General features: G+C 68.0%; 99 protein-coding genes and 4 pseudogenes. 47 read left to right on the top strand and 56 right to left on the bottom strand.

Going from position 1 to position 113,603, the window contains the following annotated elements; all coding sequences use genetic code 11:
- Positions 1-344: 344 nt before the first annotated feature.
- A complete protein-coding gene (locus tag BME24068_RS11140) occupies positions 345-959 on the bottom strand; it encodes a winged helix-turn-helix domain-containing protein (RefSeq protein ID WP_174926087.1) in 615 nt (204 codons plus the stop codon).
- Between BME24068_RS11140 and BME24068_RS11145 the strand changes: the two genes are divergently transcribed.
- Positions 948-1,346, top strand: a complete 399-nt coding sequence (locus BME24068_RS11145; protein WP_162826178.1) for a hypothetical protein — start codon at positions 948-950, stop codon at positions 1,344-1,346. The two genes, BME24068_RS11140 and BME24068_RS11145, sit on opposite strands and share 12 nt — an antisense overlap.
- A gap of 281 nt (positions 1,347-1,627) precedes the next feature.
- Here the strand turns inward: BME24068_RS11145 and BME24068_RS11150 are convergent, their stop codons facing one another.
- The 4 genes from BME24068_RS11150 to BME24068_RS11165 all read right to left on the bottom strand — a co-directional run bounded on the left by BME24068_RS11150 (position 1,628) and on the right by BME24068_RS11165 (position 7,859).
- Positions 1,628-2,101, bottom strand: coding sequence for a GNAT family N-acetyltransferase (locus tag BME24068_RS11150; protein ID WP_096498628.1), 474 nt, complete (start codon positions 2,099-2,101; stop codon positions 1,628-1,630).
- A gap of 108 nt (positions 2,102-2,209) precedes the next feature.
- Entirely contained in the window at positions 2,210-3,271 is a 1,062-nt protein-coding gene (locus BME24068_RS11155; RefSeq protein ID WP_174926088.1) for a hypothetical protein, read from the bottom strand.
- Between the two features lie 258 nt (positions 3,272-3,529).
- Complete coding sequence (locus tag BME24068_RS11160) at positions 3,530-6,271, bottom strand: hypothetical protein (RefSeq protein ID WP_174926089.1); 2,742 nt, start codon at positions 6,269-6,271, stop codon at positions 3,530-3,532.
- 562 nt (positions 6,272-6,833) lie between these two features.
- On the bottom strand, positions 6,834-7,859 hold the full coding sequence (locus BME24068_RS11165; RefSeq protein WP_174926218.1) for a DNA-binding protein: 1,026 nt from the start codon (positions 7,857-7,859) through the stop codon (positions 6,834-6,836).
- A gap of 396 nt (positions 7,860-8,255) precedes the next feature.
- Here BME24068_RS11165 and BME24068_RS11170 point away from each other — a divergent pair, with 396 nt between their 5' ends.
- From BME24068_RS11170 to BME24068_RS11180, 3 genes are all read left to right on the top strand, one after another.
- The gene (locus BME24068_RS11170; RefSeq protein ID WP_096499303.1) at positions 8,256-8,993 is read left to right on the top strand and encodes a COG4705 family protein; all 738 of its coding nucleotides are present in this window, start codon (positions 8,256-8,258) and stop codon (positions 8,991-8,993) included.
- 57 nt (positions 8,994-9,050) lie between these two features.
- Positions 9,051-9,431, top strand: coding sequence for a histidine kinase (locus BME24068_RS11175; protein ID WP_174926090.1), 381 nt, complete (start codon positions 9,051-9,053; stop codon positions 9,429-9,431).
- A gap of 270 nt (positions 9,432-9,701) precedes the next feature.
- Positions 9,702-10,367 carry a cation diffusion facilitator family transporter gene (locus BME24068_RS11180; protein ID WP_096499305.1) on the top strand — a complete coding sequence of 222 codons (666 nt, stop codon included), beginning with the start codon at positions 9,702-9,704 and terminating at the stop codon, positions 10,365-10,367.
- A 219-nt stretch (positions 10,368-10,586) separates the two neighbouring features.
- On the opposite strand, the gene BME24068_RS11185 is transcribed toward BME24068_RS11180, so the two are convergent.
- Entirely contained in the window at positions 10,587-11,777 is a 1,191-nt protein-coding gene (locus tag BME24068_RS11185) for a helix-turn-helix transcriptional regulator (protein ID WP_174926091.1), read from the bottom strand.
- Positions 11,778-12,058: 281 nt separating this feature from the next.
- On the opposite strand from BME24068_RS11185, the gene BME24068_RS11190 reads away from it, so the two are divergent.
- The 5 genes from BME24068_RS11190 (at position 12,059) to BME24068_RS11210 (ending at position 17,376) form a co-directional block, all read left to right on the top strand.
- Positions 12,059-12,997, top strand: a complete 939-nt coding sequence (locus BME24068_RS11190) for an alpha/beta hydrolase (RefSeq protein WP_174926092.1) — start codon at positions 12,059-12,061, stop codon at positions 12,995-12,997.
- The gene (ribBA, locus tag BME24068_RS11195; protein ID WP_174926093.1) at positions 12,994-14,109 is read left to right on the top strand and encodes a bifunctional 3,4-dihydroxy-2-butanone-4-phosphate synthase/GTP cyclohydrolase II; all 1,116 of its coding nucleotides are present in this window, start codon (positions 12,994-12,996) and stop codon (positions 14,107-14,109) included. Before BME24068_RS11190 ends, ribBA begins: the two co-directional genes overlap by 4 nt.
- Before the next feature lie 172 nt (positions 14,110-14,281).
- Positions 14,282-14,701 carry a helix-turn-helix domain-containing protein gene (locus BME24068_RS11200; protein ID WP_174926094.1) on the top strand — a complete coding sequence of 140 codons (420 nt, stop codon included), beginning with the start codon at positions 14,282-14,284 and terminating at the stop codon, positions 14,699-14,701.
- A gap of 2 nt (positions 14,702-14,703) precedes the next feature.
- Entirely contained in the window at positions 14,704-16,032 is a 1,329-nt protein-coding gene (locus tag BME24068_RS11205; protein ID WP_174926095.1) for a type II toxin-antitoxin system HipA family toxin, read from the top strand.
- A 108-nt stretch (positions 16,033-16,140) separates the two neighbouring features.
- Positions 16,141-17,376, top strand: a complete 1,236-nt coding sequence (locus BME24068_RS11210) for an NADH:flavin oxidoreductase (protein ID WP_174926096.1) — start codon at positions 16,141-16,143, stop codon at positions 17,374-17,376.
- A 62-nt stretch (positions 17,377-17,438) separates the two neighbouring features.
- On the opposite strand, the gene BME24068_RS11215 is transcribed toward BME24068_RS11210, so the two are convergent.
- Positions 17,439-18,566, bottom strand: coding sequence for a 4-hydroxyphenylpyruvate dioxygenase family protein (locus BME24068_RS11215; RefSeq protein WP_174926097.1), 1,128 nt, complete (start codon positions 18,564-18,566; stop codon positions 17,439-17,441).
- Between the two features lie 357 nt (positions 18,567-18,923).
- Here BME24068_RS11215 and shiA point away from each other — a divergent pair, with 357 nt between their 5' ends.
- The 3 genes from shiA to BME24068_RS11230 all read left to right on the top strand — a co-directional run bounded on the left by shiA (position 18,924) and on the right by BME24068_RS11230 (position 22,784).
- The gene (shiA, locus tag BME24068_RS11220; RefSeq protein ID WP_096498652.1) at positions 18,924-20,231 is read left to right on the top strand and encodes a shikimate transporter; all 1,308 of its coding nucleotides are present in this window, start codon (positions 18,924-18,926) and stop codon (positions 20,229-20,231) included.
- 218 nt (positions 20,232-20,449) lie between these two features.
- On the top strand, positions 20,450-21,751 hold the full coding sequence (locus tag BME24068_RS11225; RefSeq protein ID WP_096498654.1) for a UDP-N-acetylglucosamine 1-carboxyvinyltransferase: 1,302 nt from the start codon (positions 20,450-20,452) through the stop codon (positions 21,749-21,751).
- Between the two features lie 262 nt (positions 21,752-22,013).
- Positions 22,014-22,784 carry an IclR family transcriptional regulator domain-containing protein gene (locus tag BME24068_RS11230; protein ID WP_174926098.1) on the top strand — a complete coding sequence of 257 codons (771 nt, stop codon included), beginning with the start codon at positions 22,014-22,016 and terminating at the stop codon, positions 22,782-22,784.
- A gap of 23 nt (positions 22,785-22,807) precedes the next feature.
- Here the strand turns inward: BME24068_RS11230 and BME24068_RS11235 are convergent, their stop codons facing one another.
- The 5 genes and pseudogenes from BME24068_RS11235 to BME24068_RS11255 form a co-directional block, all read right to left on the bottom strand.
- Positions 22,808-25,108 (bottom strand): ATP-dependent DNA helicase, encoded by a 2,301-nt coding sequence (locus BME24068_RS11235; RefSeq protein ID WP_174926099.1) that lies wholly within the window; start codon positions 25,106-25,108, stop codon positions 22,808-22,810.
- Positions 25,105-26,799, bottom strand: a complete 1,695-nt coding sequence (locus tag BME24068_RS11240; protein WP_174926100.1) for a VRR-NUC domain-containing protein — start codon at positions 26,797-26,799, stop codon at positions 25,105-25,107. The genes BME24068_RS11235 and BME24068_RS11240 overlap by 4 nt, the downstream gene beginning before the upstream one ends.
- A gap of 96 nt (positions 26,800-26,895) precedes the next feature.
- Entirely contained in the window at positions 26,896-27,777 is an 882-nt protein-coding gene (locus BME24068_RS11245) for a MipA/OmpV family protein (protein ID WP_096498662.1), read from the bottom strand.
- 203 nt (positions 27,778-27,980) lie between these two features.
- Positions 27,981-28,292, bottom strand: coding sequence for an ATP-binding protein (locus tag BME24068_RS11250; protein WP_096498664.1), 312 nt, complete (start codon positions 28,290-28,292; stop codon positions 27,981-27,983).
- 308 nt (positions 28,293-28,600) lie between these two features.
- Positions 28,601-28,889, bottom strand: a pseudogene (locus BME24068_RS11255) (hypothetical protein).
- Between the two features lie 145 nt (positions 28,890-29,034).
- Here BME24068_RS11255 and BME24068_RS11260 point away from each other — a divergent pair.
- Entirely contained in the window at positions 29,035-29,253 is a 219-nt protein-coding gene (locus tag BME24068_RS11260; protein WP_096498666.1) for a hypothetical protein, read from the top strand.
- A gap of 17 nt (positions 29,254-29,270) precedes the next feature.
- A pseudogene (locus BME24068_RS11265) lies at positions 29,271-29,387 on the top strand (CBS domain-containing protein); the annotation flags it as partial.
- 78 nt (positions 29,388-29,465) lie between these two features.
- Here BME24068_RS11265 and BME24068_RS11270 read toward each other — a convergent pair.
- From BME24068_RS11270 to BME24068_RS11280, 3 genes are all read right to left on the bottom strand, one after another.
- Positions 29,466-30,011: a hypothetical protein gene (locus BME24068_RS11270; RefSeq protein WP_174926101.1), complete on the bottom strand. Its 546-nt coding sequence runs from the start codon at positions 30,009-30,011 to the stop codon at positions 29,466-29,468.
- 82 nt (positions 30,012-30,093) lie between these two features.
- Positions 30,094-30,504: a BON domain-containing protein gene (locus tag BME24068_RS11275; RefSeq protein WP_174926102.1), complete on the bottom strand. Its 411-nt coding sequence runs from the start codon at positions 30,502-30,504 to the stop codon at positions 30,094-30,096.
- 37 nt (positions 30,505-30,541) lie between these two features.
- Positions 30,542-32,527, bottom strand: a complete 1,986-nt coding sequence (locus BME24068_RS11280; RefSeq protein WP_174926103.1) for a hybrid sensor histidine kinase/response regulator — start codon at positions 32,525-32,527, stop codon at positions 30,542-30,544.
- Between the two features lie 354 nt (positions 32,528-32,881).
- Here BME24068_RS11280 and BME24068_RS11285 point away from each other — a divergent pair, with 354 nt between their 5' ends.
- On the top strand, positions 32,882-33,919 hold the full coding sequence (locus BME24068_RS11285) for a sigma-54 interaction domain-containing protein (RefSeq protein ID WP_096499307.1): 1,038 nt from the start codon (positions 32,882-32,884) through the stop codon (positions 33,917-33,919).
- Between the two features lie 76 nt (positions 33,920-33,995).
- Here the strand turns inward: BME24068_RS11285 and BME24068_RS11290 are convergent, their stop codons facing one another.
- Both BME24068_RS11290 and BME24068_RS11295 read right to left on the bottom strand, forming a co-directional pair.
- Positions 33,996-35,795 (bottom strand): methyl-accepting chemotaxis protein, encoded by a 1,800-nt coding sequence (locus tag BME24068_RS11290; protein WP_096498676.1) that lies wholly within the window; start codon positions 35,793-35,795, stop codon positions 33,996-33,998.
- A 195-nt stretch (positions 35,796-35,990) separates the two neighbouring features.
- On the bottom strand, positions 35,991-36,245 hold the full coding sequence (locus BME24068_RS11295; RefSeq protein WP_096498678.1) for a DUF3562 domain-containing protein: 255 nt from the start codon (positions 36,243-36,245) through the stop codon (positions 35,991-35,993).
- Between the two features lie 586 nt (positions 36,246-36,831).
- On the opposite strand from BME24068_RS11295, the gene BME24068_RS11300 reads away from it, so the two are divergent.
- Positions 36,832-37,242, top strand: coding sequence for a hypothetical protein (locus tag BME24068_RS11300; RefSeq protein WP_239007845.1), 411 nt, complete (start codon positions 36,832-36,834; stop codon positions 37,240-37,242).
- 604 nt (positions 37,243-37,846) lie between these two features.
- On the opposite strand, the gene BME24068_RS11305 is transcribed toward BME24068_RS11300, so the two are convergent.
- The 5 genes from BME24068_RS11305 to BME24068_RS11325 form a co-directional block, all read right to left on the bottom strand.
- Entirely contained in the window at positions 37,847-38,782 is a 936-nt protein-coding gene (locus tag BME24068_RS11305; protein WP_174926104.1) for a universal stress protein, read from the bottom strand.
- A 252-nt stretch (positions 38,783-39,034) separates the two neighbouring features.
- On the bottom strand, positions 39,035-40,417 hold the full coding sequence (locus BME24068_RS11310) for an amino acid permease (RefSeq protein ID WP_096498686.1): 1,383 nt from the start codon (positions 40,415-40,417) through the stop codon (positions 39,035-39,037).
- Between the two features lie 430 nt (positions 40,418-40,847).
- Positions 40,848-41,876 (bottom strand): DedA family protein/thiosulfate sulfurtransferase GlpE, encoded by a 1,029-nt coding sequence (locus BME24068_RS11315; protein WP_096498688.1) that lies wholly within the window; start codon positions 41,874-41,876, stop codon positions 40,848-40,850.
- Positions 41,877-42,084: 208 nt separating this feature from the next.
- On the bottom strand, positions 42,085-42,591 hold the full coding sequence (locus tag BME24068_RS11320; RefSeq protein ID WP_174926105.1) for a cupin domain-containing protein: 507 nt from the start codon (positions 42,589-42,591) through the stop codon (positions 42,085-42,087).
- A 342-nt stretch (positions 42,592-42,933) separates the two neighbouring features.
- Positions 42,934-43,407 carry a universal stress protein gene (locus tag BME24068_RS11325; RefSeq protein WP_174926106.1) on the bottom strand — a complete coding sequence of 158 codons (474 nt, stop codon included), beginning with the start codon at positions 43,405-43,407 and terminating at the stop codon, positions 42,934-42,936.
- Between the two features lie 319 nt (positions 43,408-43,726).
- Between BME24068_RS11325 and BME24068_RS11330 the strand changes: the two genes are divergently transcribed.
- Both BME24068_RS11330 and BME24068_RS11335 read left to right on the top strand, forming a co-directional pair.
- A complete protein-coding gene (locus tag BME24068_RS11330; protein ID WP_174926219.1) occupies positions 43,727-45,838 on the top strand; it encodes a PAS domain-containing sensor histidine kinase in 2,112 nt (703 codons plus the stop codon).
- Positions 45,835-46,482: a response regulator gene (locus tag BME24068_RS11335; protein WP_006755659.1), complete on the top strand. Its 648-nt coding sequence runs from the start codon at positions 45,835-45,837 to the stop codon at positions 46,480-46,482. Before BME24068_RS11330 ends, BME24068_RS11335 begins: the two co-directional genes overlap by 4 nt.
- Before the next feature lie 78 nt (positions 46,483-46,560).
- Here the strand turns inward: BME24068_RS11335 and BME24068_RS11340 are convergent, their stop codons facing one another.
- The gene (locus tag BME24068_RS11340; protein WP_096498696.1) at positions 46,561-46,965 is read right to left on the bottom strand and encodes a lysozyme inhibitor LprI family protein; all 405 of its coding nucleotides are present in this window, start codon (positions 46,963-46,965) and stop codon (positions 46,561-46,563) included.
- A 286-nt stretch (positions 46,966-47,251) separates the two neighbouring features.
- A complete protein-coding gene (locus tag BME24068_RS11345) occupies positions 47,252-47,581 on the bottom strand; it encodes a DUF4148 domain-containing protein (RefSeq protein ID WP_096498698.1) in 330 nt (109 codons plus the stop codon).
- Between the two features lie 450 nt (positions 47,582-48,031).
- Between BME24068_RS11345 and BME24068_RS11350 the strand changes: the two genes are divergently transcribed.
- Positions 48,032-48,778 carry an SDR family NAD(P)-dependent oxidoreductase gene (locus BME24068_RS11350; protein WP_174926107.1) on the top strand — a complete coding sequence of 249 codons (747 nt, stop codon included), beginning with the start codon at positions 48,032-48,034 and terminating at the stop codon, positions 48,776-48,778.
- A gap of 72 nt (positions 48,779-48,850) precedes the next feature.
- Here BME24068_RS11350 and BME24068_RS11355 read toward each other — a convergent pair whose 3' ends face one another.
- Positions 48,851-49,732, bottom strand: coding sequence for a LysR family transcriptional regulator (locus BME24068_RS11355; protein ID WP_174926108.1), 882 nt, complete (start codon positions 49,730-49,732; stop codon positions 48,851-48,853).
- 148 nt (positions 49,733-49,880) lie between these two features.
- Between BME24068_RS11355 and BME24068_RS11360 the strand changes: the two are divergent.
- The 3 genes and pseudogenes from BME24068_RS11360 to BME24068_RS11370 form a co-directional block, all read left to right on the top strand.
- Positions 49,881-50,063 (top strand): annotated as a pseudogene (locus tag BME24068_RS11360) (SDR family NAD(P)-dependent oxidoreductase); the annotation flags it as partial.
- Positions 50,064-50,237: 174 nt separating this feature from the next.
- The gene (locus BME24068_RS11365; RefSeq protein WP_174926110.1) at positions 50,238-50,648 is read left to right on the top strand and encodes a DUF427 domain-containing protein; all 411 of its coding nucleotides are present in this window, start codon (positions 50,238-50,240) and stop codon (positions 50,646-50,648) included.
- A gap of 229 nt (positions 50,649-50,877) precedes the next feature.
- The gene (locus tag BME24068_RS11370) at positions 50,878-51,627 is read left to right on the top strand and encodes an SDR family NAD(P)-dependent oxidoreductase (RefSeq protein ID WP_096498708.1); all 750 of its coding nucleotides are present in this window, start codon (positions 50,878-50,880) and stop codon (positions 51,625-51,627) included.
- A gap of 34 nt (positions 51,628-51,661) precedes the next feature.
- Here BME24068_RS11370 and BME24068_RS11375 read toward each other — a convergent pair whose 3' ends face one another.
- From BME24068_RS11375 to BME24068_RS11390, 4 genes are all read right to left on the bottom strand, one after another.
- Complete coding sequence (locus tag BME24068_RS11375; protein ID WP_174926111.1) at positions 51,662-54,238, bottom strand: penicillin-binding protein 1A; 2,577 nt, start codon at positions 54,236-54,238, stop codon at positions 51,662-51,664.
- Between the two features lie 200 nt (positions 54,239-54,438).
- On the bottom strand, positions 54,439-55,446 hold the full coding sequence (gene lhpH / locus BME24068_RS11380; protein ID WP_174926112.1) for a trans-3-hydroxy-L-proline dehydratase: 1,008 nt from the start codon (positions 55,444-55,446) through the stop codon (positions 54,439-54,441).
- A 63-nt stretch (positions 55,447-55,509) separates the two neighbouring features.
- Positions 55,510-56,631, bottom strand: coding sequence for a branched-chain amino acid ABC transporter substrate-binding protein (locus tag BME24068_RS11385; RefSeq protein WP_174926113.1), 1,122 nt, complete (start codon positions 56,629-56,631; stop codon positions 55,510-55,512).
- Positions 56,632-56,750: 119 nt separating this feature from the next.
- Positions 56,751-57,488, bottom strand: a complete 738-nt coding sequence (locus BME24068_RS11390; RefSeq protein WP_174926114.1) for a FadR/GntR family transcriptional regulator — start codon at positions 57,486-57,488, stop codon at positions 56,751-56,753.
- 264 nt (positions 57,489-57,752) lie between these two features.
- Here BME24068_RS11390 and lhpI point away from each other — a divergent pair, with 264 nt between their 5' ends.
- From lhpI to BME24068_RS11405, 3 genes are all read left to right on the top strand, one after another.
- Positions 57,753-58,688: a bifunctional Delta(1)-pyrroline-2-carboxylate/Delta(1)-piperideine-2-carboxylate reductase gene (lhpI, locus tag BME24068_RS11395; protein WP_174926115.1), complete on the top strand. Its 936-nt coding sequence runs from the start codon at positions 57,753-57,755 to the stop codon at positions 58,686-58,688.
- A 184-nt stretch (positions 58,689-58,872) separates the two neighbouring features.
- On the top strand, positions 58,873-59,277 hold the full coding sequence (locus BME24068_RS11400) for a response regulator (protein ID WP_096498720.1): 405 nt from the start codon (positions 58,873-58,875) through the stop codon (positions 59,275-59,277).
- A gap of 17 nt (positions 59,278-59,294) precedes the next feature.
- A complete protein-coding gene (locus tag BME24068_RS11405) occupies positions 59,295-60,074 on the top strand; it encodes a helix-turn-helix domain-containing protein (protein WP_096498722.1) in 780 nt (259 codons plus the stop codon).
- Between the two features lie 23 nt (positions 60,075-60,097).
- Here the strand turns inward: BME24068_RS11405 and BME24068_RS11410 are convergent, their stop codons facing one another.
- The 6 genes from BME24068_RS11410 to BME24068_RS11435 all read right to left on the bottom strand — a co-directional run bounded on the left by BME24068_RS11410 (position 60,098) and on the right by BME24068_RS11435 (position 64,456).
- The gene (locus tag BME24068_RS11410) at positions 60,098-60,451 is read right to left on the bottom strand and encodes a metal ABC transporter ATPase (protein ID WP_174926116.1); all 354 of its coding nucleotides are present in this window, start codon (positions 60,449-60,451) and stop codon (positions 60,098-60,100) included.
- 163 nt (positions 60,452-60,614) lie between these two features.
- Entirely contained in the window at positions 60,615-60,854 is a 240-nt protein-coding gene (locus BME24068_RS11415) for a UDP-glucose 4-epimerase (protein WP_096498726.1), read from the bottom strand.
- Between the two features lie 16 nt (positions 60,855-60,870).
- The gene (locus tag BME24068_RS11420; RefSeq protein WP_096498728.1) at positions 60,871-61,161 is read right to left on the bottom strand and encodes a DUF1488 family protein; all 291 of its coding nucleotides are present in this window, start codon (positions 61,159-61,161) and stop codon (positions 60,871-60,873) included.
- Positions 61,162-61,278: 117 nt separating this feature from the next.
- Entirely contained in the window at positions 61,279-61,677 is a 399-nt protein-coding gene (locus BME24068_RS11425) for a DUF488 domain-containing protein (protein WP_096498730.1), read from the bottom strand.
- Between the two features lie 127 nt (positions 61,678-61,804).
- On the bottom strand, positions 61,805-63,007 hold the full coding sequence (locus BME24068_RS11430; RefSeq protein ID WP_096498732.1) for an amino acid aminotransferase: 1,203 nt from the start codon (positions 63,005-63,007) through the stop codon (positions 61,805-61,807).
- Between the two features lie 63 nt (positions 63,008-63,070).
- Positions 63,071-64,456, bottom strand: a complete 1,386-nt coding sequence (locus BME24068_RS11435) for an amino acid permease (protein ID WP_096498734.1) — start codon at positions 64,454-64,456, stop codon at positions 63,071-63,073.
- 321 nt (positions 64,457-64,777) lie between these two features.
- Between BME24068_RS11435 and BME24068_RS11440 the strand changes: the two genes are divergently transcribed.
- Positions 64,778-65,251, top strand: a complete 474-nt coding sequence (locus tag BME24068_RS11440) for an Lrp/AsnC family transcriptional regulator (RefSeq protein WP_006479071.1) — start codon at positions 64,778-64,780, stop codon at positions 65,249-65,251.
- Positions 65,252-65,296: 45 nt separating this feature from the next.
- Here BME24068_RS11440 and BME24068_RS11445 read toward each other — a convergent pair whose 3' ends face one another.
- A complete protein-coding gene (locus tag BME24068_RS11445) occupies positions 65,297-66,208 on the bottom strand; it encodes an EamA family transporter (protein WP_174926117.1) in 912 nt (303 codons plus the stop codon).
- 349 nt (positions 66,209-66,557) lie between these two features.
- On the opposite strand from BME24068_RS11445, the gene BME24068_RS11450 reads away from it, so the two are divergent.
- On the top strand, positions 66,558-68,231 hold the full coding sequence (locus tag BME24068_RS11450) for a phospholipase C (RefSeq protein WP_096498745.1): 1,674 nt from the start codon (positions 66,558-66,560) through the stop codon (positions 68,229-68,231).
- Between the two features lie 114 nt (positions 68,232-68,345).
- The gene (locus BME24068_RS11455; RefSeq protein WP_096498747.1) at positions 68,346-69,764 is read left to right on the top strand and encodes a cytochrome-c peroxidase; all 1,419 of its coding nucleotides are present in this window, start codon (positions 68,346-68,348) and stop codon (positions 69,762-69,764) included.
- A 24-nt stretch (positions 69,765-69,788) separates the two neighbouring features.
- Here BME24068_RS11455 and BME24068_RS11460 read toward each other — a convergent pair whose 3' ends face one another.
- Complete coding sequence (locus tag BME24068_RS11460) at positions 69,789-70,520, bottom strand: class I SAM-dependent methyltransferase (protein WP_174926118.1); 732 nt, start codon at positions 70,518-70,520, stop codon at positions 69,789-69,791.
- Positions 70,521-70,597: 77 nt separating this feature from the next.
- Positions 70,598-71,041 carry a type VI secretion system amidase immunity protein Tai4 gene (locus tag BME24068_RS11465; protein WP_174926119.1) on the bottom strand — a complete coding sequence of 148 codons (444 nt, stop codon included), beginning with the start codon at positions 71,039-71,041 and terminating at the stop codon, positions 70,598-70,600.
- A 358-nt stretch (positions 71,042-71,399) separates the two neighbouring features.
- On the opposite strand from BME24068_RS11465, the gene BME24068_RS11470 reads away from it, so the two are divergent.
- The 4 genes from BME24068_RS11470 to BME24068_RS11485 all read left to right on the top strand — a co-directional run bounded on the left by BME24068_RS11470 (position 71,400) and on the right by BME24068_RS11485 (position 75,507).
- Entirely contained in the window at positions 71,400-72,110 is a 711-nt protein-coding gene (locus BME24068_RS11470; RefSeq protein ID WP_174926120.1) for a GntR family transcriptional regulator, read from the top strand.
- Positions 72,111-72,182: 72 nt separating this feature from the next.
- Positions 72,183-72,980: an SDR family oxidoreductase gene (locus tag BME24068_RS11475; RefSeq protein ID WP_174926121.1), complete on the top strand. Its 798-nt coding sequence runs from the start codon at positions 72,183-72,185 to the stop codon at positions 72,978-72,980.
- 37 nt (positions 72,981-73,017) lie between these two features.
- The gene (gene kce / locus BME24068_RS11480; protein WP_096498757.1) at positions 73,018-73,950 is read left to right on the top strand and encodes a 3,5-dioxohexanoate:acetyl-CoA acetone transferase; all 933 of its coding nucleotides are present in this window, start codon (positions 73,018-73,020) and stop codon (positions 73,948-73,950) included.
- Positions 73,951-74,178: 228 nt separating this feature from the next.
- Positions 74,179-75,507, top strand: coding sequence for an MFS transporter (locus tag BME24068_RS11485; protein ID WP_174926122.1), 1,329 nt, complete (start codon positions 74,179-74,181; stop codon positions 75,505-75,507).
- 66 nt (positions 75,508-75,573) lie between these two features.
- Here the strand turns inward: BME24068_RS11485 and BME24068_RS11490 are convergent, their stop codons facing one another.
- The 4 genes from BME24068_RS11490 to BME24068_RS11505 all read right to left on the bottom strand — a co-directional run bounded on the left by BME24068_RS11490 (position 75,574) and on the right by BME24068_RS11505 (position 80,404).
- A complete protein-coding gene (locus BME24068_RS11490) occupies positions 75,574-76,896 on the bottom strand; it encodes a TIGR00366 family protein (RefSeq protein ID WP_096498761.1) in 1,323 nt (440 codons plus the stop codon).
- A 220-nt stretch (positions 76,897-77,116) separates the two neighbouring features.
- Complete coding sequence (locus BME24068_RS11495; RefSeq protein WP_174926123.1) at positions 77,117-78,451, bottom strand: chloride channel protein; 1,335 nt, start codon at positions 78,449-78,451, stop codon at positions 77,117-77,119.
- 173 nt (positions 78,452-78,624) lie between these two features.
- Positions 78,625-79,866, bottom strand: coding sequence for a cytosine deaminase (gene codA / locus BME24068_RS11500; protein ID WP_174926124.1), 1,242 nt, complete (start codon positions 79,864-79,866; stop codon positions 78,625-78,627).
- A gap of 73 nt (positions 79,867-79,939) precedes the next feature.
- On the bottom strand, positions 79,940-80,404 hold the full coding sequence (locus BME24068_RS11505) for a VOC family protein (RefSeq protein ID WP_096498767.1): 465 nt from the start codon (positions 80,402-80,404) through the stop codon (positions 79,940-79,942).
- Positions 80,405-80,712: 308 nt separating this feature from the next.
- Between BME24068_RS11505 and BME24068_RS11510 the strand changes: the two genes are divergently transcribed.
- Positions 80,713-81,855: a porin gene (locus tag BME24068_RS11510; RefSeq protein ID WP_174926125.1), complete on the top strand. Its 1,143-nt coding sequence runs from the start codon at positions 80,713-80,715 to the stop codon at positions 81,853-81,855.
- 219 nt (positions 81,856-82,074) lie between these two features.
- Complete coding sequence (locus BME24068_RS11515) at positions 82,075-82,377, top strand: DUF4148 domain-containing protein (RefSeq protein WP_174926126.1); 303 nt, start codon at positions 82,075-82,077, stop codon at positions 82,375-82,377.
- Positions 82,378-82,491: 114 nt separating this feature from the next.
- Here BME24068_RS11515 and BME24068_RS11520 read toward each other — a convergent pair whose 3' ends face one another.
- Positions 82,492-83,439 (bottom strand): LysR family transcriptional regulator, encoded by a 948-nt coding sequence (locus BME24068_RS11520; protein WP_096498772.1) that lies wholly within the window; start codon positions 83,437-83,439, stop codon positions 82,492-82,494.
- Positions 83,440-83,633: 194 nt separating this feature from the next.
- On the opposite strand from BME24068_RS11520, the gene BME24068_RS11525 reads away from it, so the two are divergent.
- Both BME24068_RS11525 and BME24068_RS11530 read left to right on the top strand, forming a co-directional pair.
- Complete coding sequence (locus BME24068_RS11525) at positions 83,634-85,817, top strand: FUSC family protein (protein WP_174926127.1); 2,184 nt, start codon at positions 83,634-83,636, stop codon at positions 85,815-85,817.
- A 147-nt stretch (positions 85,818-85,964) separates the two neighbouring features.
- On the top strand, positions 85,965-86,177 hold the full coding sequence (locus BME24068_RS11530; RefSeq protein ID WP_098552172.1) for a hypothetical protein: 213 nt from the start codon (positions 85,965-85,967) through the stop codon (positions 86,175-86,177).
- Between the two features lie 129 nt (positions 86,178-86,306).
- On the opposite strand, the gene BME24068_RS11535 is transcribed toward BME24068_RS11530, so the two are convergent.
- Together BME24068_RS11535 and BME24068_RS11540 are read right to left on the bottom strand one after the other, a co-directional pair.
- A complete protein-coding gene (locus BME24068_RS11535) occupies positions 86,307-87,416 on the bottom strand; it encodes a P1 family peptidase (protein WP_174926128.1) in 1,110 nt (369 codons plus the stop codon).
- A gap of 64 nt (positions 87,417-87,480) precedes the next feature.
- Positions 87,481-88,887, bottom strand: coding sequence for an APC family permease (locus tag BME24068_RS11540; protein WP_174926129.1), 1,407 nt, complete (start codon positions 88,885-88,887; stop codon positions 87,481-87,483).
- A gap of 132 nt (positions 88,888-89,019) precedes the next feature.
- On the opposite strand from BME24068_RS11540, the gene BME24068_RS11545 reads away from it, so the two are divergent.
- The 4 genes from BME24068_RS11545 to BME24068_RS11560 all read left to right on the top strand — a co-directional run bounded on the left by BME24068_RS11545 (position 89,020) and on the right by BME24068_RS11560 (position 92,879).
- On the top strand, positions 89,020-89,820 hold the full coding sequence (locus tag BME24068_RS11545) for a helix-turn-helix transcriptional regulator (RefSeq protein ID WP_096498782.1): 801 nt from the start codon (positions 89,020-89,022) through the stop codon (positions 89,818-89,820).
- Positions 89,821-90,133: 313 nt separating this feature from the next.
- The gene (locus BME24068_RS11550) at positions 90,134-91,018 is read left to right on the top strand and encodes a LysR family transcriptional regulator (protein ID WP_096498784.1); all 885 of its coding nucleotides are present in this window, start codon (positions 90,134-90,136) and stop codon (positions 91,016-91,018) included.
- A gap of 164 nt (positions 91,019-91,182) precedes the next feature.
- The gene (locus BME24068_RS11555) at positions 91,183-92,115 is read left to right on the top strand and encodes an AEC family transporter (protein ID WP_096499309.1); all 933 of its coding nucleotides are present in this window, start codon (positions 91,183-91,185) and stop codon (positions 92,113-92,115) included.
- A gap of 389 nt (positions 92,116-92,504) precedes the next feature.
- Positions 92,505-92,879, top strand: a complete 375-nt coding sequence (locus BME24068_RS11560; protein ID WP_096498786.1) for a COG4315 family predicted lipoprotein — start codon at positions 92,505-92,507, stop codon at positions 92,877-92,879.
- A gap of 140 nt (positions 92,880-93,019) precedes the next feature.
- Here the strand turns inward: BME24068_RS11560 and BME24068_RS11565 are convergent, their stop codons facing one another.
- Both BME24068_RS11565 and aptA read right to left on the bottom strand, forming a co-directional pair.
- The gene (locus BME24068_RS11565) at positions 93,020-94,537 is read right to left on the bottom strand and encodes a CoA-acylating methylmalonate-semialdehyde dehydrogenase (RefSeq protein WP_174926131.1); all 1,518 of its coding nucleotides are present in this window, start codon (positions 94,535-94,537) and stop codon (positions 93,020-93,022) included.
- Between the two features lie 49 nt (positions 94,538-94,586).
- A complete protein-coding gene (gene aptA / locus BME24068_RS11570) occupies positions 94,587-95,945 on the bottom strand; it encodes an omega-aminotransferase AptA (protein ID WP_174926132.1) in 1,359 nt (452 codons plus the stop codon).
- A 105-nt stretch (positions 95,946-96,050) separates the two neighbouring features.
- Between aptA and BME24068_RS11575 the strand changes: the two genes are divergently transcribed.
- Complete coding sequence (locus BME24068_RS11575) at positions 96,051-97,010, top strand: LysR family transcriptional regulator (RefSeq protein WP_239007847.1); 960 nt, start codon at positions 96,051-96,053, stop codon at positions 97,008-97,010.
- Positions 97,011-97,033: 23 nt separating this feature from the next.
- On the opposite strand, the gene BME24068_RS11580 is transcribed toward BME24068_RS11575, so the two are convergent.
- From BME24068_RS11580 to BME24068_RS11590, 3 genes are read right to left on the bottom strand one after another with little or no spacing between them, the layout of a single operon-like run.
- Positions 97,034-98,272, bottom strand: a complete 1,239-nt coding sequence (locus tag BME24068_RS11580; RefSeq protein ID WP_096498794.1) for an MFS transporter — start codon at positions 98,270-98,272, stop codon at positions 97,034-97,036.
- Positions 98,269-98,598, bottom strand: a complete 330-nt coding sequence (locus tag BME24068_RS11585) for a hypothetical protein (RefSeq protein ID WP_174926134.1) — start codon at positions 98,596-98,598, stop codon at positions 98,269-98,271. The genes BME24068_RS11580 and BME24068_RS11585 overlap by 4 nt, the downstream gene beginning before the upstream one ends.
- 2 nt (positions 98,599-98,600) lie before the next feature.
- Positions 98,601-99,122, bottom strand: coding sequence for a MarR family winged helix-turn-helix transcriptional regulator (locus BME24068_RS11590; protein ID WP_420887545.1), 522 nt, complete (start codon positions 99,120-99,122; stop codon positions 98,601-98,603).
- A gap of 151 nt (positions 99,123-99,273) precedes the next feature.
- Between BME24068_RS11590 and BME24068_RS11595 the strand changes: the two genes are divergently transcribed.
- Positions 99,274-99,765, top strand: coding sequence for a 2,4'-dihydroxyacetophenone dioxygenase family protein (locus BME24068_RS11595; RefSeq protein WP_096498800.1), 492 nt, complete (start codon positions 99,274-99,276; stop codon positions 99,763-99,765).
- 42 nt (positions 99,766-99,807) lie between these two features.
- On the opposite strand, the pseudogene BME24068_RS11600 reads toward BME24068_RS11595, so the two are convergent.
- A pseudogene (locus BME24068_RS11600) lies at positions 99,808-100,023 on the bottom strand (GlxA family transcriptional regulator); the annotation flags it as partial.
- A gap of 217 nt (positions 100,024-100,240) precedes the next feature.
- Here BME24068_RS11600 and BME24068_RS11605 point away from each other — a divergent pair.
- Positions 100,241-102,046, top strand: coding sequence for a sensor domain-containing diguanylate cyclase (locus BME24068_RS11605; protein WP_239007848.1), 1,806 nt, complete (start codon positions 100,241-100,243; stop codon positions 102,044-102,046).
- 60 nt (positions 102,047-102,106) lie between these two features.
- Here the strand turns inward: BME24068_RS11605 and BME24068_RS11610 are convergent, their stop codons facing one another.
- The 3 genes from BME24068_RS11610 to BME24068_RS11620 all read right to left on the bottom strand — a co-directional run bounded on the left by BME24068_RS11610 (position 102,107) and on the right by BME24068_RS11620 (position 106,090).
- A complete protein-coding gene (locus BME24068_RS11610) occupies positions 102,107-103,450 on the bottom strand; it encodes an MFS transporter (RefSeq protein WP_096498804.1) in 1,344 nt (447 codons plus the stop codon).
- A gap of 109 nt (positions 103,451-103,559) precedes the next feature.
- Positions 103,560-104,948 carry an MFS transporter gene (locus BME24068_RS11615; protein ID WP_174926136.1) on the bottom strand — a complete coding sequence of 463 codons (1,389 nt, stop codon included), beginning with the start codon at positions 104,946-104,948 and terminating at the stop codon, positions 103,560-103,562.
- A 182-nt stretch (positions 104,949-105,130) separates the two neighbouring features.
- The gene (locus BME24068_RS11620; protein WP_096498808.1) at positions 105,131-106,090 is read right to left on the bottom strand and encodes an MBL fold metallo-hydrolase; all 960 of its coding nucleotides are present in this window, start codon (positions 106,088-106,090) and stop codon (positions 105,131-105,133) included.
- A 177-nt stretch (positions 106,091-106,267) separates the two neighbouring features.
- On the opposite strand from BME24068_RS11620, the gene BME24068_RS11625 reads away from it, so the two are divergent.
- Complete coding sequence (locus BME24068_RS11625) at positions 106,268-107,920, top strand: IclR family transcriptional regulator (protein WP_174926137.1); 1,653 nt, start codon at positions 106,268-106,270, stop codon at positions 107,918-107,920.
- An 820-nt stretch (positions 107,921-108,740) separates the two neighbouring features.
- On the opposite strand, the gene BME24068_RS11630 is transcribed toward BME24068_RS11625, so the two are convergent.
- A complete protein-coding gene (locus BME24068_RS11630) occupies positions 108,741-109,223 on the bottom strand; it encodes an Lrp/AsnC family transcriptional regulator (protein ID WP_096498814.1) in 483 nt (160 codons plus the stop codon).
- 286 nt (positions 109,224-109,509) lie between these two features.
- On the opposite strand from BME24068_RS11630, the gene BME24068_RS11635 reads away from it, so the two are divergent.
- Together BME24068_RS11635 and BME24068_RS11640 are read left to right on the top strand one after the other, a co-directional pair.
- On the top strand, positions 109,510-110,154 hold the full coding sequence (locus tag BME24068_RS11635; protein ID WP_174926138.1) for a LysE family translocator: 645 nt from the start codon (positions 109,510-109,512) through the stop codon (positions 110,152-110,154).
- 108 nt (positions 110,155-110,262) lie between these two features.
- Positions 110,263-110,694 carry a YqaA family protein gene (locus BME24068_RS11640; protein ID WP_096499311.1) on the top strand — a complete coding sequence of 144 codons (432 nt, stop codon included), beginning with the start codon at positions 110,263-110,265 and terminating at the stop codon, positions 110,692-110,694.
- Between the two features lie 48 nt (positions 110,695-110,742).
- Here the strand turns inward: BME24068_RS11640 and BME24068_RS11645 are convergent, their stop codons facing one another.
- Positions 110,743-112,395 (bottom strand): acyl-CoA synthetase, encoded by a 1,653-nt coding sequence (locus tag BME24068_RS11645; RefSeq protein WP_174926139.1) that lies wholly within the window; start codon positions 112,393-112,395, stop codon positions 110,743-110,745.
- A gap of 216 nt (positions 112,396-112,611) precedes the next feature.
- Here BME24068_RS11645 and BME24068_RS11650 point away from each other — a divergent pair, with 216 nt between their 5' ends.
- Positions 112,612-113,376, top strand: coding sequence for a Crp/Fnr family transcriptional regulator (locus BME24068_RS11650; RefSeq protein ID WP_096498822.1), 765 nt, complete (start codon positions 112,612-112,614; stop codon positions 113,374-113,376).
- Positions 113,377-113,603 lie beyond the last annotated feature (227 nt).

Below are 113,603 nucleotides of genomic sequence, written 5' to 3' on the forward strand. Positions count from 1 at the left end.
CGCCCTTCAGCTCCGCGCCACCGCCGCCGATGCGCGCGCGCAGGATCTGCAGGACGCCGCCGTCGGCCTGCGCCGCGTCCCGCGCGGCGGCCGCCCCGGGCGCACCGTCGGGCCCGACGGTGGCATCGGCCTGAACGGCCTCAGCCCCTGAGCGCGCGGGTGGAATGTGCGAATGCATGGGAAAGGACGAGCACGCGAGGATGGCGAATGCGCGCGGCCGCGACGCCACGGCGGTCCGTGTTCGCCTGCGGCGCGGCGACTATGGTTGTGTGCGCAACGAACTGGCGGCACGAAAAACGGCCGGCCCCGCATCGGGATGTCGTCGCGCGTGGTTGCATCGCGCGTTACCGTCCGCCGGCCGCATGCCGGACGAACGTCGCATCGCCGTCATCGGCGTACGCGGGCACGGGCATCGCCGTGCGCTGCCGCACCGGCGCGGCGCTGCGTGCGGGAGGCTGGATGAAGACGCGATACCCGACGGCATACATCGTGCGCAGGTACGCGCCGTGCACGCCGTTCAGGTGCAGCTTCTTGCGCAGCTTGTAGATGTGCTGTTCGAGCGACCGGCTGACGATGTCCTCCGGGCTGCCCCACACCGCCCGCGCGATTTCCGCGCGGCCGACGTACTTGTCGAGCTGCGAGAACAGCATCCACGCGATCGCGAACTCGCGCGACGTGAGCCGGATCACGTCGCCCGCCACGCTGACCGTCGACGCATGACGATCCAGCCGGTAAGGGCCGCACGCGAGGATCTCCTTGTCCACGCTGCTGCGCGTGCAATGCAGGCGCTTGCTGGTCAGCCGCAGGCGCAGCAGCAGTTCCGGCAGGTTGACGGGCGCGAGCACGATCTCGTCCGATTCGTAGTCCAGCAGGTCCACTGCGTCCATGCTGTCGGCCGGCGAGCAGATCACGATCAGCGGCGCGCGCTGCACGCCATAGCATGCGCGATGAACCAGCACCGGATGTTGCGGATCGATGCCGGGCTCCATGCTGACGAGGATGGCATCGAATTCGCGGCGCGTCAGCGCGCGGGCGAAGGTCGTTTCGTCGTCGAACCGTTCGACGGCTATGCCGTTTTCGGCGAGATGATTGCAAATTGCATCGCGTCGCGCCATGTCTTTGGAAAAAACCGCAAGATTCATTATCAGCTCGCTTCCTGGATGAGCAGGCAGGAAATGCGTCGTCCATGCGGGCCGGCGGGCGGCGTCTTGCGAGGAGCGATGTCATGGTTCCGACTGCAGCAACTGGACGCCCCGACTGTCGCGACACGGACACGATGCGTCGCCGACGGTGGATGCGATGGATGCAACGTACAACTCCGGCAGGCCTGCCCGGGTCATGAGTGAGAAACATCAGGTGAAGTCAGGATGATGCTTCGCGCATATGGCGAATCCCGTCATCAGAAAAATCCCGTATCGGCCCGTCGGCATGAAATACCAGGGCGCGCATTTCCTCCGGAAAAGCTGCATTGAATCCGTTTAGCTTTATTCGTAAACAAATAACCACCGGACGGATTAACACGATTTAAACCTCTTATTCCGCCCCAATAAAAATTCATTAATTCGATTATATGGAATTCTGCTGACTCTTTCATGAAGTGTACCTGCCGAGGCAGTGTTTGCACGCGTCATGACGTCACGATTTCCGGCTGCGCCAGGTCGCGGTTCATCGCTCTCAGGTAACGGCCTTCGAGAAAGCGACACTCGTGTTTCAGCATGCCGTAGAGAATGAAGTCGGTGCGGTCGGACGCCCCTTCGCGAATCACGCCTTCGCGTCGAAAGCCGAGATTCTCGTCGAGCTGTTGCGCGGCGAGATTGTCGGCGCGGACATAGCCGCTGATCCGGTTGCAGCGCAGCAGAATGAACGGGAAGCGGAACGCCGCGCAGACGAACCCGGGCGTGATGACGTGCGGCGAGCCCGCGACGGCGAAATGCATCGCCACGTTGGGGCCGTTGTAGGCCTGATACACCACGCCGGCGACGAGCCGGCCGTCCTTCTCGAGGCCGATCGCATCGTCGTAATTGGGATAACGCGCTTCCCCCGTCAAGGACGCGACGAATTTCATCACGTCCTCGCTTCGATCCAGTATGAGCCGTCTCATGCCATTCGCGAATACACTGCGGCCGGGCGCACCGCGCCCGCCGCGACTCCAGGAACGTTCCGCCCGGCCGCCTCCCTTCCCCGGCCGGCCCGATCGCGCCAGCCTGCGTCAGACGGTGACCGTCTGACCGTTCGGATCCACCGGGCCGAGCCCGAGCTGGCTGAGTTGCTCGACCTCGCGGCCGTTCTTCGCGTCCTGCGCCTCGCCCTGGCTGCCGCGCAGGTCGCCGGCCGACACGCTCACGTCCGACGCGTCGATCGTGTCGCGGCCTTCCGGCTGGTGCTTGCCGTTGGTCGACCCGGTGTTCAGGATCTCGGCTGCGGTGCTCTTGCCGCTGTCGAACGTGATCGAACCGTCCTGATTCTGCTTGCCGATGCTCTTGCCGCTCTTGTCGTAGATGTTGCCCTGGCTGTCCATCTGCACCTGCACCGTGCCCTTGTCCGTGCTCAGCTTCACGTTGTGAAGCCCCTGCCCGGCGCCGCCCAGCCCGTTCACGCCCCCGCCCGTGGACACCGGGACGTTCGATTGCGGCAGAGCGCCGTTCTGCGGCGTGCCGTCGTCGCCCAGCGAGATCGTGATGGTCTGGCCGCCGGTCGGCGAGGCGCCCAGCCCGAGGTTGAGGTTCTCGCCGTCGGGCGTGCCGTTGCCGCCGTTCGCGCTGTCCGGGTTGCCGTTCTGCTGGTAATTCACCGGAATCGCGCCGGTATCGCCGCCGCTCCCGTTGCCGTTCGGGCCGCGCAGATCGCCCGCCGACACGCTCACGTCCGATGCGTCGATCGTGTCGCGGCCTTGCGGCTGGTGCTTGCCGTTGGTCGACCCGGTGTCCAGGATCTCGGCCTCGGGGCTCTTGCCGCTGTCGAACGTGATCGAACCGTCCTGATTCTGCTTGCCGATGCTCTTGCCGCTCTTGTCGTAGATGTTGCCCTGGCTGTCCATCTGCACCTGCACCGTACCCTTGTCCGAGCTCAGCTTCACGTTGTGCAGCCCCTGCCCGGCGCCGCCCAGCCCGCCGTTGCCCCCGGCCTGAGGCTTCAGGAGTGCGGCCAGCGAGCTGGCGTCCAGCGTGATGCTGGCAGGCTGGCCGGACGATGTGCCGCCGGCCTGGGAATTGCCGAAGTCGGTCGGCGTGGTATTCGACGGACTGACGGTGATGGTGATATTCGAGGCCATGTCAGACACTCCTGTCTAGGATTGGAAGTATTTACCCGGCTTGCATCCCGTGCGGCCAATATAGGGGAGTGTCCGATCCGAAATTCGTACCGGTGCGTATCGACGCGCATAAATACGAAGCTAGAAATGCAATATGGCTCGTCATAATTACCTGATTAATACGCGGCACAGGGAAATAATGACCGAGTCGTCCATAATCGCGCGCTTCTTCACCTATCGTCGGCAATTGCCTGACAACGCTTTTCGCGCGCCGACTCACTAGCGCCGGCCCATTGCCGAACCGATCGCCGATTCGAGATGGTCGCTCGGCGATTGCATCATCGCCCTCACGATCGCATCCGGATGCTCCTTCAGCCGCTTCTTCTCATCCTCGTCATCGATTTTCGGCCGCGTCAGATTGCCGGCCGCCGCGGTCCGCAGATGCGAAATCGCTTCCATCTTCGACATCCCGAGGTCGCGCATCAGTTGCAAGGCCGCAGCGATGTCGCTGCCGCCGTCTTCCCGCCGGTCGGCGTCGACCGCGTCGCGGTAGAACTGCTTCAGCGCCTTCTTGTTCACGCCGCTGCTCTTCATGTAGGCATCCTCCAGCGAGTGCCGGCCGTGGCTCTCCTCGACCGCGCCGGCCACGCGCGCGGCGGCGTGCTTCTTCACGAGGTCCACCTCGTGCTTCTTTTCGCCGGTCGACTTGTGCTCGTTGAACATGTCGTACTTGATCGGCAGGAAGCGCTTGATGCGCTGCTGGTTGACGTCCTTGCGCACGCTGTCCCAACCGGCCTTTTCCTCGTCGCCCGGTTCGCCTGTGTACTTGTTCTTCAACCGATGCTGCCTCGCGCCATGGTCGATCGCATCCATCTTCTTGTCGCGATAGTGCTGCTTGAGCGAATGTGCGGCCTTGCGATTGTCGAGCAGGTCGCGCCCCGACAGGATCGCGCCGCCTGCCAGCGCCGCGGGCGCGACACCGTGCGTACCGACCGCCAGGCCGACACCGGCCCCGACGCCCACCACGGACATGGTCGTCTTGATCGCGGACCGGACCACCCGGTTCTTGCCCTGTACCTCGGCGATATAACGTCCCGTCAGCACGTCGAGCATCTGCTCGCGCTCGGCGCCTTCGGGCTGGCCCAGGATCGCGACCTTCAGGTCGTAGCGCGACTGGAAGTCCTTGCGCCTGGCGATTTCCGACAGCGGCACCTCGCTGCCGCCCGTCTTGACTTTCGGTTCGTCGTCGGTGACCGGCCACTGCTTCAGCATCGCCTGGTAGCGGCTCTTGCGCATCGCGGACGAACCCAGCTCCTGCGCCGCATAGACCGCGTTCACGCTTTCATGCGCCAGTTGCAGCGCGGACGGCGCCGTGGTCGTCATGTGCGCCTTCGACAGGCCCTGCACGATGCCGCCTTCCGGCTTGGTCCGGTTCAGCAACTGCGGGACGGCGTTCTCGTTGTCGACCCGCATCCAGCGGCCGAGCTTTCGAAAAATCTTCGCGCCCGAGCTCGGGTTCGGCACGAGCTTCGTCAGCGCGACGCCGTGCGGGCGCGCCGTCGCTGCCTCGGTCGTCGTCTTCGTTGACGCGGGCGACGTTCCGTCGTGGCTTTTTCCGGGCGGCTCGTCGTCGCTTTTGCCTTTGACTTTGCCTTCGCTTTTGCTCGTGCCCAGGCCGCCCGACGCCTGTTTCGTGACGGTGGCGGTTACCGGCGACGTCGATTCGACCGTCGTCGAGTGTGTGGTCGTCACGTGCGGCGGCGTGGATGACTTCCGCGCCGGCGACACCTCGGTGCCCTTGCCGGTCGTCGACGTCGCGAGCTTCGGCTCCGCCGTCACGACTGCCTGCCCGGCCGTGCTGGTGACCGCTTCGAAATGCCGGTGCTGATCCCAGACGACGACCCGAAGCGCTCTCGCCTGCCCGGACGGACGCTCGCCGTGGAACTGACCGAGCGTCGTGACCGGATGCTCGGGACTGACGCCCGCCTGCACCACGCCCACCTGCATGTCGACGCCGAATCTCTTGTTCACGAGCGACACGAGCGCCTTGCCGTGCCCGCCCTCGTTGGCGTCGAGCAGCAGCATCTGTCCCGCTTCGCCCGTGTGGGCCGCGTCGAATTCGGCGCGAATCTCGCCCACTACCTGATGCAGCGCTGCATCGTCGAGATCCGGTGCCGCGCACTGCACCAGCGAGTAGATCGAGCAGTTGTTGCCCTTTCCGCCGTTGGGGATCGGTTCCATGTCGCGATTGGCCAGCATGGCCCGGAAGTCCTTGTTGGACGCGTGCACCGCCGCGAGTTGTTCGGCGATCTTCTCGTGCGGCACGTTCGCCACCAACGGCGCGTGCTTGTCCTTGGCGGACGACTTCCCCGCCGGCGCTTCGGTTGACGATTGGGCGGATGTGACGGGCGGTGTCTCGGCCTCGCCGAAGAATTCGTCGAACACGCGGGCAAGGCGCGCCGTATGTTCCGCGTACGGGTCCGTCTCGGCCGCGTCGGTGGTTGCGACAACCTCCGTCGTCCTGGTGGTCGGCGCGGTTTCCGTTTCGTGCAGCGTCGTAGCAACGACGGGCGGCACGTGCGACGTCCCGGACGCGTCGTCCTTGCGCGCCAGGTCGACGATCGACGGCGGTCGGCTCATCGGGCGGCTCTTGGGTTTCGCCGGATCGAGCGGCGCGTTCGAGCGCGTCGACGGCTGTTTCTGGACGGTGAATCCCGCGCGACGCGAGCCACCGGACGACGTGACAGGCGTCACGTCGGGTTGCATCACCGCATCCAGCGCGGCGTGCACGTCCTTGCTCCAGTCGGTTTCCGGCTCCGTCGCCTCGGGAAGCCGTAGCGCCGGCGCAGGCTTTTGCTTTTGCTTTTGCTTTTGCAGCCCGACGAGCGGAATCGACGGCTGCACGTTCAGCGATGTCTTCTGACTGACCACCTTGGGCGGCGCGCGGTCGGCGGTCGGCGTCGCTGTCGTGCGCTCCGATTGCCGCAACGAGGGCAATACGGTGGTGAGCTTCTTGAACATGGGAGTCTCGCGGCAGAAGGCAGGGGCAGATTCGATGCAAGCCGCTCCACGATGTCATATCGTGGGACCGAATCCAGTCTCGATCCGAAACGATTACCATCGTTGCGAAGCCGTGCGAACGGGCTGTCGCCGGCACCGGCACCGGCACGGACGACACGTTCATCCGGCTCGATAGCTGGCAGGCAGGCCGCTCGCGTCGCAACGACGACCATGCAACGCGTCGGCGGACGCTGTGGAACAGATCGACGTACGGCGCGTCGGCGTACGGCGGGAAGCACCTGACGTCGATCTTCGTCGCGCCCCCTCCCGGGCGGGACGCCGCAGATCCATCAGACGACGCGGATGATGCCGTACGTCGGCGCGCAGGTGCAGTCGAACGGCTCGCCGCAAGGTTGGCTGATATCCCACTCGCGACGATTCCGGCGGATGCGCCGCCGCTGCCGCCTCGGTACCGATCAAGTTGAGAGAGTGGGCCGGCGGTCAGGTGCCCCGCACCCTGGCTGCCTTGTCTGCCCAAGGCGTGCGCGCGTCAGCGCGGGCTCGCGCTTCGTGGATGCGTTCGTCAGTTCGACGTCTCGCCGGTGGACTTCTTCGCTCGCATTCGCTTGTCGCCGCGGGGGACGGTCGGGGCTGCCTTGGACTGGGTGCCGCGCACCGCTGCGCGTCGCGCCAGCGCCGCCCTTTCCCGCCGCAGTGCGTCGAGTTCCTTGCCGTACACCGCATTGGTCGCCTGCGCGCCGTCGAGCTGCCCCTGAAGCACGCCGCACCGGTGCAGCGCGTCGCCGAGTTGCGCCTGGCGCGCGGCAAGATCGTTTCGATACGCGAGGTCGCGCTGTTCGGCGCGGCTGGTCATGCCATCGAGTTCCTTCTGCAGCCGTGCCGCCGCGACGCGTTCGCGGTCGATCTCCTGAAGCGCCCGCCGCTCCGATGCGCGCAGGCGCTCTTCGGCGCGGTTCGCATCGTCGCGAAGACGATCGAGCTGCGTGCTGAAATCCGCGCGCGCCTGGGCCAGTGCGCGGTCGCCTTCCGCGTTGTCGGCCTGCAGGCGTTCGATTTCCGCCTGCTGCGCCCGACGTGACGCTTCGTCCGCGGCCCTCGCCTGCTCGAGCTCCTGAATCCTGACCTGCGCGGCAAGCAGCGCGGACGTGCGCTGTTCGAGTGCGGTTTCAGTGCGCGCCAGTTCGGCCCGCAATGCGGCGACTTCCGCTTTTGCCGCGGCGCGTTCGGCTTCGACTTCGGCGCGCAATGCGTCGAGCGCGGCGGCCGCGTCGGCACTCGAACGATTCCAGAGCGCGGCGACGAGTTCGCCTGCGGCGGCCTGCAGGTCGGCCGGCAAATCCGGATGCTCGATACGAACGCGGCTCTTTTCCCGCAACTCGGCCCAAAACTCGCCGAGCACCGCTGTCGGCGTGCTCATGCTGCCCTTGCGCACGAGCTGGTACAGGCGGTTCGCGGTGGGCGTGATCCCGAAGCGGAAGAACATCAATGCGCAGACCTCGCGGTACAGCTCGCGGGTTTTCGGGAAAGCGGCCTTGAGGCGGTCGATTTCGGCGATCAGGCGGGATTCGTCGGCGGCGAGGTCGGACATGGTCGGTTGCGGTGGAGATTTCGTAAATAATATAACGTAAACCGTCAAATATCCAATGATTCAGGTTCTCGGTTTTGACATTATTTCTATAATGTTGAGATTATTGAGGTAAGCGTCGTGACTTCCGAATGTCGCTCGCCGCCTTCGTTGTCCCCGTTGGCGTATTCCGTCTCCTCACCCCGGCTACCCCAAGCCGCTCCCGGTCAGCCCCCGCCGTTCCGCCCGCTTCCAACTCGCCGCCGACCCGCGCCGCCCCCGATAAGCATCCGTTAAGAATCCAGCCCGCATAGTGGCGCCCAGTCCTCGACCGAGGCCTTCGACCCGCGCCGCCCCGGATGACGGCGCCTCTTCAAGGAGCGATCCGTGAATCCGCGCCCGCCCGCCGTATCGACGTCCATGCTGAACAAGGTGCCCGCCGTCACTGCCGTCTTCTGGATCATCAAGATCCTGTCGACGACCGTCGGTGAAACCGGCGCCGACTATCTCGCCGTGCGCGCCGGCCTCGGCGTGCCGGTCACCGACGCGTTGATGGCGTCGCTGCTCGTCATCGCGCTCGTGCTGCAGTTCCGCGCGAAAGCCTGCGTGCCGTGGCTGTACTGGCTCAACGTGGTGCTGGTCAGCATCGTCGGCACGCAGATCACCGACGCACTGACCGACGGGCTCGGCGTCAGCCTGTACGCGAGCACCGCGTGCTTCGCCGTCGCGCTCGCGGCGTTGTTCGCGCTCTGGTATCGCAGCGAGCACACGTTGTCGATCGAGACCATCGTGACGACGCGCCGCGAGGGGTTCTACTGGGCCGCGATCCTGCTGACGTTCGCGCTGGGCACGGCCGCCGGCGACCTCGCCACCGAAGCGCTCGGCCTCGGATTCCGGCTCGGCATCGTGTCGTTCGGCGCGGCGATCGCGCTGGTAGCCGTCGCGATGCGCATGGGCGCGAATCGCGTGCTCGCGTTCTGGCTCGCCTACATCCTCACGCGCCCGCTCGGCGCGTCGCTCGGCGATTTCCTGTCCCAGGCGCGCGAATACGGCGGCCTCGGGCTCGGCACCGCGACGACGAGCGCGGCGTTCCTGACGTCGATCGTGCTGCTGGTCGCCTGCACGACGCTCGCCAACCGGCAAGCGAGCGTTCGATGACCGCCGTATTGCGTTGCCCCGTTGTCCACCTCCGTCCGACTACTCAAAGGAATTGAAATGCGCACCCGAAAGCTGATGCTCGTCGCCGTCGTTGCCGCACTCGCCGCAGGCCCCGCTTCGACGCTCTTCGTCCCGTCCGTCCATGCCGCAACCACGGCAACCGCCGCGAAGCTCGGCGACCTGTCCGCGTTCCGCAGCATCGTGACGGACACCAGGAAACGCGTCGATGCAGGCAACCTGGCCGGCGCGAAAACGCGCATCAAGGATCTCGAAACGAAATGGGACGATGCGGAGCCGTCGCTGAAGCCGCGTTCGGCGGCCGACTGGCACGTGATCGACAAGGCAATCGACCGCGCACTCGCCGCGCTGCGCGCCGACAAGCCCGACGCCGCGACATGCCGTCAATCGCTGGACGACCTGCTCGCGCTGTTGAAATGAACGGCGCGGCAACGGGCGCCCGGTCGAGCCGGGTGTTCGTTGCCGGCGCATGCGCGCATCGGGAATGCCGCGCCCGGTGTGTTCCCGTGCGCTGCGACCGCGATGCCATGCGACGGCACGTTCGCGTTCGCGCAATCGGCGGTATCGCGGCGCGACCTCGATCGATCGTGGCGTCCCGGCCGGTCCGGCGATCCCGCCGCTGTCACGTACCTGCAATCGTCGACCGGTAGCGTTCGAGGCTGTCCCACGATTTCGACAGACGAATCCGCCATGCAGCGCACGTCGCGCGCCACGCCCCACGTTTATGCGGCCACGTCCCGCGCCCTCGCCGTCAGTCTCGCGATCAACCTGCTGTTGCTCGCCGCCGAGGCTGCTGCGGCGTGGTCCGCGCATTCGTCCGGCCTGCTCGCGGACGTCGCGCACGCGGCGATCGATCTCGCGGCCGACGCGCTGATCCTCGTCGCCTGCCGGCTCGACGCGCGGCTGCCGCCCGAGCGACGCCCGACCTACGAGCCGCTCGCGCTGGCGGGGCTCGGCGCACTGCTCGTCGCGACAGGCGTGCAGATGATCTGGCATGCGTCGAACCGCTTCGACGCGCCTCCGGTCGTGCAACCCGGCGCGATGACGCTCGCGCTGATCGTGTTCACGCTGACCGGCAAGGCCGCGCTGTCGCGCTGGATGCTGCGCAAGGCGCGCGAAACCGGCTCCGCGCTGCTCGAAGCGAGCGGCTGGCATGTGCGCACCGATGCACTGTCGGCGTTGCTCGCGGCGCTCGCGATGAGCGCCGCATGGGTCGGTCTCGGCCGTCTCGACGACCTCGCGGCGATCGCGATCGGCGCGATCGTGATCCGCACCGGTGCGGGCTTCATCCGGCGCGGTTGCGCGCAATGGCCGGCATTGTCGGCGTGGGCGAATCGTTCGACGCGCGGGTCGTGACGATACAAGCGGCATCGCTGCGCGCGACGTCGCGAAACACCCGATACCCGCTATCGGTTGCATCGGGTCTGAAGCGAAAGAGGCTCGCACCGCGCGAGCCTCTTGTCCGACACGATGCCGCGATCGCCCTGCCGCCGCATGCACGTCGACCGCAGTCGATGTATCGGCGCACGAATGCGCCCGATACCGATGCGGCGGAGCAAGACGCGCCGCCCGCGCTCAACCGAGCGGCACCACGCTCCCGAGCAGGATCCGCACGAGCGTCGCCTGGCGCGTCACGCCCGTCTTCGAGAAGATGGCACGCAGATGCGTGCGCGCGGTGTTCTTGCTGATTCCCGATTCCTCGGCCGCCTCCTCGAGCGTGAGCCCGTTGGTCAGCAGCAGCGCGAGCGACGTCTCGGCGGGCGTCAGGTCGAACAGCTTGCGGATGATTTCCTGCGCGCCTTGCGGCTTGCGATCGGGGTCGCGCAGAAACAGCGTGACGGCCGGCCGCCGCCGGTTGTCCTCGGACCAGTCGGACAGCAGCACCGTGCGCACCAGCAATCCGAGACGCGGCTTGTCGAAGCCGCGCGTGATCGGCATCGCCTCGACGATCGCCGCGGCCGTACCGTGGTGTCCCATCACCGCGTGGCGGATCAGCCGCTTGAGCGTGCGGTTCTCCTGCGCGTCGGTCGCCTCGATCGTGCCGCGCGCAATCGTCAGCCCGTTGTTCTGCTTCAGGATCTCGTCGGCGACGCTGTTCAGGTCGATGATCGTGCCGTTCTCGTCGAGCGTGATCGTGCCGATCTGCATCCGGTTGATCGCGTTCGCGTAGATCGAGCGCTCGACCTCGGCCGTATCGAGCCGCGAATGCAGTTCGACCGCGCGCTTCAGGTGCGGCAGCAGCAGCGCGCAGATCGCCTTGTCGCGCGCGGAGAACTGCTTCGACGCGTGGTTGCGGCACACGCGGAACCGGCATTCGACGCCCGACGACGTGCGCAGGTCCGCGCCGAGGATGTAGCGCACGTCCTGCGGCTTCAGGAACTGCTTGTACAGCTCGCTCGACAGCCAGCCCGTATCGCCGAACACGTCGTCGACCGTGACCACGCGATCGGCCGGCAGGCCGACGAACGGATCGAGCGAATAGTAGTAGTTGTTGTACGACGCCTCGCCGTCACCCGGCACGACGGGGCCGAACTCCGATGCATGCACGGACAGCGGCGCACGACGATCGCTCGCCGCCGCGCGCAGGATCAGCGTCACGTAGTTGGCCTGCAGCAGCCGGCGCACCATCTCGAGCGCGCCCGCCCACGGCGGCGTTTCCATCGGCCCCTGGTAGATGCGCGCCATCAGTTCGCTGAAATCCGCGACGCCGATGCCGGCTTCCTCGCTTGTTGACTGGCTCTCTTGCGGAGCCCATCTCGTCTCCATCAGCACGCTCCATCCTCCATGCGACTTGTTGTCGGTGCGACTCTTCCGCGCCGCCATGATTAAGACGTGTCTTAATTCCGGCGTCATCGGGACATTCACTGAAGGGTGAGCTTTGGCCATCCGGGCGCGCGAACCATCGTCCAATCGGATGATGTGGCGCCCTGCGTGCTGCGCTGGAATGCCCGTCAGGCCGTGCCGGCAAGCTTCCGGCGCGGGCTCAGGGAAAACCGCGACGCGGGTTTACCTGATTCCGACCGCACCCGATTCAGACAGGAGTTTCCATGCCGCTCGACCCTCAGGCGCAGGCGCTGCTTGCCGCGCTCGCCCAAGCGCCCGCGATCGATTTCGATCGACTGACCGTTCCCGCCTACCGCGCGAGCCTCGCCGGGGGCGGCGCGTTCGCGCCCGGCGACGCGATTGCCGCCGAAGAGGACTGGCAGATTCCCGCGCCCGGTCGCGAGTTGTCCGCACGGCTGTATCGACCCGAGGCCGACGGGCCGTTGCCGCTGACCGTGTTCTTCCACGGCGGCGGCTTCGTCGCGTGCGGGATCGACTCGCACGCGAACCTGTGCCGCAGTCTCGCCCGACGGGCGCGCACGCTCGTGCTGTCGGTCGACTACCGGCTTGCGCCCGAAGCACGGTTCCCGGCAGCCGCGCACGATGCATGCGATGCCGTGCGCTGGGCCGCCGCCAGCGCGCGCGATCTCGGCGCGCGCACCGGCGCGATCGCCGTCGCCGGCGACAGCGCGGGCGGCAACCTGGCCGCCGTCGCCGCGCTGCAGTTGCGCGGCTCGGGCATCGCGATCGCGCATCAGTTGCTGCTGTATCCGGTCGTCGATTGCGCGACCGAGCATCCGTCGTACGAATCGCTCGGCGAAGGCTATTTCCTGACGGCGGACGCGATGCGCTGGTTCAAGCGTCACTATTTCGACGACGGCGCCGATCGCGCGTCGCCGCTCGCGAGCCCGCTCGCCGCGCCGGATCTGTCGGGCGCGGCGCCGGCCACCATCGTCAGCGCCGAATTCGACCCGCTGCGCGACGAAGCCGAGGCATACGCGCTGCGTCTCGCACAGGCCGGCACGCCGGTGTCGCTCGTGCGCTGGCCGGGCCAGTTGCACGGCTTCGCGAGCATGCTCGGCGCGGTCGATGCCGCCGATCGCGTGCTGACGTTCGGCGCCGCTGCGCTGCGCCGCGCGTTCGACGCAACGGAGGCGCAATGACGCTCGCCGGCACGCCGGAAATCGTCGACGAATTGCGCGCGGGGCGGATGGTTCTGCTCGTCGACGAAGAGGATCGCGAAAACGAAGGCGATCTCGTGATCGCCGCCGATCACGTGACGCCCGAAGCGATCAACTTCATGGCGCGCTTCGGCCGCGGGCTGATCTGCCTGACGCTGACGGCCGAGCGCTGCGAGCAACTGCGCCTGCCGCCGATGGCCGATCACAACGGCACGCCGTTCGGGACCGCGTTCACCGTCAGCATCGAAGCGGCCGACGGCGTGACGACCGGCATCTCGGCCGCCGACCGCGCGCGGACGGTCCGCGCGGCGGTTCGCCCGGGCGCGCGCGCCGACGATCTCGTGCAGCCCGGCCACGTGTTTCCGATCGCCGCGCGCCCGGGCGGCGTGCTGGTGCGCGCGGGGCACACGGAAGCCGGCTGCGATCTCGCGGCGCTGGCCGGACTCACGCCCGCGTCGGTGATCTGCGAGGTGATGAACGACGACGGCACGATGGCGCGACTGCCCGAGCTGAAGGCGTTCGCCGCGCATCACGGGCTGAAGATCGGCACGATCGCGGACCTGATCCATTACCGCCGCGAGCACGAATCGCTCGTCGAACGCATCGGCGAACGGCCGCTGCATACGCCGTGGGGACGATTCCGCGCGATCGAATATCGCGACACCGTGCACGGCGCGCCGCATCTCGCGCTGGTGCGCGGCGAGCCGGACCCGGCGACCCCCGTGCTGACGCGCGTGCACGAATGCCATTCGCTGCTCGACCTGCTCGACGCGGAACCGTCCGCGCATTCGTGGCCGCTGCACGCTGCGCTGCAGCGGATCGACGCGGCGGGCTGCGGCGTCGCGGTGCTGCTCGACTGCGACATGCGCGGCGACGCGACGCGCACGCCTGCCGCCCATGCGCGCCGCGACGGCCGCGTGACGGGGATCGGCTCGCAGATCCTGCGCGAGCTCGGCGTGCGGCGTCTGAACGTGCTGTCGAGCCCGTTCCGGCTGCCGGCGCTGTCGGGGCACGACCTCGAGATCATGGCGTTCATCCCGCTCGGCGACGATGATCCGGAAAGCGCGCGGGCCGCCCCGCTGCGGGCGGCATGACGCACGGCTGACGACCGCGCGGGGCGCATTGCCGCCCTTGCCTGCGGGTTTCCGCACGACAAGCTATCGTTTGTTTTCATGAAATACAGTCTCGGGTTTGTATTTTGACGATACATGCCATAGACTGTATTTTCCGATTACAAGCGATCGCCTGTCATTTCGCGGAGAGCCCATGGCATTCCCTGTCCAGACCTTGAGCCAGTTGCGCCCGATCCTCGTCGGCTTCCGGAAGTCGGCGGGGTTCACGCAGGCGCAGCTCGCGGCCCGCCTCGGCGTCACGCAACAGTCGTATGCGCAACTCGAAGCCAATCCGTCCGCCGTCAGTATCGATCGGCTGTTCAAGGTGCTGAACGTGCTCGGCGTTCGCCTGATGCTCGAGCCGGGCACGCCCGACGATGCGCCCGCCCCCGATGCCGCCGATCCCGATCCCGCGCGCGTGCCGGCCACGCGCCGGCGTTCGCCCCCGCATGCGGCCGATACCCCCGCGGCCCGCTCGCCGGCCGCCGCCAAGCCCCCGGCCGCCGCGTCGCGAAAACGGCCTGCCGCGGCGACGCCCGGCAAGCCCCGCGGCCCGAAACGGGAGGACTGGTGACGATGGCCCGCCGCCCCCGCCACGACCGTCTCGACCTGTGGATGAACGGCATCCCGGTCGGTTACTGGGAAGTCCGGCGCGGCATCGAACGCCTCGTCTACCTGCCGCCCTGGGTCGACGATCCGCAGGGGCGTCCGTTGTCGCTGTCGTTGCCGTTCACGCCCGGCAACCAGCCGCACCAGGGCGCGGTCGTCGCCGACTACTTCGACAACCTGCTGCCCGACAGCCAGCCGATCCGCCGCCGCATCGCGCAGCGCTACCGGCTCGGGTCGACGGCGCCGTTCGAACTGCTCGCGTCGATCGGCCGCGATTGCGTCGGCGCGCTGCAGCTGCTGCCGCCCGACGAAATGCCCGTCGACCTGGAAGCCATCGACGGCATCGCACTCGACGACGCAGCCGTGGCCGACGTGCTGCGCCACGCGACCGCCGCGCCGCTGCCCGGCCACCCGGAGCCGGACGGCGAGCTGCGCCTGTCGATCGCCGGTGCGCAGGAAAAGACCGCGCTGCTGCGCCACGGCGAGCGCTGGCTGCTGCCGTCGGGCAGCACGCCGACCACGCATATCTTCAAGCTGCCGCTCGGACGCGTCGGGAACATGCAGGCCGACATGCGAACCTCGGTCGAGAACGAATGGCTGTGCTCGAAGCTCGTCGCCGCGTACGGCCTGCCGGTCGCGTCGTGCGACATCGGCCGGTTCGACGACCAGAAGGCGCTGATCGTCGAGCGATTCGACCGCCGGCCTTCGCGCGACGGCACGTGGATCCTGCGGCTGCCGCAGGAGGACATGTGCCAGGCGACCGGCACGCCGTCGGGCGCGAAATACGAGTCCGACGGCGGCCCGGGGATCGCGACGATCATGGGCATCCTCGCGAATTCCGCCGACGCCGCGCAGGACCGCCGGCATTTCTTCATCGCGCAGCTCGTGTTCTGGGTGCTCGCCGCGATCGACGGCCATGCGAAAAACTTCAGCATCGCGCATCTGCCGGGCAACACGTATCGCAGCACGCCGCTGTACGACGTGCTGTCCGCGCATCCGATCATCGGCACGCGGCGCAACCAGTTGTCGCCGCACCGCGCGCGGCTCGCCATGGCCGTGTGCGGGAAGAATCGTCACTACGTGATCGGCGACATCCAGCCGCGCCACTGGATCGCGCAAGGCGCGCGCGTCGGCCTGACCGAAGACGACGTCCGCGCGGCCATGGCCGATGTGGCCGCGCGCACCGAACCGGCGATCGCCGACGTCGCGTCGCGCATTCCGGCGGATTTCCCGGCGGACGTCGCCGATGCGATCTTCGACGGCATGCGCCGCCAGGCGCGCAAGCTGGGCGGCTGATCGCACGGCGCGCCCGCGGCCATCGCCGCAGGTCATCCACGCGGACGATGCGGGCCGCTACCGACTGCGCACAATGGTCGCCGTGCCCATTCCCGATGCCCGCCCGACATGGAACATGCTGCCCTCGATACCGCGTTCACCCCGCTGCAGATCGGCCCGCTGACGCTGCGCAACCGGCTGATCAAGTCGGCGACCAACGAAGGCATGACGCCGAACGGCGTGCCGTCGCGCGCGCTGGTGCGGTTTCACGAGCGCATCGCCGAGGGCGGCGCTGCGCTGACGACCGTCGCGTACTGCGCGATCAGCGACGACGGCCGTACGTTCGTCGACCAGGCGCAGCTCGACGCGCCGACGGTCCGGCAATTCCGCGCGCTCACCGACGCGGTTCATCGGCACGGCGCGGCGGCGTCCGCGCAGATCACGCACGGCGGCTGCTTCACGTTCCTGCCGTCGCTGTCGACGAAGCGGCCGTTGAGCGCGTCGGGCGGTTTCAACAAGGTCGGCGTGATGAGCGGCCGCTTTCTGAAGCAGGCGATGACGCGCGATCAGATGACGGCCATCGCCGGCGAATTCGCGCGCGCGGCGCGGCATGCGCGCGACGCCGGGTTCGATGCCGTCGAAATCCACATGGGGCACGGCTATCTGCTGAGCCAGTTCCTGTCGCCGCTGTACAACCGCCGCCGCGATGCGTACGGCGGCGATGCGGCGCGACGCGCGGCGTTCCCCGTGGAGGTGCTGCGCCGCGTGCTCGACGCGGTGGGCCGCGATCTCGCCGTGGTGTGCAAGATCGGCGTGACCGAAGGCGTGCGCGGCGGCGGGACGGCCGACGACGCGAGCGAGATCGCGCGGCTGCTCGAAGCGGAAGGCGCGCACCTGCTCGTGCTGAGCGGCGGAATGAACGTCGAGTCGGTGTGGCAGTTGTTCGGCAGTCCGCTGCCCGGCGATGCGCGCGCGAATGCCGACAATGCGATCGTGCGCGCCGCGATGGCGCTACAGAAACTCACCGAGCCGAAGATGGGCGCGTTTCGCGACATGTACTTCCTCGAGCATTCGAGGAAGGTGCGCGCGGCCGTCCGGATGCCGCTCGCGTATCTCGGCGGCGTGCGCTCGCGCGAGAACGTCGCGCTGGCGATGCGCGAAGGGTTCGACGCGGTCGCGCTGGCCCGCGCGCTCGTGTTCGAGCCGGATTTCGTGAACGGGCTGCGCGACGGCCGGCTTGCCCGGTCGGGCTGCACGTCGTGCAACCGCTGCGTCGTGTCGATGTACACGCCGGGCGGCACCGCATGCGTGCTCCGCGAGCCGAACGATCCGGCGCCGAACCGCGTGCCGGCCGCCGGCGCGTGACGTTCGGCGGCGTGTAACGCTGCTTGCTGCGTACCGCAGGCCGAGACGGCGGCAGCCGTCGATCAGCCGGCGTCGCGGGCGCGGGCGAGCGCCGCGAGGTTGCCTTCCCCGAACCCGTGGTGCCCTTTGCGCTGCACGATCTCGAAGAAGATCTCGCCGGGCCGGCGCTTGACGAAGGTCTGGAAGAACAGGCGCGGCACGCCGTCGCCGCCGATTTCGCCGTCGACCAGCACCGCGCGCCGACGCAGCGCGTCGAGATCGACACCGTGCCCCGGCAGCCGCGCATCGACCTCGTCGTAATAGCGTGCGGGCGGCTCGATGAACTCGACACCGTTCGCGCGCAGCGCATCGACGCTCGCCAGGATGTCGTCGGTCGAGAGCGCGACGTGCTGGACACCTTCGCCCGGATGATCCGGCAGATACGCGTGCATCAGCTCGGTGCGCCGCGTGCCTTCTTCATAGACCGGAATGCGCACCGCGCCGCACGGCGACACCATCACGCGCGACTCTTCGGACACATGCCAGTGCGCGTCGATTTCGTGGATTTCGCGGAAGTGCAGCAGGTCATGATAAAAGTCGAGCCACTCGCGCATGCGCCCCGCGCCGACCGTCTGCGTGAAGTGGTCGACCTGCTGCAGGCCCGTGCCCGCGCAGTCGAGATCGGTATGTGCGGTCGCGATGTCGATCGGCCGGAAGTCGACGTCGAAGATCGAGATGTCGCCGACGCCGCCGCGCTGGCCGTCGCGCCCGCGCCAGCGGTCGACGAAATAGAGGTGCGAATCGCCGATGCCCTGAATCGCCGGAATCTTCAGTTCGCCGACGCCGATCCGCTCGCCCTCGAACGCCCACGCGCCCAGCTCGATCGCGCGCTCGAACGAGCGCCGCGCGCTGGCCACGCGAATGCCGATTGCGCAGACGCCCATTCCATATTCCTCCGCATAGCGCGCGGCGAACGAATCGGGTTCGGCGTTGATCAGGAACTGCATCTGCCCTTGCCGGTACAGCGTGACGTTCTTGCTGACGTGACGCGCGATCGCCTTGAACCCGAGCTGCTCGAAGCGTTGTGCGAGCGCTTCCGGAACCGGCGCCGCGAACTCGACGAATTCCAGGCCGGCCATTCCGAGCGGATTGGCAGCCGGATCGGCAACGGGCGGCGTATCGCTGGACAGGGGGTGGGCATTACCGGGCATTCCATTCTCCGGAGGCAGGCGGTCGATGGGGACGGCGCCCGGTGCGGGCGGCCTACCCGGCCGATGAGACGGCCGGATATCCACGCGGATCGGGCAAACTTTTAATGGTGCAGATTTTAACCAGATCGTTCACTGCGGCACACCCTGGCCGAACGGGATATTGGCGCGCCGCCTAGTGCAAACCCGAAAATCGTTCGATAATCGCACGTTGCCGAACGATAATCGCGCACTTTGACCGATCGGCCAATTGCCGGGACGCGGCGCGCGCCCTATTCTCCGTTCACCCTTCGACTTCAATACAGCATCGGACGCGGCGCCGCCACGATTCCACGATGCGCCGTGCCAGGAGACTTCGTCATGACCCCAACCTTCGACACCCTCGACACCGCCGCCAGTGCCCGAGCGCGCAGTCAGGCCCGCAAGGCCGCGATCGGCAGCTTCGTCGGCGCCGTCGTCGACTGGTACGACTTCCTGTTGTACGGGATCGTCGCAGCACTCGTATTCAACTCCGAATTCTTCCCGAAAATCAGCCCGACGATGGGCACGCTCGCCGCGTTCGCGACGTTTGGCGTCGGCTTCCTGTTCCGGCCGCTCGGCGGCGTCGTGTTCGGCCACTACGGCGACCGCCTCGGCCGCAAGCGGATGCTGGTGCTGACCGTGATGCTGATGGGGCTGTCGACCGTCGCGATCGGCCTGTTGCCCGGCTTCGCGACGATCGGCTGGTGGGCGCCCGTGCTGCTGGTGCTGATGCGTGCGATCCAGGGCTTCGCGGTCGGCGGCGAATGGGGCGGCGCGGCACTGATGGCCGTCGAGAGCGCGCCGAAGCAGAAAAAGGCGTTCTACAGCAGTGGCGTGCAGGTCGGCTACGGCGTCGGGCTCGTGCTGGCCACGGGGATCGTGTCGATCCTGAGCCACACGCTCGGCGAAGCCTCGTTCAAGTCGTGGGGCTGGCGCCTGCCGTTCCTGTTCAGCATCGTGCTGGTTTTGATCGGGCTGTGGGTCCGCAAGAGCATGGACGAGTCGCAGGAATTCGTCGAGAAGGTCGAGCACGGCAACCGCAAGCTGCGCCTGCCGGTGCTCGAAGCGCTGACGCGTCATCCGAAGGCGTTCCTGCTGATCATCGCGCTGCGTCTTGCCGAGCTGTTCACGATGTATATCGTCACCGCGTTCGCGCTCAGCTACTCGACGACGAACCTGGGCATGTCGCGCGATCTGTTCCTGAACATCGGCCTGCTGGTCGGCGCGGTGAGCTGCGTGACGATCCCGTGCTTCGCGTGGCTGGCCGACCGCTTCGGCCTGCGCCGCATCTACCTGATCGGCGCGCTGATCGGCGTCGCGGCGGCGGTGCCGTTCTTCGTCGCGCTGGAGTCGCGCTCGACCGTATGGATCGTGATCTGCTCGATCCTGCTGGCGAATGCCGCGCATGACATGGTCGTCAGCGTGCAACAACCGCTCTTCACCGAGCTGTTCGGCGCGGAATACCGCTACAGCGGCGCGGGCGTCGGCTACCAGTTCGCGAGCGTCGTCGGCGGCGGGTTCACGCCGTTCATCGCCGTGGCCCTCGTCAGCATGGCCGGCGGCTCGTGGCACCTCGTCGCCGGCTATCTCGCAGTGGGCTGCCTGATCTCGCTGGTGGTCGCCGCGCGGATGCGGGCGGCGCAGTAGTCAGGCGGACTGAGACTGAATGGCCGGCGCGGTACGCGGCCGGCCATTTCCTCGCGAGCCATCCTCCTCGGGCAAACCGGAGGGCCTGAGCATCCCCCAACGTCAAACACCGTCAATCACACGCGCAGAACCCCTTTTTCCCCTCTGAACATTCCACGCCGCCCGCCGACCAATGGCATCATATGGGCCTACGTCAGTCACCGATACGCCCCCATATCATGTCGAATCTCATCGTCCACGGCGGCACCCCGCTGCGCGGGGACATCAAGCCGTCCGCGAACAAGAACGCCGTCCTGCCGATTCTGTGCGCCACCCTGTTGACCGATCAGCCGCTGCGCCTCGTCGGCGTGCCGGACATCACCGATGTGCGAAAGATCCTCGACATCTTCCGCGCGCTGGGCAGCGACGTGTCGGTCGACTTCACGACAGGCATCCTCGAACTCCACCATCGCAACACGACGTTCGATCCGGCCGTCCACCGGCTACCGGAAGCGATGCGCTCGTCGATCATGCTGATTCCGCCGCTGCTCGCGCGCTTCGGCGTCGCGCGCCTCGAGAACGACGTGAAGGGCTGCACGCTCGGCGTGCGCGAAATCGATCCGCACGTCGAAGTGTTCGAGCGCTTCGGCGCACACATCGAGCGCACGCCCGATTCGCTGATCGTCCGCGCCGACGGCCCGCTGACGGCCAACGACCACTGGTTCGACTACGCGTCGGTGACGACCACCGAAAACTTCGCGCTGTGCGCAACGGCTGCAGGCGGCACGTCCACGCTGATGAACGCGGCGTCCGAGCCGCACGTGCAGGAGTTCTGCCAGTTCCTGGCGATGATCGGCGTCACGATCGAGGGCATCGGCACGTCGCGCCTGTGCGTGACGGGCGGCGGCAAGCTCGGCGGCGGCGAATTCCGCTTCGCCGAGGATTTCCATGAAATCGCGACGTTCCTCGCGCTCGGCGCGATCACGGGCGGCGACATCACGGTGCGCAACTCGTCGCCGGAGCATTTCCCGCTGATCGACCGCACGTTCGCGAAGTTCGGCGTGAACGTCACGCACCGCGACGGCTGGTCGCGCGCGGAACGCGACGGCCCGCTGCGCGTGCGCCGGCCGTTCACGCAGAACATCCTGACCAAGGTCGAAGCCGCACCGTGGCCGTACCTGCCGGTCGACCTGCTGCCGATCTTCATCGCGCTCGGCGTGCGTGCGGAAGGCAGCGCGATGTTCTGGAACAAGGTCTATGACGGCGCGCTCGGCTGGTCCGGCGAACTGTCGAAGTTCGGCGCGCATGTGCTGCTGTCGGATCCGCACCGCCTGATCACGTTCGGCGGGCTGCAACTGACGCCGGCGCGCGTCGAAAGCCCTTACATCATCCGCGTCGCGATCGCGCTGCTGATGGTGGCCGCGAGCATCGAAGGCCGTTCGGAAATCATGAACGCGCTGCCGATCCGCCGCGCGCATCCGCATTTCGTCGAAAACCTGCGTTCGGTCGGTGCGAACGTCGAGTGGACGAGCAGCGAGTAACGTCCTTCCGGATGCGGCGCGACTGACGTTCGCGCCGCTCCCCCGTTCGCACTCGCCCGGCAGCTTCCACCGACCGCCGGGTGATTCCCCCTGGCAGCGCCCCCTCCGACTGCCACGCTGGTGCCACCCCGGCACCTTTCTCCGCCCCGCACCCCGCTTCCAGCACCACGACCGTATTCGCACGATTTTCGATCTGCGCGATAATCGCTCACTCCTGCGCGAACACCGCCCACCGACTGCCTTACCCGGCGCCTCACCAACGATGAAAAAGCCCGAACTCGACCGACGCGACTGGATTGCCGGCCTCGAAAAAGGCCTGATGATCCTCGAGGCGTTCGACAGCCAGCACGCGCGCATGACGCCCACCCAGGCCGCCGCCCGCACCGGCCTCACGCGCACGGCCGCGCGCCGCTACCTGCTGACGCTCGAATCGCTCGGCTACGTGTACACCGACGGCAAGCTGTACGGCCTCACGCCGCGCGTGCTGCGGGTCGGCTGGTCGTACTTCGACTCCGCGCGCCTGCCGCGCACGGTCCAGCCGTATCTGCAGCAACTGAGCGCGTCGCTGAACGAATCGGCGTACGTGAGCGTGCTCGACGGATGGGAGCTCGTGTTCATCGCGCGCAACGGCGTGTCGCGCGTGATGACGACGGGCTTCGTGCTCGGCGCGCGCGTGCCGGCGCCGCTGACGTCGCCGGGCGTCGTGTTGCTCGCGCATCATCCGGATCGGGAAGCCGTCCGCACGTGGCTCGGCGACACGGCGCTCGCGCCGTTCACGCCGCACACGATCACCAACAAGGCGCGCCTGCTCGAACAGGTCGACCGCGCCCGCGACGCAGGCTACGCGGTGATCGAACAGCAATTGCAGGTCGGCGTGCGCGGGATCGCGGTGCCGCTGAAGAACCGCCATGGCAAAGTCGTCGCCGCGCTGAGCACGAACATGCCGATCGGCGCCGAGACGACCGATGCGGCCGTGCGCCGCGTGCTGCCGCATCTGCAGGAAGCCGCGCTCGCGATGCTCAACGTGCTGTAGGCGCGGGCACCCGCACCACGACCTCACCCGATCCGCCACCACCTCGGCAGCAGATCGCGCACCTCGCGCCGCCGGTAACGATCGTCGATCAGGTGCACGACGCCCTCGTCGTGTTCGGTGCGGATCACGCGTCCGGCCGCCTGCACGACCTTCTGCAAACCCGGATACAGGTACATGTAGTCGTATCCGTTGCCGAAACGCACATCCATCGCGCGCCGCATCTGCTCGTTGACGTCGTTGACCTGCGGCAGCCCGAGCGTCGCGATGAACGCGCCGATCAGCCGCTCGCCGACCAGGTCCACGCCTTCCGAGAACGCGCCGCCCAGCACCGCGAAGCCGACGCCGCGGCCGCCCGCATCGAAGCGGGCGAGAAACGCGTCGCGCTCGCTTTCGGCCATGCCGGGCGCCTGGGCCCACACGGGCACGTCGGGATGGCGAGCCTGCATCAGTGCAACGACGCGCCCGAGATAGTCGAAGCTGCTGAGGAAACCGAGGTAATTGCCGGGTCGCGTCGCGTACTGCGCGGCGATCAGATCCGCGATCGGTTCGAGCGAACGGTCGCGGTCGCGCCAGCGCGTCGACACATGGCTCGCGACGCGCACGGTCAACTGCTCGGCGCGAAACGGCCCGTCGACGTCGAGCCAGCCGGTATCGGCCGGCAGCCCGAGCGTGTCGCGATAGAAATGGAACGGGCTCAGCGTGCCGGAAAACAGCACGGTCGCACGCGCGGCTTCGTAGCGCGACGCGAGAAAACCGGCCGGGATCACGTTGCGTACGCACAGCGTCGACTGGATGCGGCGCCGGCGCGCGGCCGGCACAACGCCGTCGAGCCCCGGCTGGCGCGGCAGCGGCTCGCCGTGCAGCGTCGCATCGAAGATCGACGCGCTGTCGAACGCGTCGGCGAGCACGCCGAACTGGATCGCCTCGAAATGAAAGCGCAGCAGCGCGTCGCCGTTCGCGCGCGGCGCATCGGTCAGGTGTTCGCCGATCGCCGAGACGAGGTTCTGCACCGCCGATACGATCGGGCCTGGAATCTCGGGATACGCCGCATAACGCTCGGCTTGCGCACGATTGAGGGTGCCCCATGCACGCGCGAGCCGGTCGAACGGCTTGCGCAGCGCCGCCGGCGCGGCCTCGCGCGCGGCGGCGAACGCGAACGGGTCGAGCGACGCGCTGTACATCTTGCGCGCGCGGTCGAGCAGGTTGTGCGCCTCGTCGACGAGCACGCCGATGCGCCACTGGTTCTGCTGCGCAAGCGTATGCAGCATCGCGCTGCCGTCGTAGTAGTAGTTGTAGTCGCCGATCACCATGTCCGACCAGCGCGCCAGCTCCTGAGCGAGGTAGTACGGGCAGACGTCGTGCGCGAGCGCCGCCTCGCGCACGGTCGCGCGATCGAGCAGCCCGGCGCCGATCGCCGCGTCGCGCGCGGCGGGCAGCCGGTCGTAGAAGCCCTGCGCGAGCGGACACGATTCGCCGTGACACGCGAGGTCAGGATGCTCGCACGCCTTGTCGCGCGCGACGAGTTCCAGCACGCGCAGCGGCAGCGCCGGCGTGCCGGCGCCGAGCGTCGTCGCCGCTTCGAGTGCGAGCGCACGCCCGGGCGTCTTCGCGGTCAGGAAGAACACGTGATCGAGCTCGCCTTCGCCGCACGCCTTCAGCAACGGAAAGACCGTGCCGACCGTCTTGCCGATACCGGTCGGCGCCTGCGCCATCAGGCAGCGTTCGTCGCGCGCCGCGCGATAGACCGACACGGCCAGCTCGCGCTGCCCGCTGCGGAATTGCCCGTGCGGAAACGTCAGCGCGCGCAGTGCCGCATCGCGGGCCGCGCGATGCGCGGTCTCGCGCTCGGCCCAGCCGACGAAACATGCGCACTGCTCGGCGAAGAACGCGGCGAGCTCGCTCGCGCCCAGCGTGTCGGTCAGCACGGTCTCGCGCTCGGACACGATGTCGAAATACACGAGCGCAACGTCGATTTCCGGAAGGCCGCGCGCGTCGCACATCAGGTGTGCATAGACCTTCGCCTGCGCCCAGTGCAGCGCACGATGATTGGCCGGCATCGCATCGAGGCTGCCGCGATAGGTCTTGATTTCCTCGATCCGGTTCGCGACCGGATCGTAGCCGTCCGCGCGTCCGCGCACGGTGAGCGTGCCCCACGTGCCGGTCAGCGCGATCTCGGTTTCATAGCGCGCGCCGCGGTTCGACGTAACGGCGCCGTGGCCCGCGATCCCTTCGAGCGCGGTCGGCGCGGGCGTGAAGCGCAGGTCGAGATCGCCGCGCCGCGCGGTGAACTCGCACATCGCCCGCACCGCGACGACATAGCTCATGCGGACAACCCCGCCGCTTCGGCCGGCTCGACACCGACGCCCGCCCATTCGACATCGACGACGCGCACCGGCATGCCGTGCGCGATGCAGTACGCGAGCCAGCGTGTCTGGTTGTCCTGCAGCCGGTCGCCGGGGCCCTTCACCTCGATCAGTTCATAGCGCCGCTCGCCGGGCCAGAAGCGGACGAGATCGGGCAGCCCCGAGCGGTTGCCGCGGATATCCGCGAGCAGGCGCGTGAACCACAGCCGCAGATGCTCGGGCGGCAGGCATGCCAGCGCCTCGTCGAGCAGTTCGTCGGTCAGCACGCCCCAGAACACGAACGGCGATTGCAGCCCCGCCTTGGTCGCGTAGTGACGAAGGATCGTGTCGCGATACGCGCCCGAGTCGAGCTGCGCAAAGCACGCGGCGAACGCATCGGTGCGGCGCATCGCGAAATCGGGTGCATGCAGATCGGCCGGCCCGCGCTGGAACGGGTGGAAGAACGCGCCGGGCACGGCCGCGAACACGGGCTCCCAGCACAGCAGCCCGAACAGCGAATTGATCAGCGTGTTCTCGACGTAATGAACCGGCGCTTCGGGCCGCGCCAGATGATCGCGCACGGCGAATTCGACGCTGACGAACGCATCGGGGCGCGCCAGCACCAGCGTCTCGCGCGGCACGTCCGGCGCGGCATGCGCGCGTTCGCCCCGCTGCCCGACGCGCCGCTGCAGACGCGGCAGCATCCGTTCGACGCGCTGGCGCTCCTCGTCGCTTTCGAAGCCGTTGCGCGCGTCGAGCGCCAGCGCGAGCGCGTCGTCGTCGCGTCCGCAGCGTTCGAGCACGCGAATGCGCCGATGGCGGCTGCCCGGCCACGCGCCGCGCGCATACGCGTCGAGCGCGGCGGGCCAGTCGGCGCGGCGTTCGCAGCGTTGCCCGAGCGTGAACAACAGCTTCGCGCGGCGCGTCGCAAGCCACGGCTGCACGCAACTCACCGCGTCGATCGCACGCAGCAGATCGTCGAACGGCAGATCGTCGGGCCACGCGTCGAGCGCTTCGCGGCAAGTCTGCAACGCGAGATACGTATCGACGTCGTCGCGCTGCTGGAACGCGCGCGACGACGGCGCGAACGGCACGCTCTCGTACTGGAACACGCCGAGATCGGCGAGCACGAATTCGCTCCAGTCCTGATGCAGATTGCCGAAGAACATCAGCCGCAGCCGGTCGCACAGCGCGCCGACGGTCACGCGCAGCACGCGATCGTCGGCCTGTTCGCACCATGCATGGAGCGGCTGCGCGACGTCGTGCGCGGGCCGCAGCCGCTCCAGCCATTCGGGCTTGCGTTCGCCCACGTGCGCGGCGAGCGCCGGAAACACCTTCAGCAGATCGGCCTTGGTCAACAACGCGAACAGTTCGTCGAGCGACAGCGCGGGCGCCGGATCGACCCAGCCGAGCGCGACGAGCGGCGCGGCCGCGTCGTGCGGGCAGCCGATTTCGTCGTAGACGAGCTTGCTGGCGCGGAAATCCGACCCGTTGCGCATCAGCATTCGCACGAGCAACGCGCGCGATGCCTGCGGCAACTGCGGAAAGTGGCGCAGAAACGCGTGCTCGCGCTCGTCGAGCAGGTCGTCGTAACGCTCGCCGAGCCAGGCCAGCGCGCGTTCGAAATTGGTCAGGTAGTAAAACGCCGGGGGCGTCGGCGATGCAGGCGTCACGGGAATCGATCACTGTACGTTTGTACAGGTCGCAATCATATCAAATGTGACGAAAAATGCCGCACGCCGTCGGTGGCCCGCCCGGCTCGGCTCCGCTCAAAACTGGTAATTCACCGACATGTCGAACACGCCGTTCGTCGACTGCTGCGTGATCGGGCTGCGCCGTGCGCGGCCCACCAGCTGTTCGATCGCGCCGTCCATCGTCACGAACCAGTGCTTGTTGACGAACCAGACCATCGTCACGCCCGCGCCGTACGACTTCATCCCGGCGCTCGCCGAATAGGCCGGCAGCCCGGAACGCGCCGACGCGCCCGGACTCACGCCGAACCAGCTGTTCATGTAGCGCGAGTCGGCGAACGACACGGTCGGCCCCGCAAACCAGAAGAAATGCTCGTTGCTGCCCGGCATCGGCAGGTAGGCGGAGAAATCGCCGATCCAGCCGTTCGAGCCGCCGATGCTGCGACGGACATCGGCGCGCAGCACGAGCGGGAAATCCTTCGAGATCACGTAGTCGGCCGCGAGCTTCATCACCGGCGCCGCGTTGATGTTGTCGAGGCCGTTCAGGTGGTCGAGATCGTCGGCCGAACGGCGCCCGAGGTCATAGCCGACCGACATGCTCACGCGCCAGTTCGGCCCGCGCAGCACGTTCGCGCCGAGCCCCTCGCCCGTCGACAGGAAGAACAGGTCGCGATAGCGCACGTCGAAATTCGGGCCGCCCATCACGCGATAGCGATCGGAGCCCGCATAGCGCGGCTGCAGCGTCATCGCTGCGCCGACGCTGATCTGCCACGCGGGAACGGCCGGATTGAACAGCTTCTGCAGCGGGACGCCCGCCGAGTATTGCCATTCGCCGAGCGGCGAAGGCGTCTGCGCCGACGCATCGCGCGCGTCGGACGCCGCGAGCGCGGCGAAGGCCGACAGGCCGGATACGAACCGGCGTGCGGCCGGTGACAACAGCGGGCGGGCAGTGGTCGTCAAGGCGGTCTCCGTCGGTTGCGCAAAACGAACCTGAGGGAAAGCGCGTCGCGCTTGATCGGCTGCCACGACAGACTGCCGACGGCGCGAACGTAGTGTGCGCTGAATTAACGGACATCCTACGCGACACGCGCGAAGCCGCAAAGCGCCCGTTGCATGCGGGCACTTTGCCGGATTCCGGCTCGCGCCGGCGGGTCGTTATGGAATCAGAAACGCTCGACGTGGTAATCGCCCGCGAGCGCGGCGGGACTGCGTGTCGACATCATGCGCGAGAAGCCGTCCGCGAGCCGTCCGAGCGCGAGCTGCTTCTGGCTCGCATCCCAGTGCGTGTAGGTGTCGTACGCGGAATCGTCGAACGACACCGTGACGGCGACCGGGCGGCCGCTCGCGCGAAAGCCGATATGGAGCACGCCGCCCGGCAATTCCTCGATGTGATAGCGCAACGAGCGCGACTCGAAATAGCGGCCCAGCACCTGAGCGATCGCGCGCTTGTCCGGCGATTGCACGTGAATGTCCATGATGGTCCTCCTTTCAGTGGTCGCGCGGCCGGCCGCGGTTCGCTGCATCCGTCCGGCATCCGCATCGGCGGCGGCTGCGACGGCGGGTCGCCCTGCGGCGGCCCCGCCGGCACGGGCGGATCCACCGGATCGTCGCGCCCGGGCCACGCCGGATCGGGCTCGACGTCGGGGATCGGTTCGGGACGGTGCAGCATGGATGGCGTGCTCATGTCACTCCTGCGGGGCGGCTCGCGCGTGTCGATTGGCGCGGCGAGCGCGCGCAAGCGGCGTGCCTGCCCGGTGCCAATCCTGCGACGTCATGCGGCCGCTTACCCGTCGCAAGCCGCCATCACGAGCCACATCGTGCGCCCTTCCGCGGCAAGTTGCACGCAAGCGCGAACGGATCGGACGGCGCGCATCGCACCCGCTGCGCACTTGCTGCCCCCCATAGACAGCATGGTTCGGTTCGCGCGCCGCGTCCTTGCCGACGAACAGGCGCCGCTCGGGGCGACAGGCCGGCGATTCGCGCTTCCACGCATCGAAACGCTCGCGCACATGACTGAAATCGCTGCAGCACACGTTCGCGTCGTAACGTATCCTTTCCCTGGGTTCATTCATCACGATTTCCTCTCGTCCACGCCGGCGGCAGGCGGGCCTCGCGTCCGCCGGTGCCGGCGGCTCGATATCCGCAAGGGCCGTACCACCGCCGCCGCTACGCGGCACGGCGCTTGCGTCCGTCGTTACCCGTCAAGGAGGTTCGATCATGACCGTTCACGCCGCCGGAGCATTCCGGCTCGCCACGTCGCGCCCGCCGGCCGAAGACAAGACGGAGGAACGCATCGACGAAGGGCTCGAAGAGACGTTTCCGGCCAGCGACCCGCCCGCCGTCGGCGGCGCGACCCGCATCGATCCCGCCAAACCGTCCGGCGAACGCGAACGTCGCACGCCCGACACTCCGCCACCGCCCCGCGATCACGGCTGACGACTGCATCCGGGGTCGACGTGCAGTTGCACCGGATGCCGGTGTTCGATGGCAACAAGCAGCTCGTCGGCATCGTATCGCTCGGCGACATCGCAACACGCGCGGGCGGCCGGCTGACCTGCGGACGGCGATGACACCGGACAGCGCGTCGCGCACCGTCGCGACCGCAGCCGTTCGACCGCGGGACCGGCCGAACGCTGCAGGCGCACGCGTCATGCGGGGCGATGCGCGGACGCGAAGAAATCGGTCCACGCGCCTTGTTGCCATGCGCCTTCGACCCGCTCGATCGACAACGCGCCGCACGCCAGCAGCGTGCGCTCCGCGAACGTCGCCGTGCGCCGCGTGACGTGCGCGGCCAGCACGACGCCGTTCTCGCACTGTTTCAGCGCCCCATGGCCTTCCGGCGCATCGCCGTTCATCTTGCCGAGCGCACCGCACAACGCGCCGACGTAGCCGCCGACCAGCGGCACGCCGATCCACGCGAGCGGCGAATGAAGCCCGCCGAGATACAGCAGCGCGGCACCCGCCAGCCCGACGATCACGCCGATGGCCACGCCCTCCAGCGCGCCGATGCCGCCTGGGCGCGCCGCCGAATCCGCATAAACGTCGCCGCCGAGCCAGAACAGCGCGTGCTGCCCCGGCGGATTGAGAAAGAAGACCTTCACGTCGTCCCGATGCATGGCGTGGCCGCGCAGTTGTTCCGCGCAGCGCTCCGCCCGCTCGAGCGTCGAGAAACGGCCCGCGATGATGGTGTCCATGTCGAACCCTCCTGCCTGGTGCCGCGCAGGGCCGCGAGGCGCGCGACGCCCGATCGGCCCCGACGCTTGCCCGCGCATCACGTTACTTCCGGCGAATCTGCAGCCTGTCGCGCACGCCGCGTACACCGTCGACGTCGTGCACGACCCGGACCGCGGCCGCATGTTGCGGCGCGTCGGGCACACTGCCCGTCAGCTCGGCCACGCGGCCGTGAACCTGCACGTCGATGTCGTCGGACGCCAGCCCCCGCTCGGCGACGAGCGCGGCCCGGATACGGGACGCGAGCGTCGCATCGCGAAGCCGGCTGCCGACGGCCGACGCCTGGCTCGCGAGCGTCGCCCGAACGCTTTCGTCCGCCGACGCGTAGCGCGGCATCGCGATCCATGCACACGACAGCGTCAGTATGCTCGCGATCCGCACGGCCGGCGGTAGGCGCCGGATGCGTGCCGGCGCCCGGCGGACGCCCTCGCGCGGCGTGTTTTCCGATCCGTTCATCGCGCCTCCTGGTGGGTGGGCGGATGCGGCCCGCGCATCAGCGACGCGGTCCGCTTCCGGCCTTCCGGCCGCCCGGCGATACGTCGACGATCACGCTCGCCAGCGTCGGCATGTCGACCGGCTTGCACAGATACGCATCGAAGCCGGCGGCCATCACGCGGTTGCGGTCCGTGCTGCCCGCGTGCGCGGTCACCGCGACGACCGGCAAGCGTGCGCCGCCGTCCGGCTGATGCCGGATATGGTCGAGCAGCCAGAAGCCGTCGCCGTCCGGCATCGCGAGATCGGACAGCACGACGCTCGGGCGCTGCCGCGCGACGACGTCGAGCGCGTCGTGTCCCGATTGCGCGGTCGACACCTGCGCGCCGAGCGTTTCGAGCGCCGCGGCGAGACTCGCGCGCGACGTCGCGTCGTCGTCGACGACCAGCACGCGCTGGCCGTCCAGCGCGACCGCCGTCGCTGCGCCGCTCGGCCGCAGCGGGTGGCCGAACGAATCGTCGCCGCCCGCGTCGACCGGCAGCATGACCGTGACCGTCGTGCCGTGCCCGGCGCCGTCGCTCGTCGCCGCGACTTCGCCGCCATGCAGCCGTGCGATATTGCGCACGATCGACAGCCCGAGCCCGAGACCGCGCTTCGGCGACGCCGACGCGCCTTCGGGCCGGTTGAACGTATCGAACAGATGGGGCAGGCGCTCGGCGGAAATACCCTGCCCCGTATCGGTAACCGACAGCCGGACGCGCGTGCCGGCGCGCGTCAACGAGATCGTGATGCGTCCGCCCGGCGGCGTGAACTTGATCGCGTTCGACAGCAGGTTGGACAGCACCTGGCGCAGGCGCTCGCCGTCGGCGGAGATCACGCAGTTGGGCATCGCGCAGTCGGTCGACAACTGGAGCCCGTTCGCCTCGGCGCTCGCGCCGAGTTCGCGCGCCGCTTCGCGCACGATGCGTACGAGATCGATCGGCATGCGTTCGAGGCGCATGCGGCCGGTCGCGAGCGACGAGGCGTCGAGCAGGTCGCCGACCATGTGCGACAGCGATCGCGCACTACGGTCGATCGCGTCGATCGCCTGGTGCGCGAACCCCTGACCGTCGGTGCTGCGCAGCACCTCGACCCAGCCGTAGATCACGTTCAGCGGCGTGCGCAACTCGTGCGACACGATGGCGAGCAACTCGTCCTTCATCCGGTTCGACTCGTCGGCCTGCACGCGTGCGTCGCGCGCGCCACGCAACGAACGCACGTCGCGCCGCTCTTCCCGGCGACGCTCGCGCGCCTCGCGCAGCGTCATCGACAAACCGGTGCAGGTGCCCTGTGCATCGACGATCGGCGATGCCGCGACGGTTGCGCGGAAGCGGCCGCCGTCGCGACGCAAACAGAGAACGTCGAGCGGGCCGGAGGGCGCACGCGCGTTCGCGAACGATACGGGGACGGGGTGCCGGCGCAGCCAGCGCGGCGCGATCAGCGTCGTCACGTCGTGTCCGATCACCGTCGCGGCATCCATGCCGAAGATGCGCCGGGCGGCCGGATTCCAGCTCGTGATCCGCCGGGCGGCATCGACGCCGACGATCGCATCGGGCGACGCATCGACCACGCGACGCAGCAGGGTGTCGTCGGGCGAGCGCGCCGCGGGAGCCGGTTCGTGTCGCGGCATCCGCGCGGCGTCCTCGTCGGCATCGACCGCGCCGCGCAACCGGTCGCTCGCGAGCAGCGGCTTCACGGCCATCACCAGCACGCACTCGACGAAACTGATCGCGATGAACGCGCCGGCCTGCGCGAGCAGCGCGGCCATCGATGCATCCGGCCACCACAGTGCGCCGATCACCGCCACGCTGACAGCCGTCGCGGCCAGCCCGCCGGCGAACGACGTCAGCCATGCGGCGGCTGCGACACCGGCATAGAAAGGCAGCGGTGCAAACGGCTCATGCGCGCCCACGACGCGAATCGCCCACGCCTGCAGCGCGGACGCCGCCCCGACGGCCAGCACGACCCATGCGCCCTGCCGCAACAACTCACGGGTAAAGGTCCTCATCGTTTCCTTGCATCGCATCGGCGACCGTCATGCGACGGCATGCCGACTCGGCGGTCCGGCGTGCCGTCGAGCGTGCCGGGCGAGCCCACGCAACCCAGCAACGGGCGTACCCGCCGCGAGAACGTTCGTTACCGTGCTGCACCGCCCCCGGCACCGCGCCAGGCCGGCGTGCGGCACGGTCGGACATCGCATGGGCGCGCGGGCGATCGCACCCGGCTTTCGATTTTTCATTGGCGTGCTGTAAAAACGCACCGGCCGGGCGAGTCGGCCGCAGCGATCGCGTATTTCTTGCTGCATCGGGCCGGGCATTGGAAATTTCTATACCGCGGCACCTTCCGTTGCGTTGCGCTGTCGATGATAAATATTGCAACGAAGGAAACGCGCGGTGCCGATTTTCAAACCGGCCCGCCTGACCTCATGGCTGAATCCGCCCACCGTTCGAAACAGCGCGCCGACGCACGCCGGCTGTCCGGCCACTCCGCCGCGATGCGCACGTTGCTCGGCCGCATTGAGAAAATCGCGCCGACCCGCGCGAGCGTGATGATTGCCGGCGAAAGCGGGGTCGGGAAGGATATCGTCGCGCGCCGGCTGCACGACCTCAGCACGCGTCGCGACGGGCCGTTCGTGCCCGTGAACTGCGGCGCGATTCCGGCCGATATCGCCGAAGCGCAATTGTTCGGCCACGAGAAAGGCAGCTTCACCGGTGCGGTCGCGCAGCGCGAAGGCTTCTTCGAAGCCGCGTGCGGCGGCACGCTGCTGCTCGACGAGATCGCGGAAATGCCCGCAGCGCTGCAGGTGAAGCTGCTGCGGGCGCTCGAATCGAACACGATCGTTCGGGTGGGCGGCATCGAGCCGATTCCGCTCGACGTGCGCATCCTGTCCGCGACCCGTCACAATCCGGCCGAGGCCGTGCGCGACGGCCGGCTGCGCGAGGACTTGTTCTACCGCCTCGCCGCGTTCGCGTTGTACGTGCCGCCGCTGCGCCAGCGGGACGGCGACGTCGAGACGATCGCGCACGAATTCGTCGACACGCTCAACGCGCGGCACCGCTCGCACAAGCGGCTGACCGATGCGGCGATCGCGGCGCTGCGCGCGTATTCGTGGCCCGGCAACGTGCGCGAGCTGCACAACACGCTCGAGCGCGCATACATCCTCGCGGACGACGGAATCGACGTCACGCTGCCGAAGCCGACGATGCTGCCCGACCCTACGTCGGACGATGCCATGGCGCTGCCGCTCGGCGCGACGCTGCACCATGTGCAGCAGCGCTTCATCGCGGCGACGTTGAATCACTTCGACGGCAACAAGCCGCAAGCCGCGAAAGCGCTCGGCATCAGCCTGAAGACCCTCTACAACCGTCTCGCGTTGATGCGCGACGACGGCAACACGTGACGGCCGGCGCCGTCACGCGCAGCGCGGGCGCACGGATCGGCTGATTGCCGATCCGCGTCGCCCCACTCCACTTAGATCAGGCGACCTTGAACTGCCCGACCGTCGACGCGAGCGCGTTCGCCTGCGTCTGCAACGCGGTCGCGGCCGCGGTCGACTGCTCGACGAGCGCCGCGTTCTGCTGCACCATTTCGTCGAGCTGCGTGACCGCGCGATTCACTTCCTGAATGCCGCGCGTCTGTTCGTTCGCCGCGTGCGTGATCTCGGAGATGATCGTCGTCACGTTCGTGACGTTCGACACGATCTCGCGCATCGTGTCGCCGGCCTGGCGCACCTGCCCCGACCCGGCCGACACGCTCGCGACCGTCGATTCGACCAGCACCTTCACCTCGCGCGCGGCCTGCGCGCTGCGCTGCGCGAGGCTGCGCACCTCCTGCGCGACCACCGCGAACCCGCGCCCCTGCTCGCCCGCGCGTGCGGCCTCGACGGCCGCGTTCAACGCGAGAATGTTGGTCTGGAACGCGATCCCGTCGATCACGCCGATGATGTCGCCGATCCGGCCCGACGCTTCCTCGATCTTCTCCATCGTCGCGACGACGTCCGACACGACCACGCCGCCGTGCGACGCGATCCGCGACGCGGCCGCCGCGCGCTCGTCCGCCTGGCCGGCGGCAGCCGCCGACTGGCCGACGGTCGCGGTGATTTCCTCCATCGACGCGGCCGTTTCCTCCAGGCTCGCCGCCGCCGATTCGGTGCGCGACGACAAATCCTGGTTGCCGGCCGCGATTTCGTTCGCGGCCGTACGCACCGACTCGCTCGCATCGCGAATCTGGCGCATCACGTCGTGCAGCTTGTCCACGAAACTGTTGAACGAGCGCGCGATGTCGGCCACCTCGTCGCGGCCTTCGGCCGGCAGGCGCTGCGTGAGGTCGCCCGTGCCCGAGCCGATCGATGCCATCGCCTGACGCACCTGCGACAGGCGGCGGAACGCGGTCGTGGTGATCGCGCCGACGATCAGCGACGCGACGCCGACGATCACCAGCAGCGTGATCAGCGAGGCGGTCAGCAGCGAGCGCATCCCGGCCGTCGCTTCGGATTTGTCCAGCAGCACCAGCGCATACCAGTCGGTGCCCGGCACGGCCTGCGCGCGCACCAGCTTCGCGTCGCCGCCGACGTGCACGTCGACCGGTGCGCTCGCGCCGGCGAGCGCCGCCGCGCTGATCGCGCCGAGATCGGGCGACACGTCCGTGACCGGCTTCAGCGTGAGCTTCGCGTCGGGATGCGCGACGATGTGGCCGCTGCTGTCGATCAACATCCCGAAGCTCGCGGGTGTCGGGCGGATCGACTTCACGTTCGCGATCACGCTGTCCATCGCGACGTCGGCCGCGACGACGCCCTTCAGCCCGCCGTCGCGCAGGATCGGCACCGCGAACGTGACGACCAGGTTGCCGGTGCCCGCGTCGATGTACGGCGGCGTGACGACCGGCTTGCCGGCCTGCGCGGCCTGCTTGTACCACGGGCGGCTGGTCGGATCGTAGTCGGACCCGATGCCGGCCGGATCGGAGAAATGGAACGCCTTGTCCGCGTAGCCGACGTAGACGTTGGTGAAGCCGCCGGCCTCGGCCATCTGCTTGAAGACCGGCACCGGATCGGGCGACAGCGCGGCGTCCTGCAGCGACGCGATCATCCGGCTCCGGGTCGCGACCCAGTCGCCGATGCCGACCACGTGGCCGCTGGCGACGGACGTGAGGTTGCGGTCGATCGCGTCGTCGTTGTACGCGCGCGCGATGAAGTAATTGATCAGTGTGGTGGCGACGAGTGCGAATACGACGATGGCAACGCACGCGGCGAGGATACGGGTCCGGATGGACGAGAACATGGCAACGACTCGGTAAGGGAGCGCGAACGCCCGGTGGACGAATTCCACCGGGTATACGGCATTCGCGCCGCTTACTTGAGGCTGTCGTGACAATTTGGCAATCGTCTGACGAAAATCGCTGATGACTGTCAGTCCGCTGTCAGGACGATTGCGCAGACGCCGCGGGGGGGCGGGCGGGCCCGCGGCGCCCGTCTTTCACAGCCGGCGGCTCGTCGCCTGATCCGGCTCGCGGTGCGGCGTACCGGCCGGCGTATCGCGTTCGAGCTCGTCCTGCCTGCGCATCCGTTCGCGCAGGTGGCGAATCGCGAACACATGGATGTAGTCATGCACGCGCGCGCCGGACGACAGCGCACGCACTTCGTCGTCGAGCATCGTACGCAACTGGTCGGCGCCGATTGCGCGCTGTTCGGCGACTTCCTTGAGTGAATCGAGCAAATTGTCCTGTGACATCGACGAGCTCCTGACGGTCGAGAAACGAAAAGATGACGCTATCGAAAGTTTGGAGACTGAACTGCCGTCCGGCGTGCGATGCGCCGAAACGTGTTTGCGCTCGATCAACGGTACGTTGCATACCGTCGCGCCGATCCGCCGAAGGACCGGTGCGCGCACAGCGCCCGCCGGGCAGATCGCCCGCGAACCACTGGAAGCATTGCCGCGCCCCCCGGAGGCGCGGCATCGCCGATCGGGCGGGAGATGGAACCCCGCGCGACGTCGATGCAGAGAGGAACTTAGTCCGGTCGAAAACCTGCGTCAAGCGCCGGCCGCGGTCACGATTCGTCAGTCGAAATGCACCGGATCGGGGCGCCGGGTGCCGTGTGCGGCGGCGCCGAACCGCGGCGGCGCCGCAGATCGTCCGCTTCGCGTGTCAGCGGATTCCGATAGGTCGCGCGCAATGCCTGACAACGACTTCAGCCCCCGCCGATTGGCAACGCCCGCCGCCGGGCCGATACTGACGTCATGAACTGAACGTTCATACCGGGTCATCGCTCAGCCGGCCGTCGAGCCGGCACGCGGGGTCCGGCGCAGGAGACCAACCATGGCACCTTGTCACTTCCGGGCCCGGGACGGACAGCGGCGCACACATGTGCACGCCGTTCCCGCGCCGCAGGCCGGCATCCGCCCGCCCGCGGATCTGGACGCGCTGCTCGCGCTCGCGCGCGAGTCGGGTTTGCTCGTCATGCTCGACGGGCAGATCGGCCGCGAAAAATACCAGAGCGTCGCGGGGTCCGTGCTCGCGCTGCAGCGGTTCGCCGCCGCGCTGTGCGCACGCGCCGATGCCGATGCACCGGTCGTTCCGGGCACGCGCCGCAAGACGCGCCCCGGCTGGTCGCGGCTGCGCAATCGCACGCCCGGCACACGAGGACGATTGCATGGCGCGCATCGCCGCGCACGCGTATGCCGCGGCGCCCGCCATCGGCATGACCTGCGCGCGCTTCGCATCACGTAACGGCCTGGAAACCTGACGCTTGCACCTGATGCCTGCACGCACGAACGCAGCCCGCGCGGTACGAGGCCGCATCGCGACTGCGTCGTCACGCCGGCAGCGAGCGCCGAGCGCAGGGTGCGCACGACAGCGCATCGCATGCCGCCATCCACACCGATCCGCAACCGCGCGATCGCGTGCCGTGACGTGTCGTTACGTGTCATTACGCGCCGTTCCGCACGGCGACATCGACGAAGCACGTTCCTGCGAGGAAAGCTGTGCGACGGGGCCGGGGAAGCGGACGGGGTGATCGACACCCCGCCCGTCGCCCAAGGCAGCAGCCTGCTGCCTACCCTCGTGCCAGAGAGTTCTGGATCGGATCGCGCCATGCGATGCATGGCACAACTCCGGAAAATGATCGGCGCGAAACCGCGCCGGCCGCGCGTTCGAGCGCGGACTTCGACAGCACGCGTCAACGCGTCGCGCCACCGATGTCGCCGTCCGCGCGCATCGTACACGGACGAACCCTCTTCCACGTGCGACATTGCGTGAATGTCTCACGCGACATTCACGCCATTTCTGATGCAGGTCAACGAATCTTCGCTTCGCTTGTGCTCTGCCGCGATATTCATGCGGCACCGCGCACGAGCAGCACCGGCACCTGCGCGAGATGGGCGACGCGGCGCGCGACGCTGCCGATCAGCCATGCGGCGATACCGCGCCGGCCATGCGTGCCGACCACCAGCAGTTCCGCATGCCAGTGCACCGCGTCGCGCATCAGCGCATGCGCGACGTCGTCGCTGGTCGGACGGGTTTCGACGATGCCGCGCTTGGTCGGGTTCCCGGTGGCATGGAACACCGGGCCGATGCGCGCGAGCGCATCCTCGCCCTCCGCGCGATACGCATCCTCCAGCGCACGTACCGGCACGATATCGGTCAGACGAACCGCGCGATCGACGACATAGGCCGCGTACAGCAGCGTCGTCGGCGCCGCGAAGCCGAGCCCCACATGAACCGCGTGCAACGACGGCTCGCTGCCGTCGACCGCGAACATCAAGCGCTGCAGCGGCCCGTCCGACGGCCGTGCGTAGTCGGCCGGCACGATCAGCAACGCGCAGTGCGCGCGCGTGGCGAGCGTGTCGGACATCGCGCCTTCGACGAGCCGCAACAGCCCGTGATGCGGATTCGCGCCGACCACGAGCACGTCGGCTTGCCACGTCGACGTGTCGTTCGCGAGCGCATTGGCTACCGTGCCGCCCGTGACCGACGTATCGATGATCGTCTGCTCGAGTTCCACGCCGGCGCCGGCGAACATCGCAGCCGTGCGCTCGAGCACCGCCTGCGCTTCGCGCACCATGTCCTCGCGCGCCGACGTCAGCAGCGCGTCGATGCGCGGGATGTCGGGCAGCACGAGACGCGGATTGTCGATTGCGCAGACGATGCGCACCCGCATGCCGGGACGCAGCAGCGTGCTCACATAGCGCGCGGCGGACAGCGACTCCGGCGTCGGATCGACGGCCAGCGCGATCCGGGCGAGCGGCGGGATGGACCGGGTGGATTGCATGGCGAAAGCCTCCTTGCGGGTGCATCGTCTTGAAACGACGCCCGGAGCTTCGCGCGGAAGCGGCACGCGGCGGCTGGACGGCCGGCGCGGTCGCTGGAATCGGCGGATGGTCACGCGAAGCGCGGACAAGCAATTCAAACAGCATATGACGCCCGGGCCGCGCGTGCATGATCGCGATCAACGCACGTGCGGCCCGCGCTGCGCCGCGCGCACATTTCGGGGGCGCGGCACAGCGCCCGTCGCCCGGTTCGGTTACGACTTCGTCGAAACCGGCGTCGCCGGGCGGTTCGCGTAGAACACCGCGTACGCGATGCCCAGCAGCACGATCCACACGGGGCCGATCACGAGCGCGACGCGCGTATCCGGCGAGAACGCCATCAGCACGACGACCAGCGCGAGGAACGCCAGCGCGACGAACGAGCCGAGCGGATAGAACGGCACGCGGATCGGCAGGCGCGCGATCCTGTCGGCCGACAGCGTGCGGCGAAAGCGCATCTGTGCGACCAGGATCACGCACCACGTCCAGATCGCGCCGAACGTCGACACCGACGTCAGCCACACGAACACGTGCTGCGGTGCGAGATAGTTCAGCAGCACGCCGATCAGCAGCAGCGCGACCGACACGAGCACGCCGTACACCGGCACGCCGTTGCGGTTCACGCGGCCAAGCCTGGCCGGCGCCTGGCCCTGCTGCGCGAGGTTGTAGAGCATCCGCGCGGTGCTGAACAGGCCGCTGTTGCACGACGACAGCGCCGCCGTCAACACGACGAAGTTGATGATGCCCGCGGCGGCCGGGATCCCGAGCCGCGAGAACGTCATCACGAACGGGCTGCCCTGCGTGCCGATCTGGTCCCACGGATACAGCGACATGATCACGAATAGTGCGCCGATGTAGAAGATCAGCACGCGCCAGAACACCGAGTTGACGGCCTTCGTCAGCGACTTCTCAGGGTTGCGTGCCTCGCCGGCCGTGAGGCCGAGCATTTCGACGCCGAGATACGCGAACATCACGATCGGCAGCGCGCCGATCACGCCGTCGATGCCGTGCGGCATGAAGCCGCCGTGCGCCCACAGGTTCGAGATGCCGGTCGCGACGCCGCCGTTACCGAAGCCGAACGCGATCATCAGGCCGCCGCCGATGATCATCAGTACGATCGTGACGATCTTGATCAGCGCGAACCAGAACTCGAATTCGCCGTACAGCTTGACCGCGATGAAGTTCACCGCGCCCATCGCGGTGAGCGCCGCGAGCGCCCAGATCCAGTTCGGCACGCCGGGGACCCACATGTGCATGTAGACGCCGACCGCGGTGATTTCCGCCATGCAGGTGACGATCCACACGAACCAGTAGGTCCAGCCCGTCAGGTAGCCCGCGAGCGGGCCGAGGTAGTCGCGTGCATAGCGGCTGAATGCGCCGGCGACCGGATTGGTGATCGCCATTTCGCCGAGCGCGCGCATGATCAGGAAAATCACGATGCCGCCCAGCAGGTAGGTCAGCAGGATGGCCGGGCCAGCCGTGCGGATCGCGGTGGCCGAGCCGAGGAACAGGCCGACGCCGATGGTGGCGCCGAGCGCCATCAGGTTGATGTGCCGCTCTTCCAGAGCGCGGTGCAGTTGGTCTTCCGGTTGTGTCAAGTCCGTCTCCTGGCAGCCGCGAACCGGCCGCCGTCATTGTCGATGTCAATGCGCGACCGTTCATGCCGATACCGGCAAACCGAAAACGAAAAATCCCCGCGGCTGTTTTCCAGATGGAAACGATGCGGATACTGCGTCACTCCGATTGGAATCGCCGAAGATTATCGGCATTTTCCGGAACAATCCGGAAAACGGATCGGGCCTTTCACGGAATACGCCCGTGCGGCCCGCGCGACGCGGCTGTGCGCGTAGCGGGCGGCAACGGGATCAATCGCGTTCGGCGCGAACGGACTCGCGTCGATTGTGCGCAATCAAGCGCATGCAATATGCAGGCAGGATTATATGGATAATCAGACGCTTCGTGCCAGCCGATTTTCGTAGTGATCGGAGCGCGTGAAATCGGGGGATGAAATGCGAATCGGCGCGCGTTTTATTTGGACAACGTCGCCCGCACCGTATATTCGCCTTCGAGCGCGGCGCCGTGGTCCGGCCGCACGAAATACCGCGACGCATCGAGATCGGCCGGCAGCGGCTCGACCGGATAGCCGTGCTTCTCCCATGCATCGAGCCCGCCCTTCAGCGCCCTGATGTTGTGGATCATCTTCTTGCGCTGCATCTTCGCGATCAGGCGCTTGGCCGTTGCCTCGTTCGGGCACACGCAGTACACGACGATCGGCCGCTTCAGCATCTCGGGATCGAGCAGGTCCGGCGAATCGAGATCGACCGGCACCGCGCCGGAGATCCTGAACGGCTCGCGCTCGCGCACCGCACGCGGACGCGCATCGAAGATCAGCGGCGGTTCGTTCGACGTCATCATCTCGACCAGCTGCGGCGGCGAGATCCGCACCTGCGCCAGATAACGGCGGAATTGCAGGCGGCGCACCCAGCGGTACAGCAGGAACGTGATGAAGATCGCGAGGAAGGCGTCGAGGATCGTGCCGCCGCTCGCGCGCACCCACAGCACGAACTGCACGATCTGGTCGTGCACGGCCGCGCCGCCGACGAGCCACACCGCGGCCCACAACGACGCACCGGCCAGATCCCAGAACAGGAATACGCCGACGCCGATCGCGGTCGTGCCGAGCAACGGCGCCGACACGAGCCCGAGGCCCGGCAGGAATTTGGACAGGAGGAGCAGCGGCGCACCGTATCTTTCGAATACGTTACGCGCGAAGCGCAGCGTCGTGTCCAGCGACAGCGAGAAGCGCACGAGCCCGTTCAGCAGACGACGGCCGCGCGTGCGGCCCATGAAGAACCACAGCGAATCGGCGAGCATCGTCGCGCCGATCGCCGCCGCGAACATGCTCGCCCAGGACGCCTGCCCCATCGCCGCCATCGTGCCGCCGAGAATCAGCATCGGCACGGCCGGCACCGGCACGCCGAGCTGCGTGATCAGCACGCTCGCGAACACGGCCCATGGGCCGAGCGACGAGGGAATCGCGATGGGAAAGTGCCACACGGCGGCGCTCCTGGAAGACTGGCGAACCGTGCGGCGGGGGCGGCCGCCGATACGGCTGGCAGCGGTCGCCGCGGCACGCCCGCAGCCAACCCTGCATCACGGGCATTCTAAACGGGTTTGACCAATACCGCGCGGAACGGCCGCGTTCGACCGCGGCCGCCGGAGCCGCCAGAGCGGTCGGCGGTCGGTACGATCGTCGCGGGCGCACTTACGCGTCGGAACGCGGCGCGAGCCGCGCGACGTATTCGGCGTACTCGGGAAAGGCGGCGCTCAGCGCCGCCGCGTCCGCGAGCTCGAATTCCGCAAATTCGAAGCCCGGCGCCACCGTGCAGCCGACGAGCGCGACGTGCCCGGACGACGCGCAGCGCGCGCCGAACCAGCGCCCGGCCGGCACGACGGCCTGGAACACGGTGCCCGGATGCGTGAGCGGATTGCCGAGCCGGTGGATCGTCAGCCCGTCCCGTTCGTCGAGCACCCACACTTCGAGCGGATCGCCCGCGTAGAAATGCCAGACCTCGTCGGAACGGATCCGGTGCCACGACGAATACGCGCCGTCACACAGCAGGTAGTAGATCGCGGTGGACGCCGCGCGCGGCGCACCGTCGGCCGGGCGCACGACCGAATCGGTCGCGCGGTAGGTTTCCCTGAAATAGCCGCCTTCCGGATGCGGCTGCAGGTTGAACTGGTGAATCAGGTCGGCGGCGGAAATCGGCATGGCGAATGACGTGGACGAAGGATGGAAGCGGTATGCGATTCACGGGCCGATCGACGATGCGGGGCCGTGAGTCGCATACCGCTGCGCCGGTCGCCGCGGCCATGCACGCGGCAACCGGATCGCGCGCGCAATGCAGCGCACGACGATGGAAGCGAACCCGGGTCGATGCTGCCAGAAGGACGGGGCGTGACGCAACCGGCCGTGCCACGCGACGGATAGGCCGGCCTGCGCATCCGCGCTGCGACGACCAGCGCGCGCGACACGCGCTCGCGCGGGCAGCCGCGACCTGCTCACGACAGCCCTGCCCGTCACCGCGCCTGCGTCAGTCCCGCCCGTCGACCGTCATGCGGTCGCTGCCGCTGCCGCCGCCTCGCCGTACCGCACCAGCAGCACGGGCCGATCGGCCGCGCGCAGCAGCGATTCCGCGACGCTGCCGAGCAGCAGCCGGCGCAGGCCGTGGCGACCGCTCGTCCCCATCACGATCAGATCGGCGCCGGCCTCGGCGGCCGTGCGCATCAATACCGCGGCAACGTCCTCGCCGTATGCATCGAGTGCGCGCACGGTGCCGGGTACATGCTGCTGCGCGAGCGCCGCTCTCGCCTCGTCGAGCACCGGCGTCGCCGCATCGGATGCCGCCGCATCGCCGTCGCGTTCGGCCGCAAAGCCCGCGTCGACGTCGACGAGCTGCGGCCGGTGCTCGACGACGTACGCGCACGTGACTTCGCCGCCGGATGCCGCCGCGATCCGGATCGCCTCGTTCAGCGCGAGACGCGCGCTCGGGCTACCGTCGAGCCCGACGAAAATCCGCTTGTACATGGTCCGCCCTCCGACCGGGCCTGCGTTGCGCTTCGCGCCACGGCGGCCCGTCACCGCGAGCCGGCCCGATGCCGGCTCGCCTGCCGAACAGTCTGCCCCACGTGCCGACGCGCCGGTTGATACGCGTCAAGCGCGGCCGGTACGCGCGCTGCAACGCCCGGTCATCGTCTTTTTAGCTGACCCCTATTACAAAAAGCGTGTAAACCGCGCACAATTTCATCTCGAAAATAGACGCCGCACGTGGCCGGTGCGAGTTTTTCCCGGTTTTGCCGCGCCGCCTGCGTGCCACAGGCGGCCCCGACACCAGAATGGCCATCGAATGACCGCCAGTGGAACCCCGCCGCGTGATGCCCGAGGGCCCACGCGCCTCAAGACCATGTTACGCCAGCCGCTCGCGGCCGGCGTCGTCACGCTGTTCGCCGGCGCCGCGCTGTCGCTCGGCGTTGCGCTGCTCGTTCGCGAGCAGTGGCAAGGCGCCGTCCATACGCGTTTCGAACGCCGCACGGCGCACGTGACCGCGATGCTGCGCCACGAACTGCAGTCCGGCGTCGCCGTGCTCGAAAGCGCGCGCGGCGCGTACGGTCTCGCGCCGCAGATGACGCCCGACCAATGGCGCCGGTACGCCGACACGCTCGATCTCGACAGCGGATATTCGCCGGTCCGGCAGATCGGCTATGCGGCGTTGTCGCCGGCCGCGCGCAGCGCCCTCGCCGGCAAGGCGCCGATGCCGGCCGGCTCGCTGGCCGTCGCCACGCTCAGCGCCCCGACGTCGAGCTCGGTCGTCGTCCGCTTCGGCGCGTCGGACGCCGCGCCGCTCGCGCGTACGCTGCGCACCGGCGACGTCGCGCTCGGCATCCACCCGGCCGACGACGATACGTCCCGCGACACGCGCACCCTCACGCTGTTCCTGCCCGCGACGGCCTCGCCGCGCACGGCCGTCGCGCCATCCGGCCCGCACGAGCCCGGCACCGACGGCGTGCTGTTCGCGGAAGTGAGTCCGAATCATCTGGTCGAGCGCGCGCTCGACGCGGAACGCGGGCTCGATCTGCGGATGAGCGCCGGCGACGACCCGCACCCGTTCGCGAGCGCCGAGACGACGACCGACGAGGCGTCGATGTCGCCCGACCTGATGCGGCGGTCCGAACAACTGAATTTCGGCGGCACCGTGCTGACGCTCGCCTATTCCGCCGACGGCCGTCCGAGCGCGACCGGCGCGCAGCGCGCGGCCGGCACGGTGCTCGCGGCGGGACTGATCGCGTCGTTCGTGTTCGCGGCGCTCGTCCATGCGCTGCTGCGCGGCCGCGCCGGCAGCGCCGACGTCGGCGCCAGCAGCCGCGGCATCCTCAACGAAGCGCGGATGATGGGCATCATCCGTTCGTCGATGGAAGCGATCATCACGATCGACGAGAAGCAGACGGTCGTGATCTTCAATCCGATGGCCGAGCAAGTGTTCGGCGTGTCGGCGATGGAAGCGATCGGCGCGCCGCTGTCGCGCTTCATCCCCGAGCGGTTCCGCGCCGCACACGCGAAGCACGTCGACCAGTTCGGCGTGACGGGCGTGTCCGAGCGGCAGATGGGCCGCCAGCGCGTGCTGTTCGGGCTGCGCGGCAACGGCGAGGAATTCCCGATCGAGGCGTCGATCTCGCAGATCCGCGATGCGTCGGGCAAGCTCTACACGGTCATGCTGCGCGACATCACCGAGCGGCAGCGCGCCGAGAATGCGCTGAAACAGTCGCGCGAGGAGCTGCGCGAGCTGTCGGCGAACCTGCAGAACGTGCGCGAAGAGGAAAAGACCCGCATCGCGCGCGAGCTGCACGACGACCTCGGCCAGCAGCTCACCGCGCTGAAGATGGACCTGTCCGTCGTCGAACAGCAGTTGCGCGCGCCCGGTCGCGCGCAGCCCGACGACGGCATGCTGTCGCACCTGCTGGCCATGCGCCGGCTGATCGACGCGACGGTCGCGTCGGTACGGCGCATCGCGGCCGACCTGCGACCCGTGATGCTCGACGATCTCGGCCTCGTGCCCGCGATCGAGTGGCTCGCGAACGACTTCACGAACCGCTACGGCATCGATGTCGAACGCCACATCGAAACCGGCGGCCTGACATTCACCAGCGCGGGGGCGACCACGCTGTTCCGCATCGTCCAGGAAGCGCTGACGAACGTCGCGCGCCACGCGGATGCGACGCGCGTCGCGCTGCGGCTCGACGTCGAGGAAGGCTTCTGCGTGCTGCGCGTCGCGGACAACGGTCGCGGCGCGGCGCCGGGCGGTCCCGCCCACGAGGACAAATCGTTCGGCCTGATCGGCATTCGCGAGCGCGCACACATGCTGGGCGGCACCGTGACGATCGACACCGCGCTCGCGCGCGGCTTCTCGATCACCGTCGCGTTTCCGCTCAGCACCGTTCAACAGGAAACCACCCTCACATGATCAAGGTGCTCATCGCCGACGACCATACGCTCGTGCGAGACGGTCTGCGGCACATCCTCCAGAACGCCACCGGATTCGAGGTGGCCGGCGAAGCGTGCGACGGCCCGTCGACGATCGCGCTCGTCCGCTCGACGCCCGCGCAGGTGCTCGTGCTCGACCTGTCGATGCCGGGTCGCAACGGCGTCGAGCTGATCAAGCAGATCAAGGACGAGAAGCCCGCGCTGCGGGTGCTCGTGCTGACCATGCACGCGGAGCAGCAATATGCGGTGCGCGCGTTCCGCGCGGGTGCGTCGGGCTACCTGACGAAGGAAAGCGCGAGCGCGGAGCTGGTCGGCGCGGTCACGAAGGTCGCGTCGGGCGGCGTCTACGTGAGCCTCGCGATGGCCGAACAGTTCGCGCAGAGCCTGAACGAGCCGGCCGAAACGCTGCCGCATCAGCGGCTGTCCGATCGCGAGTTCGACGTGTTCCGGCGCATCGCCGCCGGCCAGACGCTGACCGAGATCGCGCAGGCGCTGTGCGTGAGCGCGAAGACGGTCAGCACCTACAAGACGCGGATTCTGGAAAAGATGCAGATGCCGCACGAAGCGGCGCTGGTCCGTTACGCGATGCGGCACAAGCTGCTCGATGAAACGGACGACGTATAACGGCGACGTGTAACGGACCAGGCCGGCCCGCTGCGCCGACTGCGCCTCGCGCGGCCGGCCGCACGAAGCGCGGTTGCATTACCTGGCAGGCACCGGACACGCGAGATCGCCTTCCTCGCACGCCAGATAGCCCTTCAGCGTCTCGGTGCGCGTCTTCGTCAGATCGTCGAGGCAGGTCGACACGACCATCGGATACACGCTGCCGCCCTCGGCATTCGCGCTGGAAAAGTTGCATTCGGCATCGCGATAGGCGATCCACGCGCGCTGCGCGTTCACGAGCTTCTCGGCGAGCGGCCGGGCGTCGCGCAACCGCGCGGTGACGGCCTGGTACGTGCGGTTCAGTTCCGCATCGGATTTCTTGTATGCACGATCGGCACACGCGGTCATCGCCGCCTGATCCGTCGCGTCCGCGCAATTCGCCTGCGCATGGGCGAGGTTCGCCGTCAGCGCCAGCGAGCACAGCAGACCGGTCAACACACGCATGGATGCTCCTGGATTGTTTGTTGTTCGTTGATGTCGTGGAACCCGATGCCTGGCTGGCGATGCTGCCGCGCGCCGGCACGCGGTGCTGCGGACAGGCCGGCGCCGGCCCCCCAGGCGCAACGGCTGTCGTACCGCGTCGGTACCGTCCGCGATGCTAGCGTACGCGCAGCGGATTGTCAGCCGGCGCCGCGCGGGCCGCGGACGCAAAAAAGCCCGCGCTCGATCGGAGTGCGGGCTTTTCGGTACGACGGGGCGGCGGTTCGGAAACCGCCGTGCAGCGAACGGCTTAGTGGCCGAAGTACACCGACGAACGATCGGCTGCGGCCGGCACGACCACGCGCTGGCCGGACTGCGACGTCGCGCTCGGGTTCGCGCCGTAGCCCGTCGCGTCAACCGACGCGCCAGTGCCCTGCGCTGCGGCGATCTTCGCCTGTGCAGCCTGGATGTTTTCCGGGTAGTTCATCCAGTCGTTCGGGTTGTAGCCGGCCTTTTCGAGCTGCACCAGCTCGGCACGCACTTGAGCGCGCGTCAGCGGCTGCTGGTTCGATTGGGCAAACGAGACGACCGGTGCGGCCACCAGAGCGGCCAGTGCAACTGCCTTGATCAGCGATTTCATGATGCTTACCTCCAGATTGTTTTGTCAGGCGCTCAGGACTTGTGGTCCGTTGCGCATGAACAGAAGTCTAGGCGCGGCCAAACTCAGGGTAAATACCTAAATCGCTAATTCACTGTTGACGGAATCCATACAATCAACGCGCACTCGGTTGAATTATCAGACGATTGCGGCCGCATTCGAACCCAATAGGCCGAGCTGACGGCGCTCGGCCCGGCCGATTCGCCATTTCGCGACAGCCCCGGATACAACGACAACGCGCTGCGGTGGAAGCCGGGTCGTGCCCCCGCCCTGCGCCGGCTCCGGAACCATGCTTCGCAGGCATGCGGGTGAGCCTGGAAAGTCTTTTTCCGTTTCGCGCCGCAACGTTACGCTGCCTGCACGAGCTAGCGCACTCATCGAAGCTCTCCCTGCGTTGCGTTTGACATGAACCTACCCGACTGGAGCCGCAAAATGAACCAACCCGCCGTCCTGATCACCGGCGCCCTCACGGGCATCGGCCGCGCCACCGCTTTTGCATTCGCCCGCGCGGGTGCGCGCCTCGTCGTGTCCGGCCGCCGTGCCGCGGAAGGGTCGGCGCTCGAAGCCGAATTGCGCGAAGCAGGCGCACAGGCCTTCTTCGTGCAGGCCGACGTACGCCGCGACGAAGACGTCCGCCACCTCGTCGACGAAACCGTCGCCCGGTTCGGCCGGCTCGACGTTGCAGTCAACAATGCCGGCACGGAAGGCAAACCGGGACCGGTGGTCGATCAGACTGCCGAGCGCTACGCGGATACCTTCGACACCAACGTGCTCGGCACGCTGCTGAGTCTCAAGCATGAACTGCGCGTGATGACCGCACAGCAAGCCGGCAGCATCATCAACATATCTTCGACTTACGGTCATGAAGGCGCGGCATTCGCGTCGGTGTATGCGGGAAGCAAGCACGCCGTGGAAGGCATCACGAAATCCGCTGCGCTCGAAGCCGCATCGGCGCGCGTTCGCGTCAATGCCGTCGCGCCCGGCCCCACCGACACGGGCATGCTGGACCGTTTCACCGGCACGCCGGAGAACAAGGCCTCGCTCGCGGCAACGGTTCCGCTCGCGCGAATCGGCCGGCCCGACGACATCGCCGCGGCGGTGCTCTACCTGGCGAGCGACGGTGCCGCGTTTGTCACGGGGCAGATCCTCACCGTCGACGGCGGCAAGACGGCGGGTTGAGGCTTTCGACGCGGGCGGCGCCGCTTCCCGCTCGCGTCACGGGTTTCGGCGCGCGGCCTGCCGTTGCGCCGCTTATTGCCTGATCTGGTCGATGCGCGACAGAAACGTCGACAGGATCGCCGAACGGTTGTTCCGGTTATAGCCGACCACCAGCGCGATGCTCGGCGGTTCGCCCTTCAGCGGCCGGCTTGTCACCGACCAGGGCAGCAGTTTCTCGGCATACGCGGGCAGCAGTGCAACGCCGCCCGTCGACGCGATGAGCGACATCGCCATCGTCAGGTTATGGACGCGATGCGCGGGCTCGATGGCGACATCGTTGGTCGCCAGATAGTTTTCAATCGCGCCGCGCATGGGGCCCGCGACGTCCGAGGCGCCGATGAACAATTCGTTCGCCAGTTCGCGCACGTCGATCTCGTCGAAGGCCGCGAGGCGATGGTCGCTCGGCATGAGCACGACGAAAGGCTCGCGCGCGACCGTCACGTATTCGAGGTCGGGCCGGCCGGCTTCGGCACGCATGAAGGCGACGTCCAGCCGCCCGGTCGACAATCCCTCCGCGAGATCGGGAGAGTGCTCGCTCGACACCGTCATTTCGATGCCGCGCAGATCGCTCGCGAGCACGCGGGTCGCCTCGCCCAGCCAGGTCACCTCCTGCCCGCTCAGAAAGCCGACGGCAAACGTCTGCTTCGACGGACGCGCCGCCCGTCGCGCCGCATCGCGCGCCGCATCGACCTGCGCAAGGGCGAGGCGCGCATGGTCCAAAAATGCCTTGCCGGCGTCGGTCAGCTCGATGCCCCGCGCGCTACGCACGAACAGTTGCGCGCCCACTTCGTACTCGAGGTCCCTGATCTGCCGGCTCAGAGACGGCTGGGACGTGTACAGCCGACGTTCCGCCGCGACGGTCAGGCTGCCCTCTTCGGCCACCGCGACGAAATAACGAAGATGACGCAGTTCCATGCTCGCGTTCCTTTAGGCATGCCTGACAGGCATGGAGTCCAGCTTACAAAGTCTTTTTCGCGCGAACAAGCGGCGACTATCGTTCGATCACGTCATCCGACCAAACGCTCCGTCGCCTCAACGTCGGTTATCTGCCGAAAGGACGATCATGACCACCCTGACAGGAAAGACCGCGCTCGTCACCGGCACGTCTCGCGGCATCGGACGCGCCACCGCGCTTGCGCTCGCGCAGGCAGGCGCCCGGGTCGTCGTTCGCTATCGCCGTGGTGCGCGCCAGGCCAAGGCGGTCGTCGCCGACATCACGGCTGCGGGCGGTCGTGCCCATGCCGTTCAATGTACTTCGGCGTGGGGCCTGCCGTGGTCTCGATCCTGACGCTCGCGCTGACCGGCGGCCATCCTCGCGGGACCGCCGAACCAGCGATCTGCCGAGACCTGCCGAACACACCATCCCGGGGCTGCGTCCGTGCGGCCCGCCGGCTTCCGCTGTTCCGCCAAGGAGTTGATCATGTCTACCACGCATCCGAACGACAAACCCGTCAAGATACCGGGCCCCGACCATCCGATCACGATCGAACGCCATCCGTCGAGAATCGTCGTCAAGGCTGGCGGCAAGGTGATCGCGGATACCCGCGACGCGCTCACGCTGCGCGAGGCACGCTACCCGGCCGTGATCTACATCCCGCGCAAGGACGTCGACATGACGCAGCTTGCGCGCACCGACCACGCCACCTACTGCCCGTACAAGGGCGACTGCGCCTACTTCTCGATTCCGATCGCCGGCGAACGCGGCATCGATGCGGTCTGGACCTACGAGCATCCTTACGCAGCCGTTGCTCCGATCCGCGAGCATCTGGCCTTCTACCCCGACCGGATCGACTCGATCGAGGAACTGCCGGCCGGCACGATGGCCGCTTGATGCCGCTTGATGCCGTTTTCCGCGCGGAACGCCACGCGACCGGAGAAGCAACCTGAAAATAACCCGACAGGCACATCCCCGATGCTCAACCGAGCCTTTATCCGGCCGCCAATCTCGGCTCGCTCCATCCATACCCGGAGCGTTTCGTGGAAGACGTTTCCCGTTTCCGGCCCTGAACCCGTAGTCGCTACGCCCGCATTTTCGACGCGTCATCCAAGGAGAATGAATCGTGAGTACTGATCTTGACGGCAAGACGGCCCTTGTCACGGGCGCATCGCGCGGCATCGGCCGCGCAACCGCCCTGGCCCTGGCCGCAGCGGGCGCACGCGTGATCGTGCATTTCGGCAGCGACGAACAGGCTGCGCAATCCGTTGTCGAGACGATTCGCGCGTCGGGCGGTTCGGCCGAGAAGATCGCCGCAGACCTGAGCACCGCGAACGGCCCGCACGAACTGGCCCGTCAGGTACGCGCGCTGGTCGGAGAGCGCCTCGACATTCTCGTTGCAAATGCCGGAATCTCGAAGGCCTCGCCCATCGCGGAGACGACGGTCGACGACTTCGACCGTCTGTTCGCCGTCAACGTGCGCGCACCGTACTTCCTTGTCCAGCAACTGCTGCCCGTGCTGGGTGAAGAGAGCAGCGTGATCCTGCTGTCGTCCCTCGCCGCCCGCAGCTCGGTTGGCAACCTGTCGGCCTACGCCGCGACCAAGGGCGCAATCGACACGTTGGTCAAGCACTTCGCCGAATCGCTCGGCGAGCGCGGCATCCGCGTGAACGCCGTCGCACCGGGCGTCGTCGAGACCGACATGTCGAACTTCGCCAAAACCGATGCCGGCCGGGACTTCACCCTCGGCATGCAGGCCCTCAAGCGCGTGGCGCAGCCCGACGACATCGCAGGCGCGGCCCTGTTCCTCGCCTCCGACGCGGCGCGCTGGGTGACGGGCGACACGCTGCGTGTCGATGGCGGCTCGAAGCTCTGACACCCGGAGAAACCGCCATGCCCCACGCGGCGCGTTACTCCGAGCCGCCGGTGGCGCCGGGCGAAGCCGGCGTCGATGCCGGCGCGGCCGACGGCCCGACTGCCGGCGCGGCGCCGATCCCCGCGCTGCCTGCGCTGCCCGCGCCCGCCGTGCTGCCGCCCGCGGCCGGCGGCTGCACGGGTTGCGCGGGCAGCGTCGGTTGCAGTTGCGACGCACCCGCCGACAGCGCAGCCGCCGACGCCGCCACTTCGGACGCCGGCACCCACTCCTCGACCACGCCGCCGGACGCCGCCTCGGGCGCCGATGCAGCGGAAGCGGCGGAAGCAGCCGCCGCAGCGCCGGCATCGGCCTCGGGCTGACGCTCGATACGCTGCGTCCTGACGGGCGCAGGCGGCTTCGTCGGCTCGGGTTTGAACCAGCCGTCGAACAGGTCCGTCACGCGGTCGCGCACCATCGCGAACCAGCCCGGCGACGGCTCGGTATCGAACTTCGCCTTCGTGTCGACGATCCGTGCACGCTGCGCGCGCTGGAAGAACTCGCCGACGATCGGCAGTGCGCTGTGCGCGCCCTGTCCCCAGTAGTCGCTGCGCAGCGTCACGCGGCCGTCGTCGAAGCCGACCCACGCGCCGGCGACGAGGCCGGGCTGCATCAGGATGAACCAGCCGTCCGCGTTGTCCTGCGTCGTGCCGGTCTTGCCGGCCACGTCGCCGCGAATGCCGAAGCGGGTGCGGATGCTGCCGCCGGTGCCGCGCGTGACGACGTCGCGCATCACGTCGAGCAGCGTCTTGTCGGTCTCGGCATCGAGCGCGCGCTCGGGCGGTGCCGGCGCGAATTCGGCCAGGACGTCGCCCTGGCGATTCTCGATGCGCGTCACCATCTGCGGCTCGACGTACAGCCCGCTGTTCGCGATCGTCGCGTACGACGCGACCATCTCCTTCAGCGTCACGGGGCTCGTGCCGAGCGCGAGCGACGGCACGCGCTCGAGCGGGCTTTCGCGCACGCCCATGTCGCGTGCGAGCCGTGCAACGGCGGCCGGCCCGACCTTCTCCATCACCTGCGCGGTGATCCGGTTGCGCGACAGCGCGACCGCGTCGCGCAGCGTCATCGGCTTGCCCGACGGCGGCACGTCGTCGTTCGGGTGCCAGATCTCGCCGCCCTTCAGCGGAATCTCGACCGGCTGGTCGATGAACGTGTCGTCCGGCTTCATCCCGTTCGCGAACGCGACGCCGTAGACGAACGGCTTGAACGTCGAGCCCGGCTGACGCCGCGCCTGCGCGACGTGATCGAACGGCTCGTTCGTGAAGTCGCGGCTGCCCACCCACGCACGGATCTGCCCGTCACGCGGATCGATCGCGACGAAGCCGGCCTGCACGTCGGTCTTCGTCTTGCACAGCGCGCGCATGAAGCCGCGATCGGACGCAAGCTGCTTCATCGCCGCCGCATCGTTCTTGCCCGCATCCAGCGCAGCCTTGTACTCGGGCGACTCGCGCATGAAGATACGGAACACCTCGTTGTCGGTGCCGCAGCCGTCGAGGCCGCTCCATGCGTTGTTCGCGATGCCCTGCAGCTGGTTCGCCTGCTGCGTCAGCGCCTGGGTCGCCATCTGCTGCAGCCGCGAGTCGATCGTGGTGCGCACGATCAGCCCGTCGGAGTAGATGTTGTAGTCGTTGCGGTCGGCCCAGCCGATCAGCCATTTGCGCAGTTGTTGCGCGAAGTGCGGCGCCGGCCCCGGCGACTCCTTCTGGCGTTCGAAGTCGATGCGCAGCGGCCGGCGTTGCAGCTGGGCGAACTGCGCGGGCGACAGCTTGCCGTACTTCACCATCTGGCCGAGCACCGTGTTGCGCCGCTGCAGCGCGCGCTCCGGGTTCAGCACCGGGTTGTAGTAGCTGTTGCCCTTCAGCATCCCGACGAGCGTCGCGCTGTCGAGCACATCGAGTTCGTCGGCCGACTTGTCGAAGTAGGTGCGCGCGGCCATCTCGACGCCGTACGCGTTGTACAGGAACGGCACCGTGTTCAGGTAGGTCTCGAGGATCTGGTCCTTGCTGTAGACGGCCTCGATCTTCAGCGCGGTGATCGCCTCCTTCACCTTGCGCGTGAGCGTCGGCGCACGGCCGATCTCGTCCGGGTACAGGTTGCGCGCGAGCTGCTGCGTGATCGTCGAGCCGCCCTGGCGGTCGCCCGAGAACGTATGGAGCGCGGCCGACGCCGTGCGCTTCCAGTCGAGGCCGTGGTGCTCGTAGAAACGATGGTCCTCGGTCGCGATCAGCGCGTCGACCATGTGCGGCGAGATCTGCTTGAGCGGCACCCATTCGCGGTTCGACGGCTTGAATTCCGCCAGCAGCTTGCCGTCGGCGGACAGCACCTGCGCGGGCTGGTCGACCCGCGCCTTGCGGATGTCGCCGATGCTCGGCGTAAACGGGATCAGCACCACCACGTACAGCGCGAACAGCGCCGGCACCGCGGCGGCCGCGAGCAGTACGCCGCGGCGCGTCGGATGACGAAGATGGTGCCAGGCGACGGCCAGGGCACGCTTGACGGGCACGGCGGCAGCGGCCGCGACGGGTTGGGCGCGCGCGACCCATTTGGCACAGAAGTCACGCACAGACGACACGTTTCGGCGATTCACGCGGGTGGGGGATCTGCTGGAAAGGCTGCATCGTACCAAAACTCGCGCGCCGCACCGGCGGGTAGCCGCCCCGCGCACGCGAGAACGGCGTCCGGCCGCGCGCGTTCACGTGCAAAAAAAGGCGCGCGTCCCGCAACGGGACGGCGCGCCAAACCTGGTACAACGGGGGAACCGGGCGCCGACGCTCAGCGCACCAGAAAACCGTAGGCCAGCGGATCGCGCTCGTCGACGATCCAGTTCGCGAACCCGCAGATATGCGCGCTGCCCTCGACCTCCGGGATCACGGCCGGGATGTCGCCGACGGTCGCCTCGCGCAGCACGCGCCCCTTGAACACGGTGCCGACGATCGACTCGTTGACGAGCGTGTCGCCGGCCGCGAGCAAGCCGCGCAGGTATAACTGCGCGACGCGGCCGCCGGTGCCGGAGCCGGTCGGCGAGCGGTCGACCTCACGATCCGCGAACACGCAGCAGTTCGCCTGCGTCGAGCCCGGATGGCGCGGCGCGTTCGCGATGATCGTGCCGTAGATATGGTTGATTTCCGGGATCTCCGGATGCACGACCGGATACTTCGCGTTCGCGGCGGCCTTCACTTCCGCGCCGAAGCGGATCAGCTTTTCCACCGCCACTTCGCGCACCGGCAGGTCGAACGGCGCACCGTCGACATAGAAATAGAACGCGCCGCCATACGCGATGTCGCCGGTCACGGTGCCGAACGACGGCGTGTCGACCGACACGTCGCGCTGCCAGATGAACGACGGCACGTTGACGAAGCGCACCGGCCCCGCGTGCTCGCCGTCCCATTTGACGAATGCCTCGATGAAGCCGCACGGCGCGTCGATGCCGACCCGCGTTTCCGGCACGGTGCGCTGCACCCAGCCGAGTTCGACCGCCGCGGTCGACAGCGCGATCACGCCATGCCCGCAGTGGTCGCTATAGCCTTCGTTGTGCAGGAAGATCACGCCGAAATCGGCGTTCGGCGAAACCGGCTCGGTCAGATAGCCGCCGTACATGTCGGCATGGCCGCGCGGTTCGAACATCAGTGCTTTGCGGATCTCGTCGGCGTGCTCCTTGAGCCACGCGCGACGCTGGACGATCGTGTCGCCGGGCAGCCGCGGCAGCCCGCTCGTGACGATGCGGAACGGTTCGCCGCCGGTGTGGACTTCGACGGTGGAAAGGGATCGGGAAATTTTCATGGTCGATCGAATGCGTGAAAACGACGGACGGCGGCCTCGCCGCCGCCCGGTGCCGGTTGACGATTACTTCGCGTACGGCTCGGGCAGGCCGTTGCGGATCACGTAGACGGTCGTCGGCGCGCCCTTCAGGTCGCCGTTGGCGTCGAACGAATAGGTGCCCGCGACGCCGACGTAGTTCGTCTTCGCCAGCTGCGCGATCAGCTTCGCCTTGTCGGTGGTCGTGCCCGCCTTGACCATCGCGTCGGCGAGCAGCTTCATGCCGTCGTAGTAGTTGACGCCGTAGACCTGCGTATCCGTGTGATACGTGTCGTGGTACTTCTTCAGGAATTCGCGGCCGGCCGCGGTCTTTTCGAGCGCGACGCCGCCCTGTGCGCAGTAGACGATCGACGCCGCGTCGCCCGCGACCTTGCCCATGTCGGCCGAGCAGATGCCGTCGCCGCCGAGCAGCTTCGCGCGCAACCCGCGCTGCTTCATCTGCTTGGCCATCGGCGCGCCCTGCGCCGCATAGCCGCCGAGGAAGATCACGTCGGGGTTGCTGGCCTTGATCTTGGTGAGAATGCCGAGGAAATCGCTGGCCGACGAGTTCGTGTACTCCTGGTCGACGATCTTGATCCCGCTCTCCTTCGCGACCTTCATGAACTGCTCGGCAACGCCCTGCCCGTATGCGGTGCGGTCGTCGATCACGGCGGCCGTCTTCGCGTGCAGCGTTTGCGCGGCGAACGTGGCCATCGTGCCGCCGAGCTGTTCGTCGCTCGCGCCGATCCGGAAGATGTTCTTGAAGCCCTGGCGCGTGAGCGCCGGGTTCGACGCAACCGGCAGCAGCGGCACGCCGGCATTGGCGTACACGCGCGACGCGGGAATCGCGACGCCCGAGTTGTACGGCCCGAGCACCGCGACGACGCCCTTGTCGACCAGGTTCTGCGCGACCTGCACGCCCGCTTTCGGGTCGGCCTGGTCGTCCTCGGACAGCAGCTTGAACGTGACGGTCTTGCCGGCGACCTTCACGCCCGCCTTGTTGAGCTCGTCGACGGCCAGCCGCACGCCGTTTTCATTGTCCTTGCCATTGGCGGCCTGCGGGCCGGTCAGCGGCGCCGAATGGCCGATCATCACGACTTCCTGCGCGTGGGCGGAAGTCAGCGCGCCGGCGGCGATGGCCACCGAGAGCGCGGTAACGACGTGTCGCATGGTGTCTCCTGATTGGTTTTGTGTGAAACCAATGTAGGCTACGCCTGGTCGCTACGCAAGCAATTTTAAAATTACTTTTTAGAATCTGGTTCCTTTCAATACCAGAACGATGCAGCGCGTCATTTCGGCGTGATGTCGCGCCGCACGCGACGGATGTGCTGCTCGACATAGAACGCGGCCGCATCGGCATCGCCCGACACGATCGCCTCGTAGATCAGCCGGTGCTCGGACACGTAGAGCCGGATGCGGCCCGCGTCGTAGATCCCGTCGTCCTTCAGCCGCTTCCACAGCGGCTGATCCATCGTCTTCGCGACTTCGTCCGCGATCTTCACGATCAGCGCGTCGCCGGTCATCAGCGCGAGCTGCCGGTGGAACAGCCGGTCGCTCTCGTTCCACACCGCACGCTGCTGCGGATCGTCGACGTCGGTGATGGTTTCCATCTGCGCGAGATAGCCCTCGGCGACGGGATCGGCGCGGCCGTGCGCGGCCGCGAGGCGCGCGATCGCCGGTTCGAGAATGAGCCGCACGTCGAGCGTCGACGTCGGACTGAAGTCCGCGTCCGGCGTGCCGTGCGTGTCGCCGCGCCGCGCGAGCACGTCGAGCGGCGCCGGCACGACGTAGGTGCCGGAATTGCGCTTCGTGAACACGAGGCCTTCGTTCTGCAGCGCGCCGAGCGCCTCCCGCACGGCCGGCCGGCCGACCTGGAACAGCGCCGCCAGTTCGCGCTCCGACGGCAGCCGGGAATCGGCCGCATAGCGCCCCGCGCGGATCTCGTCGCGGATCTTCTCGGCGACCTGCTCGTAGATCTGCAGCGGCCGGAAACCGGCTTCGAGCGCTTCGGGACGGGCGGACATCATCGGCAGGCTCCTGCCCGGGCGGGCGTGGACGTGAAAGGGGTTCGCACTATACCGGAGCGACACCCGTGCCGATACGCGCAACAGCCCATCTGGACGGATATTAGAACCAAAATCGGCCATCCGCTCGATTTTCCGGATTGCGGGATGGCCCGAAATTGGTATAGATTCGATCCAGAACATCCGCTGTCGCGCTACCCGGCAGCCTCCGTGGCGAGCGCACCCCGCGCCCGTCGTCCATGCCCATCGACGCAACCGACCTACACGATGACCGCTCTCTCCCGGATTCCCGCTTTCGACGCCACCGAAACGGCCGCGCTGCTCGACTACCCGGCGCTGCTCGCCACGCTCAGGCAAACCGTCGCCGACTACGCGGCCGGCGAAATCGTCAGCCCCGAGCGGCTGGTGGTGCCGCTGCAGGCCGGCGGCGTGATGCTGTCGATGCCGTCGAGCGCACGCGACCTTGCCAGCCACAAGCTCGTGAACGTGTGCCCCGGCAACGGCGCACTCGGACTGCCGACGATCCTCGGCCAGGTGAGCGCGTACGACGCGACGACGGGCGCGCTGCGCTTCGTGCTCGACGGCCCGACGGTCACCGGCCGCCGCACGGCCGCCGTCACGGCGCTCGGCATCCAGGCGCTGCACGGCACGGCGCCGCGCGACATCCTGCTGATCGGCACCGGCAAGCAGGCGGCCAATCACGCGGAAGCGCTCGCGGCGATTTTCCCGGACGCGCGGCTGCACGTGCGCGGCTCGCGCGCCGGCAGCGCGCCCGCGTTCTGCGCCGCGCACCGCGCGCAGGCGCCGCGGCTCGCGCCGCTCGACGGCGATGCGATTCCCGATGCGATCGACGTCGTCGTCACGCTGACGACGAGCCGCACGCCCGTCTATCGCGAAGCGGCGCGCGAGGGCCGGCTGGTGGTCGGCGTCGGCGCATTCACCGCCGACGCTGCCGAGATCGACGCCGACACCGTGCGTCATAGCCGGCTCGTCGTCGACGATCCGGCCGGCGCACGCCACGAGGCCGGCGACCTGATCGTCGCGCAGGTCGACTGGCAGCAGGTCGCGTCGCTCGCGGACGTGCTGCGCGGCGCATTCGCGCGCAGCGGGCCGCTGCTGTTCAAGAGCGTCGGCTGCGCGGCGTGGGACCTCGCCGCGTGCCGCACGGCGCGCGACGCACTGGACGCCCGCCAGGGCAACTGATTCGGCGGCAGCGCCCCGCTGCCCGCCCGCTGCCCGCCCGCCGTGCGCCCGTCATCGCGACGTGCGCGCGCCGCCGCATGCCGGTACGCGTTGTAGGAATCGCCCTACAACACGGCGAAGCGGCCTACACAAACTTCCAATTCGGCCGATTTCCTTTTCGGCGGCGGGCCACGATACTGCCCGCATGAATGCCAGCCTGCCACCCGCCATGCTCAGGGTGTTCCTCGTCGATCATGCCATCGCCGTCCGGCAACGGATCGCGCTGCGCGTCGGCGCGATCGGCGGCGTCGTGGTCGTCGGCGAAGCGGAAGACGGCCACGACGCGCTGACCCACATCCACAGCAGCCACGCGGACGTGGTGATCGTCGACCTGCGGCTCGCGGACGGCAGCGGCCTCGACCTGATCGGGATGCTGTCGAAGGCGACACCGCGCGTCGTCACGATCGTGCTGACGAATCATTCGGCAGCGGCATTCAGAGAGGCATGCGCGGCGGCCGGAGCCGATTACTTCTTCGACAAGACCGCCGAATTCGACGCCGCGTGCCGCGCCATCGAATCCCTGGTGCACGCTCGCGCGCACCACCCCTGACCGAGCCAGAGTGACCCATGCCTACCGCCGCCACCTGTGCAGCCGACCCGTACGTCGAGCCCCGGCCAACGATTCCCCTTCGTGCGGTTGCGTCCGCCGACGCCGCCAAACATCCGGCCGCGCGCTGCTCCGTCTGCGCGATGCGCTCGATGTGCCTGCCGCCGGACCTGACGGCGGCCGAGTACGGCCGCCTCGACGCGATCATCTGCGCGACGCGGCAGATTCGCCAGGGCGACGCGCTGTTCCGCACCGGCGACCCGTTCCACAGCATCTATGCGGTGCGCGCGGGCTCGTTCAAGACGGTGATGATGCATCGTGACGGCCGCGAGCACGTGACGGGTTTCCAGATCGCCGGGGAAACGCTCGGGATGGACGGCATCGGCGGCGGCCAGCACTGCTGCGATGCGATCGCGCTCGAGGACAGCGTGGTGTGCGTCATCCCGTTCGGCGCGCTCGAAGCCGCGTGCCGCGAGATGAAGTCGATGCAGCATTTTCTCTATCAGATGCTGAGCAGCGAGATCGTCCGCGAATCGAGCCAGATGCTGCTGCTGGGCACGATGTCGGCCGAGCAGCGCGTCGCGCATTTCCTGCTGAACCTGTCGGCGCGCTTCGAGGCGCGCGGCTATTCGGCATCGGAATTCAACCTGCGGATGACGCGCGAGGAAATCGGCTGCTATCTCGGGATGAAACTCGAAACCGTCAGCCGGATGTTCTCGCGGTTCCATCGCGACGCGCTCGTCGAAACGCGCGGCAAGCGCGTGCGGATCATCGACGCGCAAGCGCTCGCACAAGTCTGACCGGCGTCAGGGTTGCGTTCGCGTCAGCGCGACGCGCCGCCGGTCGCGGCGCCATGCAGCGCGAGCGCTTCGATATCGCCCGCCTGCCACGCGTCCAGCATTCGTTCGGCCTGCGCGAACGCGCAGCACATCGCCTCGGTCACGTCGTCACCGCTGCAGCATGGCAGCGATGCCGGCGCGCAGCCGTACATGACCAGCTCCAGCCGCACGTCGTAAATCCGGCCCCCGTCGGCGGACGTGCGTGCCTCGATCGCCAGGCGGCAATCGCCGAGCCGCGCGCGGAATCGTTCGAGCCGCACCAGTTGCGCCCCCGCTTCGGCTTCCAGCGCGGCGAAGCTCGTGCAGCCGACGTAGACGATCTGCATGCCCACGCCCATTTCGCTCCTCCTGACGGCGTTGCCCGCTCGTCGACCGCGTTGCCTGTTCTGCTGCCGCGCCGGCGCCGCGCCTGAATCTGGCGGCACCGCGCGTGTTTCCCGCCGGCACGACACGCGCCCGGCGATGCGCGTTCGCGCCGCTACCGGTATGACGCGCCGCCGTTCATACGCTGAACGTCTGCGACGTCTTCATTTCGATCCACGTCATCCCGGCGCGCAGCCCTTCGATCGCCGCCTCGTGCTCGGTCGGATACGCATGACTGTGCTCGAACGTGTGATGAAAGCGCGCCGGCCCGGTGCCGTGCTCGACCGACACGCGACAGCGGAACTGACCCGATTCGCACGGCCGCGTCTCGACTTCGACCGACCAGTCGCGTTCATGAATATTGCCCTGCAGTGTCATGCGCCCTCCTGCGGTATCAGTCGTCGAGCCGGAAGTGACCGCTATGCAGCAACACCGGCCGGCCGCCGATTTCGTCGAGCATTCGCCGCGCCATCGTCTCGATCGCCGGCCGGTGCGCGTCGAACGCATCCAGCAAATCCCGCTCGAGCAGCGACCGCGCGCCGAAATGGTCTTCCAGCGCTTCGGCCGTAACCGCGCACTGCACGCAGCGGCCGTCGACCAGCGCCGAAAACGCAACGACCAGATCGCGTCCGCAGTATTCGGGCGGGTCCGGGGGAAAGGCAATCTGCATCTGTCCGCCTGTCATCGTCGTAACGACTCCATGACCAGAGCATAGTGGTGTGCGCCGCCGCGCGCTTGACCCACGTCAAGCGGCTCGCCGGGCCATGTGATGCCATGCGGCACGACGCGCGGCCGGGCGGGTTCAGCCCGCGTCCGCGTCGATCGTCGCGCCACGCTCCGCCAGCAGCTCGCGCAGCACGCTGCGATGGCAACGGTGCGCATCCTCGCAGTAACAGCCGATCGAGAATGCGCTCGTTGCGGACAGCGCCGCAAGCAGGTCCAGCACCTTCGGCGCGTCGCCATGCGCCATTTCCGCGCGGAAGTGCCGCGCGAACGCGCGCCATTGCGCGTCGGTTTCGGCGGTGAGCGCCTGCGCGACGAGTTCGGCGCTCGGCGACAGCGTCGGCAGCCATACATCATAGTAGTTTCGCGACGCGAATTCCGCCTTCGGTACGCCGCGCGGCGGTCGCCGCACCGTGCCGATCCTCAGGCCCTCGCCGGGCGCGCGTGGCGTGCCCAGCCGTACGATTCGAATAGCCATGCCGCTCCTTCCCGCGTTCGATCCCTCATCGTACCGCCGCGCCGCAGCCGCGCAAGAAAAAACCGGCTGCCTCCGCACGGAGACAGCCGGTTTCTGCGATGCGATCCGGCGCGCGCCGGCGCGCCGGTCAGACGCCGCTCTTCAGCACCTTGCCGATCGCATCCGCGACGATGCCGACGTTCGAGTCGTTCAGGCCCGCGACGCACATGCGGCCCGAACGCAGGATGTACACGCCGTGCACTTCGCGCAGCGCTTCGACCTGCGATTCGGTCAGGCCCGTGTACGTGAACATCCCGCGCTGCTTGACGTAACGCGTCAGCGCTTCGCCGCTCACGTGATCGCGCAGGCCGTCGTGGATCGACTGGCGCATCCGCGCGATGCGGCGGCACATCGCCGCGAGTTCCTCTTCCCACTGCTTGCGCAGCGCGGGGGTGTTGAGCACGGTCGCGACGACCTTCGCACCGTAGGTTTGCGGGTTGCTGTAGTTCGAGCGCACCGCGCCGGCCAGTTGCCCGAGCACGCGGTCGGCCGCGGCGGCATCCTCGCAGACGACGCTCAGGCCGCCGACGCGCTCGCCATACAGCGAGAAGTTCTTCGAGAACGAGTTCGCGACGAGCGCCGGCACGCCGCGGCGGGCCAGCTCGCGCACCGCGAACGCGTCCGCGTCGAGCCCCGCGCCGAAGCCCTGGTACGCCATGTCGACGAACGGCAGCAGCCCGCGCGCCTCGATCACGTCGATCAGCTTCTCCCACTGGCCTTCGTCGAGATCGACGCCGGTCGGGTTGTGGCAGCACGCGTGCAGCAGCACGATGCTGCGCGCCGGCAGCGCGTCGATCGCCGCGAGCATCGCGTCGAACTTCAGGCCGCCCGTCGCTTCGTCGTAGTACGGGTACGTATTCACCGTGAAGCCCGCGCGCTCGAAGATGAAGCGGTGGTTTTCCCAGCTCGGATCGCTGAGCCACACCTGCGCGTCCGGGAAGTAGCGCTTCAGGAAATCCGCGCCGACCTTCAGCGCGCCCGAGCCGCCGAGCGTCTGCACGGTGGCGATGCGGCCGGCCGCACGCGCCGGGTGATCGGCGCCGAACACCAGCGACTGGACGGCGTCGCGATACGCGGCCAGGCCGATCATCGGCAGGTAGGGCTTCGGGCCGATGTCGCGCTGCAGCGCGGTTTCGGCTTCGCGCACGGCGCCCATCACGGGAATCCGGCCTTCGGCGTCGAAATAGATGCCGATGCTCAGGTTGACCTTCTGATCGCGCGGATCTTTCTGGAAGTTCTCGTTGAGCGTCAGGATCGGGTCGCCGGGGTACGCGTCGATGTGTTCGAACATGGCTATGTCGGTCTCGTTTGGAAGAATGATCGGTGGTGGCCTGGCCTGCGTGCAGCGTCGGTGTCAGCGGATGGACGCGCCGTCGCGCACCGCGTAGCCCGCATTCTTCTGACGGAAGCGATACCCGATCGCGAGCACCGCGAGCCATACCGGGATCAGGTACACCGACAGGCGGAGATCCGGTGTCAGGTACATCACGACGAGAATGCCGGCCATGAACGCCAGGCACAGGTAATTCGTGAAAGGATAGCCCAGACTGCGGAAGGAAGTCTGCTCTCCGGCGATACGCTTGGCCTGGCGGAACTTCAGGTGGATCAGCGTGATCATCGCCCAGTTGATGATCAGCGCCGACACGACGAGGCCCATCAGCACCTCGAACGCCTTGCCCGGCATGAAGTAGTTGACCAGCACGCACACGCCGGTCGCGAGCGCCGACGCGCCGAGCGCGGCGAGCGGAATGCCGCGCTTGTTCACCGAGCACAGCACCTTCGGCGCGTTGCCCTGCTTCGCGAGGCCGAACAGCATCCGGCTGTTGCTGTACACGCCGCTGTTGTAGACCGACAGCGCGGCCGTCAGCACGACCACGTTCAGCACGTTCGCGACCAGGTTGCTGCTCAGCGCGTGGAAGATCAGCACGAACGGGCTGCCGCCGGAGACGACCTTCTCCCACGGATACAGCGACAGCAGCACGGCGAGCGCGCCGATGTAGAAAATCAGGATCCGGTAGATCACCTGGTTGGTCGCGCGCGGAATGCTGCGCTTCGGATCGTCGGCTTCGGCCGCGGTGATGCCGATCAGCTCCAGCCCGCCGAACGAGAACATGATCGCCGCCATCGACATCACGAGCCCCGACACGCCGTTCGGGAAGAAGCCGCCGTGCTGCCACAGGTTCGCGACGGTCGCTTCCGGCCCCGCATGACCGCTCGCGAGCAGCCAGCCGCCGAAACCGATCATCCCGACGATCGCGGCCACCTTGATGATCGAGAACCAGAATTCCGTCTCGCCGTACGACTTCACGCTCGCCAGGTTCAGCAGGTTGATCGCGACGAAGAACACCAGCGCCGACACCCAGGTCGGCACGCCCGGCCACCAGTACTGCACGTAGATCCCGACGGCGGACAGCTCGGCCATGCTGACGAGGATGTACAGCACCCAGTAGTTCCAGCCGGACAGGAAGCCGGTGAAGTGGCCGACGTACTTGTCGGCGAAGTAGCTGAACGAGCCGGCGACGGGCTCGTCGACGACCATCTCGCCCAGCTGGCGCATGATGAAGAATGCGATGATGCCGGCCACCCCGTAGCCGAGCAGCACGGACGGGCCGGCCATCTTGATCGTCTGCGCGATGCCGAGGAACAGCCCCGTGCCGAGCGCGCCGCCGAGCGCGATCAGCTGGATGTGGCGATTCTTCAGCCCCCGCTTCAGGCCGTCCTTCTCGTTTCCAGAAACCATGTCTTCTCCACTCTCTCCGCCTCCGCCGGAAGCGGTGCGGCGCGCCTCGGTGTGCCGGGCGCTGTTTTGCTGTGCCGGCGACCGTTCGTGGAGCCACCGGGTTGGGGACTGCAATCTTCGCGTGGCAACGCCCGATGATTCGCGTCGACGGGCCCGCCAGACCGGCCGCCGACTGTCGTCTTCGCCGCATTGCTGCGGTCGCACACGAAAATCCGGCGTCAGTTTAGCGTCGCGACGACGAAATCGGGTTGCGTAACCCGCTCATGCAAACCCTACATTATGAGATAAGATTGCATCCGGGAGACAGATGAGGAAACAAAAATGCCTGAACCGGTTCTCGATCGGATTGATCGCCACTTGCTGTCGGTGCTGCAGGAGAACGGCCGCGCGTCGAACCTCGATCTGGCGAAGGCCGTCGGCCTGTCGCCCGCGCAGACGCTGCGACGCCACCGCCGGCTGGAAGAGATCGGCGCGATCCGCCGTTACGAGACGCGCCTTTGCCCCGATACGCTCGGTTTCGGCGTCACCGCGTTCGTGCACGTGACGATGGAGCGCGGGCATATCCGCGACCTGTCGAAGTTCCAGAAGCTGGTGTCGGATCTGGCGCAGATCCAGGAATGTTTCTCGGTGACCGGCGACATCGACTACGTGCTGAAAGTGGTCGCGCACGACCTGAAGGGGCTGTCCACGTTCCTGCTCGAAACGCTGATGCGCATTCCCGGCGTGAGCGGCGTGCATTCGAGCGTGTGCCTCGACGAGATCAAGTGCACGAGTGCGATGCCGGTGGAGAGCTGAGGCGTCAAGCGATACGCCGGGCCATGCGTCGTTCGATTGCCGTGTTCACCGCACCGCTTCAAACGCGCTGATCAGCAACGCCCCCGCCGCGATCACCACGCACCCGCCCGCCCGACGCGGCGTCAGCCGTTCGCCCAGATACACGCGTGCGATCAGCGCCGCGAACACCACGCTCGTCTCGCGCAACGCCGACACGGGGCCCATCGGCGCGCGATCCATCGCCCAGATCACGATCCCGTACGCGAGCGCCGCAAATACGCCGCCGCACGCGGCCTTCGCGGTTTCGCCGACATCCTGCGCGAACCGCAGCGGCCCCGCCCGCAACCGGTAGTACACGGCCATCATCAGCCCGGTCAGCACGAACATCCACGCGGTATAGCCGATCGTGCTGCCGCTTTCGCGCACGCCGATCCCGTCGACCACGCTGTACGCGGCGATCGACACGCCGGTTGCAAACGCGGTCGGCAATACCTGCTTCATCCGGTGCCGCGCACCGCGTCCACGCTCCAGCCCGATCGCCATGATCCCGGCGCAGATCAGCACGAGCCCGCATTGCGCGCCCACGTTCAGCCGCTCGCCGGCGAACGCCGCCGCGCCCAGCGTGACGAGCAGCGGCGCGGTGCCGCGCGCGACCGGATACGCGACGGTCAGATCGCCGTGTTCGTACGCGCGCACCAGCAGCAGCGTATAGACCACATGGATCACCGCCGATGCGACGACGCAGGCCCAGCTCGCGGGCGAGATCGGCGCGGCGGCCGGCAGGAACAGCAGCGCGAACAGCCCGATCGCGATCTGCAGCACGGTGGCCGAACGCAGCCGGTCGCCGCTGCTGCGCACGAGCGCATTCCATGACGCGTGCAGGAACGCGGCACACAACACGGCAAACAAAACGGGAATCGGCACGCTGAATACTCGCTGACGGCCGGCAACGCGAAATCGTCGCCGCGGGCCGACCATCGTATGAATACGTCACGCGATTGTCAAAAACGACCGGCTGCGCGACCGCCGGCCCGACCCTGCCCGCGGCACGCTATCGCCCGCCGGACATGGCGCACGGGGCAGCGGCCGGCCCCCCGGCCGAATGTGTCGCACAGGTGGCAGACGCTCCGTCCCTTTCCGTTCTCTTTCGCCACCCTCCGCGCCGTAATGAAATCGATACCGCAACGCAACCGCCGCGAAACCACTCCGCCCCCATATCTTCATACCGGACTGTTTCAATGCCGGTGCTCTATCAACGAGCTCCGCGCCGAACCGATACGGCGACGGGGCCGATCTCCACCATCGCAAACCTATCTGGAGCTTTCCGATGTTCCGTCAAGCCTTGCTCGTCACCGCCTGCGCCGGCGCAGTGCTCGCGCTGTTCGCCTGCGGCGGCAGCGACGATCCCACGTCGACGCCCGCCGTGTCGTCGCAGAATGCGCTGAAGACCGCCACGCCGATCAAGCACGTCGTCGTGATCTACGGCGAAAACGTGTCGTTCGACCACTACTTCGGCACCTACCCGAACGCGTCGAACCCGTCGGGCGAACCGGCATTCACCGCGAAGTCCGGCACGCCGACGGTCAACGGGCTGACCGGCACGCTGCTGACCGCGAACCCGAACTTCACGAACACGGCCAACGGCACCGACGCCGCGAACCCGTTCCGCCTCGATCGCACGCAGGCCGCGACCGCCGACCAGAACCACGCGTACACGGCCGAGCAGCAGGCCGAGGACAACGGCCTCGCCGACCTGTTCCCGAAATACACCGGCAAGGGCTCGTCCGGCGGCGCCGGCGCGTTCGGCACGAAGGGCCAGGTGATGGGCTTCTTCGACGGCAACACCGTCACCGCACTGTGGAACTACGCGCAGCGCTTCGCGATGAGCGACAACGCATATACGACGGTGTACGGCCCGTCGACGCCGGGCGCGCTGAACGTCGTGTCGGGCCAGACCAACGGGATGCAGATCGTCAAGACGTCGGCGCAGCCGTCGACGCTCGCGACGAGTTCGTACTACATCAATGACGGCCAGGGCGGCTTCACGATGATCAACGACGTCGACCCGGGCTACGACGTGTGCTCGAGCACGACCGACCAGGCGATGATGACCGGCAAGAACATCGGCGACCTGCTGAACGGCGCGAAGATCACGTGGGGCGGCTTCATGGGCGGCTTCAACCTGTCGACGACCAACGGCAACGGCACGACGGGCTGCGCGCGCAGCACGATCGCCACCGCCGTGAACGCCGCGACGGCCGACTACATCCCGCACCACAACTGGTTCCAGTACTACGCGTCGACGTCGAACCCGCAGCACACGCGCCCGAGCTCGGTCGCGGCGATCGGCTCGAGCCTCGAAACCGACGGCAAGACGGCCGAACCGGCGAACCACCAGTACGACACCGACGATTTCTTCTCGGCAGTGAAGGCCGGCAACTTCCCGTCGGTCAGCTTCCTGAAGGCGCCGGCCGCACAGGACGCGCACGCAGGCTATTCGGATCCGCTCGACGAGCAGGCGTTCGTGACGAAGGTCGTCAACTTCCTGCAGCAGCAGCCCGACTGGCAGAGCACGGCCGTGATCGTCACCTATGACGATTCGGACGGCTGGTACGACCATGCGTACACGACGCCGACCCGCTCGTCGTCCGACGCGGTCGACCAGGTGAACGGCAACGGCAAGTGCGGCTCGGGCGGTACCACGGGCGTGAACGGCGGCACCGTGAACGGCCGCTGCGGCCCGGGTGTGCGCATTCCGCTGGTCGTGATCTCGCCGTATGCGAAGCAGAACTACGTCGACCACACGCAGATCGACCAGGCGTCCGTCGTGCGCTTCATCGAGGACAACTGGCTCGGCAGCCAGCGCATCGGCGGCGGCTCGTTCGATGCGTCCGCAGGCGATCTGCGCGGCCTGTTCGACTTCTCGTCGAAGCCGAATACGGCGCCGCTGTATCTCGATCCGACGCAAGGCACCGTGCTGAGCGCGGCGCCGGCGATCTGACCGGCATTGCGTAACACGTAGCAGCACGCAGCAGGCCGGCGCATCGTGCGCCGGCCGTTTCCATTCAACGCGCCGCTTCGCGCGGCGCCCGCACTCCGACTTTCGACCGACAGCATGACAGCTCGTCCCGCGTACCCGTCTCCCGACGCATCCGGCGCCGCCGCGCCGCGTTCCCCTTCCCGCGCGCTGCGCCGCGCGGCGCTCGCGCTCGGCGCGGCCGTGCTCGGCTACGGCGCGTTCGCGATCGCGTTTCCGGCCCGCACGCCGGCGGCGATCGGCGACGTCGTCGCCGACTGGACGGGCGCGAATCCGCATCCGGTCGTGCTGCAGCGCCCGGCCGCGCAGCCGCTGTCCGCGGTTGCGCAACTGGGGCGCGCGCTGTTCGTCGATCCGTCGCTGTCGGCCTCCGGCAAGCAGTCGTGCGCGTCGTGCCACAGCCCCGATCACGCGTACGGCCCGCCGAACGGGCTCGACGTGCAGCCGGGCGGCCTCGCGATGACGCAGCAGGGTTATCGTCCGCCGCCGTCGCTGATGTACCTGTACCGGCAGCCCAACTTCAGCATCGGCCCCGATGCCGGCGAAAACGACGCCGCGCCGAGCGTCGCGCAGCAGGCCGCGTCGGCGGCCGGCGTCGTCAAGGCGCAGAAGGTGGCCGGCACGTCGGCGGCACCGCAGCTCGTGCCGCAAGGCGGCATGTTCTGGGACGGCCGCGCCGACACGCTGCAGCAGCAGGCATTCGGGCCGCTGCTGAATCCGGTGGAAATGGCAAACGCCAGCATCGACGACGTCGCGCATAAGCTCGCGCAGTCGTCGCATCGCGCGCAGTTCGAGCAGTTGTTCGGGCCGCGCGTGTTCGACAGTCCGCAGCTCGCGGTGTCGGAGGCGATGTTCGCGATCGCGCGGTACCAGGTCGAGGATTCGTCGTTCCACCCGTACAACAGCAAGTACGATCGCTGGCTCGAAGGCCGCGCGCGCCTCACGCAGGCCGAGCTGCGCGGGCTGCGGCTCTTCAACGATCCGGACAAGGCCAATTGTGCCGGCTGCCACCTGTCGAAGCCCGGCAAGGACGGCTTGCCGCCGATGTTTACCGACTATCAGTACGAGGCGCTCGGCGCGCCGCGCAACCGGCAGCTCGCGCAGAACCGCAACCCCGCGTTCTACGATCTCGGCGTGTGCGGGCCGTTCCGCGAGGATCTGAAGGACCAGACGCAGTATTGCGCGATGTTCCTCACACCGACGCTGCGCAACGCCGCGACGCGCCACGTGTTCTTCCACAACGGCGTGTTCCATACGCTCGACCAGGTGATGGCGTTCTACAACGAGCGCAGCATCTCGCCGCAGAAGTTCTATTCGCGCGGCGCGGACGGCAAGGTCGACGAATACGACGATATTCCGGCGAAGTACCATGCGAACGTCGACGTGACCGATGCGCCGTTCGATCGCAAGCCCGGCGACAAGCCCGCGATGACCGCGCAGGACATCAAGGATATCGAAGCGTTTCTCGGCACGCTGACCGACGAGCCGGCGCACTGAGCGCCGACGATCCGCCGCGCGGCGTCAGCAGCGCGCGCGGATGCAGAGGAAGGCCGGCGCCAGCGACAGCGCCGCATGGAGCCGTTCCGACACGGCCTTCATCTCGGGCAGCGGCCGCGGCTCGACGAAGCGCTCGAGCCGCCAGCCGGCGTCGGCGAGCGCGTTCAGGATGTCGGCAAGCGGGCGGCGCCATGCCTCGACATACGGCTTCGGTTCGCCGAAACCCGACCAATGGAGACCGAACCGGTTCATGTCGAAGTACGTGCCCTCCCCGTGCGTGCGCTCGTCCATCCAGTCGCGCATCGGATGCGCCATCGAGAACGCCAGCGTCGCGCCCGGTCGCGCGACGCGCCTGAATTCACGCAGCGTCGGCGCGAGATCGCGCAGATAGTCGAACGCGAGCGAGCACAGGACCTTGTCGAATGATCGGTCGGGCAGCCAGTCGAGCGGCGCCGCGAGATCGCCCTCCACGACGTCGACCGCGAGCCCCGCACAGCGCGATTTCGCGAGGGCGATCATTTCGGGCGTAATGTCGAACGCATGGACGGTCGCGCCGCGGCGCGCGAGGTGCTCGCTGCAGATGCCGGGCCCGCAGCCGGCGTCGAGCACCGTCAGGCCGTCGACGTCGCCGAGCAGCGCCAGCGTCGCCGGCCGTTCGTAGAGTGCGTTGTGCGCCTTGGTCGGCGCGATGTCCGCGTAGCGTTGCGCGAAGCTCGCGTACGCGCGGCGGGCGGACGGTTCGTTCGGGTCGGTCATGCGGCGTCCGTCGGGGGGAGTCGGGATTTCGATTCTGCCCGATCGGCGCGCGGACGGCGACGATCGAACGTCACCGCTTATCGCGGGTGCTCGGCCCGGTACGTGCTGTTCGGGCGCAGGACGAGCTTCTTCGCGGCGGCGTCCAGTTCGTTGCCGTGATACAGATCCATGCACTTCAGGTAGTCGAACCTGACGTTCCTCACTTCCGATTCGACGACCGGATTCCGGTAATCACGTGCAAGGTACTTCGCCACCAGCGCATGCACGACGTCCGGTGCACGCTCCAGGTCGTAGTAGGTCCAGTCGCGCAACGCGTTCGTGCTGCTGCCGATATCCTTGCTCACGGCGGGTGCCTGCTCGTAGGCGGTAGCCAGACACTGCGCGAGCACCATGTCCTTGAAGTTCTGGAGGTAGGTCCGTGAGCCGGCTTCCGGCGACGTTCGGGCTGCCTCCTTCGCCGACACCGTTGCAGGATGAAGCGCAGCGCATGCCAGTGCGATCGCGATCCAGGCTCCCTTCATGACAGACTCCAAAAATTCGCAGGATCCGTACCCCACGCAACGGCAAACGAAGGTCGTTTCACTTCGACTCCCTGTCATTGGAATGAACTTGGTTGGCTCGCGTGCATCGGAAAATCACCGCGACTCATGGTTTCCCGAAACCCTTCGGGTCCTCCATCCCGTACATCACGATGCACTTATTGAAAGTACTTTGTAAAAATCATCCGGCGATACCTGTCCTACCCTCGCCCACCTCCCGCGAAGCACCCCCTCGTTTTCCCCAACCCCGACCATCTTGACTCCCGTCGCCCGATCGACAACACTTCGCACATCGCAAGTGTGATCACAGATCGCAGATCAAACCCAGGAGAACCCCGCCTTGGCGCCTCGTATCGTCCCGCCCGCACTGAAAGCCATCGAATCGGAAACGATGGCCGACAAGGTCTATCAGCAACTGCGCGAAGCGCTGATGAGCGGCCGTTTCGCGCCCGGCCAGGCGCTGAGCCTGCGCAGCGTCGCCGAGGCGGTCGGCTCGTCGACGATGCCCGTGCGCGCCGCGCTCACGCGGCTGCGCGCCGAGCGCGCGCTGGTCGACGGCCCGAATCGCGCGCTCGTCGTGCCGCCGATGACGCTCGACATGCTCGGTGAACTCCGCGACGTACGGATCGCCCTCGAAGGCTGCATCGCGGAACGTGCGTGCGCCCGCATGACCGACGCGCAGATCGCCACCGTGCGCAGGACCTGCGAAACGATGCAGGCGCAAGTCGAGGCCGGCCGTTCGCGCGCATACCTGCAGAGCAATTTCGCGTTCCACAGCGCGATCTACGCGCACGGCGCGAGCGAAAGCACGCTCGCGATCGTCGAGAACCTGTGGATGCGCGTCGGGCCGTTCCTCAACATGGTCGCGCTCGATATCCCGCACATGCGACGCTCGATGGATGCGCACCGCGCGATCGTCGATGCGCTCGAACGGCGCGACGGCGCCGGCGTGCGCGCCGGCATCGCGCTCGACATCGGCGGCGCGGCGCACGATCTCGCCGAGACGTTGCGGGCCGAGCAAACCCCGCGGCGCATGAACGCAAAGCCGTAGCGGCCGCATTGCGCAGCAGCCGCCCGGCGGCGGCGCACCCGATTACAACTTCAACGATGGAGACAACCCGGCATGACAGCTTCCGACCTGCTGAAACCCTATGACGGCCTGCGCGTCCTCGTGACGGGCGGCGCCTCGGGCATCGGTCTCGAGATCGCCGACGCGTTCGCCGAATGCGGCGCGCGCGTCCACGTGTGCGATGCGTCGCAAGCCGCGATCGCGGCGCTGGCGGACCGGCCGTCCCGCCCCGCGATCAGCGCGACGCTGGCCGACGTAGCCGATCCGGCCGCGGTCGAACGCGTGTTCGCGGACGTCGCGGCGGCGCTCGGCGGCCTCGACGTGCTGGTCAACAATGCCGGCATCGCGGGCCCGACCGGGGGCATCGACGAAATCGACCCGGTGCAGTGGGAGCAAACGGTCGCGATCAACCTGAACGCGCAGTTCCAGTTCGCGCGGCACGCGGTGCCGCTGCTGCGCGACGCGCAGCACGGCGGCGCGATCATCGCGCTGTCGTCGGTCGCGGGACGGCTCGGCTATGCGTTCCGCACGCCGTACGCAGCGACCAAGTGGGCCATCGTCGGCCTCGTGAAAAGCCTCGCGATCGAGCTCGGGCCGCTCGGCATCCGCGTGAACGCGATCCAGCCCGGCATCGTGCGCGGCCCGCGGATGCGCCGCGTGATCGAGGCGCGCGCGCAGCAGTTGGGTATCGGCTACGACGAGATGGAGAAGCGCTATCTCGAGAAGATTTCGCTGCGGCGCATGACCGACCCGGCCGAGATCGCCGCGACCGCGCTGTTCCTGTGCTCGCCGGGCGGACACGGCATCACCGGGCAGGCGATTTCCGTCTGCGGCAACGTCGAAGTGCTCTGACGCGTCTCACGCATCGCTCACCGAAAGGAATCCATCCGTGGCAAACGCTCGCAAAGTCATCATCACCTGTGCGCCGACCGGCGCGATCCACACGCCGTCGATGTCGCCGTATCTGCCCGTGACGCCGCATGAGATCGAGACGGCCGCCGTCGCGGCTGCCGAGGCCGGCGCGGCGATCCTGCATCTTCACGCGCGCAACCCGTCCGACGGCAAACCGACGCAGGATCCGGCCGTGTTCGCCGAATTCCTGCCGCGCATCAAGGCGCAAACCGACGCGGTGATCAATCTCACGTCGGGCGGCAGTCCGCACATGAGCGTCGACGAACGGCTGCAGCCGGCGCTGCATTTCCAGCCCGAGATCGCATCGCTGAACATGGGCTCGATGAACTTCGGGCTCTATCCGATGCTCGAGCGCTTTCGCGAACTGAAGCATCCGTGGGAGCGCGAACATCTCGAGAAGAGCCGCGACCTCGTGTTCAAGAACACGTTCGCCGACATCGAGACGATCCTCACGCGCTGCGGCGCGAACGGCACGCGCTTCGAATTCGAGTGCTACGACATCTCGCACCTGTACAACCTCGCCCATTTCGTCGACCGCGGACTCGCGAAGCCGCCGTTCTTCGTGCAGAGCGTGTTCGGCCTGCTCGGCGGCATCGGCGCGCACCCGGAAGACCTGATGCACATGCGCCGCACGGCCGACCGCCTGTTCGGCGACGACTACGTGTGGTCGATTCTCGGTGCGGGCCGCAACCAGATTCCGCTCGCGACGATCGGCGCGGCCCAGGGCGCGAACGTGCGCGTCGGCCTCGAGGACTCGCTGTGGATCGCGCCCGGCAAACTCGCCGAATCGAGTGCCGCGCAGGTGTTGAAGATGCGGCAGGTGCTGGAGGGCCTGTCGCTGGACATCGCGACGCCGGCCGAGGCGCGCGCGATGCTCGAGCTCAAGGGCGGCGACGCGGTCAATTTCTGATCGCCGGGTAGCCCCCGACCGCAGCCTTAACCCAGGACCCGCAAGCGCAGAGACAAGGCGACGGCCCGAGCCGGCGCCAGGACGCCCTTCATCGCCCCGCTCCCGTCGAGCGCCGCCGGCGCGGCTCCGTCGTCTGCCCCTCCGCTGCGCGCGACGCAGCGGCCTCTGTCGAATGCGGTGCGCCGTGCTTGCCGTGTGCGCCCGTTCGCCTTTACCGGAGTCGTCCGCATGTCCACTCACCACGCCCAGGCACTGCCTTCCGCCGCCGGCGACGCAAGCGCGTCGCTGAACCAGCTGCTGTTCCGCAAGCTGATGCCGCTGCTGATCGCCGCCTATGTCATCAGCTTCCTCGACCGCACCAACATCGCCTTCGCCAAACATTCGATGGGTGTGGATCTGGGTATTTCGTCCGCTGCCTACGGGCTCGGCGCGGGCTTGTTCTTCCTCACCTACGCGCTGTTCGAGATCCCGAGCAACCTGATCATGCACCGCGTCGGCGCGCGCTTCTGGATCACGCGAATCATGCTCACATGGGGTGCGCTGTCGGTCGCGATGGCCTTCGTCGGTGGCCCGATGTCGTTCTATGTGATGCGTCTCCTGCTCGGCGTCGCCGAAGCCGGGCTGTTTCCGGGCGTGATGCTGTACCTCACGTATTGGTTCGGTCGCGAGGAACGTGCGCGCGCGACAGGCTATTTCCTGCTGGGCGTGTGCATTGCGAACATCATCGGCGGGCCACTGGCGGGCGCGCTGATCGAACTCGACGGGTCGCTCGGCTTCCGCGGCTGGCAATGGCTGTTCGTCGTCGAAGGGATTCCGGCGATCCTGCTCGCCTTCGTCGTCTGGATGCGCCTGCCGGACCGCCCGAGCAGCGCGCCGTGGCTCTCCCCCGAGACCGGTCGGGCCCTCGAACGCACGCTCGCGGCCGAACAGGATGCGGGCGTGGCCGCCCGCGGCAGCCACGCGTTCGGCTCGGCGCTGCGCGATCCGCAGATCTGGCTCGCGATCTTCGTGTACTTCTGCCACCAACTGACGATCTATACAGTGATCTTCTTCCTGCCGGGCATCATCGGTGCATCCGGGCGTTTCTCGCCGTTCGCGGTCGGATTGCTGACCGCGTTGCCCTGGCTCGCCGCCGCGCTCGGCGCAGCGACGCTGCCGCGCTTCGCGCGCGAGTCGCACCATTCGCGCCGGATACTGTGTGCCGGGCTCGTGGTGATGGCAGCGGGGATGGTGGGCGCCGCGCATGCGTCGCCGGTGGCCGGCCTCGCTTGCGTGTGCGTGGCCGCGTCGATGTTCTTCGTCGTGCAGTCGATCGTATTCACGTTTCCCGCGTCCCGGCTCGCGGGCAGCGCGCTGGCCGGCGGCCTCGGTCTCGTGAATACGTGCGGGCTCCTCGGCGGCTTCGTCGGCCCGGCTGTCGTCGGCGCCATCGAACAGGCGACGGGCAATGCAAGGAACGGGCTCACGCTGCTCGCCGCGGCGCTCGTCGTCGCGGCGTTCGCGAGTCTTGCGCTGCGCCACGGGCACGAACTGCGCGGTGCACGCTCGACCGGCTGAACGTCCGCGCGATTCAAGCCGGCGCGATGCGGCGATTCAATTTCGTCCGCGTCGCGCCGCGTTTCATCAGAACAGATACATCCCCGCGACGAACACCACGCCCGAGAACAGCAGCGTCGTCACGCAGTACCCCATGATGTCGCGCACGCCGAGCCCGGCGATCGCGAGCGCGGGCAGCGCCCAGAACGGCTGCGCCATGTTGGTCCACGCCTCGCCGTAAGCGATCGCCATCGCGGCCTTGCCGAGATCGGCGCCGAGCGCCTGCGCGGCCGGCATCACGAACGGGCCCTGCACGACCCAGTGGCCGCCGCCCGACGGCACCGCGAAGTTGATCACGGCCGAGCTGAGGAACGCGAGCAGCGGGAACGTGTGCACGTTCGCGATATCGACGAACCACTTGGTGATCACGCCCGCGAGGCCCGAGTGATCCATCAGCGCCTGGATGCCCGCGTAGAACGGGAACTGGATCATGATCCCCGACGCGCCGCGCGCCGCGCCGGCCACTGCGCGCGCATAGGCCATCGGCGTGCGGTGCAGCAGGATGCCGGCCGCAAGGAACGCGAGGTTCACGGTGTCGATGTCGAGCGCGAAACCCTTCTGCATGAAGCGCAGCACGAGGAACACCGCGCACAGCGCCGCGACGAAGATCGACAGCGCGCGGCTTTCTTCCAGCCGTTCGGCGAACGTCGCGTCGGGTCCGAGCTGACGCTCGACGCTCGGCGGCTCCGCGAGCAGCGCCGGATCGACGCTGACGACCTCGCCGGGCTTCGGCATCATCATCCGGGCGAGAAACGGCAGCATCACGATCAGCCCGATCGTGATGAACGCGTTGTAGCCGGTGAAGATCGTGTGCGACACGGGAATCAGCCCGATGGTCTTTTCCATCGGATTGCCCTTCGTCGCGGCGACGAGCGGGACCGAACCCGACAGCCCGCCGTGCCAGCTCAGGAAGCCCATGTACGCGGACGCGACGAGCAGCCGGTAGTCGCTGCCGGCCACGCGGCGCGCGACTTCACGCGCGAGCATCGCGCCGAGCACGAGGCCGAAGCCCCAGTTGATCGCACAGGCGAGCGCGCCGACGAACGCGACGAGCATCACGCCCTGCCCCGGCGTGCGCGCGGTGCTTGCAAGCGCAACAAGCATGCGTCGCACGGGCGGCGAGCTCGCGAGTGCGTGGCCGGTGACGAGAATCATCACCATCTGCATCGAGAACGCGAGCAGGTTCCAGAAGCCCGAACCCCACATCGTCGTGAGTTGCGCGGGCGTGTTCGGCGTGAGGCCGAACGCGAGCGCGAACGTGACGATCGTCAGCAGGATCGCGAAAATCAACGGGTCGGGCAGCACGCGGTGGACCACCTGCGTGAAAAAGCGGGAAATGCGTTGAATCAACTTGAGCTCCTCGTTTCCTGATAGGGACGTCCGCGCGTGTGGTTCGTTGTTCGGTGCGCGGAATCGCGCGGATTCTTGCACAGAACCGCAAGACGCGCTTCGGCGCGCGCCCCGGTGTGATCAGGTAGCGATACGCGCAAGGAACGGACGAGGAAACGGGGAAAAGACGACAGCAGCCGGCTCGGGCTCAGCCTGCGAGGACGATGGATAACGGCGCGGTTCAGCGAGCCGCCGTCGCCGGCGTACTGACCATCGTCATCGCACTCGCGCGCCGCTCCGCCAGCTTCTGCGCGAACCGATACGCAACGAGCGAACCGGCCACGGCCAGCAGCATCGGCACGAGGCTGTCGTGATTCGCATGCGTGAATTCGAGCAGCAGCACGACGGCCGTGAGCGGCATCTGCATCGACGCAGCGAGAAACGCGGTCGCGCCGATCAGCGCGCATCCACCGATCGACGCGCCCGGCCACACGAGGCTCCACAGCCCGCCGAGCACGACACCCAGCAGCGCGCCGTTCGCGAGGCCCGGCGTCAGCAGCCCGCCCTCGGCGCCCGCGCGCAAACTGCCCGCCTCGACCAGCACCTTCAGCACGAGCAGCGCGGCGGCAAGACCGATCGTCAGCGAGCCGTCGAAACCCAGCGAAGCCGGCCCCTTGCCATTGCCGAGCAGTTGCGGAAACCGCATCGCAAGCACACCGATCACCGCGAAGTTGATCAGCGCGAGCACCGGCAGCAGCCGGCCCTTCGGCGCATCGGCCCGTGCACGGGCCGTGAGCCGCACGAAACCGTACGCGGCGAAGCCGAACAGCGGCCCGCAGACGATCGACCATGCGACGAGCGGCACGCTCAGCACGAACGGCGGCACCGCGTACTGGTGTTCGTTGCCGAGACCGATCCACGCCACGACCGCCGCGATCGCCGACGTGACGACCGCCACGACCAGCGCGCGCATGTCGAACGTGCCGAGCAGCACTTCGAGCACGAACACGGCGCCGCCGAGCGGCACGTTGTAGACGGCCGCGAGGCCGGCGCCGGCGCCGCACGCGACCATCAGACGGCAGTCGGCGGGCGTGAGCCCCGCACGGTGCGCGAGCCGCCCGGCCAGCAGCGAGCCGATCTCGCGCGGCGCGACTTCGCGGCCGAGCGGCGAACCGAGCGCGACGGTGACGATCTGCAGCAGCGCGTGAACCGTCGTGCTGACGAACGGCATCCGCGGGTCGGCCGCGCGAACCGCGCGGCGAATGCTGACCAGCGGCCGCCCGTATCGATAAAGCGCCCACCAGCCGCCGCCCGCGACGAGCCCGCATACGACCAGCACCGCCAGCCTGCGCAGCGGATCGGCCTGGGTCACGCCCGTGAGGAAGCTCTCGGTGCCAACCACGTGCCGGAGGCTGTAGCCGTAGGCGACATGCTGGATCGCGTGCAGCAACAGCGCGAGCAGCATCCCGCCGAAGCCCGCGCCGACGCCGGTCAGGACCGCGACGACGGCAATCCGTGCGAACGGGCTGATGGACGGCGAAGAAGACGCGGGAGCGGACGGGAGATCGAGGCGCATGAGGTCGGCGAACGAGGATCGAAAAGACGGCGCGCACCCTGCACGCCGCCGTCAGGACCGCATCGTAGGCCTCGGCTTCTCATGAGACAAACGTATTTTTCAGATTAACTCATGTATTTTTTGAATACCGTGGCGACGACGCACCGCGACGGGCGCGCCGCCCCGTCACGGCGTCACCCTGGATAAGTCACCTGCTCCGGCTCGCGCCGCATGATCACCTTCCCGTGCCGCACCGACAGCGTGGCCTTCACCTGTCGGCGCACCGCTTCGTAATCGCTGTCCGCGTCGAGCACGACGAGGTTTGCCGGACGGCCGACCGCGATCCCGTAGCCGTCGCCGAGGTGCATCGTCGTCGCGCTGTGATCGGTCACGAAGTCGAGGCAGCGCTGCAGGTCCTGGTAACCCATCATGTGGCAGATATGGAGCCCCGCATCGAGCACCCGCAGGATGTTGCCGTTTCCGAGCGGATACCACGGATCCTTGATCGAATCCTGCCCGAAGCACACGTTCAGGCCCGCGCGGTTGAGCTCCGCGACACGCGTGACGCCGCGCCGCTTCGGAAACGTGTCGAAACGCCCCTGCAGGTGAATGCTCTCGGTCGGGCACGAGATGAAGTTGAGCCCCGCGCGCTTGAGCAGCCGGAACAGCTTCGAGCAATACGCGTTGTCGTACGAACCCATCGCGGTCGTGTGGCTCGCCGTCACGCGCGCGCCCATCCCGCGCACGCGCGCTTCTTCCGCGAGCACTTCGAGAAAGCGCGAATGCGGATCGTCGGTCTCGTCGCAGTGCACGTCGACGAGGCAACCGGTGCGCTCGGCCAGATCCATCAGGAAACGGATCGAACTGACGCCCTGCTCGCGGGTGTTCTCGAAATGCGGAATCCCGCCGACGACGTCCGCGCCGAGCGCGATCGCCTGCTCCATCAGCGCGCGCCCGTCGTCGAACGATTCGATGCCCTCTTGCGGAAACGCGACGATCTGCAGGTCGACCAGCCCGCGCGCCTCGTCCTTCACTTCGAGCATCGCCTTCAGCGCGGCCAGCGTCGGATCGGTGACGTCGACGTGCGTGCGCACATGCTGGATGCCGTGGTCGCGCAGCATGCCGATCGCCGTGTGCGCACGCGTCTTCGTATCTTCGTGCGTGATCGTCGCCTTGCGTTCGGCCCAGCGCTCGATCCCCTCGAACAACGTGCCGCTCATGTTCCAGGCCGGCTCGCCGGCGGTAAGCACGGCATCGAGATGGATATGCGGCTCGACGAGCGGCGGGATCGCGAGGCGCCCGCCCGCATCGATGTCGTCGGCGCCGACGGGCGCGACCGGTGCGGGTTGCGCGTCGATCCGCGCGATCTTGCCGGCGTCGATGCCGATCGTGAACAGTCCGTCGCGGCCGCGCAGGCGGGTATTGAACAGGTTCATGTGGGTCCAGGCGTCATGCGGCCCCGGCGGGCCGCGTGGTGGGGAAAACCGGCTCGGGAAACGCGTCCGTCCGTTATCTGAAATCCTCGATCTTCAGGCCGGTCGCCGCGCTCATCTCGTCGTTCGACACATCGCGCACGTGCTTGCCGAACGTCCATACGTGCCGGCCCGGGTCGCGGGCGCGATACACGCGCTCGCCGTAGAACTGGTCGCCTGGCGCCTGCAGGATCTCCGCGCCGGCGGCACGCGCGCGCTCGCAATGCGCGTCGATGTCCGCGTCGTCGGGAAGATGCACGTGGACGTTCTGCGTGTTCCGGTCGCCGGTGTCTTCCGGCGACGCGATGAAATCGGCCCACGAACCGCCGACCATGACGACACCGTCGCCGAATTTCATTTCGGCGTGTGCGATGTCGCCCTCCGGCGTGGTGACGACGATCAAGCGCTGGAAGCCGAATGCGCGCTCGAGCCACGCGAGTGCGGCTTTCGGGTCGCGATAGCACAGCGCGGCGCTGAAGGATGGACGGCGAGGCGTGGTCATGGGATGTCTCCGGATCGTGTCGTCGGATTCCCCATTCTCCACGCACGCGCCGCGGCGATCAACTCCCGCCCCGGCAACGCGCGTGTTGCCGATGCGCGACACGGGGTGCGCGGCCATCGCGCGCCGCGCGCCGGCGCTCAGGCGAAAACCCATTGCCCGCCGGGTTCACGCCGGTTTGTGAACGCCGTGTGACGCACTCTTGCGCGACTCGCAATGGTGCCCTCGCGCCCTCATCGCCGGAATCAGGCGAACGCGCCCCTACACTTGCGCCGAACTTGATCGACAGACCCACACGCAGGAGTCCTTACATGAAAAAAACCACCGCTACCGTCGCATGCACCGTCGTGCTGTTCGCCCCGCTCGCCCATGCGCAGAGCTCGGTCACGCTGTACGGCCTGATCGACGCCGGCATCGCGTACACCAACAACGTCGGCGGCGCGGCCCAGTGGCGCATGGCCACCGGCACGATCAACGGCAGCCGCTTCGGCCTGCGCGGCACCGAGGATCTCGGCGGCGGCGTGAAGGCGCTGTTCGTGCTGGAGAACGGCTTCAACGCGAACAACGGCGCGCTCGGCCAGGACGGCAAGCTGTTCGGCCGCCACGCATACGTCGGCCTGAGCGGCAACGGCTACGGCACGCTGACGCTCGGCCGCCAGTACGACACGATGGTCGACTTCGTCGCGCCGCTGTCCGCCACGTCCGGCGACTTCGGCGACACGGGCTTCGCGCATCCGTTCGACAACGACAACCTGAACCATTCGGTACGCATCAACAACGCGGTCAAGTACACGAGCGACACGATCGCGGGCTTCAAGGTCGGCGCGCTGTACGGCTTCTCGAATTCGACGAATTTCGCCGGCAACCGTGCGTACAGCGTCGCGGCGAGCTACACGAACGGCCCGTTGAAGCTGGCCGGCGCTTACCTGCAGATGAACGGCACGAAGGGCTCGACGAGCGCGAGCGCCGGCGCGACCGACGTGGCCGAAGCGAAAAGCGTGAGCCAGGGCGGCTGGTCGGTCGGCGCGGATCGCATGCGTGCGTACGGCGGCGGCATCGGCTACGTGTTCGGCCCGGCGACCATCGGCTTCGTCTATACCCGCTCGCAGTACGACAACTCGGGTTCGTTCGGCTCGACCGGCCAGGTCGCGTTCAACAACTTCGACGTGAACGTGCGCTATGCGGTCACGCCGGCCGTCAGCCTCGGCGCGGCGTACGTGTACACGGACGCCACCGTATCGAACCCGGACAGCAAGCACGGCACCGATCCGAAGTGGCACCAGGTCGACCTGCAGGCCGTGTACAAGCTGTCGCGCCGCACCGACGTATACGCGGAAGCGATGTACCAGCACGCATCGGGCCGCGGCTACCAGGCGTTCATCAACACGTCGGGCGGCGCATCGAGCACCGCGAACCAGATCGTCGGCACGATCGGCATGCGCACGCGGTTCTGATCGGCATCGACATCGGCAAGCGTTCCGCCGGCAACGAATCCGCCGCAACCGGCAAGTTCGTTCGACGCGGGCGGCGCACGCCAATGTTGTGCCATCTGGAAAGCTGCCTGCCTGGAATCGGGGTTTTTGCGATCGTGCGCGCTGCATAGACTGACGTCGACGGTTCGGATCGAACCTCGATCGCCGAACCGGCCACACCCCCGTCTACAGGAGAACATCGTGAAATCGCTCGTCGTTACCGCCGCCGCTGCCGTGCTGCTCGCTGCACCGGCCCTGTCGTTCGCCCAGTCGGCCCAGTCGCACGTCACGCGTGCGCAGGTGCTGCAGGAACTGGTCGATCTCGAGTCGGTCGGCTACAACCCGGCGCGCGGTGAAGCGGGCAACTATCCGGAAGACATGCTCGCCGCCCAGGCGCGTCTGAATGCGAAGCGCGTCGCGCAACGCGAGGCCGCGCAAGCCGCATACGGCCCGGCCGGTGCGCCGGCAACGGAATCCGGCGCGGCGGCGAAGCCCACGCTGTAACGACATGACGGCGCGCGCCGCCCGCTTCGATGGTCTGCTGCGGGCGGCGCGCGTATTGAACCGGGATGAAACGACCGGGCCGGACGAAGCGTTCAGCGTCCGGCCGGTTCGCGCTCAGGCGGCCTGCGCCTCGCGGCCGATCGCGTTGAGCATGTCGACGTCGCGCGCGATCATGCCCGGCACCTGGGCGCGCAGCATCTCGACCCACGTGCGTACCTTCGCGTCGACGAAACGGCGCGACGGATACAGCGCATACACGTTCATCTTCTGCAGGATGTGCCCGGGCAGCACGCGCACGAGCGTGCCGTCGTGCAACGCGTCGATCGCCGAATACAGCGGCAGCATGCCGATCCCGATGCCGTCGCGGATCGCGAGTGCGAGCGATTCGGCGGTGTTGGTCTGCACCGGCCCCGTGACGTGGATCTGCTCGACGCCGTCGGCCCCTTCGAGCACCCATTCGTGCGTCGGAAAGGCCGGCGTGCAGAGCGTCAGGCACGCATGCGCGCCGAGATCCTGCGGACGTGCCGGCGCGCCGTGCCGCTTCACGTACCCGGGCGACGCGCACAGGATGCTGAAGGTCGAACCGAGCAGGTGCGACACGAGTTCCGAATCGGGCAGCGACGACGCGGTCACGACCGCCATGTCGCTCGTGCCGTCGAACAGGTCGGGCATGCGCTGCGACAGCGACAGCTCGATCGACACGTCCGGAAACTGCGTGTGATAACGCGTGAGCGCGGGCATCACGTAGTGATGGCCGACGCTCGCGAAGCTGTGCATGCGCAGCACGCCGGCCGGCCGTTCGTGCGCGCAGCTCGCTTCTTCTTCCGCGCGATCGACGTCGGCGAGAATCTGGCGGCAGCGCCGCAGATAGCTTTCGCCGGCCGACGTCAGCGCGAGACGGCGCGTCGAGCGATTCATCAGACGGGTGCGCAGGCGCGCCTCGAGCTCCGAGACCGCACGCGACATCGCGCCCGTCGTCGAATTCAGCGATTGCGCGGCCGCGGTGAAACTGCCCGTCTCGACGACGCGCGTAAACACCCGCATGTTTTGTAGCGTATCCATTCCTGTGAGCAACCTGTAGCGGAGCCGCTATTTTCCTCCACCGGGTGCGACAGATTGTTACGTGGCCTGCAACTATCGTTTCCCCGTAGCTGCGTTAATGCCTGTGCGCCGCACTCCTACAATCGGCGCCTCACAGTCGAACGGACGCGCCGCGCACTACACGCGCCCACACTACACGCGCCCATTTTCCTTTCATGAAGCCACAACCTGCGATCGAGCGACCTTCCATCGAACCGGCACGATGGAGGAGCTGGCTGGATCCGCTCGGCGACGCGGCGCGCGACTGGGCCGCGAGCGACGGTCTCGTCTGGCTGCACCTCGCGAAAACCGTGCTCGCCGCGCTGCTGGCGATGGGCATTGCGATGCGGCTCGAGATGTCGCAGCCGCGTACGGCGATGACGACCGTGTTCGTGCTGATGCAGCCGCTGTCGGGGATGGTGTTCGCGAAGAGCTTCTACCGCGTGCTCGGCACGGCCGCCGGCCTCGTCGCCGCGCTCGCGCTCGGCGGGCTGTTCGCGCAGCAGCCGGAGCTGTACATGGCCGGCATCACGCTGTGGATCGGCACCTGCATCGCGCTCGCGGTGCGCAACCGCCACTTCCGCTGGTACGGGTTCGTGCTCGCCGGCTACACGGCCGCGCTGATCGGCCTGCCCTCGGTGATGACGCCGCAGACGCTGTTCCAGTCGGCGCTCACGCGCGCCGGGGAAGTCGCGCTCGGCATCGCCTGCTCCGGCGCGGTCAGCGCGCTGATCCTGCCGCTCAGTTCCGCGAAGACGCTGATGCGCACGCTGACCGCCCGTCACGTGAAATTCCCGGCGTTCGCGGCCGGCGCGCTGTCGGGCGAACTCGCACGCGGCGACTTCGAACGGCGCTTTGCCGATTTCGTCGACGAGATCGTCGGTTTCGAGGCCAATCGTGCCTTCGCGTCGTTCGAGGATCCGCATATTCGTGCGCGCAGCCGCCGGCTCGCGCGGCTGAACAGCGAATTCATGAACGCGTGCACGCGGCTGCATGCGCTGCACCAGCTCATCAAACGCCTGCGCGCGAACCGGTCGGACGCCGTGCTCGACGCGCTCGCCCCGCATCTCGACGCGCTCGCGCACCGGATCACCGCGTTGCGCGACGAGCGCCAGCGCGGCATCGCATCGACGACCGGCGCGCTGCTCGAACTGCGCCGCTTTCACGATGCGCTGCCGAAGGCCGCGCGCGCGACGCGCCGCGAGATCGAAGCGCACGCGGCCGGCGGCGTGCTCGACTTCGATACCGCGATCGAGCTGATGTACCGCTTCATCGGCGAATACCTCGGCTATGCCGACACCTATGCGTCGCTCGACCAGGACAATCACGCGCTCGAACGCTCGGTCACGCACTACGCGGTGAAGACCAATGCGTTCTTCGTCGGCTTCGCGTTCCTGCGCACGCTCGTCGCCGTCGGCGCGATGAGCGCGTTCTGGCTCGCGTCCGAATGGCCGAGCGGCTCGCTCGCCGTGATCGCCACCGCCATCGCGTGCGCGCTGAGCTCGACGTCGCCGCGCGCGCCGAAGTTCGTCGCGCAGATGGGCGTCGGCGCGGCGTTCGCGACCGCCGTCGGTTACGTGTTCCTCTGCTACGTGTATCCGAACATCGACGGCTTTCCGCTACTGTGCGCGGTGCTCGCACCGGTGCTCGGCCTCGGCGCGTTTCTCGCGATGCGCCCGGGCCTGTCCGGCTACGGGATCGGCTTCGCGGTGTTCTTCTGTCTGCTCGCGGGCCCCGACAATGCCGTCGCGTACACGCCCGAGGTGCTGATCAACAACGGCTTGGCGATCGTCGTCGCGATGTTCGCGTGCTCGATCGTGTTCGCCGTCGTGTTTCCGACCCGCATGCCGTGGCTCACGGGCCGCATCGCGCACGACCTGCGCCGCCAGGTCACGCTCGCATGCGAAGGCGTGCGGGACGGCCTCGCGCCGCGCTTCCAGTCGAGCACGCACGACCTGATGGCGCAGCTTCGCACGCTGCTCGTGCAACGCACGCGCCAGCATCGCGACGCGCTGCGCTGGATGCTGGCGACGCTCGAAGTCGGTCACGCGGTGATCGACCTGCGCGACGAGCTGCATGCATTCTGCGACGCGAAACCGCCGCAGACGCTGCACTGGACCGCGTCGATCGACGCGGTGCTGCACACGCTGCCGCGCTTCTTCGACGATCCGACGCCGAGCCACCACGCCCGCACGCTGAAATCGGTGAACCTGGCGATCCGCGCGGCGCAGCACACGCTGCATGCGTGGTATGCCGTACCCGAAGCGCGTCATCGCATGCAGCGCATCGTCGGCTGCCTGCACTTCATCCGCAGCGCGCTGCTGGACAAGGACGCACCGTTCAACCATCACCGTCATTGAACGTCGACGACGATCGGTGCGCGCACAACGTCATCCTTGTTCCGTTTGGAAATAAGCTCTGCACCCGCGGCGATTAATCTTCAAGCAGTGCGAGCCTATAGTTTCCTCACTGCCAGCGAGACTGGCAATCACCCAGGAGAAACCCAAATGAAGCCGCTGCACCTCGCCCTCGTTGCCCTTTCGCTCACCGCTGCTGTCGCACACGCACAGCCTGCGCCGGCCGAGCTCGCGCAACAGCAGGCGAACCGCGCCGAAGCCATCCAGGCTGCCGGCCGCGTCGATCGTGCGCAATCGAAGCAGGAAGACCCGAACGCATGCGTCGGCCCGGTCAGCTTCTGCAACATCTACTTCGGCAGCTGAGCATGACGCGTCGTCACGGCCAGGCCCGCCGCTCGCGCAGCGCATGCGCGAACGCACGGCGAGCCGGCCGATCGTCGCTCCCGCAACAAGACCGCACGCCACGCCGCTATTGAAGCGGCGCATGCCGTTTCAGGCGCCGCGCCCCGGCCGCCACCCCACTTCGCGCAACGCATCCAGCAAGCGCGCCTGCCCCAGCCCTTCGACCCGCGCACCGCGCGACTCGACGTCGCCGCCCGCCACCAGCGCATTCACGATCGCCTCTTCCACCGCTTCCGCCGCCGCGACGAACAGCGCGGAGATGTGGTCGTTGTTCACCATCCGCACGTCGGTCGTCGGCGCGCCCTTGCTGCCGTAGTTCGCGGCCGGCAGCCCGTCGTTGCCCGTTGCGAACGCAAGGAAGATGTCGCCGCTCGAATCCTCGGTGCCGCCGCCCACGCGCGCCAGCCCGACGCTCGCGCGCTGCGCGAGGCGCGTGCACTGATGCGGCAGCAGCGGCGCGTCGGTCGCGATCGTGACGACGATCGACCCCATCCCGGCTTCGCCTTGCGCATCGGCGGCACGAAACGGCGAATGCACGTGGCGCAGCACTTCGCCGACCGGATAGCCGGCCACGCGCAGCATCTCGCGCACGCCGTAGTTCGCCTGCACGAGCGCGCCGACGGTCCAGCCGCCCGCCTCGGCTCCGGTCACGCGCGACGCGGTGCCGATGCCGCCCTTGAACTCGTGGCAGATCATGCCGGTGCCGCCGCCCACGCCGCCTTCGGCGACCGGCCCCGACTGCGCGGCGGCCAGCGCACGCTGCACGTGCTCGGCACTCACGTGCTGCCCCCAGATGTCGTTGAGCAGACCGTCGTAGGTTTCCATCACGACCGGCATGCACCAGTACACGCGGCCGGCCGCCGCCGCGCGCTCGTTCGCGACCAGCGCATCGCGCACCGCGCCGACGCTGTGCGTGTTCGTATAGGCGATCGGCGTCGTCAGCAAACCGGCCTCGCGGATCCATTCGAGCCCTGTCGCATCGCCGTTGCCGTTCAGCACGTGGACGCCCGCGAAGCACGGCGAATCGTGCGCGACGCCCGCGCGCGGCTCGATGACGGTGACGCCGGTGCGGATCGACGCGTCGCCGTTCTCGACTTGCAGCGTGCAATGTCCGACCCGCACGCCCGGTACGTCCGTGATCGCGTTGAAGCGGCCCGGCGTGCCGAGTCCGATGCGGATGCCGAGATCCCTCGTGCGCATGATGCAGTTCCTCCAGTCTTTCAATGGTTCGATGTTTCGGTATGGCAAGGTTTCGACACGGCGTTCAGAGCGAGCGGAACGCCTCGCTGTGGCGCGCCCAGGCGCCGTACATCACGAGCGCGGCCACCAGCAGCCCGCCGATGATGAGCAGGTCGGTCGACTTCGTCGCCGTCGCCAGCGTCGTGTAGAGCGTGTACGCGGCGCCCGCCACCGCGACGAGCGGCGTCACGGGCCACAGCGGCATCCGGTAGTGATGTTCGACGTCGCGGCGCACGTACCGGCTCGCCAGCGCGGCCAGCCCGACGACGAGGTAGATCAGCAGCAGCAGGTCGACCGTGAACGCGGTCAGCTCGTCGAGGCTCGACACGAACACCAGCCCCGCCGACGGCACCGCCAGCGCGAGCGTCGCGAGCCACGGCGATTCGAGGCGCGGATGGATCGTCGAGAACGCACGGTTGCAGGTGCGCGACCAGAGCGCGTGGCGGCCGCTGCTGTAGAGCAGGCGCCCCATCGTGATCACGATCGCGATGATCGCGTTGAACACCGACAGGAAGATCCCGCCGCTGACGATGCGCGACACCACCGGATTGCTCAGCGAACGCACGACGTAGCCGATCGGATCGGCGCTCTTCGTCAGCTCCGTGAGCGACGGCGCGCCGAGCACGATCGCCGTGAGCGGCACCAGCTCGACGACGAGGATCACCAGCAGCGAATAGATCACCGCCTTCGCGACGTTGCGGTTGCCGCCGCGCAGGTCTTCCGCGAGATACGCGGCGGAGCCGAAGCCGTTGTAGCAGAAGATCGCCGTGCCGATCGCCGGCACGATCGCCGCGAGCGTGGCGGGCACCAGCGCACTGCCGCTCACGACCACCGGCGCGACCAGCACGTCCGCGCCGCGATGCGGGGAGCCGAAGCCGAGCCCCGCGATCAGCATCAGCACGCCGATCTCGACGACGAGGAACGCGCCGGTGATCCACGCGTTCGTCTTGATGTTCAGCATCCCGAGCACGTAGCTGAGCAGCACGATCGTCAATGCGACCGACTGGTTGCTGAAGTGCGTGCCGAGCGCGTTGTTCAGGTAGGGCGCGGCGCCGCTCGCGAGCACGGCCGGAATGAACACGCTGACGGACAGCACCGTGATGAAGGTCAGGTAGCCGGGCAGCGTGCCGAACACGCGCTTGGCCATCACGTACTCGCCGCCCGCGCTGCGGTGCGCCGCGCTCAGCTCCGCATAGCAGAGCGCGAACGCCAGCGCGAGCACGCCGCCGAGCACGAACGACAGCACCGCGCCGCTGCCCGCCTGCTGGATCGCGAACGGCGCGATCACGAAGATCGAGCTGGCAGGCGTCACGCCCGACACGGTGATCATCACCGCGTCGCGCACGCTGAGCGTCTGCGACAACGCGCGCGGCGCGTCTTCCGTTGCAGGCGTCGCTTGCAGCGTGCCCGTCGATTCCGACATCATCGCCATTTCGTTCTCCTGTAGCGCCTATGCTGCTTTTTTTTGAACGCCCATACTCGGGCCCGATTGATTGCGTGGCAGTCTAGGAAGCCAAATTCAGGACCGCTATTCCCCCTTCGTGTTACGCCCTCCGGTGGTGGTATGGATCGACTCTTCTCCGAAATCGCGATGCACCAGGCGCTTGGCCGCGCAATCGATCATCTCGGCCAGCCGCGTTTCTGGCGTTTCCTGGTGCTGCTGCTCAACGAAATGGTGCCGTTCGACAACGCGCTCGCGACCGCGATCGGCCCCGACGGCGTGCCGCTCGTGCTCGACGAATACGACGCGGGCGGCACCGACAGCGCGTCGCCGGTGCCGCTTTACCTCAATGGGTTATATCTGCTCGATCCGTTCCTGCAGGCCGCGCACGACGGGCTCGCCGACGGCTGCTACCGGCTCGAGGAAGTCGCGCCCGACCTGTTCCGGCAGAGCGAATATTTCCTGAGCTATTTTCGCGACGCGGTCGGCGACGACGAGATCCAGATCCTGCTGCGGCCGAACCCCGACACGCTGCTGTCGCTGTCGCTCGGCGCGGCCATGCGCTTCGACGTCGAGCCGCTCGGCAAGCTGACGGCCGCGATGCCGTGGGTGCTCGCGGTCATCCGGCAACACTGGCGGCTGGTGGGCGACGCCGCGCGCGCAACGCCCGACGCCGACCTCGGCGCACGCGTCGAGCAGGCGCTCGCGCGCTTCGGCGCGGGTGTGCTGACCGATCGCGAGATGTCGATCGCGCGCATGGTGCTGCGCGGCAATTCGTCGAAGGCGATCGCGGAGCGGCTCGCGATTTCACCGGAGACGGTGAAGGTGCATCGGCGGCACCTTTATGCGAAGCTCGGGATCTCGTCGCAGCCGGAACTGTTTTCGCGGTTCATCCAGGCGCTGGGAGAGGATGCGGCCGGATAACGGCATCGACGAAGAGGAATGGCAACGGGCGGCACGAACGGCCGCGACCGATCCCGCGTCCGCAGATAGGCGCGCACACACGGCGCGAGGCCGTTCACGAAAACCCGCACGCGTCGCCCCGCAATCCTCGTCACGCTCGGCCCATGCCGCGGTTGCCCGTTTCCATACGCGCGGGCATGATGTCCGCCAGCCTGCCGGCCCGCGGTCGTCCGCTGCGGCGGTCATGGGTAGCCCGTCCGCATGGCCCCATCCGCCGCAATCGCGCAACGAGCAATCCGCATGCCGGCCCTTCGCCGCCCACCTCATCGAGCCCATGTCACTACGCGCATTCAGAACCCTGGTCGCGATCGCCCGATACCGGACCTTCGCGCGCGCCGGCGAAGCGATCGGCCTCACGCAGTCGGCCGTGAGCCTGCAGATCAAGACGCTCGAAAGCGAATACAACGTCCAGCTGTTCGACCGTTCGCGCCGCCAGCCGGTGCTGACGGAAGCCGGCAACATTCTCGTCGCGCAGGCCGAGCAGGTGCTCGCGATGGTCGACCGGATTCCCGATGCGCTCAGCGACGAGAAAAAGCTCGTCGGCCGCCTGCGGATCGGTGCGATCCAGACCGCGCTGTCGGGCCCGCTGCCCGATGCGCTGCTCTCGCTGCGCAACGCGCATCCGTCGCTGCGCGTGCACGTGTCGGCCGGCATGTCGGTCGAACTGGCGAACCGCGTCGCGGCCGGCGAACTCGATGCGGCCATCACGACACACCCGGTGCGCCCGCACCCGGCACAGCTGACGTGGACGACGCTCTACGAAGACCGCTTCTGGCTGCTCGCGCCGCCGGAATACGCGGAGCGCGACGCGGGCGCGCTGCTCGAAGCGCTGCCGTTCATCCGCTTCGACGCGCAGGCCTGGGCCGGCCGGATGATCGCCGCCGAACTGCGCCGCATCGGCGTCCGGGTACGCGAAGAGATGGTGCTCGACAGCGCGGAGACGATCGCGCGCATGGTGGCGCGAGGGCTCGGCGTGGCGGTCGTCGCGCTGCCCGATTCGACGCTCGCACGCCTGCCGCCCGTCACGCGTTTGCCGTTCGGTCAGCCGCAGATGGGCCGCGCTGTCGTGTTGCTCGAACACCAGTCGCGTCCGGCCGAGCGTTTCGCGCGTGCGCTGGCCGCCGAAGTCACCGCGTCATCGATGAGACTTTCTCATTGAACACCCGATAATTAACCATTATTCCTGTTGCAAGCGCGTGTTAACTTGGCGCCATCGTCACGCTTTCGATCGCCTGTCGCCATGTTGCCCGCCGGATGGATTCCCGCTTCGCTCCGCCGCTCCGCCTGCAAGCCGCTCCAGCCGGCCCGCCTGAAGGCCTGCCGATGATCGGCCCGATCCTGCTCGCGCTCGCGCCGGTCGCGCTGCTGGTCGCGTTCGGCCACGGCCTGAGACGCACGGGCTTCATCGGCGACGCGTTCTGGCCGCACGCCGAGCGGCTGTGCTACTACGTGCTGCTGCCTGCGCTGTTCGCGGACGGTCTCGCGAACGCGAAACTGCAATCGCTGCCGGTTTTACCGCTCGCGGCGGCGCTGGTCGGTTCGACCGCGCTCGTCGCGGCGCTTCTGCTGCTGGTCCGCCGCTTCGTGCGGGTCGACGGCGCCGGGTTCACGTCGGTGTTCCAGGGCGCGGTGCGCTTCAACAACTACGTCGGCACGGCGCTCGCCGCCGGACTGTTCGGTGCACACGGCATCGCGCTCGCGGCCGTGTGCGTCGCGGCGATCGTCCCGACCGTGAACCTGATGTGCGTGCTGGTGTTCGCGCGCTACGGCGAAACGCGGCTCGGCGCGCTGGCGCTCGCACGGCAGATCCTGTCGAACCCGCTCGTCGTCGGCTGTGCGCTCGGGATCGCGATGCAGGCGAGCGGCATCGCGTTTCCGGCCGCCGTCGAGCCGGCCGTGCGCGCGCTCGGCGCCGCATCGATGCCGCTCGGCCTGCTGTGCGTGGGCGCGGCGCTGAAGTTCGACGCGGCGCGCGGCTGGCTGCAGCCGATGTGCATCGCGTCGGCATTCAAGTTCATGGCGATGCCGCTCGTCACGCTTGCGGCCGGCCGCCTGTTCGGGCTCGGCGACGCGGCACTGACCATCGCGCTGTTGTTCCAGGCGCTGCCCACATCGTCCTCGTCGTACATCATGGCGCGCCAGCTCGGCGGCGACGCACCGCTGATGGCCGGCATCACCGCGTTCCAGACGATCGCCGCCGCGCTCGCGATGCCGGCCGTGCTGACGGCGCTCGCGTCGGCGCCCGTGTTTCGCTGACGGCGCGGGGCCGGCAGCACACCGACTCGACAACAACCGTCACCGCCTGCCGCCGAAGCGGCCTGAATCCGCCCGTCGCGCGGACCGGCGGTGCGGACTTCAGGCGCGATTCGCGCCGGGTCGGGAACGGACGTCGAATGCCGTCACCCGGCTGTCAAACCCGCGTCGTTGCGTCAGACATACGCAACGCGGATACGCCCCCGGTTCTTCTCGCAGCCCCGCCAAAAACCGCCTATGGTGAAAGAAGCGCGCCTGCTTTGCCGCCATTCGACTCCAGGTCGCTCGCCCCGGCGGCCACGGCGCAGCGTTCCGGCACCATTCCCCGCCGTCGCGGGCACGTCCGGCCATGCCCGTGACGGCGCCGCCCACCGGACTACAAGGAGGTACCCATGAAAGCCGCGCTGCTCGTCAGTTCCGCCCTGCTCGCCCTCGCATCCGTTTCGGCTTCGGCTCAAGGCTCGATCACGAAGGTCGAAGACGGCGCACTCGTCGCCGCGAACGGGATGACCGTCTATTCGTTCGACAAGGACAAGCCCAACGCCGGCACCAGCGCATGTTCGGGCCAGTGCGAAACCTTCTGGCCGCCGTACAAGGCCAGCGCGACCGACGTTCCGGTCGGGCCCTACTCGATCGTCAAGCGCGAAGACGGCAGCCCGCAATGGGCGTACAAGGGCAAGCCGCTGTACTTCTTCTCGAAGGACATGAAACAGGGCGACCGCAACGGCGACAACTTCAAGAACATGTGGCACGTAGTCGCGCCGTAAGCGTTCTTTCCCCGCCTTCCGCAACGGCGCCACCGCCGCACACGTAAAAAGGCCCGCCCCGGTCGGAGTCCGGGGCGGGCCAGTGCGTCTTCACGCCGGCGGCATCGCGACGCGCGCAGCCGCAGCGCACGCCGGCACGATCAGCGGTTCGACGGGAAGCTGAACACCGTGCCTTCACGCACGCCGGCCGACGGCCAGCGCTGCGTGATCGTCTTGCGCTTCGTGTAGAAGCGCACTGCATCCGGGCCGTATGCGTGCAGGTCGCCGAACAGCGAGCGCTTCCAGCCGCCGAACGAGTGATACGCGACCGGCACCGGCAGCGGCACGTTGATGCCGACCATGCCGATCTGGATGTTGTCGCTGAAATAGCGCGCCGCTTCGCCGTCGCGCGTGAACAGGCACGTACCGTTGCCGTATTCGTGCGCGTCGATCAGCGCCATCGCCTCGTCGAGCGACTTCAGGCGGATCACGCCGAGCACCGGCCCGAAGATCTCGTGCTGATAGATCGGCATGCCGGGCTTCACGTCGTCGAACAGGCACGGGCCGAGGTAGTAACCGCCGTCGTGGCCGTCGACCTTCACGCCGCGGCCGTCGACGACGAGCTTCGCGCCCGCTTCCACGCCCGCTTCGACGAAGCCCGTCACCTTCTCGAAATGCTGCTTCGTGACGAGCGGCCCCATGTCGATGCCCGCGCCGTTGCCCGGACCGACCTTCATCTTCTCGATCTCGGCCGTCAGCCCCGCGACGACCTTGTCGCCCGTTTCGTCGCCGATCGCCACGACCAGCGGAATCGCCATGCAACGCTCGCCGCACGAACCGTACGCGGCGCCCATCAGCGCGTTCACCGCGTTGCCGATGTCGGCGTCGGGCATCACGACCGCGAAGTTCTTCGCGCCGCCGAGCGCCTGCACGCGCTTGCCGTGCGCGCAGCCGGTCGAATAGATATATTCGGCGATCGGCGTCGAGCCGACGAAGCTCACCGCCTTCACGCGCGGGTCGGTCAGGATCGTGTCGACCGCTTCCTTGTCGCCGTTCACGACGTTCAGCACGCCCGGCGGCAGGCCGGCTTCGAGCGCGAGCTCGGCCATGCGCAGCGTCGACGACGGCGTGCGCTCGGACGGCTTCAGCACGAACGTATTGCCGCACGCGACGGCCATCGGCCACATCCACAGCGGCACCATCACCGGGAAGTTGAACGGCGTGATGCCGGAGACGACGCCCAGCGCCTGGAACTCGCTCCACGAATCGATCGCGGGGCCGACGTTCTTGCTGTGCTCGCCCTTCAGCAGCTCGGGCACGTAGGTCGCGTATTCGACGTTCTCGATCCCGCGCTGCAGTTCGCCCATCGCGTCGGCGAGCACCTTGCCGTGCTCGGCGGTGATCAGCGCGCACAGTTCTTCCGCATGCTCCTCGAGCAGCGTCTTGAAGCGGCTCATCACGCGGGCGCGCTTCAGCGGCGGCGTGTTGCGCCACGCGGGGAACGCGGCCTGCGCGGACGCGATCGCGGCTTCGACGGTCAGCTTGTCGGCGAGCGCGACGCTCTTGTGCGACTCGCCGGTGGCCGGGTCGAACACCGGCTGGACGCGGCTGCCGCCGTCGACGCGCTTGCCGTCGATCAGGTGGCCGACGGTGGAGGTCACATTGCTGTCGTGTTTCATGTTTCTGGCTCTTTCGTGAATTCGGTTATCGCCGGGAACGGGCCGCGGCTCAGTCCACTTCGTTCAGCGCGTCGGACAGCGCGTTCACGAGATTGTCGATCTCGCGCTTCTCGGCGATGAACGGCGGCGCGAGCTGGATCGTGTCGCCGCCGTAGCGCACGTAGAAGCCCTTCGCCCAGCAGCGCATCGCGATCTCGTACGGGCGCCGTGCCGGCTCGCCCGGCAGCGCCGCGATCGTCAGGCCGGCCGCCAGCCCGTAGTTGCGGATGTCCGCGATATGGCGCTGGCCCTTCAGCCCGTGCACGGCCGCCTCGAAATGCGGCGCGAGATCGCGCACGCGGTTCACCGCGTCGTCCTTCACGAGCAGGTCGAGCGCCGCGACGCCGGCCGCGCATGCAACCGGGTGCGCCGAGTACGTGTAGCCGTGCGGGAACTCGAGCATGTACTCCGGGCCGCCCGCGGCCATGAACGTGTCGTAGATTTCCTTCGTCGCGATCACGCCGCCGAGCGGCTGCGCGCCGTTCGTCACCTGCTTCGCGAAGTTCATGATGTCCGGCACCACGCCGAACGCGTCGGCGCCCGTCATCGCGCCGGCACGGCCGAAGCCCGTGATGACTTCGTCGAAAATCAGCAGGATGTCGTGCGCGGTACAGATGTCGCGCAGGCGCTTCAGATAGCCCTTCGGCGGAATGACCACACCCGCCGAGCCGGAGAACGGCTCGACGATCACGGCCGCGATGTTCGATGCGTCGTGCAGCGTGATCAGGTCGAGCAGGCGATCGGCCAGATCGGCGCCGTTCTCGGGCATCCCGCGCGAGAACGTGTTCTCGGCGAGTTGCGTGTGCGGCAGGAAATCGGCGTCGAGACCCTGGCCGAACAGCTTGCGGTTCGCGCCGATCCCGCCGACCGAGATGCCGCCGAAGTTCACGCCGTGATAACCCTTCTCGCGGCCGATCAGGCGCGTTTTCGTGCCCTTGCCCTTCGCGCGCCAGTACGCACGGGCCATCTTCAGCGACGTGTCGGCCGCTTCCGAGCCCGAACCCGTGAAGAACACGTAGTCGAGGCCAGCCGGCGTCAGATCCTTGATCTTGTTCGCCAGCTCGAACGACTTCGGATGGCCGAACTGGAACGCCGGCGCGTAGTCGAGCTGCGCGACCTGGCGGCTCACGGCTTCCGTGATTTCGGCGCGGCCGTGACCGAGGCCCGTGCACCACAGGCCCGACAGGCCGTCGAAGATCTTGCGGCCTTCGCCGTCCGTGTAATACGCGTCCTTGGCCGACACGATCATGCGCGGATCCGACTTGAACTGGCGGTTCGCCGTGAACGGCATCCAGTGGGCGTCGAGCCAGGCTGCGTCGGTGCGGAGATTCGTCTCTTGGTGCTGGTTGGCGATGGTCGTGTCGGTCATGTCGGTCGGCGCGGCGCGCCCCTCCTCCTTGTGTTGATGTTGCGCATTGTCGGGACGCCAATTAGTCTTTTGAATATCGCAATATCAATGTTCACTTGCGCAACTATGCAAGCAAAGAAACCGAAGAGTCGCGCGCTGCTCGGGCAGCTCAGCGACATGGACCTGCGGCTGCTGCGGGTCTTCAAGGGCGTCGTGCAGTGCGGCGGGATGGCGGCGGCCGAACTCGAGCTGAATATCGGCATTTCGACGATCAGCCGGCACGTGAAGGATCTCGAAACGCGCCTCGGCCTGGTGCTGTGCCGGCGCGGCCGCGCGGGCTTCACGCTGACGGCCGAAGGCCAGACCGTGTACGAGGAAACGTTGCGGCTGCTTGCGTCGATGGAGGCATTTCGCAGCCGGATCGACGGCATTCACGACAAGATGGGCGGAGAACTGCACATCGCCGTATTCGACAAGACGGCCACCAACGCGAATGCACGGCTCGGCGACGCGATCCGCCAGTTCGCCGACGAAGCGCCCGACGTCGCCCTGAACCTGCATGTCGCGTCGATCAACGAAGTCGAGCGCGGGATCATCGACGGCAGCTATCAGGTCGGGATCATTCCCGCGCACCGCAGCTCGGGCAGCCTCGTGTATTCGGAATTGTTCGACGAGCGGATGCTGCTGTACTGCGGCCGCCAGCATCCGCTGTACGACGCGCCGCACGGCAAGCTCACGTGGACGACGATCCGCGACCATGCGTTCGCCGGGCTCGGCTTCCACTCGCCGAACATGGAACTGAGCCACCGCGCGAAGCTCACGCGCAGCGCGACGGCGTCGGACCAGGAATCGATCGCGACGCTGATCCTGTCCGGCCGCTACCTGGGCTTCTTGCCCGACCATTACGCGGAAAGCTTCGAAAACAAGGGGTTGATGCAGGCGATCGCGCCGCACCGGTTCAACTACCGGTGCCGGTTCGTGAGCCTGCTGCGGCGCTCGCCGCGGCCGTCACGGGCGGCGCTGCTGTTCCAGTCGTGCCTCGAAGCCGCGCATGCGGCGGCGCAACGGGCCGACGGCAACGCGTAGCCGGGGCCGGGCTGCCGGCCCGCTCACGCACCGCCGTCGGCCTGCGCGCGTCGCCGCATCCGCATCAGGAAATAGACGGCGACGAGCGCCGCCGCGAACCCGGACGCCGCGCCGACGCCGAGCGCCCAGCGCGGGCCCAGATGGTTCGCGACCCAGCCCGCGACCGGCGCGCCGATCGGCGTGCCGCCGAACGCGACCGCGAGGCGCAGCGCCATCACGCGCCCGCGCATCGCCGGCTCGGTCGACAGTTGCATCAGCGCATTGGTCGACGTGGTGAAGGTCATCGCGGCGATCCCGGTCAGCACGAGCGCCGCCGCGAACAGCCAGTAGCTCGGCGCGATCGCGCCGAACGTGCAGCCGACGCCGAACACCGTCGCGCCGATCCACAGATGCCGGAACAGCGGGCGTTCGCGGCGCGCCGCGAGCAGCGCGCCGGAGATCGTGCCGACCGCCATCATCGACGACAGGATCCCGAAGCCGCGCGCATCGACATGGAATACGCCGGCCGCCATCGTCGAGATGAACAGCGGGAAATTCAGCCCGAACGTGCCGATCAGGAACAGCATCGCGAGCGTCGCTTTCAGGTCCGGGCGCTGCCACACGTAGCGGAACCCGTCGAGCAGGCTCCCCCTCGCACGGCCGGCGCGCGCGTTCTCGCGCAGCTGGCCGGCGCGCAGCAGCGACAGCGACGCGAGCACCGCGACGAAGCTGACGCCGTTGATCAGGAACGCCCAGCCGGTGCCGACCGACGCGATGATGAAGCCGGCCGCCGCGGGCCCGATCATCCGCGCCGCGTTGAACGACGTCGAATTGAGCGCGACGGCGTTCGCGAGCTCGCGGTCGCCGACCAGTTCCGCGACGAAGGTTTGCCGCACCGGCGCATCGAACGCCGACGCGCAGCCGAACAGGAACGCGAACAGATAGACGTGCCACAGCCGCACGACGCCCGTGACCGTCAGCAGCCCCAGCGCGAGCGCGAGGCCGCCCATCAGCGCCTGGGTCGTCATCAGCAGCCGGCGCTGGTTGAAGCGGTCGGCCGCATAGCCCGTCCACGGCAGCAGCAGGAGCTGCGGGCCGAACTGCAGCGACATCACGATGCCGACCGCCGACGCGTCGTGGTGCGTGAGCTGCGTGAGCACGAGCCAGTCCTGCGCGGTGCGCTGGATCCACGTGCCGACGTTGGACACCAGCGCGCCGGCCGCCCAGACCCGGTAGTTGAAGCTGCGCAGCGAGCGGAACACGCCCGCGGCCGGCACGCTCATGGCCGCTCCGGAGCGTTGCCGCCGTGCAGCGCGCCGAAGTGCCGCGCGAGATACAGGCCGAGCGCCAGCACGCCGAGGCCGGATGCGGCCGCGTCGACGGTACGCATCAGGTCGAAACGGCCGATCCGCCAAAGCAGCGCATAGCCGATCGCGAGATTGACGACGCCCCACACGACGTTCACGGTGGACGACGACAGGCCGCGGCCGGGCGGCGTCGCGAACGGCGTCTGGAACGGCTCGCCGCGCAGCCCGCTGACGAGATGCGGGACGGCATTCGCCAGGAAGGCGCCGCCGAAAAAACAGCACACGAGATGCAGGATGTTCATGTTCAGGCATGCCTCCCGCCGGGCAGGTCGGTCGGGCGCGCGGGCGCGCCGTCGTTGAATTCCGCGAGCCGCTGCAGCAGTTGCACGGCCGCCGCGAGTTCGGCCTGCTCGTGTGTCGACAGCTGCGCATGCAGCGCGCGGAACAGCCAGTCGTCCTTGGCCGCGCGGTTGGCCTGCAGCCGCTCGCGGAACGCGGGCGTGAGCGCGATAAGCGTCTGCCGGCCGTCGGTCGGATCGGGTGCGCCGCTGACGGCGCCCATCGACTCCAGTGTCGCCACCGTCATGCGCATCGACTGCGGCCGCACGCTTTCGGCACGCGCGAGCGCGGAAACGGTCGCCGCGCCGTCGCGATCGAGACGCAGCAGGACCGATTTCTGCGACGACGTCAGATCGTTCGGGTGGGTCTGCTCGCGCATCCGCCGCATCAGCTTGCTGACGGAGATGCGGAGTTCGCCGGCGAGTCCGGCCAGATGCAGCGCTTCGGGGGGCGAGGATGACGTGTTCATGAATTCAAGATAGCACATCTACAGGAAAACTGTACAGTTAAGCTGTAGATGTGCCCTCGGGGGTGGCGCGTGACCGGTCCATCGGCGCCGCACGCAATCCGCCCCCGTTCTTCGGCCCGATCCGGCTCTGCGATAATGCGGGCTTCCCGTTCCCGCACAGCCTTCCGCCATGACGCAGCCGTCCGCCCCGCTTCCCACCGACCTGCCGCCGATTTCGTGCCTGCCCGGCGATGCGTTGCCGTGGCTGCCGATGAGCGCGGACCTGCCGGGGCTCGCGATCAAGTATCTGCATATCAATGCGGCCGAAGACACGCTGACCGCGCTGCTGAAGATGCCGGCCGGCGGCACGCTGCCGCGCCATCGTCACGACGGCGAGGTGTTCGTCCATACGTTGCAGGGGGCGTGGCGCTACCTCGAGTACGACTGGATCGCGCAGGCCGGCTCGACGGTGCTCGAACCGGCCGGCTCGGTTCACACGCCGGAAACGCTCGGCGCGCCCGGCGAAGACGTGATCACGCTCAACGTGATGCGCGGCGATCTGGTGCTGCTCGACGACGATGGCCGTGAGACCGCGCGCGAGAATTGCCGGGTCGCGCTGTTGCGTCAGCGCAAGCATGCGCGCACGGCGCCGAACGACGCGGCGCCGTTCGTCACGCGCTGAGCAACCGCGCAACCGGTTTCGGCCCGTTCGGGTTCGGGCGCTTCAGGCCATCTCGCGTTCGTCCCTGCGCCGAATCGCCAGCGACGGCACGCCGAAACCGCGCATGGATGCGTCGCGCAAACAGCGCCGGTCGCGAAAGCCGGCCGCCTTCGCGATCGCGTCGAGCGGATGCCGGCTCCGCTCGATCATCAGACGCGCGGCCTCGAGCCGCGGCCGCTCGATCGCCGTCGCCGGCAACTGCCCCGTTTTCAGCGTAAAGCCGTCGATTCGAATGGCGTCGATGGCATGCGAGCCGCCGCTGCCGCGATGCCCCGACGTCACCGCGTTTCGCACCATCCCCGGCGCGTTCCGACCCGCTTGCCATGCCCTCCCCGCAACAGTAATCTCTACGATTGCAGTTTCCGGAGTTGCGCTCCGGCATTCGTCCGATCATCGGCGCTATCGACCGTTGCGAAATTCGACCATGCGGTTCCGTATGTTCACCACCGGGGCCGGCGACGCGCCTGGCCCTTCCAGCGTGCCCGCCGATGGCCGGCCCGCGTTTGCGCCGTTACCCGAGCTGGAAACCCTGTGCCGGATCGCACGTGCGCAGGTCGGCGCGGCCGGCGCGCTGGTCGTGCACGGAGAGGCCGGCGCGCAATGCGTGCTCGCGTTCGACGGAACGCTGCCCGCGTCGCTGCCTCCCGTGTTGTTCCCGCCTCAGGTCGCCCGCACCGCCCACACCACCCACATCGCCCGCACGTCGCCTGTCGGCAGACGATTCGTCGCGCCCGATGCGAGCGCGCATGCGCGTCACGCACCGCACATCGCCGCAGCCTGCGACCTGATCGCGCCGGACGGTGCGCGCCTCGGCGCGCTGTGCGTCGTGAGCGACGGCGACTTCGCGCTCGACATCGCGCAACGCACCCTCCTGGACGATCTGGCCACGCTGGCGGAACATGCGATCGGCCGCGCAATCTCGGAAGCCGCGCTGCGGGAACGGCTCGGCGCGATCGAGGAACACAGCGCGCTGACCACGCTGGCGCTGACGGAAAGCGGCACCGGCGTCTGGGATCGCAACGTGGAAACCGGCGAAATTCATTACTCGGCGGCATGGAAGGCGCTGCTCGGCTACGCGCCGCACGAGCTGACCAGCCGCATCGAGGACGCGTACGAACGACTGCACCCGGACGACGTCGACGACGTGAAGGCGACGATGCTCGCGCATTTCGAGAGCCGGACCGACAGCTACGCGGTCGAGCACCGCATCCGCTGCAAGGACGGCGCGTACAAATGGATCTGCAGCCGCGGCAAGGTCATCGCGCGCGACGACAACGGCCGCGCGTTGCGCATGGTCGGCACGACCACCGACATCACCGCGCTGCGCGAGCTCGCCGACCGGCTGCGCGATTCCGCCACGCTCGTCACGAGCCTGACCGACCAGGTGCCGGGCCTCGTGTTCAAGCTGCGCCAGGCGGCCGACGGCCGCCGCTTCTTTTCGTATGCGAGTGCCGGTGTGCGCGACATCTACGAGCTGACGCCCGAACAGATCGCCGGCGACGCGGATGCGGTCGAAACCCGGATCCATCCGGCCGATCTGGCCGCGTACCGTCAGTCGCTGCAAGCGTCGGCGGAGCGGCTGACGCCGTGGCGGCTCGAATATCGGGTGATGCTGCCGGATCAGGGCCTGCGCTGGCGCGAAGGCGACGCGCGCCCGCAGCGCACGCCCGACGGCGGCACGGTGTGGCACGGCTTCATCACGGACGCGACGGAGCGCAAGCACATCGAGGCCGAACTGCACCGGATGGCGACGACCGATCATCTGACCCAGTTGCCGAACCGCCACGCGTTCATGCGGCAAAGCGAGGCCGTGTTGCGCGGCGTGCGCGCGACCGGCCAGGACGCCGCGGTGCTGATGCTCGATCTCGACCACTTCAAGGCGCTGAACGACCGCTGGGGCCATCCGCTCGGCGACCGCGCGCTCCGCCATTTCGCGCGGCTGCTGCTCGCGGAGATCGGGCCGGACGACATCGTCGGGCGCATCGGCGGCGAGGAATTCGCGATCGTGCTGCCGCGCGCGGGGGTCGACGCGGCGTTCGCGCTCGCGCTGAGCGTGCAGCGGCGCGCGGCCGACACGCGGCTCATGCACGAGGATCAGCGCGTCGCGCTGACGGTCAGCATCGGGATCGACGCGATGCGGATGTCCGACTTCGGCGCGTACCAGTCGCTGTCGCGTGCCGACAAGGCGCTGTACGTCGCGAAAGAACACGGCCGCAACCGGATCGAGGTCTATCGGGCGTAGCCGCGCGCCGCCGTTCGCGCGGCCCGCCGACGGGTCGCGCCGTCGCTCACGCCCCCAACGCTACGATTGCGCCGCCTCGCGCGGCGTGGCGCGCACGCCCAGCAGCATCGCGACCGCGCACGCGGCCAGCAGCGCCGCGATCATCAGCATGGCCGGATCCATGCCGCCGGTTCGCGTGCGGATCACCCCGACGATCCACGGCGTGATCATCCCGCTCGACACGCCGATACTGCTGATCAGCGCGATCCCGCCGGCCGCGCCGGCGCCCGCGAAATACGCGGACGGCACAGCCCAGAACACCGGATGCGCGGCGAAGATCAGCATGGCCGCGATCGACAGCAGCGCCATCATCGCGACGATGCTCTGCAGATGCAGCGTCAGCAACGCCAGCGCCACCGCGCCGCCGAACGCGCACGCGGCGAAGTGCCGGCGCCGTTCGCGCTTGCGGTCCGAACGCCGCGCGATCGCGATCAGGCCGGCCGCGCCGACCGCGTTCGGCACGATCGACAGCAGGCTGATCTGCACGACGTCGTGAATCCCGAATTCGCGAATCATCAAAGGCATCCAGAACAGCAGCATCAGCAGCGCGGTCGTCAGCGAGAAATAGATGAACGCGAACAGGTAGGTGCGCGGCTCGGCCAGCACCTGCCGCAGCGACCCGGCCACATGCGCGGGTGCGCCGGCGCGATCGGCGGCAAGATCGGCCGCCAGCCGTTGCCGGTCGTCGTCGGACAGCCAGCGTGCGTGCTCGGGACGGTCGCACAGCCAGAACCACGCGATCACGCCGAGCAGGATCGCGGGCGCGCCTTCGATCGCGAACATCCATTGCCAGCCGTGCAGCCCGAGCACGCCGGACATCCCGCGCATCAGCCAGCCCGACAGCAGCCCGCCGATCATCCCGGCCACCGCGACGCCCGCATAGAAGATCGACAGCACCGACGCGCGCCGGCGCGCCGGATACCAGTACGTCAGGTAGAACACGACGCCCGGGAAGAAGCCGGCTTCGAACAGCCCGAGCAGGAAGCGCAGCACGTAGAAATGCTTCGCGCTGTCGACGGTGATCATCGCGACCGACACCGCGCCCCACAGGAACATGATCCGCGCGAACGTCCGGCGCGCGCCGAAGCGGCGCAGCAGCGCGTTGCTCGGCACCTCGAACAGCACGTAGCCGACGAAGAACAGCACCGCGCCGAGGCTGTACATCGCGTCGGTCAGGCCGAGATCCTGCCGCATCTGCAACTGCGCGAAGCCGATGTTGCTGCGGTCGAGGATCGACACGATGTAGCAGATGAACAGGAACGGCACGATCCGCATGCCGATGCGGCGATACAGCGCGTCGTTGTCCGACGCGCGGGAACCGGACGCGACCGCTTGCGCGGCGTCCGCTTGAAGAGGGGCTGACATCGATCGTCTCCTCGATGGATGCGAATGCAGGGTACGAATACCGGGTACGAATGCGGGCCGGAAAATCGAACGCCGGTCGCCGCCGCCCGCCGGCAGCGACCGGCCGCGTTCAGTCGCGCGACACGGGTTCGCCTTTCACGCCGAGCATCAGCGCGGCGCCGCTCAGCGCGAGCAGTGCGGCGAGCAGGTACACGGCGAGATCCATGCTGCCGGTGTGCGTGCGGATCATCCCGATCACCCACGGGCTGACGATGCCGCTCGTGATCCCGATGCTGCTGATCAGCGCGATCCCGGCCGCGGCCGCGTTGCCCGACAGGTAGCGGGTCGGCACGGCCCAGAAGATCGGCAGCGCGGCGAAGATCAGCGTCGCCGCGATCGACAGGCACGCGAGCATCGCCGCGAAGCTGTGCAGATGCAGCGTCAAGGCCGCGAGCGCGAGTCCGCCGCCGATCGTGCAGCACGCGAAATGCTTGCGGCGTTCGCCGGTGCGGTCCGAGTGACGCGCGATCAGGATCAGGCCCACCGCGCCGACCGCGTTCGGCACGACCGTATACAGGCTCACGGCCACGACATCGGTCACGCCGAAGTCGCGGATCATCAGCGGCATCCAGAAATTGAGCGTCAGCGACGCGCAGGTCAGCGCGAAATAGACGAACGCGAACAGGTAGACGCGCGGATTCGCGAGCGCGGCCGCCACGCTGCGCGCGTCGTGCGCACCACGCGCGGCGCCGTGCGTGCGGCTGTCCGCGCACAGGGCGGCCACCCGCGCCTTTTCGTCGGGCGCGAGCCACGCGGCGTCCTGCGGCCGGTCGACCAGATACGTGAACGCGAAGAACGCGAGCACGATGGCCGGCGCGCCTTCGATCGCGAACATCCACTGCCAGCCGTGCAGCCCGAACACGCCGCTCATGTCGCGCATGATCCAGCCCGACATCAGGCCGCCGAGCACGCCGGCGACCGCGACGCCCGCAAAGAACACCGAGATCGCCGCCGCGCGCCGGTTCGCGGGGAACCAGTAGGTCAGGTACAGCACGATGCCGGGGAAGAAGCCGGCCTCGAACACGCCGAGCAGGAAGCGCAGCACGTAGAAATGCGACGGCTGCGACACGAACATCATCCCGGTCGACGCGAGGCCCCACAGCAGCATGATCCGCGTGAACGTGCGGCGCGCGCCGAAGCGGGCGAGCAGCATGTTGCTCGGCACTTCGCAGAACACGTAGCCGACGTAGAACACCGCGGCGCCGAGGCCGTACATCGCATCGCTGAAGCCGAGGTCGTGCTTCATCTGCAATTGCGCGAAGCCGATGTTGATGCGGTCGAGGAACGACACGACGTAGCAGAGGAACAGGAACGGCACGATCCGCCATGCGATCTTGCGGAACAGCAGCGCGTCGCCGGATTCGGATCCGGACGCATAGGCGGAAGTCTCGTATGCGGAAGTCGACGCCGCGGCACTCGCGTGCGCGATCGTCGCTTCGGCGGGAAGCGATCGGGGCATGTCTCTCTCCAAACGGGCCGCGCGAATCGAGCGCGCAGCAGTCTCCGAGGGCGTGCATGCGCCCTGCTTTCTTGTGAAACCGGAAATCGGCGCCGTGGGCCGCGGCACAACGCCGCCGCCATTCACGAGCCTTCAGAAGAACGGCGGGACGTCCGCCCGGACGCCCCGCCGTCGTGACCCGCTCAGTCCTGCAGCGCGGCCCACATTTCCTTGTCGCGCTGCGCGGTCCAGATACGCGGATGCGTGATGCCGCTCGCCTCGTCGAACGCGCGCGACACGTCGAACGGCAGGCAGTGTTCGTAGATGAACACGTGGCCGAATTTCGGATCCATCGCTTCGCGCGTGAGCGCCATCGACGCCTTCAGGTCGAGCTTGCGCTCCACCGCCTTGCGGCCCTGCGCGAGCAGCGTCGTCACGAAATCCTTCGTGTAGTCGAGGCCCTTGTTCACGTCGGCCGGATTCAGCAGCGCGGGGCCGCGGCCCGGCACGAGCTTCTCGGCGCCCAGCGCGCGCAGCGCCTCGAGCGTGGCCGGCCATTGTTCGAGCTGCGCGTCGCCGCAATAGCAGGCCGCGTCGTATTCGACGAGGTCGCCCGAGAACAGCACCTTTTGCGACGGCAGCCAGACGATCGTGTCGCCCTTCGTGTGGCCCGAGCCGACGTGCATGATCTTCACTTCGAGCTTGCCGAGGAACAGCGTGATCTCGCGCTCGAACACGAGCGTCGGCCACGTGAGGCCCGGCACCGTCTCGACGCCCGCGAACAGGCGCGGGAAGCGTTCGATCTCCGACTTCATGTCGGCCTCGCCGCGCTCGACGATCATTTCGTACGTGCCGCGGCTCGCGATCACCTGCTGCGCGCCTTCGTCGAAATACGCCGATGCGCCGAGCACGCGCACCGCGTGGTAATGCGACAGCACCACGTGCTTGATCGGCTTGTCCGTCACGCTGCGGATCTTCGCGATCAAGTCCTGCGCCATCGCGGGCGTCGCGGTCGTATCGACGATCAGCACGCTGTCGTCGCCGATGATCACGCCCGAGTTCGGGTCGCCTTCGGCGGTGTACGCGTATGCGTTCTCGGACAGCTTCGTCCAGGTGACCTTCTTCTCTTCCAGATCGGCTTGGGATGCGAATGCTTTGGCCATGTGGCGTTCCGTGGCTGCGAGCCATGTGTTGAGGGGAGTGAGCGGATCATCGTCCTGCGCCAAATATTTGTCAATGGCAAATCTGCTTGCTATTGTTTAATACGGGTAAACGTGCGGGCTGGCGCGGGAAATGGCGTCGGATACCATGCGGGGTTTCGTCAACGGAAGAATCATCGCGTGCAGAACCACGAAGTCAGCGCAGACGACGCGCCGCCCAAGGCGCAGCGCGGCATCCAGAGCGTCGAGGTCGGCGGCCGGCTGCTCGACGCGTTCGCGCGCCGGCGCAAGCCGCTCGGGCTGTCGGAGCTGGCGGGCGCGGCCGACTTGTCGACCGCGCAGGCGCACACCTATCTCGTGAGCCTGACGCGCCTCGCGCTCGTCAAACGCGACGCGATCACCGGCAACTACGAACCGGGCCCGCTGTCGCTGCGGCTCGGGCTGATGTCGATCGAACGCCAGCCGGCCTATCGCGCGGCGCTGCCGCACGCGACGCGGCTCGCGGAGACGGTGGGCCTGAGCGTCGCGCTGTCGGTGCCGGGCGCGCTCGGCCCGACGATCGTGCGCATCGAGCACGGCGGCTATCCGCTGCACGTGAACCTGCACGTCGGGTCGGTGATGTCGCTCGACACGACCGCCACCGGCCGCGTGTTCCGCGCGTTCGGCGATCCCGCGCAACTCGACGCGATGGCGGCCAGCCAGGCCGGCGCGGGCGACACGCTCGCCGGCGCGGAAGGCGAGCAGCCGGCGACCGATGCCCGCGCGCAGCAGGCCGAACTCGACGCGATCCGCACGCGCGGGATCGAGCGCGGTGTGGACCGGCCGAGCCCCGGCGTCAGCGCGATGTGCGTGCCGGTGCTGGATGCCGACGGGTGCCTGCCACTCGCGCTGACCGTGATCGGTTCGACCGGGTCGATCGACGTCGGCTGGGACGGCCCGATCGCGACGGCGTTGCGCGACGCCGCGCGGCAAGCCACCGCGTCGCTCGACGCGGGACGCGACGCACCGCCGGCCGTGCCGGCCGCGACGCCGGCCACGCCGCGCGTGCCGCCCGCGCTCGGTGACGACGCGAAGACGCAACGCGGCATCAATGCGCTCGACAGCACCGGCGAGCTGTTGCTCGCGCTCGTGTCGGCGGGCCGCGCGCTGCCGCTGCGCGACCTCGCGGCCGCCGCCGGGATGCCGGCCGCCAAGGCGTTCCCGCATCTGGTGAGCCTTCAGAAAATCGGCCTGCTGAGCCGCGACGACGCCGGCTGCTTCGGCGGCGGCCCGCTCGCGCAGGCGCTGGGCCTGATCGCAATGCAGCGCGTATCGCCGACACGCGATGCGGAAGCCGAAATCGTCGCGCTCGCCGGGGCGACCGACATGAGCGTGGCGGCCGCGACGCTCGGGCCGCTCGGGCCGACCGTGATCCGGCTCGAGGAATCGGCACGGCCACAGCACGTGAGCCTGCAGGTCGGCACCGTGATGTCGCTCGTCAATACGGCGATCGGCCGGATCTTCGCGGCCGGCATGTCCGACGACGTGCTGGCCGGCCTGCTGGCCGACGAACCGGTGCGCCTTGCCGGCGGCGCGGCGCAGGTCGACGACGCGTTTCGCGCGCGGCTTGCGGCGATCCGCGCGGACGAACTCGATTTTGCGTTCGACGCGCCGGTGCCCGGCATCGGCACGATCGCCGCGCCCGTGTTCGATCACACCGGCAGCATCCGGCTCGTGATCGCGATCATCGGCTCGTCGCGCGGCTTCCCGCGCGGGCCGGACAGCGCGCTCGCGCATACGCTGCTCGCGGCGACGCGCCGGCTGTCGTGGCGGTTCGGATGGATCGGCGCCTGATCGCCGTACTACCGCCGCTCATCCGCCCCGGCTGCCCTCCCTTTTTCCATTTCCTCGATGCGAGGCCGTGCTTGCCACGGCCTCGGCGCGCCTGTTCGCCACGACGATCCGCATGCACGCTTTCCGTGTTGCGCAGCAGCAACAGAGAATGTCAGTAATTCTCATATAACGAAATCGCATTTCACAAAGCGGTGAAGTTTCTTTATGATTAGGGTTATCCCTAATCCACTACTTCTCTGGGGTTTCGTCATGCAAACGTCTAATGTCTCGAACCGTTCCACCGAATCCGCTGGCTGGCTCGCACGTGTTGGCGAGCTGATCGCAGAAGCCTGGTCGCTCCACCTGGAAAACTGCGAAGTCATCGCTGAAGCGCACGCACGCCTGCCGCACTAAGCTTGGCAACTGGCCGCCGGCCGGCGGCACGATAACCGGTCCGATCCGCGTGTCGGGACGCGCGCCGCAAGGCCGCCGCGTCCGGCATCGGAGCGCCGGACGAATTTTCATGAAACAGGGCCGCATGGTCCTGGTTCGAATGGCCTCGGCACGATGCGAGCGCCATGGGTAATGGCCGGTGCCGGGTTTCACGCATCGGTCAACGCAGCAGCTGGCCGCTGCGTGCGCTCGCGACGCGCGATGCCGCGGCATCGCGTCGCGCCGGGTCGCCGCGGAAGATTCATCCGTTTTCCGGCCCCGCCGGCATTGTCCCGCCCGTAAACGGTTCAGGGCCGCGCACACGCGCCGCGCAGCCCGATCGCCGCCCTTCTTCAGCGCAGCCGAATCCATCGTTACCGCGACGGATCGCCGGCCCGACGCTGTCCCGTCAGACCTGAATCGACGGCACATCCTTCATGCACCGCAGCGCGAACATCGAGCGGCTGTGGCGGATACTCGAAATCCTGTACAGCTTCTCGCGCAGGAAACGTTCGTAGCCGGCCGTGCCGTCCACCGCGACCTTGATCCAGTAGTCGTATTCGCCCGACACGAGATACGCCTCGAGCACCTCGGGCAGTGCCGCGAGTTCGGCGCCGAAGCGCGCCAGCGCGTCGTCCTCGTGGCGATCGAGCGTGACTTCGAGAATCACGATGTCCGCGTAACCGAGCATCTTCTGGTTGACGAGCGCGACATACCCGTCGATGTAGCCGTCGAGTTCGAGTTGCCGCGTGCGGTTCCAGCATGCGGTGGTCGACATGCCGATCTGCTCGGCCAGTTCGGCGTTCGACAGGCGCGCATTTTTTTGCAGCGCTCCGAGGATCTTGCGGTCCTGATTGTCGAGGGTTTTCGGCGAGCGTTCGCGGGTAGCCATGGCAGGAAGAATCTTCTACTGAAAATCGGCATTCTATCTGAACAGCATTCCGGTTTCGGGTCCGTTTTGCTGGAAAACAGGAAGCCTTTTAATCGGCCCGCTTGATACATTTTCTCCATGCCTGTGGTCCGGCACGCTCCCCGCGACACCCCCCTCGCACCGGGACGCCCGGCCGCAATCACGAGTTGCGGCGCCGGACCTGCAGGCATGCGATTCCCCGCCTCCCGCGCGGCCTATCCGGCTGCCGGGCCGGCGCCCGATTTCCCTGTTCCCGTACTATCCCGTCATGTCGTTCAGGCTTTATCTGTCGTTCCTCGCTGCATCCGCCGTCCTCATCTACGCTCCCGGCCCCGTCAACCTCCTCACGATGAACCAGGCACTGCGCACCGGCTGGCGCCGCGCGCTGCCGTGCGTATGGGGCGGCACGCTCGCCGTGCTGCTGCAACTCGCGCTGACCGCGCTGTGCCTGAATTCGCTGGTTCATCTCAACGAACATGCACTGACCGTGCTGCGCTGGGCAGGCGCCGCATACCTCGTCTGGCTCGGCTGCAAGCAATGGCTCAGCCGCGCCCCGGCGAACGCGCCTGCCGCGTCGACCGAAACCGGCGCCGCCGCATCCGGCGCCGACACCGGGCGCGCGCTGTTCTGGCGCGGCGTGGCGACGTCCGGGCTGAATCCGAAGACGCTGCTGTTCTTTCCGTCGTTCTTTCCGCAGTTCATCGTCCCGAACGCCGACTGGAGCCTGAACGCGCAGTTCCTGCTGCTCGCGACGACCTTCGCGGTGCTGTTCGCCGGCGGCGTCGCGTCGATGGCGCTGTTCTCGCACCGGCTGAGCCGCGCGCTGCAACGGCCGGCGCGGATGCGCGCGATGAATCGCGTGACGGGCGGGCTGCTGGTCGGGATGGGCGCGATCATGGTCGGCTGGAACTGAGGCCGAAATCCGGGCGACTGCGCAAGCGGGTGTCGCGTCACCCGCCGCCGGCCCCTCGAAAAAGCAGCCGATCGCGGCGGCCCGATGCGCGGCCGGTACAATCGCGCGATGTCCGAATTGCTCACTTACGGCGGCCTGTTCGCCGTGTCGATGGTCGCCGCGACCCTGTTTCCGCTCCAGTCCGAAGCCGTGCTCGCCGGCCTGCTGCTCGCCGGGCGCGAGCCCGTGTGGGCGCTGGTGCTGGTCGCGAGCGTCGGCAACGTCGCCGGCTCGGCGATCAACTGGGTGCTCGGCCGCGGCATCGAGCATTTCCGCGATCGCCGCTGGTTTCCGGTCAAGCCGGCCGCGCTCGCGCGCGCCGAGGGCTGGTACAGGCGCTATGGCCGCTGGTCGCTGCTGCTGAGCTGGGCGCCGGTGATCGGCGATCCGCTGACGATGATCGCCGGCGTGCTGCGCGAGCCGCTACCGACTTTCCTCGCGATCGTCACGATCGCAAAGGTCGGCCGGTATCTGGTGATCGCGTGGCTCGTCGTGCATTGAGGCCTTGACGCCTGGAGGCGTCGGGCCGCACGACGCGCGCCGGCGACGTTACTTCTTGTCCCCCGCCAGATCGATCGCCTTGTCCGATCCGACCGCGTTGCGCAGCTGGAATTTCTGAATCTTGCCGGTCGACGTCTTCGGCAGCTCGCCGAAGCGCACGACCTTCGGCACCTTGAACCCGGCGAGCAACTGCTTGCAGTGCGCGACGATCTCCTCCTCCGTCGCGCTCATCCCGTTGCGCAGCTCGACGAACGCGCACGGCACCTCGCCCCACTTCGGGTCGGGCATCGCGACCACGGCCGCGACCGCAACCGCCGGATGCCGGTACAGCGCATCCTCCACCTCGATGCTCGAGATGTTCTCGCCGCCCGAAATGATGATGTCCTTGCGGCGATCCTTGATGCGGATATAGCCGTCCGGCGTCAGCACGCCGAGATCGCCCGTATGGAACCACCCGCCGTGGAAGGCTTCATCCGTCGCGTGCGGGTTCTTCAGGTAGCCCTTCATGCAGATGTTGCCGCGGAACATGATCTCGCCGAGCGTCTCGCCGTCGGCGGGCACCGGCGCCATCGTGTCCGGGTCGAGCACCGTCGCCCCCGCTTCCAGGTGATAGCGCACGCCCTGCCGCGCGTTCAGCCGCGCGCGCTCGTCATCGGGCAGTGCTTCCCAGTGCGCCTGCTTCGCGCACACGGTCGCCGGGCCGTAGACCTCGGTCAGCCCGTACACGTGCAGCAGGTCGAAGCCGATCTCCTTCATCTTCGCGATCACGGCCGGCGCGGGCGCCGCACCGGCGACCATCGCGTGCACCGTGTGATCGATGCCTTCGCGGAATTCGGCCGGCGCATTCGCGATCGCGCTCTGCACGATCGGCGCGCCGCAGTAATGCGTGATGCGTTCGCGGCGGATCAGGTCGAACACCGTCTTCGCATCGAACTTGCGCAGGCACACGTTCACGCCCGCGCGCGCCGCGACGGCCCACGGGAAGCACCAGCCGTTGCAGTGGAACATCGGCAGCGTCCACAGATACACGGCGTGCTTCGGCATGTCCCATTCGAGGATGTTGCTGATCGCCGCGAGATGCGCGCCGCGATGGTGATAGACGACGCCCTTCGGGTCGCCGGTCGTGCCGGACGTGTAGTTCAGCGCGATCGCATCCCATTCGTCGGCGGGCGGCGTCCATGCGTAGTCGGGGTCGCCGCCCGCGACGAACGCTTCGTAGTCGGTCGCGCCGGCGAAGCGCGCGGGGTCGGCCGGCATCGCGTCGGCGACGCTGACGATCTTCAGGCCCGGCACCTCCAACGCCGCGCGATGCGCGAGATCCGCGTATTCGGTGTCGACGATCAGCACCTTCGCTTCGCCATGGCGCAGCATGAACAACACCGACGAAATGTCGAGCCGCGTGTTGATGGTGTTGAGCACCGCGCCGGCCATCGGCACGCCGAAGTGCGCCTCGACCATCGCCGGGATGTTCGGCAGCAGCGCCGCGACCGTTTCGCCGCGCGCGACGCCGGCCTGCGCGAGCGCGCTCGCCAGCTGCTTCGCGCGCGTGTAGGTTTCGCCCCACGTGCGTCGTACGTCGCCGTGCACGATGGCCAGGCGCGCGCCGTAGACTTCGGCCGCGCGGACCAGGAAGTCGAGCGGCGTGAGCGGCACGTAGTTGGCGTCGCGGCGGCCGAGTCCGGCCTCGAACATCTGCGTCATGATCCTGTCTCCCGTTTTCTGTCGACCGGCGCGTGCATCGACGCCGCGGCGCACGCATCGGTCTCGTGTTCAGCCGGAGTGCATGCACCCCGATTCGTTTTGATGTGGTTCAATTGCCGACAGCCTAACGGGCGCTATTGTGAGCCGTCTGTCATCGAAACGACAGAGTGCCTTTCGAACGCTGCGCGTTATCCCTATCCTCGCAAACCCGCACCCATGCACGACCACCTCGTTGCGCCGCCCGACGCGGCCGCCACCCCGGCCACCACGGCCGGCACGCCGTTCGATCCGGGCCCGTTGCCGGCGCTGTCGACGCTGTTCGGGCAATGCGCGTGGTTCCGCGCGCTCGCGCCGGAACATCAGGCGCTGGTGCTCGCGCAGTCGCGCGCCGAGCAGCGCGAGGCCGGCGACGTGATCGCGCAGCGACTCGCGCCGTCCGAGTACTGGATCGGCGTGCATCGCGGGCTGCTGAAGCTGGCGATCTTCAATGCGTCGGGACGCGGCTGCACGTTTTCCGGCGTGCCGTCGGGCGGCTGGTTCGGCGAAGGCAGCGTGATCAAGCGCGAGCTGCGCAAATACGAAGTGGTCGCGGTTCAGCGCTCGACCGTGCTGTTCGTGCCGGTCGACACGTTCCATGCGCTGCTCGACACCAGCCTGCCGTTCACGCGCTTCGTGATCCACCAGTTGAACAACCGGATGGGTGAGTTCATCGCATCGATCCAGAACAGCCGGCTGCTCGACGTCGATGCACGCGTCGCGCAGGCGCTCGCGCAACTGTTCAATCCCGATCTGTATCCGGACACCGGCCCGTCGCTCGCGATCTCGCAGGAGGAACTGGGCATGCTCGTCGGCGTATCGCGGCAGCGGATCAACCAGGCGCTGCAGCAACTCGAGAAACTCGGCGTGTTGCGGCTCGCATACAACCAGATCGAAGTCGTCGACCTGACCGCGCTCGCGCGGGTCGGCATGGAGCAGATCTGAGCGCGGCCCGATGAACGAAACCGGCGTCGATGCAGCGCGCGCAGCCGATCCGGCAGCCGCTTCCCGGCTCCCGCGCCAGCCCGCTTTCCATCCGACGAATCGGCCGGCCTGCACCGCGCCCGAAACTGACAATTCCGCCAGTTTCATGTCAGTAACGCGTTCAGCCCCGACGCCTATCATTCGGGTTCCCTTCACCGACGCCTGATCACGGCCTGTCCCGCTGCCTC

Source organism: Burkholderia anthina (assembly GCF_902498995.1).
GTDB lineage: Bacteria > Pseudomonadota > Gammaproteobacteria > Burkholderiales > Burkholderiaceae > Burkholderia > Burkholderia anthina.

What these genes read in the sequence shown, in the direction of transcription:
- BME24068_RS11475 (WP_174926121.1), top strand. Translation starts at nt 72,183, where the DNA reads ATGACAGCTTCCGACCTGCTGAAACCCTATGACGGCCTGCGCGTCCTC.
- BME24068_RS11185 (WP_174926091.1), bottom strand. Translation starts at nt 11,777, where the DNA reads ATGGAGACGAGATGGGCTCCGCAAGAGAGCCAGTCAACAAGCGAGGAA.
- BME24068_RS11585 (WP_174926134.1), bottom strand. Translation starts at nt 98,598, where the DNA reads ATGAACATCCTGCATCTCGTGTGCTGTTTTTTCGGCGGCGCCTTCCTG.
- BME24068_RS11275 (WP_174926102.1), bottom strand. Translation starts at nt 30,504, where the DNA reads ATGAACGGATCGGAAAACACGCCGCGCGAGGGCGTCCGCCGGGCGCCG.
- BME24068_RS11170 (WP_096499303.1), top strand. Translation starts at nt 8,256, where the DNA reads ATGCTGAACAAGGTGCCCGCCGTCACTGCCGTCTTCTGGATCATCAAG.
- BME24068_RS11300 (WP_239007845.1), top strand. Translation starts at nt 36,832, where the DNA reads ATGGCACCTTGTCACTTCCGGGCCCGGGACGGACAGCGGCGCACACAT.
- BME24068_RS11460 (WP_174926118.1), bottom strand. Translation starts at nt 70,520, where the DNA reads ATGACCGACCCGAACGAACCGTCCGCCCGCCGCGCGTACGCGAGCTTC.
- BME24068_RS11510 (WP_174926125.1), top strand. Translation starts at nt 80,713, where the DNA reads ATGAAAAAAACCACCGCTACCGTCGCATGCACCGTCGTGCTGTTCGCC.
- BME24068_RS11260 (WP_096498666.1), top strand. Translation starts at nt 29,035, where the DNA reads ATGACCGTTCACGCCGCCGGAGCATTCCGGCTCGCCACGTCGCGCCCG.
- BME24068_RS11160 (WP_174926089.1), bottom strand. Translation starts at nt 6,271, where the DNA reads ATGTTCAAGAAGCTCACCACCGTATTGCCCTCGTTGCGGCAATCGGAG.
- BME24068_RS11450 (WP_096498745.1), top strand. Translation starts at nt 66,558, where the DNA reads ATGTTCCGTCAAGCCTTGCTCGTCACCGCCTGCGCCGGCGCAGTGCTC.
- BME24068_RS11295 (WP_096498678.1), bottom strand. Translation starts at nt 36,245, where the DNA reads ATGTCACAGGACAATTTGCTCGATTCACTCAAGGAAGTCGCCGAACAG.
- BME24068_RS11605 (WP_239007848.1), top strand. Translation starts at nt 100,241, where the DNA reads ATGTTCACCACCGGGGCCGGCGACGCGCCTGGCCCTTCCAGCGTGCCC.
- BME24068_RS11635 (WP_174926138.1), top strand. Translation starts at nt 109,510, where the DNA reads ATGTCGTTCAGGCTTTATCTGTCGTTCCTCGCTGCATCCGCCGTCCTC.
- BME24068_RS11560 (WP_096498786.1), top strand. Translation starts at nt 92,505, where the DNA reads ATGAAAGCCGCGCTGCTCGTCAGTTCCGCCCTGCTCGCCCTCGCATCC.
- BME24068_RS11235 (WP_174926099.1), bottom strand. Translation starts at nt 25,108, where the DNA reads ATGAGCTATGTCGTCGCGGTGCGGGCGATGTGCGAGTTCACCGCGCGG.
- BME24068_RS11200 (WP_174926094.1), top strand. Translation starts at nt 14,282, where the DNA reads ATGGCATTCCCTGTCCAGACCTTGAGCCAGTTGCGCCCGATCCTCGTC.
- BME24068_RS11330 (WP_174926219.1), top strand. Translation starts at nt 43,727, where the DNA reads ATGACCGCCAGTGGAACCCCGCCGCGTGATGCCCGAGGGCCCACGCGC.
- BME24068_RS11580 (WP_096498794.1), bottom strand. Translation starts at nt 98,272, where the DNA reads ATGAGCGTGCCGGCCGCGGGCGTGTTCCGCTCGCTGCGCAGCTTCAAC.
- BME24068_RS11335 (WP_006755659.1), top strand. Translation starts at nt 45,835, where the DNA reads ATGATCAAGGTGCTCATCGCCGACGACCATACGCTCGTGCGAGACGGT.
- BME24068_RS11150 (WP_096498628.1), bottom strand. Translation starts at nt 2,101, where the DNA reads ATGAGACGGCTCATACTGGATCGAAGCGAGGACGTGATGAAATTCGTC.
- BME24068_RS11325 (WP_174926106.1), bottom strand. Translation starts at nt 43,407, where the DNA reads ATGTACAAGCGGATTTTCGTCGGGCTCGACGGTAGCCCGAGCGCGCGT.
- BME24068_RS11540 (WP_174926129.1), bottom strand. Translation starts at nt 88,887, where the DNA reads ATGGCGATGATGTCGGAATCGACGGGCACGCTGCAAGCGACGCCTGCA.
- BME24068_RS11620 (WP_096498808.1), bottom strand. Translation starts at nt 106,090, where the DNA reads ATGGCCAAAGCATTCGCATCCCAAGCCGATCTGGAAGAGAAGAAGGTC.
- BME24068_RS11465 (WP_174926119.1), bottom strand. Translation starts at nt 71,041, where the DNA reads ATGAAGGGAGCCTGGATCGCGATCGCACTGGCATGCGCTGCGCTTCAT.
- BME24068_RS11525 (WP_174926127.1), top strand. Translation starts at nt 83,634, where the DNA reads ATGAAGCCACAACCTGCGATCGAGCGACCTTCCATCGAACCGGCACGA.
- BME24068_RS11555 (WP_096499309.1), top strand. Translation starts at nt 91,183, where the DNA reads ATGATCGGCCCGATCCTGCTCGCGCTCGCGCCGGTCGCGCTGCTGGTC.
- BME24068_RS11285 (WP_096499307.1), top strand. Translation starts at nt 32,882, where the DNA reads ATGATAAATATTGCAACGAAGGAAACGCGCGGTGCCGATTTTCAAACC.
- BME24068_RS11415 (WP_096498726.1), bottom strand. Translation starts at nt 60,854, where the DNA reads ATGACACTGCAGGGCAATATTCATGAACGCGACTGGTCGGTCGAAGTC.
- BME24068_RS11250 (WP_096498664.1), bottom strand. Translation starts at nt 28,292, where the DNA reads ATGGACATTCACGTGCAATCGCCGGACAAGCGCGCGATCGCTCAGGTG.
- BME24068_RS11410 (WP_174926116.1), bottom strand. Translation starts at nt 60,451, where the DNA reads ATGGGCGTGGGCATGCAGATCGTCTACGTCGGCTGCACGAGCTTCGCC.
- BME24068_RS11530 (WP_098552172.1), top strand. Translation starts at nt 85,965, where the DNA reads ATGAAGCCGCTGCACCTCGCCCTCGTTGCCCTTTCGCTCACCGCTGCT.
- BME24068_RS11575 (WP_239007847.1), top strand. Translation starts at nt 96,051, where the DNA reads ATGCAAGCAAAGAAACCGAAGAGTCGCGCGCTGCTCGGGCAGCTCAGC.
- BME24068_RS11455 (WP_096498747.1), top strand. Translation starts at nt 68,346, where the DNA reads ATGACAGCTCGTCCCGCGTACCCGTCTCCCGACGCATCCGGCGCCGCC.
- codA (WP_174926124.1), bottom strand. Translation starts at nt 79,866, where the DNA reads ATGAACCTGTTCAATACCCGCCTGCGCGGCCGCGACGGACTGTTCACG.
- BME24068_RS11535 (WP_174926128.1), bottom strand. Translation starts at nt 87,416, where the DNA reads ATGCGCACGAGGGATCTCGGCATCCGCATCGGACTCGGCACGCCGGGC.
- BME24068_RS11165 (WP_174926218.1), bottom strand. Translation starts at nt 7,859, where the DNA reads ATGTCCGACCTCGCCGCCGACGAATCCCGCCTGATCGCCGAAATCGAC.
- BME24068_RS11485 (WP_174926122.1), top strand. Translation starts at nt 74,179, where the DNA reads ATGTCCACTCACCACGCCCAGGCACTGCCTTCCGCCGCCGGCGACGCA.
- BME24068_RS11390 (WP_174926114.1), bottom strand. Translation starts at nt 57,488, where the DNA reads ATGATGTCCGCCCGTCCCGAAGCGCTCGAAGCCGGTTTCCGGCCGCTG.
- BME24068_RS11445 (WP_174926117.1), bottom strand. Translation starts at nt 66,208, where the DNA reads ATGGTCGGCCCGCGGCGACGATTTCGCGTTGCCGGCCGTCAGCGAGTA.
- BME24068_RS11640 (WP_096499311.1), top strand. Translation starts at nt 110,263, where the DNA reads ATGTCCGAATTGCTCACTTACGGCGGCCTGTTCGCCGTGTCGATGGTC.
- BME24068_RS11650 (WP_096498822.1), top strand. Translation starts at nt 112,612, where the DNA reads ATGCACGACCACCTCGTTGCGCCGCCCGACGCGGCCGCCACCCCGGCC.
- BME24068_RS11615 (WP_174926136.1), bottom strand. Translation starts at nt 104,948, where the DNA reads ATGCCCCGATCGCTTCCCGCCGAAGCGACGATCGCGCACGCGAGTGCC.
- BME24068_RS11565 (WP_174926131.1), bottom strand. Translation starts at nt 94,537, where the DNA reads ATGAAACACGACAGCAATGTGACCTCCACCGTCGGCCACCTGATCGAC.
- BME24068_RS11230 (WP_174926098.1), top strand. Translation starts at nt 22,014, where the DNA reads ATGAAAAAGCCCGAACTCGACCGACGCGACTGGATTGCCGGCCTCGAA.
- BME24068_RS11645 (WP_174926139.1), bottom strand. Translation starts at nt 112,395, where the DNA reads ATGACGCAGATGTTCGAGGCCGGACTCGGCCGCCGCGACGCCAACTAC.
- BME24068_RS11545 (WP_096498782.1), top strand. Translation starts at nt 89,020, where the DNA reads ATGGATCGACTCTTCTCCGAAATCGCGATGCACCAGGCGCTTGGCCGC.
- BME24068_RS11590 (WP_420887545.1), bottom strand. Translation starts at nt 99,122, where the DNA reads ATGTGCTATCTTGAATTCATGAACACGTCATCCTCGCCCCCCGAAGCG.
- aptA (WP_174926132.1), bottom strand. Translation starts at nt 95,945, where the DNA reads ATGACCGACACGACCATCGCCAACCAGCACCAAGAGACGAATCTCCGC.
- BME24068_RS11610 (WP_096498804.1), bottom strand. Translation starts at nt 103,450, where the DNA reads ATGTCAGCCCCTCTTCAAGCGGACGCCGCGCAAGCGGTCGCGTCCGGT.
- BME24068_RS11595 (WP_096498800.1), top strand. Translation starts at nt 99,274, where the DNA reads ATGACGCAGCCGTCCGCCCCGCTTCCCACCGACCTGCCGCCGATTTCG.
- BME24068_RS11175 (WP_174926090.1), top strand. Translation starts at nt 9,051, where the DNA reads ATGCGCACCCGAAAGCTGATGCTCGTCGCCGTCGTTGCCGCACTCGCC.
- BME24068_RS11365 (WP_174926110.1), top strand. Translation starts at nt 50,238, where the DNA reads ATGTCTACCACGCATCCGAACGACAAACCCGTCAAGATACCGGGCCCC.
- BME24068_RS11155 (WP_174926088.1), bottom strand. Translation starts at nt 3,271, where the DNA reads ATGGCCTCGAATATCACCATCACCGTCAGTCCGTCGAATACCACGCCG.
- BME24068_RS11205 (WP_174926095.1), top strand. Translation starts at nt 14,704, where the DNA reads ATGGCCCGCCGCCCCCGCCACGACCGTCTCGACCTGTGGATGAACGGC.
- BME24068_RS11440 (WP_006479071.1), top strand. Translation starts at nt 64,778, where the DNA reads ATGCCTGAACCGGTTCTCGATCGGATTGATCGCCACTTGCTGTCGGTG.
- ribBA (WP_174926093.1), top strand. Translation starts at nt 12,994, where the DNA reads ATGACGCTCGCCGGCACGCCGGAAATCGTCGACGAATTGCGCGCGGGG.
- BME24068_RS11180 (WP_096499305.1), top strand. Translation starts at nt 9,702, where the DNA reads ATGCAGCGCACGTCGCGCGCCACGCCCCACGTTTATGCGGCCACGTCC.
- BME24068_RS11495 (WP_174926123.1), bottom strand. Translation starts at nt 78,451, where the DNA reads ATGCGCCTCGATCTCCCGTCCGCTCCCGCGTCTTCTTCGCCGTCCATC.
- BME24068_RS11435 (WP_096498734.1), bottom strand. Translation starts at nt 64,456, where the DNA reads ATGGTTTCTGGAAACGAGAAGGACGGCCTGAAGCGGGGGCTGAAGAAT.
- BME24068_RS11190 (WP_174926092.1), top strand. Translation starts at nt 12,059, where the DNA reads ATGCCGCTCGACCCTCAGGCGCAGGCGCTGCTTGCCGCGCTCGCCCAA.
- BME24068_RS11210 (WP_174926096.1), top strand. Translation starts at nt 16,141, where the DNA reads ATGGAACATGCTGCCCTCGATACCGCGTTCACCCCGCTGCAGATCGGC.
- BME24068_RS11320 (WP_174926105.1), bottom strand. Translation starts at nt 42,591, where the DNA reads ATGCCGATTTCCGCCGCCGACCTGATTCACCAGTTCAACCTGCAGCCG.
- BME24068_RS11225 (WP_096498654.1), top strand. Translation starts at nt 20,450, where the DNA reads ATGTCGAATCTCATCGTCCACGGCGGCACCCCGCTGCGCGGGGACATC.
- BME24068_RS11280 (WP_174926103.1), bottom strand. Translation starts at nt 32,527, where the DNA reads ATGAGGACCTTTACCCGTGAGTTGTTGCGGCAGGGCGCATGGGTCGTG.
- BME24068_RS11340 (WP_096498696.1), bottom strand. Translation starts at nt 46,965, where the DNA reads ATGCGTGTGTTGACCGGTCTGCTGTGCTCGCTGGCGCTGACGGCGAAC.
- BME24068_RS11520 (WP_096498772.1), bottom strand. Translation starts at nt 83,439, where the DNA reads ATGGATACGCTACAAAACATGCGGGTGTTTACGCGCGTCGTCGAGACG.
- BME24068_RS11145 (WP_162826178.1), top strand. Translation starts at nt 948, where the DNA reads ATGAACCAGCACCGGATGTTGCGGATCGATGCCGGGCTCCATGCTGAC.
- BME24068_RS11345 (WP_096498698.1), bottom strand. Translation starts at nt 47,581, where the DNA reads ATGAAATCGCTGATCAAGGCAGTTGCACTGGCCGCTCTGGTGGCCGCA.
- shiA (WP_096498652.1), top strand. Translation starts at nt 18,924, where the DNA reads ATGACCCCAACCTTCGACACCCTCGACACCGCCGCCAGTGCCCGAGCG.
- BME24068_RS11305 (WP_174926104.1), bottom strand. Translation starts at nt 38,782, where the DNA reads ATGCAATCCACCCGGTCCATCCCGCCGCTCGCCCGGATCGCGCTGGCC.
- BME24068_RS11215 (WP_174926097.1), bottom strand. Translation starts at nt 18,566, where the DNA reads ATGCCCGGTAATGCCCACCCCCTGTCCAGCGATACGCCGCCCGTTGCC.
- BME24068_RS11405 (WP_096498722.1), top strand. Translation starts at nt 59,295, where the DNA reads ATGCCTACCGCCGCCACCTGTGCAGCCGACCCGTACGTCGAGCCCCGG.
- BME24068_RS11290 (WP_096498676.1), bottom strand. Translation starts at nt 35,795, where the DNA reads ATGTTCTCGTCCATCCGGACCCGTATCCTCGCCGCGTGCGTTGCCATC.
- BME24068_RS11350 (WP_174926107.1), top strand. Translation starts at nt 48,032, where the DNA reads ATGAACCAACCCGCCGTCCTGATCACCGGCGCCCTCACGGGCATCGGC.
- BME24068_RS11630 (WP_096498814.1), bottom strand. Translation starts at nt 109,223, where the DNA reads ATGGCTACCCGCGAACGCTCGCCGAAAACCCTCGACAATCAGGACCGC.
- BME24068_RS11400 (WP_096498720.1), top strand. Translation starts at nt 58,873, where the DNA reads ATGAATGCCAGCCTGCCACCCGCCATGCTCAGGGTGTTCCTCGTCGAT.
- BME24068_RS11355 (WP_174926108.1), bottom strand. Translation starts at nt 49,732, where the DNA reads ATGGAACTGCGTCATCTTCGTTATTTCGTCGCGGTGGCCGAAGAGGGC.
- lhpI (WP_174926115.1), top strand. Translation starts at nt 57,753, where the DNA reads ATGACCGCTCTCTCCCGGATTCCCGCTTTCGACGCCACCGAAACGGCC.
- BME24068_RS11430 (WP_096498732.1), bottom strand. Translation starts at nt 63,007, where the DNA reads ATGTTCGAACACATCGACGCGTACCCCGGCGACCCGATCCTGACGCTC.
- BME24068_RS11270 (WP_174926101.1), bottom strand. Translation starts at nt 30,011, where the DNA reads ATGGACACCATCATCGCGGGCCGTTTCTCGACGCTCGAGCGGGCGGAG.
- BME24068_RS11420 (WP_096498728.1), bottom strand. Translation starts at nt 61,161, where the DNA reads ATGACAGGCGGACAGATGCAGATTGCCTTTCCCCCGGACCCGCCCGAA.
- BME24068_RS11550 (WP_096498784.1), top strand. Translation starts at nt 90,134, where the DNA reads ATGTCACTACGCGCATTCAGAACCCTGGTCGCGATCGCCCGATACCGG.
- BME24068_RS11505 (WP_096498767.1), bottom strand. Translation starts at nt 80,404, where the DNA reads ATGACCACGCCTCGCCGTCCATCCTTCAGCGCCGCGCTGTGCTATCGC.
- lhpH (WP_174926112.1), bottom strand. Translation starts at nt 55,446, where the DNA reads ATGAAAATTTCCCGATCCCTTTCCACCGTCGAAGTCCACACCGGCGGC.
- BME24068_RS11425 (WP_096498730.1), bottom strand. Translation starts at nt 61,677, where the DNA reads ATGGCTATTCGAATCGTACGGCTGGGCACGCCACGCGCGCCCGGCGAG.
- BME24068_RS11385 (WP_174926113.1), bottom strand. Translation starts at nt 56,631, where the DNA reads ATGCGACACGTCGTTACCGCGCTCTCGGTGGCCATCGCCGCCGGCGCG.